The sequence below is a fragment of the Mesorhizobium sp. M0587 genome (genome assembly GCF_040320945.1).
In the GTDB taxonomy this organism is placed as follows: domain Bacteria; phylum Pseudomonadota; class Alphaproteobacteria; order Rhizobiales; family Rhizobiaceae; genus Mesorhizobium.
Genome location: NZ_JAMYQP010000005.1, coordinates 57,672 through 168,291, shown reverse-complemented (window position 1 = coordinate 168,291; position 110,620 = coordinate 57,672). Strand labels below are relative to the sequence as shown.

Sequence of the window (110,620 nt, the reverse complement as noted above, 5' to 3'; positions counted from 1 at the left end):
AGCCGGTCGCGTAGGGAAGCCGCCGCATTTGCTCCATGGCAGCTTCGACTATGCTTTCATGGCCATAGCCCGTGTTCACGCACCAAAGGCCGGCGAAACCGTCGAGCACCGTATGACCCGAGGCATCCGTCAGATAACAGCCGTTGGCCGACTGCAGAACCGTCACGCCACGGCGTTCGTGCGCGCGTAACGGCGCGACCGGGTGAATGAGATGAGCGCGATCATCATCTATGAGGCTGTTCGAGAGCATGCGCGACTATTCCATTCGGGTTTCTCACGCTTCCATTTTGCTTTTCCTGCGCGATCTTGTCCGAAGGAAATCGTCGTTCTGGCGGCTATTTATGCCAAGTGTAGCGAAAGCGCGGCACATTATGCCGCCGGGATATGCCGCCCAACCAGGCCAAAACGTTGGAAGTTACGGCTCGAGCGTGCGGCGACGGCAGAATATGCTCCAGCCAATCCGTATCCTGCCGTGAGCAGTTTCAAAGGAGCTGAGAAATGACGCAGACGGGAAGAGCCCACCGCATCGCAGTGATACCGGGGGATGGAATCGGTCGTGAAGTCGTTCCCGAGGGCGTCCGCGTTCTCGAAGCGGTCGCGCGCCGGTTCGATCTCGACATCAGGCTCGACTGGTTCGACTTTGCCTCCTGCGACTACTATCTGGAGCATGGCACGATGCTGCCCGGCGACTGGTTCGAAACGCTAGGCCGCTACGACGCTATCTTCTTCGGCGCCGTCGGCTGGCCAGAGAAAGTTCCCGATCATGTCTCGCTCTGGGGTTCGCTTCTGCAATTCCGGCGCGCGTTCGACCAGTATGTCAATCTTCGACCCGTGCGGCTGATGCCAGGCGTGACCTCGCCCCTGGCGGGGCGAAAACCCGGAGACATCGACTTCTATGTCGTGCGGGAAAATACCGAAGGGGAGTATTCGTCGCTAGGCGGCAGGGCATTCGAAGGGACGGAGCGGGAAGTCGTGATCCAGGAAACGATCATGACCCGCACGGGCGTCGATCGCATCCTGCGTTATGCCTTCGATCTGGCGCTGAGCCGCCCGAAGAAGCACCTGACTTCGGCCACGAAGTCGAATGGCATCTCGATCACCATGCCTTACTGGGACGAGCGCGTCGAGGCGATTGGATCTCAATATCCGGACGTTCGTCGCGACAAGTACCATATCGACGCCTTGACCGCCCATTTCGTCCTCAACCCCGATCGGTTCGACGTTGTCGTCGCGTCAAATCTGTTTGGCGACATCCTGTCCGACTTGGGCCCCGCCTGTACCGGCACGATCGGCATCGCGCCCTCGGCAAACATCAACCCGTCTGGCACGCATCCTTCTCTTTTCGAGCCGGTGCACGGATCGGCGCCCGACATCGCCGGAAAGGGGATTGCCAATCCCCTCGGCCAGATCTGGACGGCGGCGATGATGCTCGAGCATCTCGGCGAAATCGGCGCGGCCAATCACGTCCTTGCCGCCATGGAGCGCGTGCTGCTTTCCCCGGCAGGCAGAACCCCCGATCTCGGAGGGCCTGCTACCACCGAATCCTGCGGTGTTGCGGTCGCCGCGGAGATTTGACGGGGCATATCGGCAAGGGATGATGCGAACGTCGGCATCGAGCCGAAAACCGGCAGATATTCCTTGCTGCGTTCGGCGGTCCCAGACGAAGCGTTCGAGCGTCGCGCCTTCGTCCTCGAAGGCGCAGTGGAGATAGCGACGGGAGTAGCAGCCCATGTGGCGGATTGGCGTCGACATGGGCGACAGGCGAACTCACCCCAGGAGATTGCGTGCCGCGCGCATGAAGATTTTCGACCCGATCGGGATCAGGTCGTCGGGAAAATCATAGTCCGGATTGTGCAGCGCAGGGTGCCGCTCGCCTGCACCGAGGAAAAACATCGCCGACGCCGCGCTGTGGCCAAACAGGCCGAAATCTTCCGAAGCGCGCATCGGCAGGGCTTCTTCGCCGTGCACGATCCCCTCTTCGTCGAGTGCTCGTTGCAGATGCTCCACCGCATCCTCGGCGTTGACGCTGGCGACGAATATCTCGTGATAGTGCCAGTGGGCGGAAAGGCCATTCTCGCCGGCGATCCTCGTGACCAGAGTTTCCACGGCGGCGCACAGGTTTGCCATACGGTCGTCGCGCCGGGTGCGCAGCGTCGCCCAGACTTGCGCCTGGCCTGGTGCGATGCCGAACACGGCTTCGCCCATCGCGGCATGGGTGACGGTGATCATGCTGAAGTCGTCGTCGCTGAAGGTTCCGCGCCCCAGCGCGGGCAGTGCCGGCATCAACTGGCTGATCGCCATCATGGGCGAGACTCCGGTCTCGGGCATCGACGAATGCGCGGTCTTGCCCTCCAGCACGATCTGGATGCCGCGTGACGCACAATTGACCACGCCGGTTTTGAGCCGCACCTCGCCGAACGGCACACCGGGCAGATTGTGCAACGAGAAAGCGAAATCCGGCGCGATCTCGCCGAAGCGGGGATCGGCGACGACGCCAGCCGCGCCATTGCCGGTTTCCTCCGCCGGCTGGAACATCAGCACGACGCGACCGCTTGCGGGCCTCTCGCGCCCGAACTGGCGGCCAAGGGCGGCCAGGATCGTGGTGTGTCCGTCATGGCCGCACATATGCGACTTGCCCGGCACGAGCGATGAATGCGGCACGCCTGAAAGTTCTTCAATCGGCAAGGCATCGAGTTCCGAACGGAACATCACCGTCGGTCCGGCTTTGCCGCTTTCATATATTGCCGCCACGCCGTGCCCTCCCAGCCGGGTCAGCACTTTGTCCGGACCCGTATCGGCGAGAAAGTCGACGACCTCTCCGGCGGTCTTCTCCTCCTCATTGGAGATCTCCGGTTGCTGGTGCAGCTTGCGCCGCCATGCCGTAAGCTCGACGATGTCTCGATTGGTAAGGGTCACGCTTGCCGCCTCCGTTGGCGCCACATTTCTCGCGAGCGTCTTACTTCACGCGATTGGGGCATAGGGCTTCGAACTGCTCCAGGGTGTAATCGTATCCCGAAGCATTCGAGCCATCCAGCACCACATTATCGTTCGTGTCGGTGATCAGGAACTCCGTCGTCGCGCCCGCGTCATAATTGCGACCCTCAAAAAGCATGTTCGCGCGTCGGGAGTGACGCCGGCCGTTTGTCCTCTGGACGTAATGTGCAAGAACTGCACACCTGACCCATCAGAAAGATCGTGCACCTAACTCTCTCGACGAGCGGCCGGCCTTCAAGCGCGCTCTCGATGCTCAATTGGCGGTTTTCACCGCCGCATCGACCAGCCCCATTGGCTCGCCCCATTGGTTCGGATGTGCGGTGCAGGCGGATGCGAAGGTCCGCGACGGCCGGGTCAGCCGACGCGTTTCCAGCAGGCGATGAAATGGCCGGCCTCCGTTTCCCTGGCAACAGGTTCGGCGGCGTGGCAGCCGGCGTCGGCCAGCGGGCAGCGGGCGGCGAAGGCGCAGCCGCCAAGGCTGGCCTCGGCGACCAGCTCCGGCAATGTCGAGACCGCAGGTCCCTCGTTGGAGGACGCCGCCAGCAGCATCTCGGTATAGGGATGGTTGCGGCCGCTAAAAACCTGGTCGGAGGAACCGGTTTCGACCAGGCGGCCGCGATAGAGCACGCCGATCCGGTCGGCCATGTAGCGCACGACCCGCAAGTCATGGCTGATGAAGAGATAGGCGGTATCCTGCCTGCGCTGAAGATCGTTGAGCAGGTTGAGCACGGTCGCCTGCACCGACACGTCGAGGGCCGATGTCGGCTCATCCAGCACGACGAGCCTCGGCAGGCCGGCGAAGGCGCGCGCGATCGCCGTGCGCTGGCGCTGGCCGCCGGAGAGGGTTCCGGGTTTCTGCTCGGCCGTGGTGCGGGCAAGGCGCACCGAGGCCAGGAGGTCGCCGACGCGCTCTGCCACCGCGCAGCGGGGCAGGCCGGCCAGCCGCCGCAACGGGCGGCCGAGAATGCGGCCGATGCGCTGGCGCGGATTGAGCGTGCGGTCCGGCGACTGGAACACCATCTGCACGTCGCGACGCTCGCCCGGCTGGCGCTTCTCGACGCGCGGCGCCACCGTCTTGCCGAACAGCTCGACGCTGCCCGCCGTCGGCGGCAGCAGGCCGGTGACGATCCTGGCCAGCGTCGACTTGCCGGAACCGGACTCGCCGATCAGGCCGAAAGTCTCGCCGCTGGCGATATCGAGGTCGATGCCGTGCAGCACGGGCTGGCCGCCAAAGGATTGTCTTATGCCCCGGCAAGCGACGGCGATTTCGCGATGCGGCGCGGGCAGGGGGTTGTCCTGTTGCTCCTTGGCCGGCATGCCCGAGGTCGGCTCCACGGGGCTCGCATCCTCGGCCAGCCTGCCGTCGCGCTTGGTGCGGTGCAGTGTCGGAATGGCCGATACCAGCGCCCTTGTGTAGGCGTGGTGCGGGTTGTCGAACACCTCACCGGCCGCGCCTGTTTCGACCACCGCGCCTGCCTGCATCACCGAGACCCGGTCGCAGGAGCGCCGGATCAAGTTGATGTCGTGGCTGATCAAGAGGATGCTAGTCCTGTGCTCGCGGCGCAAATCGTCGAGGATTGCGATGATCTCGGACTGGACGCTGGCATCGAGCGCCGTCGTCGGCTCGTCCAACACCAGCAGCGACGGGTCGAGCGCTATGGCGATGGCGATGTTGGCGCGCTGCTGCATGCCGCCCGACAGTTCGTGCGGATAGAGCCGCAGCACGCGCTCGGGGTTGGCGACGCGGACGCGGCCGAGCAGTTGCGTGGCGCGGCCAAGCGCATCCTCGCGGTGCATCGGCCGATGACGCAGGATCGTCTCGGTGATCTGGCCGCCGATGGTCATGCTCGGGTTCAGCGCCGAACCCGGATGCTGGTATACGGCGGCGATGCGGTCGCCGCGCAGCCGGCGCAGTTGGTCGGCTGAGAGGTCGCGGATCTCGCTGTCCTGGAACGCCAGTCGCGCGGCTTCGACCCGGGCGTGTCTGGGCAGATAGCGCAGCACCGCCAGCGCCACCGAACTCTTGCCCGAGCCGGACTCGCCAACCAGGCCAAGCGCTTCGCCCTGGCCTATGCGGAGCGATATGTCGTCGACCGCGCGGTGGATGCGTCTGGCTCCCGTGTAGGAAACGGAGAGGTGCTCGACGTTTAGAACCGAAGGCATGGGTGGCAGAACAGCAGACATTGACGACCCGAAACCACTTTCTGCGCGCGCCGCCATCGGGGGCAATCGCTTCCACTTTCACAGGATATAATCTCTATAAAATTACTCGAATAAAGCCGAAGCGCAATCTAACTTTCGTGGACTGGAGGATTTTCGGGGCACGGCCACACGCCGTCGCGACGGCGGTCTTCCGCATCGAAAGCGAAGGAAACCGGCATGTCGCACATGATCCTCAGCGCGTTCTTCTTCAACCCGCAGGGCGACCACCGCATGGCATGGCGGCACCCACGCGCGCCGGGCCGAGAGGTGCTCGACTTCGACTATTATCGCGAGCTGGTGCAGGCGGCCGAGCGGGCCAGGATCGACACCATTTTCGTCGCCGACCACGTGTCGATCTGGGATTCGGTCAAGAGCGGCGTCGCGCACTACGCCAACGCCCGCCTCGAACCGCTGACGCTGCTGTCGGCGCTGGCCGGCGTGACCAAACACATCGGCCTGATCACCACCGCGTCGAGCTCCTACAGCGAGCCCTACAATGTGGCGCGCATGTTCGCCTCGCTCGATCATATCAGCAAGGGCAGGGCGTCGTGGAACGTCGTCACCTCGGCGATGGACGAGGAGGCGCGCAATTTCGGTCGCGACGGCAACATCGAGCACGCCTTCCGCTACGAACGTGCCGGCGAATTCCTCGATATCGTCAAGGCGCTATGGGACAGCTGGGAAGACGAGGCGCTGCTGATCGACAAGGCGTCGGGTTATTTCGCCGATCCAGACAAGGTTCATCCGATCGACCACAAGGGCAAGCATTTCAAAGTGCGCGGCCCGCTCAACGTGTCGCGGCCGCCGCAGGGCCATCCGCTGATCGTACAGGCCGGATCGTCCGCGGACGGCAAGAATTTCGCCACCGCGCAGGCCGACGTGCATTTCGCCATCTTCAGCACCAGGGAAGACGGCATCAAGTACCGGCAGGACATCAACGAGCGGCTGGCGCGCCATGGCAGGCGGCCGGAAAGCTTCAAGATCCTGCCCGGCATCCTGCCGATCGTGGCGGCTTCCGAAGCCGAGGGCCGCGAAAAACAGGAGTATCTGCAAACCTTGCTTCCCGACCAGGTAGGCATCGACCTGTTGTCGAGCTGGAGCGGCATCGATCTCTCCGCCTATCCTCCGGACGGGCCGCTGCCGCCGCTGCCGGACGAAAGCACCTTCAATGGCGGGCGCACGTCGCTCAACCGCGTCAGGCAATGGTCGAAGCAGAACCTCAGCCTGCGCGACATCGCCCGCAAGCTCGCCAACAGCGGCTCGGTGCCGACGGTTGCCGGCACGCCGAAGCAGATCGCCGATCAGCTCGAAGACTGGTTCGTCTCGGGCGCTGCCGACGGCTTCAACCTGATGTTCCCGCTGCTGCCCGAGGACTGGGTGAATTTCGCCGAACAGGTGGTGCCGGAATTGCAGCGACGCGGCGTGTTCCCGACCGAATATGGCCCGGGCACGTTGCGCGACCGGCTTGGGCTCGCCCGTCCCGCCAACCGTTTCGCCGAGCAGCGCGACAATGCGCGCGCCGTGTCCTGAGGAAAAGCCATGACAGCCGCGCCAAGACTTCAGCCCCGCGAAGCGACCGCTCCGCATCTCGTCAATGTCCTGCACAGCCCCAAGCGTATCCGCGTCCGCTTCGGCGGCCGCACCATCGCCGACAGCCGCAATGTGCTGGTGCTGCGCTCCAACCACTTCCTGCCGATCTATTTCTTTCCGCCGGCCTCGGTCGACCCGTCGGTGCTGAAGCCCTCGCTGCATCGCGAGCCGCACCCGGTCGGCGGCGAGACCGCCTATTGGGATATCGACAGTGGCGACCGGCGCGCCGCCAACGCGGCGTGGTCGCTCGTTGCGCCGCCCGACGAGATCCTGTCGCCGCTCGCAGGCCGCATCGCCTTCACCTGGAAGCAGGTCGACCAGTGGTTGGAGGAGGAGGAAGAGGTCTTCGTCCACGCCCGCGACCCTTATGCGCGGATCGACGTGCTGCAAAGCTCCAGTCACGTGCAGGTCTGGTTCGACGGGGACGTGATCGCCGACAGCCATCGACCGGTGCTCTTGTTCGAGACCCATCTGCCGATGCGCTTCTACCTGCATCCGGAGGATGTCAGGCTGGAGCGGCTGACGGCGTCCAATTCGACGACGCGATGTCCCTACAAGGGTATCGCCTCCTACTGGTCGGGCCTGCTGCGCGACGGATCGGTACGCCCCGATATTGCCTGGAGTTACCGCGAGCCGATCGACGAAGTGCCGAAGATCAAAGGCTTGATCGCTTTCTATCCGCAGGCGGTCGACCGCATCCATCTCGACGGCCAGCCGGTCTGATGGCAGCCTCACCCAATCCCTTTTTATGAGAGACAGACAATGACAAAACGTTCCGACATCGATTTCCTGCGCAACCAGTCTGGACGCAGCCCATCCGGCGACATCTGGAATGTAGCGGTCGACGAGTACGTGCAAGGCTTCCTCAAGCGCCGTGACCTGCTGAAATACGCCGTGCTCATCGGCCTCACCGGTCTTGCCTCCTCGCAAGGCGCTCCCGGCGTGGCGCGCGCGGCGGGAACCGGCGGCACCGTCCGCGTCGGGCTCGGCCAGCCGACCAAGGCGATCGATCCGGTCACCGTCACCGATCCAGCCAGCATCGGCGTGCTCAGCCAGGTGGGCGAATACCTTATCCTCGACGACCCGAAGGACGGGCTCCAGCCGAAACTCGCTCTGTCGTGGGAAGCCGACGAGACGGCCAGGCGGTGGACCTTCAAGCTGCGGCCGGGAGTGAAATTCCATGATGGCCGCACCGTCACCGCCAAGGACGTGGTGGCGAGCTTCGAGCGGCTGGTCGATCCGGCCAACGGCTCGTCGGCGCTGTCGGCCTACAAGGGCATCCTCTCCAAGGGCGGCGCCAAGGTCGTCGACGGCGAGACCGTTGCCTTCGATCTCGACCAGTCGAACAGCAATTTCCCGTTCTACGTCTCGTCCGACGTGTTCAACGCCGTCATCCTGCCGGCCGATTATGCCGGCGACTTCGAAAAGACGTTCATCGGCACCGGCCCGTTCAAGCTCGAATCCTTCCGCCCCAAGCAGGGCGCCAGCTTCGTGCGCAATGAGGATTATTGGGGCGACAAGGCGCTGCCCGACCGGGTCGAGATCAAGTTCTTCGACGACGAGCAGGCGCAGGTCCTGGCGTTGCAGGCCGGCCAGCTCGACGTCATCCCGAGCACGACCCGCCTCGAACTCGCGATCGATGGCAATCCCAATTTCAAGATCCTCAGCGTGCAGGCGAGCTCGCACGACCAGGTGCATCTGCGGACCGACCAGGCGCCGTTCACCGACAAGCGCATCCGCCGCGCGCTCGCGCTCACCATCGACCGCGAGGCGGTGGTCAAGGGCCTGCTGAAGGGCCGTGCCATCGTCGGCAACGACACCCCGTTCGCGCCGATCTTCCCGTCCAGCGATCCGGCGGTGCCGCAGCGCAAGCAGGATATAGACGAGGCCAAGCGGCTGCTTGGGGAGGCTGGCGTTCCCAACGGGTTCCAGGTGACGCTGACCACCGAGCGCGCTTACGACATTCCCGATTACGCCGTGCTGATCCAGAACTTCGCCAAGAAGGCCGGAATCGATATCAAGCTCAATGTGCTGCCGCAGGATGCCTATTACGGCTCGGCGACCTTCGGCAGTTCGCCATGGCTCGATTCCAGCGTCGGCATCACCGATTTCGGTCATCGCGGCACGCCTGACATCTTCCTCAACGCGACGCTGAAAAGCACGGGAAGCTGGAACGCCGCGCATTTCAAGGATCCGGCCTATGACGCGCTGCTGCTCGACTACGGCAAGGCGCGCGATCTCCAGGCGCAGCGCCTAGCCGCCGGCAAGATCCAGACCTTGCTGCTCGACGAGACGCCGCTGATCATCGGCTACTTCTCGCAGTACAGCCGCATCGTCAGCGCGAAGGTCGAGGGTGTTCGTTTCACCGCCATTTCGCACCTGCTGCTCGACAAGGTGTCGTTCGTGTGAGCGGTTCGGCAGCAGTCGGCCGCGCCCTGGCGGCCCGCGTCGGCTCGCTCTTGCTGACGTTGTGGCTGGTCAGCGCGCTGGTCTTCCTTGCCGGGCAGGTGCTGCCTGGCGATGTCGGCCGCGTCATGCTCGGCCCGTTCGCCGATGCGCAGGCGGTGGCCGAGCTGAACAGAAAGCTTGGCACCGACCAGCCTATCTTGCTGCAATACTGGCACTGGTTCAGCAGAGCGATTACCGGGGATTTCGGCGAGTCGCTGTCGATGCGCGCGCCGGTTGCGCCGTTCGTGCTGGAAAGCATCCGCAATTCCGCGGCGCTCGCCGGTGTCGTGCTGGTGCTGCTGGTTCCGATCGGCATCGGCGCCGGCGTCGCCGCGGGCTTGAGAGCCGGCAGCCTCCTCGACCGGCTGATCGTGCTGACCGGCGTCTCGTTCAGCATCGTGCCCGACTTCGTCTCCGGTCTGCTGCTGCTGATCGTCTTCGGCCTGTGGTTGAATTGGTTCCCGATCACCGGAGCCGCGCCAGACGGGGCGAGCTTCTGGACTCATGGTTATTATCTCATCCTGCCAGCGCTGCCGCTGGTGCTGAATCTCATAGGCTATGTCGCGCGCATGACCAGGGCAGGGGTGATCGACGCGCGAGCCGCAGACTACACCCGCACCGCGATCCTGAAGGGCCTCAGCCCATCGCAGGTGCTGTTCAAGCATGTGCTGCGCAACGCGCTGGTGCCGACGGTGGCTGTTATCGCCACGCAGAGCGGCTTCCTGCTTGGCGGGCTGGTGGTGATCGAGGCGCTGTTCGGCATCCAGGGCCTCGGCAATCTGGTGCTGGGTGCGGCCAAGGCGCGCGACTTTCCGCTGCTCGAGGCCGGCGTGCTGGTGATGGCGACGATCTTCGTGTCGACGGCGGCGATCGGCGACCTGCTGCAGGCGCTGCTCGATCCCCGCCAGCGCCGCCGGAGCGCGCCATGACCGATCTCGCCCAGTCTCCCATGCGCGGCGAAATCAGGCTCTCTTGGGCCGGCAGGCTGCGCCGCCTCGTCCCCGAGGTGGCGCCGTCTACCGCCGCCGGTTCGGCGGTGCTCTTGTTCTGGGTCGTCTGTGCGCTGTTCGGGTCGCGGTTCGTGCCGTTCGATCCCTATGCCGAGGATTTCCTCGCCATGATGACACCGCCCGACGCGGTGCACTGGTTCGGCACCGATCAACTGGGGCGCGACGTGCTTTCCCGCATTGTCGTCGGATCGCGCGACATTCTTCTAGTGGCGCCTCTGGCGACGCTGGCGGGCGTTATCGTCGGCCGCGTCATCGGCCGGGTGCTCGGCACGTCAGGCGGCATGGTCGACGCTGTCGGCGCGCGGCTGCTCGATGCCGTCATGTCGCTGCCTTTCATCGTGCTGGTGACGATGGCGCTGGTGGCGATCGGCCCTTCCAACCTCACCGTCATCCTGGTGATCGGCCTTGCCTACGCGCCGCTGGTGGCGCGCACGGTGCGCACGGCCGTGCGCGAACAGCGCGAGCGTGAGTATGTGAGCGCCGCACGGCTCGCAGGCGAAGGCCGGCTGGCGATTATGTTTCTCGAAATCCTGCCCAATGTTCGGGAGACCATCCTGATCGAGCTCATAACCCGGCTCGGCTATGCCTTCTTCTCGATCGCGACGCTGAGTTTCCTCGGCCTCGGCATCCAGCCGCCTTCGGCGGACTGGGGGCTTGCCATCGCCGACGGCTACGGCTTTCTCACCGGCGGCAAATGGTGGGTGGTGGTGTTCAATTCGGCCGCGATCATCTCGCTGGTCATGGCCACCAACCTGATTGCCCAAGGCATTGGTGCCTTCGAAAATGCCGACAAGTGAGCCGTCGGACCTGCCGCCCGGCATCGGCCCAGCGCGCGAAATGGTCGGCTATTCGATCTAATTTCTTTGCAGGCCGTTAATGCGACCGTGCTGTTAATGAGTGATCGCTAATATATATGGGGGCAGCAGGCAGTGACCAAGAACCTCGGCAATGCACGCCACACACCGGCCAAGGACCAGCAAGTCTCCGTTCTGAGCAAAGTCGCGCCGGCGCTGTTTCCGCTGGTCGTCGTGGCGCTGGGCTACGTGATCGGCAAACAGTTCTTCGGCATATAGACCGGTAGGATCAGGCGCCAGTTTCGCCCGCCATATCGGGCCTCACTTCGACACGGATACGGTCGGTAGCCAGAAGCACGGCGGGGGAACGATCTTGGCAACGAACAGCCCTTCCGCCGAGCCGCCCATGCCGGAGGCGGGCCCGGCCGGCTGCGCGGTGAGGGCAATGGCTTGCCGGCGCCCCTCAAGCGCCTAGCGAACTTACCATCACAACGCGGGCCGTCATTTGCGTTACAGCCGCCCGTCACCAGGCATCAGACGTGGACGTCGCCGAAGGTGAGTTCGCCGTCGTCGCCGGCCGCGAAAAGGACAATGGCGAGCAGGCCGGTATAGAATGCCGCCACGACGGCCACGATCGCCACACCGGGAATGGGACCAAGGGCGGCGCTGTCGATGGCCTCGCGAAGCGAGCCGGCGAACCCGGTCCTGACACCCACCGTCTGAAGGCCGGGTGTCGATATCTTGACCACCCAGGCTAAGAGCAGGATCAGGAACAGGTAGATGTAATTTCGTCGCAGGCGGCGCGCCAGCGCGGCACGCTGCGACAGCAGGAACTTCGGCGCGCGCAGGCCTTCGCCGACGATCAGCAGCCAGTCCGAGGCAAAGTCGGGTTGCGGCGAAAAGATCTGTGCGAAATAGTGGCGCTCGAATTGGCGTACGCGAGCCCGGTAGAAGTCGAAGAACCGATAGCGACGCGCCTCGATCCACAGCAGCAGCAGGATCAGCAGCATAGCGAATAGCAGCACGCCGTGATGGGCACTGGCGGTCGATAGCGACACCGAAAGAAGCGCCGCCACCACGGTGATCGCCCAGTTGGTCGTCCTGTCGAGCCGATCGCGCCAGCCCGCCATGCGCGCAATCTCGGCGCGGTGGAAATGCGATAGCGTGTTGACGCGCTCCGTCGATGAAAGGACGGGTCCCGCAGGCTTTGCCGACGCATCATTCATGGCGTCCTCCGGCGAGGCTATAATGGTTTGCCGGCAACATCGTTCCTTGTGGCGGTTCACACCGGTCTAGCGAGCCGATTGGCCGGGAGCATTGGAAAGTCGAAGCCGATGCCGCTGGTTTTTTGAGCCGCCGCGATCAACCAACCTGCCGGCATTTATTGAGTCGGATCAGGTTGTTGAGCGCGACTGCTCAGATTCCGCTTCCCGTTCCGAGAGTTGTGCCCTTGAGAATCCGGTCACCTTCGGCAACATAGCGGCCGAGTCGAGGGCGCGAGGATGGGCAAAGTCATTTCCGGTAAAAATGCGGCCCCGCCGCGCAAACCCGCGCCGCGCGGGGCCGCGATGGCGCTGACCGAGGCGTTGGTGGCGCGTACCATGCGCCCGGTGGAGGATGCCGGGCCGACGCCGGGCATGGTCTACATGACCGATGCAGATTATGCGCGGTTCCGCGACGAGATCCTGGCCAGCGCGCCGCCCGGGCCGCTGAAACTGTTCGCCTATGGCTCGCTGCTGTGGAAGCCAGTGGGTGAGGTGAGGGGCGGCGAGCGTGCGGTGGCGCGAGGCTGGCACCGGTCGTTCTGCTTCACGGTACAGCGCTTTCGCGGCACGCTCGATCAGCCCGGCCTGATGATGGCGCTCGACCGTGGCGGCCAATGCCAGGGCATGGTGTTCGAGATCGCCGAGCCGGTGGCGGCCAACCTCGAGGCGCTGCTGCGCCGCGAGATGACCATCCTGCCCGCCGTCAACGTGCCGCGCTGGCTGCGGGTCAGGACCGAAAGCGGCGAAGGCCGGGCGCTCGGCTTCGTCGTCGATCCCGCCAATGCGCGCTATGCCGGCAAGCTCGACAAGCAGGCCGTCGCCGCGACGCTGGCCAAGGCGGCCGGCCATTGGGGTTCGGGTGCGCAGTACCTGTTCGAAACGATCCGCCATCTCGACGCCTGCGGCATCCGCGACCGCAATCTGTGGCAGTTGCAGGCGCTGGTGGCGCAGGAGATCGGGCGCGTTAACGCCGGCTGATGCCTTGATTGGTGGATGAGCTTCGCCTCGTCGTCTATCCGCTGATCGCCGGCGCGGGCAAGGCGCCGTTTTCGATCGCCACGCAACGCCGCGACCTGGAACTCACAAGGTCCAGCAGATGCCCCGGCGGGCGGATCAGCTGATCTACAAGATCAACTGAGCAGGGTTATCTTCCACTTGACGAACGTATATCCCAATGGTTATACGTAAATCAATAGCCAACGGGTTATCGATCTGACATGCCGGATGCTCACGACTTGCTTTTCAGGACGCTCGCCGACCCGACCAGGCGGGCGATTTTCGAACGGCTGTGCCGCCAAGGCGAGCAGACGGTCGGGGCGCTGACAAGCCAGTCCGGCGTCTCGCAGCCGGCGGTGTCGAAGCATCTCGGCGTGCTCAAGCAGGCCGGGCTGGTGCGCGACCGCCACGAGGGCCGCCAGACGCACTACAGCGCTCAGCTTGGCGCGCTGGCGCCGCTGATGGACTGGACGCGGGAGATGGCCGGGTTCTGGGAGGCCCGGTTCGACGATCTCGAGGATTTGCTCAAAAGGATGGACCAGTGAACGATAGTGCCCAGGAGAACCGCACTGTCGTCGTCGAGCGGCAGATTTCGCACCCGCCGGAAAAACTCTGGCGCGCGCTGACGCAACCGCATCTGATCGAGGAGTGGCTGATGAAGAACGATTTCAAGCCGGTCGTCGGCCATCGCTTCAACATCAGCGCGGATTGGGGTGGCGTGCTGGATTGCGAGGTGCTTGCCGTCGAGCCGAACAAGTTGCTGTCCTACACCTGGAACCTTGCTCACCACGATCCGGCGTTCAATTTGCAGAGCGTGGTGACCTTTACGCTCACCCCGACGCCCACGGGGACCCATTTGCGTATGGAGCAAGCCGGCTTCCGGCCCGAGCAGCGGCGGGCCTACGGCGGCGCCAAGATGGGATGGCCGCAATTCTTCGAGAAGCTGGAAGAGCTTCTCGACCGGACGGACTGACGTCCGCAGGCCGACTGAACCAGCACCTGACTTCACCGGCGGCCCGCCGCCAGCAAAACCCATGGAGGAATGCGATGAAGATCAAACTGACCAGCATTTACGTCGACGACCAGGAAAAGGCGCTCGCCTTCTACACCGGCGTGCTGGGTTTCATCAAAAAGGCCGATTTCAGCAATGGCCCGTTCCGCTGGCTGACGGTCGTCTCTAGCGAGGAGCCTGACGGGACCGAATTGCAACTGGCGCTGAACGACAACCCAGCCGCCAAGGCCTACCAGCAGGCAATCTTCAAGCAAGGCCAGCCTGCGCTGATGCTGTTCAGCGACGATATCAAGGGCGACCATCAGCGCATCAAGGCGAATGGCGGTGCCTTCGCCATGGCGCCGACCGAAGTAACCGGCTCGACCATCGCGCAGGTCAATGATGGCTGCGGCAATCTCATCCAGATCACGCAACTGGCGCGCTGGTAGCGCCGTCTGGGCAGGGTTCACGCGTTTTCACGGGAGGTAGCATTGGACTGGAGCAAATGGATCAGGCAGGCGCACCGTTGGCTGTCGATCATCTTCACGGCGACGGTCGTCGCCAATTTCGTCACCATGGCCTTTGGGCAGCCGCCCGCCTGGGTGGTGTATTCGCCACTCCTCCCGCTCTTCCTTTTGCTGTTCAGCGGCCTCTATATGTTCGTGCTGCCCTATGTTGCCAGGGAACGCGGCGTGCAGCGGGTGAACGGGTAGGAAGACAGGATGGCCAAGACGAGCAAGGTCGCCGCCAGGACTGAGCCGATGCTGCTTTCCGGCGGCAATCCGCAGGTAGCCAAGGGATATGGCGACGCTCCGGTGCAGGCCTATATCGCGGCCATGCCGGGCTGGAAGCGCGAGGTCGGCCAACGTCTCGACGCGCTCATCGAGCGCGCGGTGCCCGGCGTGCGCAAGGCGGTCAAATGGAATTCGCCGTTCTACGGCGTCGAAGGCGAGGGCTGGTTCCTCAGCTTTCATTGCTTCACCAAATACATCAAGGTGGCATTCTTCCGCGGCCAGTCGCTCGATCCGGTGCCGCCGGGCGAATCCAGGAGCAAGGACACGCTCTACCTCAATATCCATGAGGGCGAGCCGCTCGACGAGGCGCAATTCAGCGCCTGGGTGAAGCAGGCCAGCCAATTGCCTGGCGAGCGCATGTGAGTGCTCTATTTTCAGCGTTCGAAGGAGAAACGGCATGACGACGATGGGACTGCAGGAGAGCAAATCTCCCTCCGAACTGATAGACGGCAGGATCAGGGAACTCGGCGACTGGCGCGGCGAGATGCTCGGCCGGCTGCGCGCGCTCATCCAACAAGTCGATCCCGACGTGGTCGAGACCTGGAAATGGCGCGGTGTTCCTGTATGGGAACATGACGGCATGATCTGCACGGGCGAGACCTACAAGAGCGTCGTCAAGCTGACCTTCGCCAAGGGTGCCGCGCTGCCCGATCCCGCACGCCTGTTCAACTCCAGCCTCGAAGGCAACACGCGGCGAGCCATCGACTTCCAGCAAGGGGAGGAGATCGACGAGGAGGCTTTCACGGCACTCGTGCGCGCCGCCGTGGCGCTGAACAAGTCGAAGGCCAAACGCTAGGGGGCTGCCAGCTTCGCCGCCAAAGGCAGGCGTTTACGATCTGGGAAGTTAGATGGTGCTAGATATCGCCGGATGACGGCTGGCCAGGTAGGCCCGGCCCCGGATGGATTCGCCATGAACAGCCCGAAGCGCATGCCGTGGGTCGACACGGCCAAAGGCCTCTCGATCATCCTCGTGGTCATGATGTATTCGGCCTACAACACCGGCGAGTACACTGGCGGCGTGGGTTTTCTCCACTATGTCATCGGTTTCGCGACACCGTTCCGCATGCCGGAATTCTTCCTGATTTCAGGACTTTTCCTGTCGCAGGTGATCGACCGGCCGTGGCGGCGCTATCTCGACCGGCGCGTGGTTCACTATCTCTATTTCTACGTCCTGTGGGCGATCATCTCGATCGGCCTGAAAATCGGCATCTTCAGCCGTGATCCCGGCGGCATGCTGCACGACCTCGCAATGGCCGTCGTCGAGCCCTATGGCGTGCTGTGGTTCATCTACATGCTGGCGGTGTTCAGCCTCGTCGCAAAACTGCTGCGGCAGTTTCGCGTGCCCGCCTGGATCGTCATCCCGCTCGCGGCGGCGCTGCAGATGTGGGCGCCGCGTCCGGACAGCTATGCGGTCGAACAATTCGCGGCCTATTTCGTGTTCTTCTATGCCGGCTTCGTCATGGCGCCGCTGGTGTTCCGGCTCGTCGAATGGGCGCAACCCCGCCCGGTGCTGGCCGTCGCTGGCCTGCTCCTGTGGGCTGTTGTCAACGGCCTGCTCGTCTATTCGCCGGGCTATGCCGTTCAGCCGGTCGGCATGCAGATGGGCCTCGCGGCATGGCCCCCGCTGCATCTCACTTTGGCCGTCGCCGGAGCGGTGGCGCTTTGCGTGCTTGGCGGTCTCCTGTCGAAATTGCCCGCCATGGAATGGCTGCGCTGGCTCGGCGAACATTCGCTGGTCGTCTACGTCGCGTTCACAATTCCGATGTCGCTGTTTCGCGGCGCGGCGTTGGCAAGCGGCATTCTGACCGACACCGGCATGCTCAGCCTGGCGGTGCTTCTCGTCTCGACCATCAGCCCGGTGGTTCTCTACCTCATCGTCAAACGCATCGGCTTCGGAACGTTCCTGTTCGAGCGGCCGGGTTGGGCGCATATCGACGGAAGCGCGCCACAACCAGCGCCAATGCCAGTTCCGCCGAAACCGGTGCTGCCTGCCGCGGCGCAATCAAGCCTGAAATAGTCGAGCGGCGGCGGCCAATCTCACCCGTCGCGCAGCCACACCAGCATCTCGCCAGGCTCGCGGTTGTCCCAGGCGAAATAGGGGATGGCGGTGAGCCGCGTCTCAGTGGTGGCAGGCGGTTCCGGCCTGTAGAGCCCGTCCTGCCAGCCGTCGCCGGCGTCGGCTTGCGCGGCGGCCGACAACGTCACCACGCCGCCTAAAAGCTCCGGCCGGTCCCGCGCTTCGATGCTCGCCGTGCGCGGCAGTTTCAGGCGATGCAGTTGGCTGTCATTGTCGGTCGCCTCGACGCAGTAGATCAGCGGACCGCGCGACAACGCGACACGGCCGGCATCCTGCCGCACCAGAGGGTTGGCGTAGAGCCGCTCGATCGGCATTTCGAGAGCGAGCCGCAGCTGGTCGCCCTTTTTCCAGGTGCGCCGGATCGCGGCGTAGCCGTCGCTGGTGACGTCGGCCAGCTTGACCATCTCGTCATTGACCTTGAGCGTAGCGCCCGTGCTCCAGGCCGGTATGCGCAGATGCAGCGTGAACTCCACCGCCGCCTGCGGCTCGAGCGCGATCTCGACGGCGCCGTCCCAGGGGTAGCGGCTCGCCTGCGTCAGGCTGACCGGTGTGCCCGATATATCGAAGCGGGCGGTCGAGTCGCCATAGAGGTGGACGGCCAGCGCGTCGTCCGCCAGGCTGTAGAAATAGCTGCCGATCGAGGCGACCATGCGCCCGACATTGGGCGGGCAGCAGGGGCAGCGGTGCCATTTCCATCTGTTGTGCCGGCCCCGGCTTTCCAGCGGATTCTCGTAGAAGAACAGTGAGCCGTCTAGCGACAGGCCCGAGATCGAACCATTGTACAGCGCCCGCTCCATCATGTCGGCATAGCGGGCGTTCGGTCCCATGCCGAGCATGCGGCTCGCCCAGAACACCAGCCCGACCGCCGCGCAGGTCTCGGCATAGGCGCTCTCATTGGGCAGGTCGTAGTCGCTGGTGAACCCCTCATTGTGCGCTGAAGGGCCGAGCCCGCCGGTGATGTAGAGGTTCTTGGCGGTGAGGTCGTCCCACAGCCGGTCGAGTGCCGCGCGCAGGCTGTCGTCGCCATATTCGGTGGCGATGTCGGCCATGCCGGAATAGAGGTACATCGCCCTGACCGCGTGGCCTACCACCTTGTCCTGCTCGCGTACCGGGATGTGCGACTGGCTGTATTCATAAGTCTTGAAATGGTAGGCCTTCGGATCTGCGCCCCGGGCCCGCGCCTCCTCGTCGAAATAATGCGGCTGCTGGCCGCGCTGGTCGATGAAGTATTTGGCAAGATCCATGTATTTTTGCTCGCCCGTCACCCGCGCCAGCTTGACCAGCGCCAGCTCGATCTCCTCGTGCCCGCAATAGCCGTGCTTCTTGCCGGGCTCCGGCCCCAGCACCGATGCGATGTGGTCGGCGTAGCGGCACATGATGTCGAGCAGCTTGCGCTTGCCCGTCGCCTGGTAGTAGGCGACCGCGCCCTCGATCAGGTGGCCGGCGCAATAGAGCTCGTGGCAGTCGCGCAAATTGGTCCAGCGCTTGCCCGGCTGGATGCGCTGGTACCAACTCGAAAGATAGCCGTCCTCCTGTTGAAGCTTGCCGTACATGTCGATGACGGCATCGATCTTCTTCTCCAGTTCGGGATTCTTGCGGCGGTAGAGCGAATAGGCTGATGTCTCGATCGTCTTGCCGAGATCGGAGTCCCAGAACATCTGCGTGGTCACCGTCGAGCCCGTGAACTCGGCGCCCTGGCGTTCGGCTTCATCGGGCGAGGGCGAGTGGAAGGGGATGACGATACCGGGCGAGGGCCGGTCCGGATCGATCTGCTCCAGCATGCGCGCCTCGACACAACGGTCGTAGAGGATGTCGGCGGTGCGCGTGGCGACCGCGTCGGCGCGGTCGCCCCAGAAGCCGCGGACGTCCACCTGCGGCACCGGCAACGGGCGGAATGCGAGTTTCGGCTTGCCGGTTTTTGCGGATGCGGTCATGAACTTAACTCCATTCGGTCTGTTCTATTTGATGGCCCCGGCCATCAGGCCGCGGATGTAGAAGCGCTGCAAAGCGAGGAACAGGATCAGGCAAGGCACCATCATCACGGTGACGCCCGCCTGCACAGCGCCCCAGTCGATGGCGCCAAAGCGGCCCGACTGAAGTGCGGTCATCATTACCGGCAGCGTGAATTTGGACTGGTCGGTCATCAGCACCAGGGCGGCGAGGAACTCGTTCCAGGCGCCGAGAAAGGCAAACAGCGCGATGGTGACGACGCCCGGCCAGACCAGCGGCAGCATCACTTTGATAAGCATGGTGGCGTTGCCGGCGCCGTCCATGCGGGCGGCTTCCTCGATCTCGCGCGGCACCGCGTCGAAGGCGTTGCGCATCATGAAAATCGAGAACGGCAGCTGCAGCGTCACGTAGACGCCGACAAGGCCGGTCAGCGTGTTGTGCAGGCCAAGCTTGGTCAGTACCAGGAAGATTGGCGTCAGGATCGACTGGAACGGGATCATGATCGTCGACAGGATAAGGACGAAGAACAGGTCCTTGAACGGAAAGCGGAAGCGCGAGAAACCGTAGCCGGCGAGCACGCTGACGATGACCGACAGCAGCACGGTCATCACCGAGACGTAGATGCTGTTCTGCGCCGAGGCCCACAGCCCGTCGCCGAAGCTGTTGAGCGTGGCATAGTTCTCCAGCGAGAAGCCCGTGGTCGGCCACGGCGGCAACGGCGGCAGGCGCGCCTCTTGCGCCGGCTTGAAGGCCGACAGCGCGGTCCACACGATCGGCGCCACGAACAGCACCGAGGCGATGATGCCGGTGGAATGCCTGGCGATGCGGGCGGCGAGCTTGCCGCCGTCGGACATTGCCTGCGCCATCAGTCGAGGCCCTCCGGCTTGCGCAGCAGCCAGAGCTGGATCAAGCTGAGCGCCACCAGGATCACCAGCAGCACCATCGAGAGTGCGGCGCCGTAGCCGAGCTTGAACGACACGAAGGACTGGTTGAAAATCCAGTACACCGCCGTCAGCGTCTGGTTGCGCGGGCCGCCGCGCAGGATGATGTAGAACTGGTCGAAGGCGAGGATCGAGCCGGCGACCGAGAGGATCAGCGCCAGCGCCAGCGTGCGGCGCATCAGCGGCAATGTGATCGCCCGGAACCTGGCGAACGGGCCGGCACCGTCGATGACGGCCGCCTCCTGCAAATCCTGCGGGATCGATTGCAAGCCGGTCATCAGGATGATCATGGTGAAGCCGGCGACCTTCCACACGACCATGGCGATGATCGACCAGAAGGCCGGCTGGAAGGTGGCAAGAAGATTGAACTTCCTGTCGATCAGGCCGAGGTCGTAGGCGGCCGGGCTGAACAGGCCGGAATCGACGTTGAGCAGCCACGACCAGAGCAGGCTCGCCGAAGCGAAACCGACTACCGCGGGCATGAAGAAGAAGGTGCGGTAGAGGTTGGTCAGCGGCCGCGGCTTCTCGATGAAGATGGCCAAGGGGAAGGCGACGGCGAAGATCGCGATGGTGACGATCAGAGTGTAGTAGCCGGTGAATTTGAGCGCGTTCCAGAACCTGGTGTCGCGCAGGATCGCGACATAATTGTCGAGCCCGATGAAGGAGTGCTCGCCCATCAGCGGCCAATTGTGCAGCGACATCCAGGCCGTCATACCGAGCGGAATGACGAAGAACACCATGACCAGCGCCACGGCCGGCGCGACATAGATGAGGCCGATCCATTGCCGGCGGCCGGCGCCGACCAGTTTTCGGGCGCGGGATGGGCTGGTGGTCGAGGCTGTGATGGTCGTCATGGCTGTTCCCTTGGCGCGGCGTCCCCCTCCCCCTCGAGGGGAGGGTCCGGCCGTAGGCCGGTGGGGTCCTCTCCGCATGTGCCGACGAAGGAAGGAACGTCGAGCACTGCCGAGGCGACCCCACCCGGACCTGCGGTCCGACCTCCCCTCAAGGGGGAGGTGGGGTTGGCGCTTATTTCTGCGGCGCCTGGTCGATGATCGACTGCATGGTTTCCTGCGCGTTCGCTATCGCGCCGTCGACGTCGTCACCGAAGAAGACCTCGTTGATCATCTGCGTCCACGGGCCGTTGGCGGAGTTGATCAGGTCGTTGAACACCACCGAATAGGGCGTGCGGCCCTTGGCCATGGCCTCGGCGGCAGTCTGGTAGCGCGGATCGAGATCCTTGAGCGCGTCCTTGGCGATGTCGCCGCGCACCGGCAGGCTGCCGTATTTGGCGAGGATGGTCTGGCCCTCGAGCGAATAGGCGAAATCGAGGAACTCCTTCACCACGGCGAGTTTCTTGGTACCCTTGGTGACGACGAAATTGTCACCGCCGGCGAAGGACGACCAGCCGCCATCCTTGCCCGGCAGGAAGGTGACGCCGTAATCGACATCGGGATACTGGGTGTTGAGCGCGCCGATGGCGAAGGCACCGGACGGCGAGATGCCGATATTGCCGGCGGCGAAGGCGGCAAAGAAGTTGGCGCCGGTGTCGGTCTGGGCGCCTGCCGGCACCAGATCCTTCTTGACCATCGAGCGGTAGAGGTCGATGGCGCTGCGCAATTGCGGGCTGTCCAGCGTCGCCTTCGAGCCATCCTGGCTCAGGATGTCGCCGCCCGAGGCCCAGATCAGCGGCGTGAAGGTGAAGATGTTGCAGCCGCCGCAATTGCCGGAGAAATAGAAGCCCTTGACGTTACCGCCGAGCGCGTTGACCTTCTCGGCGTCGGCAGCGATCTCGGCCCAGTTTGTCGGGCCTTTTTCAGGATCGAGACCGGCCTGCTTGAACAGTTTCTTGTTCCAGATCAGCACCGAGGCGTCGGCCGAGAAGGGCAGGCCGTAAATGTGGTCCTTGTAGGTGCCGGTCTTCACATGCGCCGGCGACAGGCTGGCGAAATAGGGCAGGGACTTGGCCCAGTCGGTGATGTCCTCCAACTGGCCGGCGGCGGCGAAGGAGGGCGTGTAGATCAGGTCGAGCGACAGCGCGTCGGGCGCCGTGCCGCCGGCGGCGGCAGCACCGTATTTCGGGATGATCTCGGCATTGGGGATGATGTCGAGCTTGACCTGGTTGGTGTGGCCCTTGTTGTAGGCGTCGACGATCCTCGGCATGAAATTCGAGCCGTCGGCGCGCACCCAGATATTGGCGGTCTCGGCGGCGGCAGTGCCAAGTCCGCCACCAATGACGGCAGCGGCCAGGGCCAGTTTGGCAATCAGGTTCCTCATGTTCTCCTCCTCCACGGTTTGGCCGCTGTCCGCGGCCTTGCGCCGATCACGCGGCGCTTCGTTTCAGCCATCCAGCGGGTGGCCGCAGGACTGACGCACCACCAGCCGGCACGGCAGTTTTCGAATGCCCGGCGCGGCTGATGTGCCGCCGACCAGGGAAAGCAGGGTCAGCCCGGCCTCGCGCCCGAGCGCCGCCAGGTTCATGTCCACCGAGGTCAGCGGCGGGCGGGTCGCCTCGGCCACGATCTCCCAATTGTCGAAACCGATGACGCCGACATCGCCGGGAACGCTCAAGCCGCGCTCGCGCAAGGCATCGATGACGCCGCGCGCGATCTGGTCGTTGCCGCAAAAAACGGCGTCCGGCCGTTCGTTGCCGCCGTCGAACAGTTGCGCCACCGCTTCGTGACCCCAGGCTTCCGACCAGGAGCCGAGCAGCGGCTCGGTGACCGGCAAGCCGTGTTCGGTCAGCACGTCGCGATAGGCCCGTGCCCGCGCGGGCACCACCGCAAAGCTCGCCGGCCCGCTGACATGGGCGATGCGCTTGCGGCCAAGCTTGCAGAAATGCTCGACGGCCAGCCGCGCGCCGCCGTCGTCGTCCGCGACGAAGGCGATGGCGTCCGGATCGGGCTGGGTGAAAGCGTAGATCACCGGGACGCGCAGATTGGAGAGGTCGATGGGCAGATGGCGGTCGATGCGCTTGCCGGTGGCGATGATGCCGTCGACACGCTTGTCCAGCATGGCCTCGACATGCAACTGGCCCAGCCGCGGATCCTCCTCGACATTGCACAGGAACACCGAGACCCCATTGTCGACCAGCGCGTCCGAAATGCCCGACATTAGCGGCAGCGAGAAGCGGCCATAGGTATCGTTGGTGAGCAGGCCGACGGTGAAGCTGCGGCGCCTCAGCAGGCTCTGCGCCAGGCTATTGGGGCGGAAGCCGAGACCCCGGGCCGTCTCGCGAATGCGCTCGCGGGTTTCGGCGGTCATGCGGCCTTGGTCGTTGAGCGCCTTGGAGGCGGTGGCGACGCTGACGCCAGCCAATGCGGCCACGTCACGCAAGGTGACGGGCTTGGGAAAGACCGGGATTGGTTCCGATGCCATCGCGCCGAGAAATCCTTAATTGGGAAAAGGTTTTCTCTTACAGGCCAGAACCAAGCCCGGCACATGGCCAAGCTCGATCGGAAACGTTTGGAAAAACCTTTTCTCAATCCAAAGGCTAGGCCAGAATGGATGGTCGTTCAAGCGAAAAATGGTTTGGGCCCTCGGACCCAGATCCGCGATGCAATTCGAGAAGGATCGGCGATCTTTGGGAAGAGCGCCGAAGTAGAAAGATACGGACGGTGGTCGAGGTGATGCACCTCGGCTGATCAGCTGAAATCGGCGGCCGTTAGCACATACACGCTCTTGCGGGTGCGGCCGTAGGCCCTGGCGGCGACGTCGTGGATGGAGTTGCTCTCGGTGTCGAACGTCGCGAGGTAGCCAGCTTCATCGGCGGTCGTGCCCGGCTGCATCTTCGCCATGGCGTCGGCGGCGACCGAGAATGAGATCTGGAACATGCCGTCATGGCCGACGAAGCGGATGCGCCTGCCCGCTTCGTCATAGCTGCGGCTGCGATTGGGGAAGGTGAGGGTCATGTCTTGACCTCCTTCGCGGCAGCCATCTTGACCGCCCGCTTCTTCTTAGGCGTCGGATTCAACGCTTCAGCCACGCGATCGGCCTCTTCCTTGGCCAGCCGCAACTCCCTCAGCCTTGCCGTCTTGATCTCCCTGGCCTTCGCCTCGGATATGTATTCGGCGGTTGCCTTGTTGCGCTCCGCTGTCTTCTTCTGCTTGTCCACAAAACGGGCTTCAGCTTTTTCCATGATAGTCTGATTGCCTTCGGCCATCGACGAAATCTCCCTTGCGGCTAAAACGGTGAAAACGAACTGATCTTATAAATAGGGATTCGATCGGCAAAATTCAATGTTTTGAAATATTTGACCCCTTGCGATAGCACGAAACCGGATGTTGAAATAATACCTTTCAATTATTCAATTCGCTCGCGAATAATTTTGGCACTCCTATCTATCGAGTGCCAAAGCGCCTATAGGAGTGACGCGGCCGCCTAAGTCGGCCCCAGAAAGAAGTTCTCATGAAATTTCGACCACTGCACGATCGCGTCGTCATCCGGCGCGCCGAAGGTGATACCAAATCCACGGGCGGCATCATCATTCCCGATACCGCCAAGGAAAAGCCGCAGGACGGTGAAGTGATTGCCGTCGGCCCGGGCGCACGCGACGAAAACGGCGCGCTGATCGCACTCGACGTCAAGGCCGGCGACACCGTCCTGTTCGGCAAATGGTCGGGCACCGAGGTCAAGATCGACGGCGAGGACCTTCTGATCATGAAGGAAGCCGATATAATGGGCGTCGTCGAAAAGAGCGGGACGGGCATCGAGAAGGCCGTGGCCGCCGAGAAGGCTGCCTGATCGGAGCGCCGCGTGTCCTCCGGAACGCGCAAAGGACGCTGCAAGACTGAAAGATGGCGGCGCCGCGCGTTCTGCGCGACGACTGGTCCACTCCAAATCCGAACTGGGTGAAAATCATGTCTGCCAAGGAAATCAAATTCTCCACCGATGCACGCGATCGCATGCTGCGCGGCGTCGAGATCCTCAACAATGCCGTCAAGGTGACGCTGGGCCCCAAGGGCCGCAACGTCATCCTCGACAAGGCTTATGGCGCGCCGCGCATCACCAAGGACGGCGTCACGGTGGCCAAGGAAATCGAGCTTGCCGACAAGTTCGAGAACATGGGCGCGCAGATGGTCCGCGAAGTGGCGTCGAAGACAAACGACCTTGCCGGTGACGGCACTACCACCGCCACTGTGCTGGCCGCCTCGATCCTGCGCGAAGGCGCCAAGCTGGTCGCCGCCGGCATGAATCCGATGGATTTGAAGCGCGGCATCGACCAGGCGGTTAGCGCCGTGGTCAACGAAATCCAGACGCGGGCCACGAAAGTCAACTCGTCGGCAGAGATCGCGCAGGTCGGCACCATCGCCGCCAATGGCGATGCCAGCGTTGGCGAGATGATCGCCAAGGCGATGGACAAGGTCGGCAATGACGGCGTCATCACCGTCGAGGAAGCCAAGACCGCCGACACCGAACTCGACGTCGTGGAGGGCATGCAGTTCGATCGCGGCTATCTCAGCCCCTATTTCGTCACCAATGCCGACAAGATGCGCGCCGAGCTCGAGGACCCCTATATCCTGATCCACGAGAAAAAGCTCGGCAATCTGCAGGCGATGCTGCCGATCCTCGAAGCTGTGGTGCAGAGCGGCAAGCCACTGCTGATCATCGCCGAAGACGTCGAGGGCGAAGCTCTGGCGACGCTGGTCGTCAACAAATTGCGCGGCGGCCTCAAGGTCGCGGCCGTCAAGGCGCCGGGCTTCGGCGATCGCCGCAAGGCGATGCTGGAAGACATCGCGGTGCTCACATCAGGCCAGATGATCTCGGAAGATCTCGGCATCAAGCTCGAAAACGTCACCATCGAAATGCTTGGCCGCGCCAAACGCGTGCTGATCGAGAAAGACACAACCACGATCGTCGACGGCGCCGGCAACAAGGACATCATCCAGGCACGCGTCGCCCAGATCAAGAGCCAGATCGAGGAGACCACCTCCGACTACGACAAGGAAAAGCTGCAGGAGCGGCTGGCAAAGCTTGCCGGCGGCGTTGCCGTCATTCGCGTCGGCGGGGCAACCGAGTCTGAAGTGAAGGAAAAGAAGGACCGCATCGACGACGCGTTGAATGCGACGCGCGCGGCCGTCGAAGAAGGCATCGTTCCCGGCGGCGGCGTCGCGTTGCTGCGCGCAAGATCGGCGCTAAACGGGCTGACCGGCGCCAATGCCGATGTCACGGCGGGAATCTCGATCGTGCTTCGTGCGCTCGAAGCGCCGCTCCGCCAGATCGCCGAGAATTCCGGCGTCGAAGGTTCGATCGTCGTCGGCAAGCTTTCCGAAAGCAAGGATCATAATCAGGGCTTCGACGCCCAGAACGAGAGCTATGTCGACATGATCAAGGCGGGCATCGTCGATCCGGCGAAAGTGGTGCGCACCGCTCTGCAGGATGCCGGTTCGATCGCCGCGCTTTTGATCACCGCCGAAGCGATGATTTCCGACATCCCGGCCAAGGATGCGGCGCCGGCCGGCGGTGGCGGCGGTGGCATGGGCGGCTACTAACGCTGCCTGAAATTCTTCGGGTCCGAGCCATCGGACCAGGCTCCCAAGGCCCGGCCGTTCAGGCCGGGCAGATCAGGTCAGGCTGCTCGATTTCTGCGGCCGCTGTAGGCTGGCTCGCGATTGAGAGCACAGACAACTCCGCCTCAACCGTGCAATCCTGATCTTGCGGCTTTCGGAGCGGCCGGAATTCACGCTAGACTGTCGCCGTAGCCGTTTGGTGCAGAGCTTGCGCGAATTTGGCAGTTTGTCGAAGCGCTCGCGTCCTCTAATCCTTTAATTTGGAGACAAGCCATGTTTGCGGCCAAGGCCATCGACACGTCGGACAAGGCCACCTTTTACCACGATCTCGCCAGCCAGCTGAAGGCGCTGCTCGAGGGCGAGGGCGACTCGATCGCCAACGCCGCCAATACCGCCGCGCTGATCTTCCAGATGGTGCCCGACCTCAACTGGGCGGGGTTCTATTTACTGGCGTCCGACGAGGAACTGGTGCTAGGGCCATTCCAGGGCAAGCCGGCCTGCGTGCGGATCGCCGTCGGCAAGGGCGTGTGCGGCACGGCGGTCGAACTCGGCACCTCGATGCTGATCAAGGACGTGCACGATTTCCCCGGCCACATCGCCTGCGATGCCGATTCGCGTTCGGAACTGGTCGTTCTGCTGGAAGACGATGAGGGTGTTTTCGGGGTGCTCGATCTCGACAGTCCGCTGCCCGGCCGCTTCGACAAGGCCGACCAGGCCGGCATCGAGACGCTGGCGGCGATCTATGTCGCTGCGAGCTCCTTCGAGGATTGATCGACCGTTTTGTTGGGGTCTATCTAGACGCGGTCCAGGCGGAAGAACATCGCCAGCTTCAGACTGGCCGCTATTCGTTCGGCCCGATCGACGAACACCGCCGCGGTTTCCGGGGCAAAGAGTTCGGTCGCTGTCTGTCTGAACATCGCCAGCCAGATGTCGAAATCGGCCTCGGTCACATCCGCGAGTTTCACATGGGCCGGCACCGGACGTCCTTGATAGTCGCCGGTCTTGAGGATGACCGAGCACCAGAAATCGGTCATCTTCTCAAGATGAGGCGCCCAGTCGCCGGTGATCTCGCGCGCGAAGATCGGTCCGAGGCGCTCGTTCTTGCGAAGCCGGGCGTAGAATTCGCGAACGAGTCTGCCAATCGACGCCCTGTCGACGCCGGCGTGGTTCAAGGGCTGTTCCGCGACGGGCCGCGCATGATCGGCCAGGGATGATTTCATCGTCATTGCATGGGGCTCTTGTTGCTGCCGGAACGAGGAAAGGCCGAGGCAGCCTGGGGACAAGGTGTTCCCAGATTGTCGGGCGGCGTGCCTATGGCGCAACCGCCAGTTTTCCCGTCCCGGATGAAGCCCGACATATAGGTGCGATCGATCCCCGCTGCCACATGCGCACGACAATTGTCTCGCGGCGAGCCGCGCCCTTCGTCATTCTGGGGCGAAGCAAGGACCGAAACGGCGTATAGCCATGCCGTAACGCGGAGGAAGAGTGCTGGAGTGCGGAATTGAAGAGCCCTCAGCCAATCTCCGCCGCTTGCACATGATGCCGCACTACGGCTTCGTCTTCAGCGCGCGGGTGAAAGCCGCAGCCGCCATGTCGATCAGTTGCGTGTGGATCGCGCCACGCGATCGCCCTTGGCCATCGTCGCAAACCGGGTCACCGATCTGTTCCGATGCGATGATGGCGTAAGCGCCCGGCTTGCACTCGCCAAACATGCTGTAATGGCTGGCATCCTCGATAGTCGCATAGCTGGCATTTGCAATCGCTTTTGCCACGCCAGAGGCGTCGACGGTCGCGGGGATCTTTCCCGGCCGGCCAAGATTGACGATCTCGACCGGAATTTTGATGCTGCCGAAGCTTTTGACATCAAAGACATCGGATGGCGCGGGGTCGATCGCCATGGCGAAGCGAATGCGCCCGTCGCTGTTGTCTCGGCCGGCCGGCTGCAAATCCATCGTGCGAAGATCGACGCCGCTTTGCCTGACCCAATCGCAAAGCGACGCATTGAGCTGGTCCGTGTCGCAATAGGCGGCCAGCCGTTCCGGATCGATGCGAGCGCCGGCTATAGCGAACGCCGTGTTGCCGCCCATGGAAAGTCCGAGCACGCCCACCTTGTCTTGCTCCAGGTGATCCCTGAAGAACGCTTCCTGCTCCATCGCGTCCAGCGTTGCCGTGAGATCGACGGGCCGCAGCCAGAGTTTCATCGTCTCGGCGGCCGATCTTTTTGGGCCTGTGTTTCCCGGATGGGTGGGAGCGGCGACGATGAATCCCCGCCTCGCCAAGGGCGTTGCGATCCAGCTCAGGGCCTGCGGGTTTCCCGCCAGGCCGGCGCCGTGCGAAAGCAGGATAAGCGGAAATCGTCCGCCCGAGAGCGGCGCGTCGCGCATGGCGGATGTGCCGACGAAAAGCTGGCTGTCGCCAAGGCTGACCGTCTTGCCGCCCGGCTGCGCCGGATACCAAACAGTGACGTCAAGATCGATGCCGCGCTCTTTGGATGGGGCGAGAAACTGGCGAACGCCGACAGCGTCGGCGGCGTTGGCCGCCTGCTGTGTCGGCACTGTCGAGACAAGGATGGTGCAAAGCATGATCCAGAATTTCATTGAGATCTCCATTGGCGAGCGCGTGCGCCATGGCAGAGCTCGCAGGCATCGATCCCTGGGCTCATATGGCGGCCGTTTCGGTTGCTGCGTTGACGCCCCGACATCAGCGGATCGGATCCGAGTTCGCGACCTCGATCGCGATGGAGGACGTGCTTTATCGTGATAGAGTACGGCTGGCGCGGGAGCCGTCAGCGTTCAATCATCGCGTTTGCAAGGGAGGGTGCTTGGCGTTCCCGCCAGGCGAGCGGCGTCATCTCGGTCACGCGGCGGAACTCGCGGTTGAAGTTCGACTTGGTCTGGAAGCCCACCGCGAGCATGATCTCGGTCACGGACTGATCGGTGCCGGTCAGCAGCCGGCAGGCTTCGTCGATGCGGTGTTCGTTGACATATTGCGAGACGTTCCTGGCCTTGGCCCGGTTGATCGCCACCGAGATCTGCCGTGCCGGAATTCCAGCGCGCCGTGCGAGGCGGTTGAGGTTGAGGTTGGCATCTCGGTAGAGCTTCTTCTCCCGCAGCACGTCGTCCACTCTGGCCAGCGTGTCGGCGTCTTCGCGGGCATCGGGTGAGGGCGGGGTCTCCGCCGGTTCTGCGGCATTGGGTGGAACACGGCTCTGGCTGGCCGCCGCGGCCGCAACGCCGACGAAGACGAGAATGAAAAGATTGGCGATGCCGATCACGGCCGTGGCGCGGGCGCCATGCCCGGATGCCATATCGAAGGAGACCACCATGTCGACCAGCCCCGACAGGCATAGCATCACCGCTGCGGCGATGATGGCCCGGTAGGCCGGAACCGCGCCGTCGAATGGAGCAAGTCGAAGTCCGTCCGCGCCGGATCGAAGCAGCCAGAGGATGGCGGCGGCATAGATGAAATCGATGGATATGAGTGCCGCGTCGACGGCGTCGCGCCGGACGACCACCAGCACCAGGAGCAAGGCGGCTGGCACTGTATGGAGCGCTAGCCTGGTTGGCCATTGGCGGTCGCTGGTGCGGACGAGCCTCGCAACGCCGGCATAGAGCAGCGCCGGCATGACCGCGGCCAACACCGGAGCGACGTAGCCGACGCCGCTGATACCGTAGCCCCAGCGCAGGCCAGTGAGTAGCGACTGTAGTGCTGCGATCAGGATCAGGGCAAGAAACGGCAGGTTGGGTGCCTCATCCTCGCGCCTGTAGACCACTCCAAGCAGGATGAACAGCAACAGCGCGACGACGAAGGGCAGGGGGAACGAACAGCATGGATCGGGTGCGGGCTCGGGTGCGAACACGCGGACCGTAACCGATATGGCTTGATTCCCAAACTGTCGGTTCACCGGTGCTAGCTCAGGCGAACTTCACCAGCATGAGGCTGAAGCTCCCGATGAACAGGAAGGCCGAGAAGGCCAGCGCCAGCGGGCGCAGGCCGCGCGAGCGCAGCTGCGAAATATCGGCCTGCAGGCCCATGGCGGCGAGCCCCATGGTGAGCATGATGGTGGTGGCGAGCGCCATCGCCGACTTCACTTCGGCGGGCACCGCCACCAGGCTGTTCAGCGCCGCGACAGCGACGAAGGCGGCGACGAACCATGGCATGGGCGGCCGCGCTGCCGACTGGCCGGCACTCTTGCGGCGCGCCATCAGGCCCAGCGCGACGATCATCGGCGCCAGCATGGCGACGCGGGTCAGCTTGGCGACGGTGGCGATCTCGCCGGACTGGGTGCCGTTCTGGAAGCCGGCGCCGATGACTTGCGCCACCTCGTGGATCGAGGCGCCCGCCCACAGGCCGAAAGCGTGCTGGTCGAGGCCGAGGCCGGGTGCCAGCAGCGGGAAGCCGAGCATGGCGATGGTGCCGAACAAGGTTATCGAGGCGACGGCATAGGTGACGTCCTCGTCGCGCGCGTCGGTGGCGATGTTGGTGGCGACGATGGCCGAGGCGCCGCAGATCGAGGTGCCGGCGGCGATCAATTGCGCCAGACTTGCGTCGACGCCGATCAGCCGGCCGAGCAGGATGGTGAATACGAAGGTGGCGCCAAGCGTCAGCGCGACAATGCCGACGCCGCTCGCGCCGATCGAGACCACCTGGCCCAGCGTCAACTGAAAACCGAGCAGCACGATGGCGAAGCGCAGCAGACGGCGCTGCGAAAAGGCGATTCCCGCTTTGGCATGGGCGGGTGTGCCGAGCACGTTTGAATAGATCATGCCGACGACGACGGCTGTTATCATCGGGCTGAACAGCGCGAAACCGGAGATATTGCGGGCCGAAAAGGCGACGTCGGTGACCATCACCACAAGCACGATGCCGGGAATGGTGCCGTTCCACAACGAATCGAGGCGCTTTCGCCCCTCGGCCAGATCGGCGGAGATCATGTTTTTAGGAATATCGTTCGGGATACTGGTGAGAGAAGACAATGCAATGCTCCAGGCGGCAAGGCCGGAGGAATGTCATTCCTGAAACGATCTTTCCAGCGAATTATTTTCGTTAGAATGATCGATTTTTACGAACGATTGGGGGCCATCGGGCGGCGCACGCGTCCGACGGCGAGACGCGTCAAGTCGGGTGCGATTGCGACCCGCTCGCCTCGGCGCGGTCAGAGCTGCGCTTCGATAGCCGCCTTGTCGATCACCGACCAGACATGCCGGATCTTGCCGTCTAGAAACTCATAGAAGACGTTTTCGCTGAAGGTGACTTTCCTGCCATTGACGGGCAGGCCAAGGAAATCTCCTTTTGGCGTGCAGATGAACTGGAGGCGGCTGGCTATGAAAGGCGTATCGGAAATCAGCAGCTGGATGTCGAAATAGAGGTCCGGGATATCGGAGAAATCCCGCTCCAGCATCTTGCGGTAGCCCGGTATTCCCACCCGGTCGCCATTGTAGTGCACCTCGTCATGGACGAAGCGAGGGAGTTCCGGCCAGTCCTGATTGTTGAGGCAAGCGATGTAGCCACGATAGGTGTCGGCAAGTTCGGTGTCGGTCACGGCAATTGCTCCGGTGCTTCCATCTGGAAAGGATGACGTTCAAGCAGGGAAGATAGGCCAGCCCCGGATGCAATCCAGACGGACCGCGCTCCGCCGCCAGCAGCGCAAGGGCCGAACGACAGCCACACCCTGGGCATGGCGTGACGCCTGGCTGGAACATGCCGCGGTCGTTGCTTCGCACCTGTTCGCGGTCGATCGCAGGCGCTAGATAGATGATCACAAATCGGGCGGACCGAAGCCGACGGCCACGCAAGCCGGCCGCCGCTTCCTGCCCGGCGTCGAGAAGGAACGAAATCATGGATATCAAGCGATGCGGCTCTCAAGCTTCGGGCAAGGGCCCGGGCGACTGGTTCACCGGCACGGTGCGCATCGACCCGCTGTTTCAGGCCATCGCACCAGCGCGCGCGGCCGGCAATGCCGTGACCTTCGAACCAGGTGCGCGCACGGCGTGGCACACCCATCCGCTCGGCCAAATCCTGATCGTCACCGCCGGCTGCGGCCGCGTGCAGCGCGAGGATGGGCCCGTCGAGGAGATCCGGGCCGGCGACGTGGTTCGCTTCGAGCCGGGCGAGAAGCACTGGCACGGCGCGGCACCGGCCACCGCCATGACCCACATAGCCATCCAGGAAGCGCTCGACGGCAAGGCGGTCGACTGGATGGAGCACGTCAGCGACGAGCAATACCAGTCCTGAACAGGGGCTCGGCTGATAGCGACGTTTGCGTCCTGCACCAGCCTGGCGCCATGTTCGTCTTTCCCTGCGCCAACACCAAGCGACGCCGCTTCTGCACAATGCCGAGCGGCAAGCTGATTGCGCGACGACAAAGACCGGCAGGATAGATCCGGTTCGCTCGTTTCCAACCCCGCCCGCGTTATCGCGGCGGGTTTTTCATATCTGGAGCGTTGTCATGAATTCATCCATAGGGTTTCGGCGGGCCGAGGCGGCTGATGCCGCAGCCATCGGGGATCTCGTGCGCGCCGCCTATGCCAAATGGGTGCCTGTGATCGGCCGCGAGCCGATGCCGATGCGCGCCGACTACGACAAGGCCGTTGCCGAGCATCCGTTCGACCTCGCCATCGAGGATGGCCGCATTGTCGGGATGATCGAAACCATGCTGGCGGACGAACACCTCTGGATCGAGAATGTCTGCGTCGCGCCGGACGCGCAGGGCAAGGGCATCGGCCGGCTGCTGCTGGAGCGGGCCGAGCACAAGGCGATCAAGGCGAGCCGGCGCGAGCTTCGGCTGCTGACCAATGGCGCTTTCGAGACCAATGTATCGCTCTACAGGAGGCAGGGCTATGCCGTTGACCGGGAAGAGCCATTCATGAACGGAATGACAGTCTATATGAGCAAGAGGCTGGCAGGCTGACATCGGCGGCCGGAAGCATCACCCACGACATGCGCGTCGCGCGCGGGCGTTTTGCCGTACGGCACGGTCGACCAGGCCGTCTATGCGTGCTGCTTGCCAATTGGCGAATACATGCTACATTTATGCCAGTAGCGAGGCCTCGAAAATGCAGCTTCATTCCATAGTCATCACTCCGGCCGCCGTTGGCGCCGCCATATCGGACGACGAGGCCGGAGCCTTGGCGCGCACCACGGTCAATCTGTTCAAGGCCTGGAACCTCACCGATCTGGAGGCCTGCATCCTGCTCGGCGGCATGTCGGCACGGACCTGGGCGCGTTGGAAGGAAGGCGGCATCGGCCGGATCGACCGCGACCTGCGCACCCGCATGGCGCATCTGATGGGCATCCACAAGGGCCTGCGCTATCTCTTCACGGATCCGGCGCGCGGCTATGCCTGGATACGCAAGCCCAATGCCACTTTCGGCGGCCAGTCGGCCCTCGACCTGATGCTGCGCGGTGAAATCGCCGACCTCTCGGCGATGCGCGAATGGCTGGATGCGGAGCGTGGCGCATGGTGAGTGGGTCCGCGGTCCGGCGCCGCGTCCACTGGGACCAGACCTTCCGCATCATTCGCTCCATCCATCCGCCGATCGACCTTTTCGAGGACATTGCCGACCCGCGCGATTGGGAGGCGCTCGCCGCCGTCGAGGAGAAGACCAATCCGCGCATCCGGCTTGAGATCGGCGACCTCGGCAAGGTGCCGGCCGCAAGGCGGGTTTCGGGCCCCGGTGCCAGCTTCGTCATGGCGCCCTTCGTGCATTGCTCGACGCTGCGGCCCGGCCGCTTCTCGGATGGCAGCTACGGCATCTATTATGCCGGCGACCGCGAGGAGGTGGCGCTGGCCGAAACCATCCACCACCACCAGAAATTCATGCGCGCCACCAGCGAGGACCCGGGCTGGACGGCGGATTTCCGCGTGCTGATCGGCAGCGTCGACCGCGACCTCGACGATGTGAATACTGTGCCCGGCGTGCTCGATCCGGACGACTATACCGCTTCGCAGGCGGAAGGACGGGCGCTGCGGGCGGCCGGCAGCGACGGGGTGGTGTGGAACAGCGTGCGCATGCCGGGCGGAGGCTGCATCGGCATCTTCTGGCCCGATGTCATTACCATTCCCGTCCAGGGCCGGCACTACAGCTATCATTGGGACGGCGCCCGCGTGGATTTCGTGCGCCAGCACGACACAGGCAAGGTGCTGGCGGTCACCTGAGGTGGGAAAAGCGGGACGTTCCGGCAGCCGCCGGAGGTTTTCTCCCGCGACGGTTTCAAGCCAGCGCGGCGGCCAGCAATTCGCTTGCGGCGTCAGGTCGTCGAAGCGCTGGGCGCGGCGCTGATTTTCTATGCCGTGCTCGGCCTCGTCAAAGCGGGCTTCGCGACGCCGGCGTGCCACGAGGCCTGGTTGTCGCCGCTGGTCGGGGTAGCCACCGGGCTGGTCACCGGTGCCACCGGTGTCTTCGTCGTTCCGGCCGTGCCCTATCTGCAATCGCTGAAATAGGACAGGGAGGACCTGATCCAGGCGCTCGGCCTGTCCTTCACCGTGTCGACGGCGGCTCTTGCCGTCGGGCTGTTCCGGACCGGCGCCCTGGCGTCGCCGACCGCGCAGTTGGCGGGGTCGGTCGCGGCGCTTGCGCCGGGGCTGGCCGGCATGTTCGTCGGCCAGGCACTGCGCCAGCGCATGAGCGTCGAGACATTTCGCAAGGCGTTCTTCATCGGGCTGTTGGCGCTTGGGCTTTACCTTTCGCTCGAGGCCGCGCTGTAGCCGATCTCATGGCAGGCCCTGGCGAACCAGCGGGTTGCCGCCGCCAGGCGGTGCTGCCGCGGTCCCAGCGCATGCGGGGCGGCCTAGGATCCCGCCCCAAGCGGCTGGAGGATGAATATGGCCAGCAGGGCAACAAACAGCAAAGCGGCGATCACGACGCCCCATAGGAGCACGTTTCTGGTTCCGCGCTGCTCTTCGTCACGAGACAGATGTTGCGCCATTGCAGGGATCCTCTTGTCAATCTCGATGGTTTAGCAACGAGTTTCGTCGAGGCAGGTTCCGGCAGCCAATTGCTCCATGCGTCCGGCGGCAGAAAACCGGCACGATATTCGCAGGCCACCGCCGGCGAGCTTTACAGACGTCCTCGCCGGCGCATGCCGTCGGAGCGGTCGGCGGTCCATGGAACCGCTCGATTTCCGGTTTGCCGCGCGATTTTGGGCGCCAGGCCTACCGCACCACCAGAACCGGGATCTCGGTGTAGGACAGCACCTCGGCGGTCTGGCTGCCCAGAAGCAGCCTGCCCAGCCCGCGGCGGCCATGCGAGGCCATGACGATGAGGTCGCAGCCTTGCGTCTGCGATAGTTCCAGGATCGCTTCGGCGGGCGCCTTGTTTTCAATGTGCAGACCCTTAGCGCGCACGCCCAGCCCCTCGGCCGACGTCCTGCATTTATCGAGCACTTCCTGGCCATACCGGCGCGCCTCTTCCTGGTAGGCGACCAACTCGTCGCCTGCGGTATAGCCGGCCATGGCGCCGCCCCAGGCGAAGATCGGGTAGGGCTCCGAGACGGTAACGAAGGTGACGGTGGCGCCAAGGGCGGCCGCCAGCGCCAGGCCGTGGACAACGCCCTTGTCGGCCAGTTCCGAGCCGTCGGTGGCGATGAGCAGATGTTTGTACATGATGATCGTGACCTGTTGCAGAAGGGCGGGAGCCCGATTTGGGCTGACTTGATATAGTCGCGCCATCGGGCTTCTCACAGGGGCAGTTCGATGCGGATCGGGGCCAGGTGGGGGCGGCGCAAACGCTGGTGACTATCAACTCAAACTGAAGCAATTGCCCAGCAAGTGATTGCGGCCCGGAACGCGGTTGTCCACTTTCCCAGCCCTCGAATCCTCCTCTACAGTATCGCCAACCTCGAAAGGCACCCCATGAGCAGCGCGTACCCGCAGATCCATCTTGTCCGGCATGGCGAGACGGCGTGGAGCCTTTCGGGGCAGCATACCGGGCGCACCGACATGGCGCTGACGGCGGCCGGGGAGGTGGCGGCGCGGAGCCTCGCGGCGCAGCTGAAAGGCCTGCCGTTCTCGGCCGTGTGGTCGAGCCCCTCGCAGCGCGCCTACGGGACCAGCGTGCTGGCCGGCTTTGGCGAGCAAAGCGTCAAGATGGACGATCTGCAGGAGTGGGACTACGGCGCCTATGAGGGGTGGACGACGAAGCAGATCCTGGCCGAGCGGCCGGGCTGGAACGTTTTTCACGATGGCTGCCCGCAAGGCGAGATGGCGGCCGATGTCGGCGCCCGCGCCGACAGGGTCATCGATCGCTTGCGCAAGGCCGATGCCGACGTGCTGATCTTTTCCAGCGCGCATTTCCTGCGCGTGCTGACCGCCCGCTGGCTCGGTCTGCCGCCGCAAGGCGGCGCACTGTTCGTGCTCGATACGGCCAGCATCAGCGTGCTCGGCTACGAGCACGATCCGAGCGAACCGGTGGTACGCAAGTGGAACCTGTAGCGAGCAATCACGGGAGCACGTTCGGCAGGCCGAAGGCAGCGAACAGGTCTGTGCCGAACGGGCCGACATAGACCGTAAGCGAGGCGATGCCGCCGTCGGCCGGCTCGATGACATGCAGCGATTGCGCGCTCCATTCGGGCTCCTGGTGGCGGCGTGCGTAGAGCGCGACGGCGGGCTGGCCGTTGGCCCTTGTCGCCACTGCCTCGTAGGCGGAGAAATTGCCCCAGACGGTCTTGAAGAAACCGCGGATCGCCTCCCGGCCCTGGTACCAGTCGCGCCATGGCGGCATGTGATAAATGGCGTCCTCGCGCAGCAGTTCGACGAAGCCGTCGAGATCGGCTGCCTGCCAGGCCTGCATGTAGCGTTGCAGCAGCAGGTTCTCTTCGCCGTCGGTAGGCCGCGCGCGCTGCAAAGGGCGCCCCGCGGGATGACGCAGCGCCAGCGTCGCGCGGGCGCGTTGCAGGACGCTGTTGATCGAGGCGGTCGAGCCGCCCAGCAGGTGCGCGGTTTCCACTGCCGACCAGCCCAGCACGTCGCACAGCAAAAGAGCGGCGCGCTGCCTTGGCGGCAGAAGCTGGATCGCGGCGACGAAGGCGAGTTGCACCGCCTCGCGCGTTTCGTAGCGTACGTCCGGGCCGGGCTCACCGTCGACGAGGTCCGGCAGTTCGGCGTCCGGGTAGGGCTCCAGCCAGGCGAGCTCGGCGGCGGGTCCGGCAGCGGCGCGCCCCTCGGTCGGCGGCCGGCCGGGCGCTTCGAGAATGCGATGCGCCGACGACCGCGCCTTGATGGCGTTGAGACAGCTGTTGGTGGCGATCGTGTAGAGCCAGCCGCGCGGCGAGCCGCGCCCGTCGAATTGCGATCTTGCGCGCCAGGCTTTCAGGAACGTCTCCTGGACGAGATCGTCGGCCTCGTGCAGCGAGCCCATGATGCGGTAGCAGTGCAGCTTGATCTCGCGGCGATGCGCCATCGTCAGCCGCTCGAAGGCCAGCCGATCGAGGATCGGCTGGTCTTGCTGGCCCATTGGCTCAAGCGAGCCGGGAGCGTCTGTCATGCCGAGCCTGCCGCGCTGAGTTTTGCTGGCATCCTGCGCGCCTCATGCCGCCGCCGCAAGGCCGCTGCCGCTGGCCGTGAAGGAGACGCCTTGCAATCCCCCGCCGGCGAGCGCGACCACGGCGCGTCCAACGTCGGCCGGCGTCTGCACGTCGGTCAGGCCGGCGAGGAAATCCGCCGGGCTGATGCCGAGATAAGCCGAAACGCCGGCGATGCCGTCTTGGCCTACACCTGTGCCGGCCATGATGCGCATCGGCGCCAGCGCCATGAAGCGCAGGCCCAGGCCCAGCCGGTCCGCCTCCTTCTGGCTGTGCGCGGCAAGAAACATCTGCATGCGCTTGGCGCCGGAATAGCCGCCGGAATTGGGCGGCCCGCCGCTGATTGCCGCGCCGCTGGAGATCAGCACGACGCGGCTGCCCGGCTTCAGCCGGCCCTGGAGTGCGGCCTTGCAGAACAGGAACGACGCCTTGACGTCCATCTCCCAGTTCGCCGAGAAGGCTTCCCAGCTCTGGTCCTGCACCGGCGCGGATGGAGCGAGCGCACCGGCACAGATCACCAGCACGTCCGGCTCGAGCGCGGCGAACACCGCATCGGGCGCGGTGTCCTGCGTGGCGTCGGCGGCAAGCGTCCTGACGCCTGGCCTCTCCCAGGAGAGTTCCTTCAAAGCGGCCGTGCCGCGGGCGACGGCGAGTACCGTCGCGCCCTCGCCGAGGGCGGCTTCGACGATCGAACGGCCGACACCCCGGCTGCCTCCGACCACGACGACATTCTGACCTTGCAACGATCCCATGGATCACCTCGCTTTTCCCGGCCCGGACGATTCCGGTACCTGTTGATCAGGACAGCGCGGACGAGGGGAAATCATCGGTGGGCCGAGAATTTATTTTAAGGGTGCTTATCCGCTCCGTCGCCGTCTTGGGCGAAGGAAGAGCGAAGTGACGCGCCGCAGGCCGCTCGTCGGAGGCGGCGCTGAAGAAGTCGGCACCCATCGTCGAGTTCTGGGCGCCATAGAGATCACTCACCCGTCCAGCAGCGCCAGCTCCTCGGGCGCCAGGTGCCGCGCCGTGCCCTTGGCGAGGTCGCCGAGTTGCAGGCGGCCGATGGCGATGCGGATCAGGCGCTTGACCTCGATGCCGTGGGCGGCGAGCAGGCGGCGGATGTGGCGGTTGCGGCCTTCGTCGAGCACGATCTCCAGCCACGCGGTGCGGCCGCCGCTGCGCAACAGAGCGATCGAGTTGGTGGTCAGCGTCTCGCCGTCGACGGTCACGCCGGCGCGCAGCGCCTCCAGCATTGCCGTGTCCGGCACCGTACCGACCTGCACATGATAGGTCTTGGGCAGATGCGACGCCGGATCCAGCAGGCGGTTGGCAAAGCTTGTGTCGTTGGTCACCAGCAGCAGGCCTTCGCTGGCCTTGTCGAGGCGGCCGACGGGCGCGACGAAAGGCAGGTCGAGCCCTTCGAGGCAGGCATAGACGGTATCGCGCTGTTGCGGGTCGTCGCGAGTGGTGACCACCCCGCGCGGCTTGTTGAGCATCAGGTAGACCTTGCGCTCGGCAACGACTTGCTCGCCGTCGACGACGATGCGGTCTCGGCCGAGGTCGACACGCAGGGAGGCATCGCGCGCGACCTTGCCGCCGACGCGCACGCGGCCTTCCGCGATCAGCAGTTCGGCCTGAGTTCGCGAGCACAGGCCAAGCTTGGACAGGGCGCGGTTCAGGCTGACGCCAGGGGATTTGCCGGTGTTTAGTGGCCGTCGTGGTGTCATCTTGCTGTCGCCGGTTCGGCCGACTGATGGCATGGGCGACGCTGGCTTCGCAAGCAGTACCCGCCGCCGCGCTCTACGGCGCCCCCCCCTCTGTCCTGCCGGACATCTCCCCCCATTTGGGGGGAGATCGGCCTTAACCACGGGTTTCGCCGATTTGCGGCTTTGCAAGAAGAGAGCCGGCGATCAAGCTGCCAATCTCCCCACCCGTGGGGGAGATGTCCGGCAGGACAGAGGGGGGCGCCGTAGAACGCCATGGTTTTGACCGTTCCCTGCTTCAACACCCAGGTCGCGGCAGGCGTACCTCAGGCCGCGGCGGCCTCGCTGGCTATGCCGTTCAGCACGGCGAGGGCGTCGTCCGGTAACTCCAGTTCCGCCACTGCCAGGTTCTGCCGGAGATGGCCGACCGAGGACGTGCCGGGAATGAGCAGTATGTTGGGTGCGCGGCGCAGGAGCCAGGCGAGCGCCACCTGCATGGGCGTGGCACCGAGTTTTTGGGCGACACCGGCCAGCGTGTTCGACTGCAAGGGCGTGAAGCCGCCGAGCGGGAAGAACGGCACATAGGCGATGCCGGCCGCGCCGAGCGCGTCGATCAGCGCGTCGTCGTTTCGGTGCGCGATGTTGTAGAGGTTCTGCACGCAGGCGATCGGCACGATGCGGCGCGCCTCTTCGACCTGGGCAAGGGTGACGTTGCTCAGCCCGATATGCCTGACCAGGCCCTGCTGCCGCAGCTCGGCCAAAACCGAGATTTCTCCGGCGATCGAGCCTTCGGCCGGTTCATGCAGGCCATCGAAGCGGCGGAAATTCACCACGTCGAGCGCGTCGAGGCCGAGATTGCGCAAATTATCATGCACGGCCTGCCGGAGCTCTTCCGGCGCCTTGGCTGGAAGCCATGCGCCCTCGGCGTCGCGCCGGGCGCCGATCTTGGTGACGATGGTGAGGTTGGCGGGGTAGGGGTGCAGCGCCTCGCGGATGATCTGGTTGGTGACGTGCGGGCCATAGAAATCGCTGGTGTCGATGTGGTCGACGCCGCTCGCCACCGCCTCGCGCAGCACGGCAAGCGCGCCGTCGCGGTCCTTGGGCGGGCCGAACACGCCCGGTCCAGCCAGTTGCATGGCGCCGTAGCCGAGGCGCTTCACGGTGCGGTCGCCGAGCTTGAAGGTGCCGGCTTTGCTGATGTCGGTCATGGGTCTCATCTCCTTTGGATCGGCCAGATATAGACAATCCAAGCCTGAACGATAATGTGGTGCAATCGATACAGCCTGTGCGGAAAGGCGAACAATGGCAGCGGACCTCGGCGACCTCCAGGCATTCATGGCGGTGGCGCGCGCCGGCGGTTTTCGCGAGGCGGCGCGGGTAAGCGGCGTCAGCGCCTCCTCGCTCAGCGAGACGGTGCGGCGGCTGGAGACCGGGCTCGGCGTGCGCCTCCTCAACCGCACCACGCGCAGTGTGGCGCCCACGGAAGCCGGCGCGCGCCTGCTCGAACGGCTCGGCCCGGCGCTGGGCGAAGTCGAGGCCGCGCTTGACGTCGTCGACGGCTTTCGCGGCCGCCCGGCCGGCACGCTGCGGCTCAACGTGCCGGTGGTCGCAGCGAAACTGGTGCTGCCGCGCCTCTTGCCGCCTTTCCTCGCCGCCTATCCCGATATCAGGCTGGAAGTGACCGCCGAGGACAGTTTCGTCGACATACTGGCGAGCGGCTGCGATGCCGGCATCCGCTATGACGAGCGGCTGGAGCAGGACATGATCGCCGTGCCTATCGGCCCGCGCCGGCAGCGTTACGCCGCCGCCGCCGCGCCGGCCTATCTCGACCGGCGCGGCCGGCCCGCTCATCCGCGCGACCTGCTCGGCCACGCCTGCCTGCGCGGCCGCTTCGCCAGCGGGGTGACGCCGGCCTGGGAATTCGAACGCGACGGCGAGGTGGTGAGCGTCGACCCGACCGGCCCGCTGCTGGTCAGCACCGGCACTGCAATGGCCCTTGCTCTGGAGGTGGCGGTCGCCGGCGGCGGCATCGTCTCGCTGTTCGAGGACTGGCTGCGCCCCTATTTCGACGACGGCCGGCTGGAGCCGGTGCTGGAGCCCTGGTGGCAGGAATTTTCCGGCCCGTTCCTCTACTATCCCGGCCGCCGCCTCATCCCCGCGCCGCTGCGGGCGTTCATCGATTTCATCGGTGGGATGCGGTGGTGAGGCTTGGGTGGGCGCGGAAATCGGGCTGGTGCTTGGCCTGTCACGGAGCTGTCATGTTCTGCGGATAGCTATGAATCCATAAATCTGGATAAATCGATTCATGGACAAGGCAGCGGCACTGCTTGCGCTCTCTTCACTCGGTCAGGAGACAAGGCTGGAGGTGTTCCGGTTGTTGATCCGGGCCGGGGCCGAAGGTCTGCCGGCCGGCGAAATCGCCACGCGACTGGGCGCGGTGCAAAACACCATGTCGGTGCATTTAAAAATCCTCGGCCTCGCCGGCCTGGTCCATTCCGAACGCGAAGGGCGCAGCATTCGCTATGCGGCTGACATGAGCGGATTTCGCGATCTTCTGGCCTATCTGATGGAGGACTGCTGCGACGGCGCGCCGGAGCTATGCCAGCCGATCATCCAGGCGGTTACATGCAAATGCTAGATGGCGCCGCCAGCGAGAACGCCGGTCGCCCGGGCGGCGTCGCCTTCGATCTTCCACGCCGCCTCGCGGCCGAAGCGCTCGGCACCGCCATGCTGGTTGCCACGGTGATCGGCTCGGGCATCATGGCGGATCGGCTGACCGCAGACGTCGCGCTTTCGCTGCTCGGCAATACCATTCCAACGGGCGCCATCCTGGTGGTGTTGATCACCACGCTGGGGCCGGTTTCCGGCGGCCATTTCAACCCGGCCGTGACATTCGTTTTCGGGCTGCGGCGCGAAATCGGATGGCTTGCGGCGCTGGGCTACGTCGCCGCGCAGATTGTTGGCGGCATCGTCGGCACGCTGGTCGCGCATGCCATGTTCGAGCTGCCATTGGTGGAGATCTCGGCAACGGTGCGAAGCGGGCAGGGGCAGTGGATCGCCGAGCTGGTCGCAACCTTCGGCCTGGTCTTCGTCATCCTTGCCGGCTTGCGTTTCCGTGGCGACGCCGTCCCCTGGCTGGTCGGTCTCTACATCACCGCCGCCTACTGGTTCACCGCTTCGACCTCGTTCGCCAATCCGGCCGTCGCCATCGCCCGCGCCTTCTCGAATACGTTTGCCGGAATCCGGCCATTCGATGTTCCGGCCTTCATAGGTGCGGAGCTGGTGGGCGCGCTGCTCGCCCTGACGTTCGCCGGCTGGCTGCTCGCGGAACCCAAAGCCGTCACCCAAGGGAGGGCATCGCAATGACAATTACCATCTATCACAACCCGGCTTGCGGCACTTCGCGCAACACGCTGGCGATCATCCGCCAGTCCGGCGAAGAGCCGGAGGTGATCGAATATCTGAAGACGCCGCCTTCGCGCGACAGACTGATCGAATTGATCGCGGCGATGGAGATGAGGCCACGCGACCTGCTGCGCGAGAAGGGCACGCCTTACGCGGAACTCGGCCTTGGCGATCCCAAGTGGAGCGACGACGAGATCCTCGACTTCATGCTGGCGCATCCGATCCTGATCAACCGACCGATCGTGGTGACGCCGCTCGGCGTCGTCCTGGCCCGACCGTCCGAAAAGGTGCTCGACATCCTCCCAAACCCGGACATTGGTCCGTTCATCAAGGAGGATGGCGAGGTTGTCATCGACGCCACCGGCAAACGGGTCGTTTGAGCATTATTTCGATATTTGTCGAAATATGGCTTGACGGCATTGTTCCCCGGTCTATGTTATTTCCATGAAACTCGAACAAGCGGCCAAACAGCTCGAAGCGCTCGGCAATCCGACGCGGCTGAACCTCTATCGCATTCTGGTCAGGGCCGATGAGGCGGGCAGGCCGGTCGGCACCTTGCAGGAGAGCCTGGGCATCGCCGCTTCGACGCTCTCGCATCATCTGCACCGTCTGATCCTGACCGGGCTTGTCAGCCAGGAGCGGCAGGCGACGACGCTGATCTGTCGCGCCAACTATCCGGTCATGAACGATCTGCTCGGCTTTTTGGCGGACGAGTGCTGCGCTGATGCGGCTTGCAACCCCTCAGCGGACATCGCCGCGGCATAATTTTTTGTTGTTATTTCGATAATACCAGAAGGATAGAAAGTATGATCATGCGAGACGATCTACCGATAGCGGTCATCGGCGGCGGTCCGGTTGGCCTGGCGGCGGCCGTCCATCTGCTGGCGCGAGGCCTGCCGGTGAAGCTCTACGAAGCCGGCGACGGCGTTGCGGCCAGCCTTCGGGACTGGGGCCATGTCCGGGTGTTCACGCCGTGGCGTTACTGCGTCGACCAGACTGCTGGAAAGCTGCTCGAAAGCCATGGCTGGCAGATGCCGGAGGCCGAGGCATTCCCGACTGCGGATGACCTAGTGGCAGTCTATCTCGAACCGCTCGCCAGGCTTCCGGAAATCTCGCCTTCGATCGAAACCAACGCCCGTGTCGTCGCCATATCGCGCTGGGGCGCCGACAAGATGCGGAGCAGGGGGCGCGCGGCGCGGCCATTCATGCTGGTGGTCGAAACCGCCAATGGCATCAGGCGCGACAGTGCCAGTGCCGTCATCGATGCCTCGGGCACATGGCTGACGCCCAACCCGCTCGGTGCCGGCGGTGTGAAAGCTGAGGGCGAGGCGGAATTCGCCGATCGGATAGCCTATGGCATTCCCGATATTCGCGGCCGCGACCGTGCGCTTTATGCCGGCCGCACCACCTTGGTCGTTGGTTCGGGGCATTCGGCCGCAAACGCCTTGCTCGATCTCGCCCGATTGGCTGCTGTCGAGCCCGGCACGGCTTTCACCTGGGCAACACGCGGAACCGATCTCGCGCGTCTCTATGGCGGCGGGGACGCCGACCAATTGCCGGCACGCGGCGAACTGGGCGCCGATATCCGCGACCTAGCCGAAAGCGGCCGGGTCGGGCTGGTCACAGGCTTCGCCACCACCGCCATCCGCGAGCAGCACGGCCGGCTGATGGTCGAGGGCCGGACCCAGGATGGTGTCCTGGAACTCGGCCCGTTCGACCGTATCGTCGCCGCGACCGGACAGCGGCCCGATCTTTCGCTGACCAGGGAGCTCAGGCTCGATCTCGATCCGTGGCTGGAAAGCGTCAAGGCGCTTGGGCCGCTCATCGATCCCAACGAGCATTCCTGCGGCGACGTGCCTCCGCACGGCCACCGCGAACTCAGCCACCCGGAGCCCGGTTTCTACACGGTCGGCATCAAGAGCTATGGCCGTGCGCCGACCTTCCTGCTGCTGACCGGCTACGAACAGGTCCGCTCCGTCGCGGCGGCAATTGCCGGCGACATGCCGGCGGCCGACACTGTCCAATTGGTGCTGCCCGAAACCGGCGTCTGCACGGTGCCGGCGGGTACCGCTTCGACGGGCTGTTGCGGCGGGCCGCCGCCGGCGGAAGTCGACGCCTGTTGCGTGGCTGACGCCGAGGCCAAGGCAGCCGGCAAAAAAAGTTGCGGTTGTGGATGCGCCAGCGAGATGGAAGCCGCCGAGTGAGCGACGATAAAATCCCCGCCGCCGCCATCTGGGTGCTCGGCGTCACCCAGATCATCGGCTATGGCACGCTGTACTACAGCTACAGCATACTGGCGCCGGCGGTCGCGGCGGAACTCGCCTGGTCGCAGCAATGGGTGTTCGCCGTGCTTTCGGTGTCGCTGCTGGCAAGCGCCGTTGTGGCGCCATTTGCCGGCAATCTGGCCGACAGGTTCGGGGCCGGGCGCCTGATGGTGCCTGGATCGCTGGCGGCGGCGGGCGCGTTGCTTCTCTGCGCGCTGGCGCCCGGGCGTATCGGCTTTGCCGTGGGCGTGCTGGCGATGGAACTCGCCTCCTGCTTCGTGCTTTACAGCACGGCCTTCGTCGCCATCGTGCAGCTCGGCGGCGGGCGCCGCGGCATCACCCATCTCACCTTGATCGCCGGCTTCGCCTCGACCCTGTTCTGGCCGCTGACGACGCTGCTGCACCACCATCTCGGCTGGCGCGAGGTGCTTGTAATATTCGCCGCGCTCAATGCGTTGGTCTGCCTGCCGATCCATTGGTGGCTGGCCCGGCTCCCCGGCCGTTCCGGCAAGGCGCTGGACAGGATCGTCCCGGCCACTGCCGGCGTTTCGATCCCCACCGCTAGCCGGCAGTGGTCGCCCCTGTTCATACTGGTGCTGGCAGGCTTTGCCATCGAGGGTTTCATCCTGTCGGCCATCCTTGTGCAGATGGTGCCTTTGCTCGCCATGGTCGGCCTGGGTGGGGCTTCCGTGCTGGTCGCGAGCCTGTTTGGCCCTTCGCAGGTGGCGAGCCGCCTGGTCAACATGCTGTTCGGCCGCGGTCTGTCGCAGACGTGGCTGGCGCTCGGCGCGACCGCCGCGCTGGCCGGTGGCCTTGCGGTGCTGCTGCTCACGACGCCGTCGGTTGCCGGCGCCATGCTGTTTGCCGTGCTCTTCGGTTTTGGCTCCGGCCTGATGAGCATCGTCGGCGGAACGCTGCCGCTCGAATTGTTCGGCCATGCACGCTATGGATCCTATGTCGGCTGGATCACGGCGGCGCGCCAGTTCAGTTCCGCCTTCGCCCCGTTCGGCCTGACCTTGATGATCGCCGGCCTCGGCGTCCAGCCGGCTTTGTGGCTCAACGTCATGGTCGGGCTGTTCGGCATCGCAACCTTCGGCGCCATCGCGCTGATCGGCGGGCGCAAGCCTCAAAGAAGCGGCTCGGCCGACGCCGCGGCGCCGGGCGCGGCGATGGCCTCGCCCCCGCCTTGGCGGTGATTGGGGCCGTGACCGCTCCTCCCGCGCCGATCATCAAGAACCATCGCCATCGATGCCGAGCCGTCGACAGTCTGGCGTGTGCTGACGACGCCTCGGATGATCGCAATGGATGTCCGACGAGGAATTGACCGTCAGCCTCGACGACGGGCATGTCGGCGAGGCAGTCGTGATGCGCGGTTTCATCGCTGGGGGGCCGGCTTTTGCCCATCGAAACGCCTCGCCAGGTCGCGAATGCGGTCGGCGACCGCGCTGTCGACCGGATTGTAGACGGTCAGGCTCAGATCCGGGCGGCCGTCGACGGCGAACCCTGAATACTCCAGTTCGATATCGCCGAGTACCGGGTGCTTGAGGCGCTTTGTGCCGTCGCCATGGCTGAGCACGTCGTTTTCGCGCCACAGGGCGGCGAATTCGGGGCTGACGCTGCACAGCTCGTCGACGAGTTCGCGTACCTCGGACACCGCGCCGGCGCGTGCCGCATCGGCCCGGAACGCGCCCACCACAAAGCGGGCCAGACTTTCCCAGTCGTGCTGCTTTTCGCGGATGGCCGGGCTGCGGAACATGAAGCGCAGGATGTTGCGCTGGCCGGCCGGCAAGGCGCTGTAATCGGTCAGCACGACCTGCGCGGCGCCGTTCCAGGCAACGACGTCCCAGGTGGCGGTCCTGACAATAGCCGGGCTTGCATCGAGCGTGTCGATGAGGCGCTGCAGCCGGGGGCTGACGCCTTCCACGCCGATGTAGCGGACCTCGGGCGGGCGTCCGAGCCCCAGCATGAAAAGATGCTCGCGCTCGGCCTCGGTCAGCATCAGCCCCTTGGCGATGCGGTTCAGCACGTCGGCAGAAGGCGCACCGCCACGGCCCTGTTCCAGCCATGTGTACCATGTCGGACTGATGTTGGCGCGCTGGGCGACCTCTTCGCGGCGCAGCCCCGGCGTGCGCCGGCGGCCGGAGAAGCCGAACGAGGCCGGATCGAGCCGTGTGCGACGGTCTTTCAGGAAGGCAGCGAGCGTGCCGGCTGAGTTTGTGGGCATCCTGTTAGCCATTATATCCTGTTGGCAATTATAATAGGATAAGATCACTACTTTAAGGGAATAATAGACCATCGATATTACGCATGCAACCGCAGGAGATTTTGCATGCGTATCTTCCTCACCGGCGCGACCGGTTTCATAGGCTCGGCGATCGTTCCCGAACTCATCCAGGCCGGCCATCAGGTGGTCGGCGTCACCCGCTCCGACGCGGGCGCAGAGGCGCTGGCCGCGGCCGGCGCCGAAGTGCATCGGGGAACGCTAGAGGATCCCGAGGGCTTGCGCGACGGCGCGGCGAAGGCGGACGCCGTGATCCACACCGCCTTCGACCACGATTTTTCCCGCTTTGCCGAGAACTGCGAAAAGGACAAGCGCGTCATCACCGCGCTCGGTGCGGCACTCGCCGGATCCGACCGGCCGCTGGTGATCACTTCCGGCGTCGGCGTGGGCAGCCCCGGACACGGCGAGCTTGCGAGCGAGGACGTCTTCAACGCCAGCCATCCCAATCCGCGCATCGCCTCGGAACTGGCCGGCAATGCCTTGCTGGAGGCCGGCGTCAACATCTCGGTGGTGCGCCTGCCGCAGGTCCACAATCCGGTCAAGCAGGGGCTCATCACGCTGCTCGTCGAAATCGCGCGCCAGAAAGGCGTCTCGGCCTATGTCGGCGAGGGCCGCAACCGCTATTCGGCGGGCCATCTCCTGGACGCGGCGCGGCTCTACCGGCTTGCGGTGGAAAAGCGTCAGCCGGGCGCGCGCTACCACGCGGTCGGCGAGGAGGGGGTCGAAGTGCGTGCCATCGCCGAGGCGCTTGGCCGGGGTCTGAAATTGCCGGTCGTCTCGATCGCGCCGGACAAGGCGGCGGAGCATTTCGGCTGGATGGCGATGTTCGCCCCGATGGATCTGCCGGCCTCCAGCGCGCTGACCCAGGCGCGGCTGGGCTGGCACCCGACCGGTCCGACGCTGATCGCCGATCTTGAGGCGATGCGATACGCCGATTGATGCAGGCACGAACCAGCCTCGATGAGGGGTGACGGCCAATTCGTCACCCCAAGCCGAGAAGATTGCCAGCTTCGAACGCCAGATGGTGGACGTCACTTCTGGCCTCGCCGCCCTTCGGCGACAGGTGACGTGCGGCTTCATACGGTGTCTCCAGTATGGGCTCAGGCGCGGTTCGAAGTCGTGCCGCGGCTGGAGAATGGAAGCCGGGCACCGCGGCCCGGCCATATTCCGACAATTCCGATCATTGGCCCAGCTGTTATATCGATGTTGCACAAATGGTTGACCCTGGGTTAGCATCCCAGCGCAGGCGCCGATGGGAGGATCTTTTACAGCGGCGACCGGCTGGAGCGGCATGCGCTGTCTCGCGCAAGGAGGATGCTCCAACACTTTGAACCGACGCATGGTTCTTCCTGAAACCGATCCCCGGTTTCCGGGGTCGTGCGTTCTTGTGGAGGAGGAACCCATGAACAGACGTGAATTCCTGCTGTCGTCCGCCGCCTTCGGCGCCATGATGGTTGCCGCGCCCTCGGCGTTTGCCCAGGACAAGCTCACCATCCTTGGCTCGGTGCCCAGTCTCGGCTTTCCGTTCTTCGTGCACATGCTGAACGAGATCAAGGCCGAGGCGCAGACGCAGGGCGTCAACCTGACCGAAAGCGACGGCCAGAACTCGGCGACCAAGCAGACCGCCGACATCGAGGCGGCCCTGGTGCAGAAGGTCAACGCCATCGTCATCTCGCCGCTCGACGTCAACGCGCTGGCCCCAGCGATCGAGGAAGCAGTCAAGGCGGGCGTTCCCGTGGTGACGATCGATCGCCGCGTCGACGGTGTCGAAGGCATCCTGGCCCATGTCGGCGCCGACAACGTCAAGGGCGGCGAGGCGGAAGCCAGCGCCGTGGTGGCGGCGTTTCCCAATGGCGCCAAGCTGTTCCATCTGCAGGGCCAGCCGGGCGCCGGGCCGGCGATCGACCGCAACAAGGGCGTGCACAACGTGCTCGATCCGCTGAAGGACAAGTATCAGATCGTCTTCGAGCAGACCGCCAACTTCGCCCGCGCCGAGGCGCTGTCCGTGACCGAGGCCGGCCTTGCCGCCAACGGCAAGCCGGACGCCATCATCTGCGCCAATGACGACATGGCGCTGGGCGCCATGGAGGCTTGTGCCGCGCGCAACTTCGCCGACGTCAAGATCTACGGCTTCGACGCGCTGCCGGAAGCGCTGGTCGCGGTCCGCGACGGCAAGCTCGCCGGCACGGTCGAACAGTTCCCCGGCCAGCAGTCGCGCACCGCGGTGCAGATCGCGGTCGCCTACGCCAAGGACAAGACCGAGCCGAAGGAGAAGCTGGTGCTGTTGACGCCGATCGTCATCGGCAAGGACAATCTCGACAAGGCCGAGAGGCTGAACGAGACGAAGTAGGCTGATTGGAAAGGCCGGCGGGGCAGCGCCCCCCTCTGTCCTGCCGGACATCTCCCCCTCCAGGGGGGAGATTGCCTGGTTCTCAGCTTTCGCCAATCTCCGACGTTGCAGGAAGCGTGCGCCATCAACACAGCCGATCTCCCCCCTTGAGGGGGAGATGGCCGGCAGGCCAGAGGGGGGCGTTCACGCGCTGACGAGGCCAGCATGAACCGCACCCAGGGAGCAACTCTTGCCAGCTGAAGCCACACCCGTCCTGCTTTCCGTCGAGGGCCTGACCAAGCATTTCGCGGGCGTTACGGCGCTCAGCGATGTCTCGCTCGACATCCGCCCCGGCGAGATCCTCGGCCTGCTCGGCGAAAACGGCGCCGGCAAATCGACGCTGCTGAAGATACTCTCCGGCGTCATGCCGCCGTCCGGCGGGCACATCACCTTCGACGGCGCCGACTACCAGCCGGCGAGCCCGCAGGATGCCAAGCGGCTCGGCATCGTCACCATCTACCAGGAGCTCAGCCTGATCCCGACGCTGACGGTGGCGGAGAACATTTTCATCGGCCGCGCGCCGACCGGGCCGCTCGGGCTGGTCAGCTGGCGCAGGATGGAGGAAGCCTCCCGCGCGATCGTCGCCCGCGTCGGCCTCTCCATCGACCCGATGACGCCGGTCTCGGCGCTGTCCGTGGCCGAACAGCAACTGGTGGAGATTGCCCGGGCGTTGTCGCTGGAAAGCCGTCTGATCATCATGGACGAGCCGACCTCGGCGCTGACCGAGACCGAGGTGCAGCGGCTGCTGTCGATCATGGACCGGCTGCGCAGGGACAAGGTCGCCATCATGTTCGTGACCCACCGGCTGGAGGAGGCCTCCGCCATTTGCGACCGCATGACGGTGCTGCGCGACGGCAGGCTGGCCGGACACCTCGAGCGCGACGACGGACGACCGATCCAGTTGCCGAAAATCATCGAGAAGATGGTCGGCCGCGCCGCGTCCGAGCTCTATGCGCGGCCGGCGCAGCGCGCGGTCGCCGGCGATGTCGTGCTGTCGGTGCGCGGCCTGCGGACCGTGCGCGACCCCGAGGCGCCGCACGCGATCGTGCTCGACGGCGTCGACATCGACCTCAAGGCGGGCGAAATCCTCGGCGTCGCCGGCCTCGTCGGCTCCGGCCGCACGGAGCTGGCGCGTGCCATTTTCGGCGCCGATCGCATCGCGGCGGGCACCATCACGCTCGACGGCAAGGCAATTGCGCCGGGCTCACCCGCCGACGCCATCGCGCTCGGCATCGGGCTGGTGCCCGAGGACCGCAAGCACCAGGCGATCTTTGCGGCATTGGGGATCCTGCCGAATTTCTCCGTCGCATCGCTGGGCACGTTCAGCAACGGCTTCGGTTTCATGGCCGAGCGGCGCGAGCGCGATGCGCTGTCGGGTTTTCGGAAAATGCTGTCGATCCGCATGGCCTCGGCCGAGCAGGCGATCGAGGGCCTGTCGGGCGGCAATCAGCAGAAGGTGATCCTGGCGCGCTGGCTGGCACGCGATCCGAAGGTGCTGATCGTCGACGAGCCGACGCGCGGCGTCGATGTCGGCGCCAAGACGGAAGTGCACCAGATCCTGGTGCAATTGGCGGCGCGCGGCATCGCGGTGATGATGATCTCGTCCGAACTGCCCGAGGTGCTGGCGGTGTCGGACCGGATCGTGACCATGCGCAGGGGGCGCATCACCGGGCAGATGCCGGGCGTCAAGGCAAACGAGGAAAGATTGATGGAACTGATGGCGCTCGACAGGCAGGATGCGAAGGGGCAGGCACGATGAGCATCGCCGAAGAACGGAATCAGCGCGGCAGCGCCACGGTCGCGCGGTTGTTGATGAGTTTCGGACCGCTGCTGTTCCTGGCGGCGCTGGTCGTCGTCTTCACCGTGCTGAAGCCGAGCTTCATCGACCCGATCAATTTGTTCAACATCACGCGGCAGATCTCGATCACCGGCCTGATCGCGCTCGGCATGACCTTCGTCATCCTCACAGCCGGCATCGACCTTTCGGTCGGCTCGCTGCTCGCCTTCTGCGGCATGGTCGCCGCCGTCGTCGCCAAGGGCGGCACCGCCAACACGCTGTCGCTGTCGACGTCGGGAACACAGGGCTATGGCTGGTTCGCGGCTCTCCTGGCCGCCGTCGTGGTGGGAGCGGCGGCCGGCGGCGTGCAGGGGCTTGCCATTACCCGGCTGAAAGTGCCGCCCTTCGTCGTCACGCTGGGCGGGCTGACGGTGTTTCGCGGGCTGACGCTGACCATCTCCAATGGCGGCCCGATCTCGGGCTTCGACGCCTCGATGCGCTGGTTCGGCACCGGGCTGATCGGGCCGGTGCCGGTGCCGGCGATCATCTTCGCGGTGGCCGCCATCCTGTGCCACATCGTGCTGCGCTACACCCGCTACGGCCGCGCCGTCTATGCCGTCGGCGGCAATGCCGAGGCGGCCCGGCTGTCGGGCCTGCGCGTCGACCGCATCCTCATCTCGGTCTATGTCATCGTCGGCTTCTTCGCCGGGCTCGCCGCCTTCGTGCTGTCGGCCAGGCTCAACTCCTCGGAAGCGGTCGCAGGCATCGGCTATGAGCTGACAGTCATCTCGGCCGTCGTCATCGGCGGCACCTCGCTGTTCGGCGGCATCGGCTCTGTCGGCGGCACGGTGGTGGGCGCGGCGTTGATCGGCGTGCTGCAGAACGGGCTGCAGTTCAACAACGTCTCCTCCTACACGCAAAGCATCGTCATCGGCCTGATCCTGATCCTGGCGGTGGCGTTCGACCGGTGGCTGAAGTCGCGGGTGCGACGGTGAGGGCCAAAGGGGACGGTCAGCGCTCGTCGCCCCCTCTGTCCTGCCGGACATCTCCCCCCTCAAGGGGGAAATTGGATGTCATGACTGCCTTCGCCAATTTTCAACGTTGAAGAAGAAGCGGTGAAGACAAAGCTGCCAATCTCCCCCCTGGAGGGGGAGATGTCCGGCAGGACAGAGGGGGGCGCCTCGCTCTGCCTTGGCAGGAGAACCCGCCCCATTTTCTTGCAAAACCATCGTGCCTTGCTACAAAGCTTTGGGCGGGTGGCGTCGTGAGAGAACCTCATGGTCGCCGATATCATCAGACCGATCACCTTGAGCTTTTCGCTGCTGCTGCGGTTTTGGCCGCAACTCGTGACGCTGGTGCTAGCCGGCGTTCTGGCCGGCGACATCCTCCTGCGGCTGGCCGCCAAGGTAGCGCTCGCCAATCATTTCGCCGGGCTGGCGATGCTGACGCTGGTGGCATTGGCGCAACTGGTGGTGACGGTGGCGATGTTCCATCTGCTGCGCCCCGGCCTGCCCCATGTGCTGGCCGCGCAGCGTGGCGCGGAAAAGGCCGCTGTCGCCGAAGGGGAGGGAACCGCCGACCGGCGCGGCTCGCGGCTGGTGCGGATGATCACCATCGCACTGTTGCCCTTCTTCGCTTATTACGCGGCATGGGGGTTTCTGGGCGACATCGTGCGGCAATATTCGCGCGCCTCGCTCGACCAGGCCGCTTTCGGCCAGAGCGGCAATGTGCTGGACGTCCTGGATTCGCGCTGGCTGCTGATCTCGGTGACGGTATCCTGGCTGATCCGCCGGTTGGCCAAGTTCATGCAGACGAAAACGGGAGCCGCCTGGTTCTGGCAGATCGTGGTGGTGATCTGCGAGACCAACTGGATCTTCGTCGGTCTCTACGTGATCAGCCGCTGGAAGGACAGCGCCCTGCAATGGCTGATGAGCCGCAATTTCTGGTCGGTTCTGCAGGCGTCGGCCGATGGGCTGGCGAGCCCGGTGCCGGCCGCGATGGCCGCGCCCATGGTGCCGGTCGAGATCACTTCGGTCGCGCCCTCGACAATCGTCAACCTGTTCTTCTACATGCTTTTGCCGCTGATCTGGCTGGTCATGGCTGCGCTGATCTACGGCTACGACGTGCGCGACGACGCCGCCCTGATGCGCGTGCACGGCCGGCTGGAACGCGTCGGCAAGCGCTATGCCGGCCTGCCGAAATTCCTGCGCGATTTCGTCGAGCATTTCGTCGAGGGCTACCGCTCGCGCTATCTGCCGATCGCCAACGGCGTGCGGCTGACGGTTAGCTCCAGCCTGGTGTTGCTGTGCACGCTCGTCGTCGGCTACCGCCTGCTCGACTGGGGTGCGGCCTGGCTGTGGCTGGGTACGACGCGGCTGATCGGCCCGCACGAGCTGGACGTCTGGCAGGTCATCTCGCACGGGGTGACGCTGCTGTTCGGCAGCCCGTTCCAGGATTCCTCCACCGGCATCCTGATCGAGCCGCTGCGGGTCTGCTTTCTCGCCGCCGTGCTGGAGACGGCGTTTTCGCTTTCGAAGGACGCGCGGACGGGTGAGGCGGTCGATCGTTCCCGGTAGCGAGCGGCAAGAGATCGTAGGGGTCGTCGTCGCGCCTTGCCATGTCCATGCGATGGGGCGAAAGTGGCATCATTCCCGACGTCTGCTAAAACAGACCGCCTGTTTGCATCCGCAAGATCGAAGAGAATTCCATGGCTTACTTCTTCCGCCGTCGAAGTGAGGCAATGACCTTCGGCCTGCCTGTGGTCTGCTGCGCGCTGGCGTTGATACTGCAATCGAACGTAGAGCCGATCGAAAATTACCGAACGGCGGTCGTGTTGATCGTCGCCGGCATATCGATCGTTCTTACCCTGGCAACCGTCTTCGCCGCGTTGCGACACGCGGAAGCGATAGCCCGGCGTGTCGGAGAGCCGTACGGCACCTTGGTTCTTACCTTGGCTGTAACGACGATCGAAGTGTCGATCATCGTTTCGATGATGCGACATGGCGCCAACAATCCGACTTTGGCGCGAGAGTCCGTGTTCTCCACTGTGATGATCGTCTGCACTGGCATCGTGGGCCTGTGCCTGACACTCGGCGGGTGGCGGCACCGCCACCAAGACATCCGAAGGCAGGGGACAAGTTCCTTTCTCTCGGTGTTGACCGCGATCACGGTGCTGACGATGGTGCTCCCGAACTACACGCTTGCCACCAGCCCCGGGACATTTTCTCCCACGCAACTGGCTTTCGTCGCGCTGTTATCGCTCTTGCTCTACGGCAGTTTCGTTTTCGCCCAGAGCTACAGCCAGAAAGAGGACTTCCTGGAGGTGCAGGTCCGCGAAAGCGCCCCGGAAAGCCATTCTCCGCAAGTTCACGGCGTGGCGACGCATTTCGTCTTCCTGCTTTTGGGACTTGTCGGGATCGTATTGCTGACGGAACGGGTCGCGGCTGGCGTCGAAGATGGCCTTGCCTATCTGCAGATCCCGCAATCGGATGCGATCGTCGGGGCGATGATTGCGTTCGTCGTGCTGCTCCCCGAGGCGATCTCCGCAATCAAGGCATCGTGGGGGAATGAGCTCCAGAGAGCATTGAACGTCGCTTTGGGCTCGGCGTGCGCGACCATCGGACTGACGATCCCGGCGGTGGCGGTGGCCAGCCTCATCACGGGAGAATCCCTCAACCTCGGTCTCGGTCCGAGCGACGTGATATTGCTGGTTCTGGCCCTTGCCGTGAGTGTCGTGAGTTTCAGTACCGGACGCACGACGGTTCTCACCGGACTTGCTCACCTCGTCGTCTTTGTCGCTTACGTTCTGTTGATCGCCGTGCCGTGACTCCGGGCTGCCGGGGCTGTCGCTATTTCGGCGGCCGCTGAAACCGCAGGTACCACGGTCGCTCGCTTCCCAGCCCGACGGCCGGGCGGATGGTCTTGATGGCATCCTCGGGCACGATGAAAGTGTCGCCGATGGTGATGACGTCGCCCTTCTTTGCGCCGGAGAAAATTGCCGAGGTGCAGTTCATCACGCCATCCGGCAGGCTGACGCCGGAGATGAAATCCGGCAGCCAGCGGCGCCCCGTGGCGTCGGTCAACATCAGCTTGCAGCCCAGCCACAGCCTTTGCAGATCGGGGTCGCCGATGGTCACGGAGAAGGTGGCGATGACGGCGAAGGCGCGGTCGGGCAGGCGGCCGGCCTTGCCGCCGCGCAGATCCGCCAGCCGCCAGTCGCTGCCGCCGAACGGCGCGGAGCGGCCAAAGTCGACGTCGCGCGCGACGAGGTCTTCGCCGTGCAGCCATTCGCGCACGCTGTCATAGCTGGTCTCGGCCAGCGTTAGCGGCAGGAGGATGGCGAGCGCGGCCAGGCTGCGCCTTCGCCATTTTTTCTCTGCCTGCCGGTCGGCGGCTGGTTTCCCATCGGTCGAAATCGCGGTCATGTCTTGCCCGGCGGGGCGTCGAGGTCATATTGCGGCAGCACTTCCGCCGGCTGGCCGTCGTCGCCAAGGCTCGCATCGAGGCTGATGCGCGCCTGGGCGTCGAGCGGGGCGAACTGCCGCGCGGCGACCAGCAGCGTGGCACCACCGATCTGGTCCGCAGGCACCTCGAACACGAACAGGCCGCGCCTCTCCAGGCCCGGATCGACGGCATGCGGCGGCATGTCCTGGCGATAACCGAGCCGTTCGGTCTGCCGGTAGCGCAATCCGGCCGGGCCTTGCCAGGTGCCGTCCGCGACCGTGGCGGAGGCGCTGGTGGCGGTGAGACTGGTCGTCACCACCGCCCACAGGCCGCTTGTCGTCAACAGCTTCGTCCGACCGAACTGACTGGTCTTCAGCGCGCGGGCAAAGACGACCTTGTCCAAACGGACACCGAAGCTGCGCGCCCGCACCATGTCATGCATGGCGCCGCCGACCGGGATCGGCGCGGTCAAATCGGCATAATGCGGCTTCGACACCTGCATGCCGTAGCTCAGCGCCACGGTGGCGACGAGGATCAGGAGATTGCCTATCGCCCGGGTTCTCATGAGCCGGTTCCCACGTCGGCGACCGGCAAGGTGACGGTGCCAAGCCGATAGGGATTGAACCAGCCGGGCGCGCCATAAAGGTTATCGCGCGGCTTGAATATCTCGGCGGTGACGACGAAGCCGATGGCTGCGGGAATTTTCGCGTCGCCGGCAAGCGGCCAGACATAGGCCATGCGCTCGGTCATACCGGGATGCAGTTCCGGCGTCAGCGTCGAATCCCGGGTCAGCGCTATCATCGGCGGGCCTTCGGGCACAGCGAGCCCTTCCGGCCTGAAGACATTGAAGTAGGCCTTGTCGGATTGAGCGGTGCGGTTGGTCAGGTCGGCCTCCAGCACCAACGCCTTCTGGCCCGGTTTCAGCGGCACGCCATGAACGTCGGCGTGGCTGACATAGGCGCGGATTGGCTTGATCCTCCAGCGCCCGGCATCGACGGCTACGTCAAGCGGCAATTGCGGCGGAGCGTGCGCGGGCAGGGCGCCGAAGGCGCCCATCAGGCCGGCGACGAACAGCGCGGCGATGCTTCCCGCGCCGGCCGTTATCCAGGTCTGAACTCTTGAGCGGGCAGTCTCGAACATTCTTCAGATATGCACGTCGAACAATCAGCCACCCCGCGCGCAATCTAGGAAGAAAAAGCGGCGATTGGAACCCTCGACCGGCTGGTCCAGGCTTGCCCGTCTCACGCTGCCTCGAGTGCCCACAGAAGGTGGCCGTAACGGCGGAAGAAACGCGCCTGGAGCCGCTGCTGCTTGGCCCTGACGAGATCGGGCAGCCGCCGCTCCTGGCGCCAGCGCGGCATATTGCGCCAGCAGGCGATGAAGCGGGCGGTGTCCTCGAGGGCTTCTTCGGTCGATAGCGCGGGCCCGATCGCAACCAGGAACATCGCTTCCGAATGCTTCAATTCGTCGATGACAGCCTTGCGCCGGAAATGATCCTGGCGGGCGTGGGCGATGCCGCTGTGGCGGATTGCCTCGAAAGCCAGGAGCAAAGCAGGGCTGTCGCCGGTATAACCACAGGCACGGGCAAAATCGGCGGTGTCCATCTTTGCTCCCGGGTCCGACGCGGCGGGACCGCGCTCGGCTGGCATTTGCGAGTGCATATAAGCATAACTCAAATAATAGCAAAAGGGAAACTTTTGCGGAAGTTTGAAAACTGCGACTCGACTCCCGCGTCAAAACGCAGGAATATGGGAACAAAGCAGGAACAAGAATGCGGAGGGGCAATGGCACTGCCAGGCAAGGAACCGGTGATCGCGCAGGTCGCGTCGATATCGGTCGAGTGCGCCGATTGCGGCCGTAACAGATGGTGGCGGCCCGATCAGCTGAAGCGGTTCGGAGTGACGGGCAACACGCCGCTGGCGGCGCTGTCGGGGCGCATCGTCTGCTCGGCCTGCCGCGCCGACGGGCTGCCGGGCGCGACTGTCCAGATCCGGGCGGCGTTCATCGACGAACGCCAGCGCGTGCGCAGCGAAGCCCGGATACTGAGCGACCGCGAGGTGCCGCTGGAGGGAACGAGGCGGGCGTGAATTTTTTGGAGGGGCGGGCTGGCGCCGATTCTATCTTCTCCCGCGAACAGGGGGAGAATGCAGAGGCGCCCCGCCGCCCTAATACCCCAGCAATTCCTTGAGCGGGATGACGCGCCAGACGTGATTTATGGCGTAGCGGTTGAAGGTCAGCGTTTTCGGCGGATTGTACTGTTCGACGACCAGCTCGGCGGCGGTGCGCTTGACCAGTTTCTTGATGAAGGCCTTGCCGTTGCGCTCGTTCTGTTCCGGGAACATCTCGATCACCACATGGTCGCCGGGCACCGCATCGCGGCCGCCGCAGTAGATCATGTCGCCCGGTTCGTAGCGCGGCACCATGGAATCGCTGAGCACATGCAGCGCGAACACCTTGGTGAGGTTGCGGATGCCGGGCGGTCGCTGGACATAGGCGGCCGGCTCGCCGTTCAGGGTGAAGTCGCCGTCGTCGCCGCCGACCGCGGCGCCCAGCACCGGAATGTCCGCCGGCCCGGCGGGCAGCGGGCCGGCGTCGGTGACGATCTCGGCATCGGCCACAGGGCCGGCATTGTCGAGGAACACGACCTCGCCCCTGCCGAGCGCGACCGGGTCGATGCGCAGGAAGGCGGCGGTCTTCAGCAGGTTCTCGGTCTTGGGCAGATTGCGGCCGGTTTCCCAATTGCCGACGGCGGCGACATCGGTGTCGTTGTGCTCGGCAATGTGGCGCATGACCAGGCCGCGCTGCTTGCGCGCCTGGCGGATCGCCGCCCCGATCTTCATCGACAGTTCCGTTTTGGCCATGGCGCCATGTGAGCGATGAAAGCTGGCCTCGTCCATGAAAGAATAGCTTGCATAAATTTTAAAGTTATGCTTATATACGGGCATGCAGATCCTATCCAGCTTTGACGGCGCCGTGGCGCCGGCCCCGCCCGAGGCACGCTTGATCGCCTCGATGCCCTTGGCGGCCTTAACCCGCCTTGACCGTCCCCTTTCGTCCCGGCCGTCCTCCTCCCCGGCCGGGGTGAAGCCCGAGGCCCGGTGCTTTCAAGCATCGGGCCCGGGTCCGGCCCGCCCGTCAGGGGCGACCGGAACGGCCGGAGCCGCCGCTCCCTTCGGCTCCGGCCCTCTATTGGCCAGGCATGGCGCTGGCCCGCGGATTCGGGTCCATCCGGCCGGCGGTGCGCCGGCGGGCAGAATCCTCCTCCTGTCCGACTTGATGGCGGGCAGGGCGGTTCGCGCCTCTGACAGGAAACCGGCCGAGGCGCGGTTTTTGCGCCTCGTCGCCCGGCGATCAGCCCGGCCCAGCTGACCCGGGCTCCGGCCGGCTCGCGAAAACCACATGAACCCCGGAAACACGGCCCGGTGGGCCGGGCTGGCGCTTACCCGACGGTGCGCGGCCGAAAGCGGAACTTGGATGGAGGCTAAGAGATGACAAACCACACCGATGCCGAATTGGAGGAGATCGCCCGCCGGTTGCAGGACGGGCATTCCGCCCCCAAGGTCGCGGCAGCGTTCGGCGCGTTGCAGGGTGGTGCCCGGCCGAGGCGCGAGCCGCTGTCGGTCCGGCTGCCGCCGCGCCTGTATGTGGAAGGCGTGGTCATCGCCGACGGCGAACCCTATCGCTTGGAGGTGCCCGCGTCGCGACGTCGGCCTCTCGGCCGCCAGCCGCATGGCGTGGCGATGCGCTTCATCGACTGCCTGTTCGACCGCTGCCGCGCGCCGCTCGACCTGGTACTGCAAGAAGACCCGGAAAACGACGTCCCGGGCGGGCGGCCGGGCGCCGAGATGCTGTGCTGCGGCATGCGCACCAGCGCCCCGAAAAGCTACTGCGCCTACCACAACGCCCGTTTCCGCAGCCGGGGTGAGCCTCCCTTATCCCCACGGGAGAAGGTGCCGGAGGGCGGATGAGGGGGCGCCGGCATGGCAGGCAAAGCTGAATGAGACAACAGGGATAAGCGATGAACCATCCCCGAGACGAAATCACCCGATCGCTATTTCGGCACTTGCCGGCCTTGTTTGGGCATGCGGCTTTGCACCGTTCTCGTCTCGAGCATCATCGCCGGGCCGCCCTCGGCAACCAGGATGCCGCATACCCGGGCGAAGCCGGTGAAGACCTTTATGGCGTCGGATTCCGAAATCTGCGCCGCGATGGCAGCGCTGCAGGCGTTGAGTGCGCTGCGGTAGACGTGACCGCGCCGTTCGACCGGCCAGCGCTGCAGGAAATCGGCCGCATCGCTGACGCTGGCGATCTCTTCGACATGGCCGTCCAGACGCACTTTCAGAGGCACTCCTGTTTTCATGGTACCCATGGCGTTCACCTCGATTGCGGCATTGCACGCGGCTCGAGACCAGGGATTCAGAAACGCGCAAGGTGGCCAGCCGGTTGCACCGCATCCGGGTCACGGCCCGGCGGCGGCGTCGAGCCAATCATGCGCGCGGCTTCTCGGCTTGGCAATCAATATGCCTTGTTGCCTTGCCGCCTTGGTGAAGGCTTCGAAGGCGATGCGCGGGCAGCAGCTGCCGTCGACCGCGAGCCGGACCAGTCGCGCGGCGCCGAGATAGGCAGGCGCGGTCTTGTCGGGCCATTGCTGGGCAAGGGCGGTCGCCGCCTCGGCCACCGAGCCGACCAGCATGGTCCTGTTGTCGCAAAAACGCAGGGTCACCGGCAAGAAGGCCGTCACGGCAACCTCCTCTTGTCATGGACGCGACACAACGCCGGAACCCGCCGCTGGTTCCATCGGAGGGGGGCGGCGAAGCTGGTGACGCTGTGACGATCTCGATGGGTCGGCGGAACAGCGCCCCCCCCCCCTCAATCCAAAACACTCAACAGAGGAGCCATCTCTTGCCCAGCAAAAGCAAAGCCGCCAGGCCTCAGGCGCCGAAACTGCCGAAAGGCGAGGCCGAGCAGGTGCGTATCCGCAGGGAAGTCGGCCATGATTTCGCGCTGAAGGACGACGAATTCGGCCGCAAGCGCCTGGTCTCCGGTACGCTGGAGGCACGGCGCGTCTACGAGGTGTCGAATGACGGCCACACCTCCACCGGCGGCATAGTCCGGTTGCGCGCGATCGACGCGCTTGTCGGCATCACCTCGCTGTCGCGCCAGCAGCGCGAGGCCGGCCAGCGCTACCGCCTGGATTTCCAGTCCAGCCAGCAGGCGAGCGTCAAGCCGATGCGCTGGAGCGAGCGCATCGACGATGGTCGCCTGGGCGGCGGTGTCGCCGACAACGTACTCGATGCCGGCCGCGCGCACGCCGCCGCCACCAAGGCGCTCGGACACTGGGAGGTGGCCGCCGTGGTCCAGAAAGTCTGCTGCGCGGACGGGTCGATAAAAAGCCTGGCCAGGGAGACGGGAGAGGACAGGGATGTCGTCACGAAGCTGTTGAAGGTCGGGCTGGATCTGCTGGCCGTGCATTATGGGATGATGCTGGGGAAGCGACCGAGGTGAGGCGGGCAGCGGGCCGGCCGGCGATGCCGGCCGGGTCCGTTTTACAGAATCACGTCATCGGCAGACGCGGATTTCCTCAACGATTCTGTGGTGATGGCGCCAGTGCCTGATCACTTCGATGTGGCAACGGTGGTACCGGTGGTAATAGCGCGGCCTGTAGCCGTTGTCATAGATGTTGTACCGGTAATGCGGGCGATAGACGTAATCATCGCCATAGTCGCCATAACCATTGTAATAGTCGTTGCCGTAATAGTCGTCAGCATAGCCGCCGATGCCGATGGTGATACCACTGCGGGCATCCGCGGGGGCGGTCACGGCCGCCGCCGAAGCAATGGCTATCACCGAGGCAAGCAGGAGCTTTTTCATGGCTACCTCCTCTTCAAGGTTAGGCTAATATAACCCCCGAGAGGCGGCTACGTTCCGCGGATTCGATATCGCAACGGCAAATCGACGAGATCGTGCCCGCTGGGCCGAGCTAAATATCGATGCCGTCTACGCTGCGAAACCTGGTCCCGATATGCCGCGCTGGGTATTGCGGCGCAGCCGGGCTGCCGCGTGCGACGTCCCGTGGACGCGGCAGGGAGCCCTCTATCGCTCCAATCATCTTCTCCCCGTGAACGGCTAGACCCCTAAAACAGCGCCTTTTCCAGCGGTCCCTCAAGCGTTTCGGCGAACGCCGTCGCCAGATGGTGGCGGTCGCGGAAGGCCAGTTTGCCGCCGATGAAGACGTGGCAGGCGGTGGGACCGCAGAAGCGGTCGGTGAGGTCGACATAGCGGGTATCAGGCACGCTGGTCACCACGGCGCGCTCGGCGGCGGCCGCGCCGTCGTTGGCGGCCTGCGCCCTTGGCGTGTCGCAGAGCGAGGGCGCCTCGCGCCACCACAGCGCGCGGGCAACGCAGGAATCGGCGAAGCTGTCGTTGATCGGCGTGTCGCGGATGACAGCCGTCTCGACCCCGGCCCGGCTGAAGGCCTGCAAGGTCGAGCGCAGGCCGGCCTGCCAGCGCGCGGTCTCGGCCCTGCGGCTGGCGGCGGGCAAGTCGCGGGTCAGGTTGCCGATCGAGAATTCCGATATCACCACAAGGCGCGGCTTGCGGGCGATGATGTCCGATATCGCCTGCTCGCGCCAGGCGTCGCATTCGGTGTAGTCGCGCTTCAGCACCGTGTTGAAGGTGGAGAGCCGCGAGGCGCGGCACGAGGATTTGAGATAGGTGACCACCTTGGCGTCGTTGCGCCGGGCGGCTTCGACCAGCGGCGTCGACCAGTGGTCGGCGTGCGAATCGCCGAACAGCACGACGGTGTGGGCGGCATCCGCCGGGCCGAACACGCAGGGCTTGGGCTTCACCGTGTGGAAATCAAGCAGGCAGTTCTTGTCGGTGGCGCGGGCGATGGAGGGTTGTTCGGCCGCCTCCTCGATGCCGCGCTGCTCGGGATCGATGTTGCGCGTGGCGAGATGCGCATTGGCATAGGCGACGGCCACGCCCGCGCCTGTCAGCGCCAGCGCGGGGGCCAGCGCCCTGGCGCCCGCCGTCAGCCATGCGCCGCGCCGCGCCGGGTTCTCGACGAGGTGATAGGTCAGCACCGACAACGCCAGCGCCAGAGCGGCGCAGCCAAGGCGCTGCGGGACGCTGAGGTCCGGCACCAGCATTCCGGCATAAACGATGACCGGCCAGTGCCAGAGATAGAGCGAATAGGAAAGCGCGCCGACCCATTGCAAGGGCGGCAACGAGAGCATCGCGCCGGGGCCAAAAGCCTGCCAGCGGGCCGGCCCGCCGGTGTGTTCGTCTGCTTGGCCATCGGTCTGCTCGCCCGCGCCGCCGAGCAGCACCAGCACCGTGCCGGCAACCGGCAGCAGCGCATACCAGCCGGGGAAGGGCAGGTCTTCGCTGAGCCAGAGATAGGCCGCCGCGATCAGCGCCAGGCCGAGCCAGCCCTGCGCCGCGCGCAGCCATGGACGCTGGCCCGGGAAGGCCGCCGGCACCAGCGTCGCCAGGCCGCCGGCGGCGAACTCCCAGGCGCGCAACGGCGAGAAGTAGAAGGCCCAGGCCGGCGAGAGGCTGGTCAGCCACAAGCAGGTGGCGAAGGAGGCGAGCCCGGCCACGCCGATCACCGCCACGGCCATGTGCCGGCCCGGGCGCAGCCAGGCGGCGAGCAGAAGCAACGCCGGCCAGGCGAGATAGAACTGCTCCTCGACAGAAAGCGACCAGAAATGGATGAACGGATTGCTGGCGGCGTCGGCGGCGAAATAGTCGAACGACCAGCGCAGCAGCCACAGATTGATGGCGTAGGCGCTGGCATACATGGCGCCGCGGGAATAGAGCGCCTGCTCCTGCGGCGCCAGGATGAAGTAGCCGGCGGCCAGCGTGGCCAGGATGACGAAAAGCGCGGCGGGCAGAAGGCGCCGGGCGCGCCGCGCATAGAAGCGCCAGAGGTCGAGCCGGCCGGTGTCGCCGATCTCGCGCATGAGGTGTGTGGTGATCAGCCAGCCCGAGATGACGAAGAAGATGTCGACGCCGGCAAAGCCGCCGGGCAGAGCGGTGAGGCCAAAATGATAGGCGACGACGCCGCCGACCGCCAGCGCGCGCAACCCTTGTATGTCCGGCCGGAACGATGCTGACACGACAACTCCTTCGTGCAAGCCAGCCCGTCGCCAGTGTCGGCCGAGCCGGCCGATATCGCAATGCAATAAATTTTTCGCAGTGCAACATGGCTGGAAAAAGGCGAAAGGAAATTGGTCGACTGGGCCGAGCTGGATGCTAGGCCGGCTGACAAGAGAGCGTCAGGCAGGGCATATCCAACCGCGCGGCACGCAAGCCGTCAAAACAACAGCCCCGCGAACGGGGCTGTCTCCTGGTCCGGGCGAGGGTGCGTTACTTGCTGCCGCCATTCGCCTTCACGTTGCTGCAGAATTCCGGGTGGCTGTTCGCGGCGTTGGCGTTCTTGGCCTCGTCCGCGCAAGCCGTCATCATCATCTTCTGGTCTTCCGGAGTGAGCGCCTTCCACGCCTTCGTGAACTCGTCACTGCCGCGCAGCGTCTTCATGCTGGAGTCGGTGTAGAAGGGCTGCATCTTGGCCGGGTCGTCGAGAGCCGATGTTCCCGAGGTCGACGTCGCGGCGGCGAGTGCCGACCCGGCAGCCATGGAAAGTGCCATGGCGGCTAAACAGGTCATCTTGATATTCATGACGGTATCCTTCCCTATCGTTTATGACCGTCGAAGAAACGATCAGCCATTTGAACGGGATCAAGACGGGGGAAGTTCCGCCTCACCATGCCGGTCATGTGGAGGCGGCAGAAAATAATCGGTTGGAGACCAGAAACTTTCTACGGGTTTCTTCGTTTGCTTGTGAAGCCTGCATGGGCGCGGGCCGCCGGTTTTTGTGCCGAGTTCGCTCAGCCGGTCTCGCCGGCCGTGAGTGTCGTCCCGATCTCCTGGAGATAAAACGCCTTGCTCGGCTGCAGATGGTCGACGCAAAGCTGCGCCAGCACCCAGTTGTCGCTGCGCTTCAATGCCTCGATCATCATCCAGTGATGCTGCCGCGAGACGTCGAGCTTTTCCCTGTCAGCGAGCGAATTGGCCCGTACCGGCAGGCTAAGGCGCATGTAGTGTTCGATCGAGGACACCAGATGGGCATTGCCGCAAGCCGAGAACATGGTGAGGTGGAAGCGGTCATTGGCCTCGTGGATGCCGCGCAGATAGCCGCTGTCGACATGGCCGCTGTAGATGCGGTGGATCTCCGTCAACTCCGCGATCAGCGCGTCGCTGGCCGGCAGGCGGATCATCAGCGCCGCCTGTCGTTGCAACATTTCGCGCACCTCGTAGATCTGGCGCACTTCCTCGGACGAGAGCCGGCGCACGGTGGCGCCCTTGTTGCGCTCGCGCGTGACGATGCCGAGTTTCTCCAACTGGTAGAGCGCCTGGCGGATGACGTGGCGCGAGACCGGAAAACGGGCCAGCAGCACGTCCTCGACCAGCCGTGTGCCGGGCACCAGCCGGCCGAAGATGATGTCCTCTTCCAGCGCATGCACGGTGTCGGCTTCCTTGCCGCCATAGTCGAACGTGTTGAGCATCGCGAACCTTGCTGTGCCCAAGCCAATTGTTGGCCTGGAGAGGCGTTCCTTTGCCTGCGGCCGCACTCTAACTCCTGTGCGCAAGGCTGGCCACAGGCTGATCGGGTGGAACGCAGCAAGGCCCGCCACCGACGCGAGCCGTGACGGGCCTCCCTGGAGTAAGCCGGGTTTGCCGTCGCCCGACCGCTTGTAAAACTTCGCCGCGGCGCGATCGTTCCACGTCTCTCTGCAGAACGCCGCGTGGCGCAAAGGTTCAAACGGAAGCCGCAGCACGGGCTGTCGGCACAATTCGCGGTAAACCGTAACGGCGCCGACCTGTCTGCGCCGCTGCATTCTCCGGCAGGCGTCGCGGCATGGATCCTAGGGTCTGCGCCGCGTCGCTGCGCTCCTTGCTTCGCCCTAGGATGACGACGGGAGAGACGTTTTCGACTAATCTCGAAGGTTGCCAAATACCATTGATGCCCAACTCCAACGATGCCCAACTCCAACGCCCACGATTAGCCTCAGGCCGCTCCACCAACGATCTCGGCCGCCGAGCACGCCGTGGCAGCGGGCCGACCGCCGCCGTCCTTCAGTTCTTGTCTACCGGCTTCGAGCGCATGCGCGCGACCGTCTCGCGTTCGGCGCGCTTGGAGCGGACCGGCGGCAGGCCCCGGTCGACCAAGTCCATATCCTCCAGCACCATGTCGCCCATGCGCTTGAAGGCGATGTCGAGTGCGCCGGCGCGGTGGGCGGAGCGCAGGAAGCCGGGCAAGACGCGAACCGGGTGGTCCTGCGCCAGCGGCTCTTCCGGGAAGACGTCGCTGGCGGCGACGATATGGCCGCTCTTCACCGCCGCCATAAGGGCGGGGAAATCGACGACGCCGGCGCGGCTGAGCAGGATGAAGGCGGCGCCCTTGCGCATCTTGGCGAAGGCATCGGCACCGAGAAACCCCTGGTTCTCGCTTGTCACCGAGGCGACGACGAAGACGAAGTCGCTAGCCGACAGCACTTCGTCCAGCGAGGCCGGCTCGACGCCGTTGTCGACGAGGATCGACGGCGGCAGCCATGGATCGAAGACTTTCGTGCGGGTACGGAAGCCCGTCAGCAGCCGGTTCAGCGCGCGGCCGAGATCGCCGAAGCCGACGATGCCGACATCGGCGCCCGAAAGCAGCCGCGCAGACTGATTGCCATCGCCGCCCCACAGTTCCTCACCCTTTCGGAAGGCGAGGTCGGCATCGACGATGTCGCGGGCGAGGTTGAGCGCCAGAGCAAGACCGAGCTCGGCCACCGGCTCGGCGAACACCAGCCCGGTGGTGACGACATGGATGCCACGCGAAAACAGCGTTTCGTACGGCATGTTGTTGAGCAAATTGGTCTCGACGTTGAAGACGCAGCGCAGCGCTTTCATCGTCTCCAGCGTTTCCGGCGTGATCGGCGGCTGGCCGACGATGTAGCGGGCCTGCGCCAGCACATCGGCCGGCAGTTCGGCGACGCCCTCGGGCGTCGTCTCGACGATGCGATACTTCGCCCTGAAGCGCGCCAGCTGGGGCGGCGTGAAGATGAGGTCGAGCGTGCGTGGTTGCGGCGCGCTGATGACCAGCGGCAAGACGCTGTTTGACATGGCGGATTCCTCCCGGCGCGATCTCATCGCGGAATCGGAGCAATGTACCCCGTATCGAGCGATTTTTAACCGCGAAAATCGACTTACGCGTGGAGAGGCCGCTTTTGTTTCCAGCGCGGTGCGATCGCCGAGCCGTCGATGAATTCGAGGCCGCCGGCCTCGTTGAGCGTATGCAGCTTGCGGCCGCCCCATAGCGTGCCCGGCGTCAAAATGCTTTCGACGACCTGCTCCATGCCGTTCAAATCAAGGTGGGCAATGCGTGCGATGCCGAGCGCCGCGCCATAGCTCCTGCGGCAGTCCTGCACGGGGCGCAGCAATGCGTCGCCGCGTTTCACCACGCGCCCCGCCGGCCGCGCCGAGGCGATGTCGACCAGCACGGGATTCTTGGGATGCGGCGTCCAGGGGCCGCGAAAATCCGGCGCCGACCACAGATGCAGCGCGTCGGAAAAGGCGCCGCCACCGTCACGCACGGTGGCGAACATCCACCAGCGGCCGCCATGCTCGACCAAGGTGGCGTCGCTGGCGACGATATCGGACAGAAGCGTGGCTTCCTTGACCCACCCGCCGGGGAAGGCAGTGGCGCGGTAGAGATCGACCGTCCCGTTGGCGCAGCTTTCCGGCACCATCCAGACTTCGCCGTCTCGCTCGAAGACGAAGGGATAGGAGAGATGGTAGGGCAGGTCCAGCACCGGCTCCGGGCGCCCGAGCGGTCCGGCCGGACCGAACGGCACGGCCGAGATGATGGCCCTGCCGAGCCGGTGGATATAATCCTCGACGAACAGCGTCACCTGGCCTTGGTACAGGATCGGGAACGGATCGGCGTAGAAGCGGCTGCCGTCATCCGGCAGCAGCTTCCAGCCCTCGGCCGGGTGCGCGCGCAGCTCGAACAGATCGCGGCCGTTGGTTTCGCGCCAGCCGACCTGCCAGTGCGGGGCATTGTAGCAGAGATGATAGATCTTCTGGACGATGCGCCGCGCGAGCGCCTTGGCTCCCCTGACGCCAAGGCTGGCGGTCGAGGGCATGGGCGGCTGGACGTTGGCTCGCGCCGGTTCCGGCAGGGCGGGCAGGGCGGCGGGCGCGGTACCCGCCACCGCCGCCACGATCAGGCTCGCCGTGCGCGCCAGTATGTCCTGGAACGAAGCGACGGCAACGCCGCCATATTCGGTTCCCAACCGCCCCTCGGCGATAACGGCCCCATTCTCCTCGATGCGGGCAAGCGGCGTCTGGCCGTCGAGGACCAGCGCCAGCAGGGCCGCTTCGCCGGCGGCGCCGCCATAGGTGATGCGCCAGACGCGCGCTCCTTCCCGTTGCACGTCGCCGCAGAGGTCGAGCACCAGATCGGCTGAGGCAGGCGGCTGCGTGCGGTAGGGGGCGAGAGCCGAAAGCGGCACGCGCTCGGCCAGCCCTTTGGCGGGCAGGCCATGTATGGCCCTTTCAAGCTGGAACAGCGCCTCGGCGCCACGCGGGATGCCGCCTTGCGCCGGCCGGGCGTCGACCGAGACCTCGACATGCGCGAGCGCGGCAAGGCGTTGCAGCAGCACAAGGTGAAAAGCGCGCAGGCACTCGCCGTCCAGGCGCAGGTTCAGCTGCATCTCGCGGTCCCTGCCTGTTGGTCCCCGGCGTCCTCAAGCTGTTGCCTCATCTGCGTCCGTGCCTCCTGCTCGCTGCGGTTCTAGCCGGCAGATGCTTGATAATGTGCTCACAGGGTCAAATCGTCCGAACGGGCCAGAACAGCCACACCAGCCAAACGGCGGCGGCCAACCAGATTGCGGCTATCGCCGCCATGCCCCAACGGCTTGTCGGCTTGTCTTCGCGGCGGATCGCTTCTTGCCGAAACTCCTCCATCAGCGGTGCGGGAATGAGCTTCACGGCAAGCAGGATGCCAAGCGGCACGATGATGATGTCGTCGAGATATCCGAGTACCGGGATGAAGTCCGGTATCAGGTCGATCGGACTAAGGGCATAGGCGGCGACCATGCCCGCGGCGGCCTTGGCATACCAAGGGACGCGCGGGTCACGTGCCGCTATCCAGAGTGCCACCACGTCCCGCTTGATGCCGCGAGCCCAGGCCCTGAGGGACGACAGGCGGGTCATCGCCTGTTTTCGCCCGTTTCGGCCGTCCTTGTCCATCGTCCCATGGGCCGCCGCGCCGGCGCCCACCGCCCGGCCGCCGCGATTTGGCGACATGAGGTTGTGATGGAAGTGGAAGGGATAACCCACTCGGCGTGCGACATGATTCAGCCCTCGTGCCTACGAGCATGCAACTTCCCGGCTACCGCAGCCCGCGCGGGCGCGCCGCAATCGCCCAGGTGCATTTCCAGGCAAACTCCGTGCCAAAAAATGGAAAGAGCTCTCAACATAATTAACAGTGTTTTAACAGTTGAAGAATAGCTAGGTCAAAACTGCGATTTCATCTTGCAGGCAGTGTTGTCGGAGCGGCCTTTGCAATCATCCCTGCTCTCGTTGCCGCAACAACACGCTCCGGAGGTGGTGCAATACGCCCCGGAAGTGGTGCCGACGGCGTCCTATGCGCCCTCGACCGTCGAGCTGGGCGACCTGAAGCGCATATTGGTGCGCCGCCGTTTCGTGATCTTCGCCACCACCGCGGTGCTGGCGCTTGCGGCGTTGCTCTACGGGCTGCTTACGCCGGCGCTCTACAGCTCGGTGGCGGAAATCATCATCGATCCGCAGGACCTGCAGGTGGTCAGCAACGACGTCAATCCGAGCCGCGTCCCGCCTGACGGCGGCATCACCCAGGTGGAGAGCCAGGTCAGCGTCGTCCAGTCCACGGGCGTACTGCTCAGGGCCATCGCTTCGACCAACCTGACCGAGGATCCGGAATTCAACGGGCAGGGCCTGCTGGGGCGTCTACTCGGCGGAGTGCTGGGCTCGGAGTCGACCGAAACCGACAAGACCGCCAAGACGCTCGATGCGTTGCGCGGGCGCTTGGCGGTAAAGCGGGCCGACAAGGTGCTGGTCATCGACGTGATCATCACCGCCAAGAGCGCCGCCAAGGCGGCGATGCTGGCCAATGCGATCGCGCAAGCCTATCTGGCCGACCAGGCGAGCGCGCGCGCGCAAGCCGCTACGGACGCCTCGAAGTCGATCACCGCGCGGCTGGACGAACAGCGCAAGCGCGTCCAGCAGGCTGAAAACGCCGTCGAAGCCTACAAGTCCGCCAACAACATGGTGATGACCGCGGGCAATCTGGTCAGCGACCAGGAACTCACCGAGATCAACACGCAACTGTCCGCGGCGCAGAGCCGTACCGCGGCGCTGAAGGCACAGGTGGACCAGCTGCGCAGGTCGGGCGGCGCACCGGACGCGACCTCGGAAGCGATGCGCTCGTCGGTGATCTCGAGCCTGCGGGCGCAGGAGGCGACGCTTGTCGACCATGTCTCGCAGCTCGGCACGGAAATGGGCCCACGCCATCCCTCGATGATCGCCGCGCAGCAGCAACTTCGTGACACGCGCCAGCTCATCGCGCGTGAACTCGGCCGCATCGCCACCGCCGCCGAGACCGACTACGAACGGGCGCTGGCCAACCAGCAGGCACTGGAGGCCAAGGTCGCGGGCATGAAGAGCAAGTCGCTCGACACAGACCAGGCCTCGGTACGACTGCGCGAATTGCAACGTGATCTCGAAGCGGTCCGCTCCGTCTACGCCACCTATCTGCAGAGGGCTCAGGAGACACGCGAGCAGATCAATGTCGACAGCACCAATGCGCGTGTCATCTCCAATGCCATGCCCGCCCTGAAGAAGAGCTGGCCACCCCTGTCGCTGCTCCTGTTCGGCGCGATTTTCGGCGGGCTGGGGCTCGGCACCGGCCTGGCGCTGATCGCCGAATATTTGTCCCCGACGGTGCTTTCAAGCGCGCAGATGCAGTCGGCGATCGATGCGCCGGTGTTGGGCGTGCTGCCGGCGAAAGCGGGCAGCCGCCGGCGCTGGTGGCCTTTCGCCCGTGCGGTCGTTCCGACCAGCCAGAAGATGGATGCCGTCGCCGGGCTGGCGCTCAGGCGCATATCCTCCTCCAGCCGGCGTCCGCCGAACTGGCCGCTGGTGCCGTCGATCCTGGTGACGTCGCCGCCCGACGACGCGGCACAGCGCGGCAAGGTGGCAAGGCTACTGGCCAATGCCGCAGCCGCCAGGGGCAGCCGCGTCCTGTTCGTCGACACCAATGCCGGCAGCGGCCAGAAGGAGCCGCAGCCCGGCCTGCTCGACGTGCTGCGCGGCGAATACACATTCGAGGCGCTCAGCCAGTATGCGGCTGGCAGCAATGTCGCGCTTCTGGGCAGCGGCCGGCCAAAGGCGGTCTTCCAGGAGGCGCAAGGCGTCTATTTCGCGCAGCATATGCTGGCCCAGGCGAGCCGCAATTTCGACCTCGTCATTGTCGATGGCGGCGCGCTGGTCGACAACCTCAACGCCTCGCCGCTGGTCGCCATGGCGGACGAGATCGTGCTGGTCGCCACGTTGAACTCGACGCCGATGCGTGATGTCGCGGCCACCTCGCAGGCCATCTCGGTCATGGGACGGTTGCCGACCGGCGCCTTGCTGGTCGACGAGGCGGCCTGACATGGCCGCCGTCCGGCCCGCCAACCCGGCAGCCGGCTGGGCCGCGCCGGGTCAAGCCGCCGCAGCATCCCGCGCCGGCGATTCCGTCGACTGGGTGACCCGCTTCGGGCTGGTCATCATGGTGGCTGTGCTGTTCGCCGTTTCCGGCGGCATGCTGTGGCTGGTGGGCTACAATTACGACGGCCTGCTCGGCAGTCCGGCCACCAAGATCCATCCGTCGACCTATCTCCTGGTGCTGGTGTTTGCGTGGCGCTCATGCACGTTCGGCAATCCCGTCGGCTATATGATGGCGGTCGCTGACCGGCGGCCTGCCAGCGCTCTGATGGCGGCCATCTCGATCGTGCTCCTGGTGGTGGTCGTCGTCAGGCAACGCCCAGGCATGGCGGGCATGGTCGATACGTTCGTGGCGGCGGCGCTGCTGGTGCTGATGCTGGCCGAGGACGACGAACGGACCTTCGCGCGGCTGCAGACGGTCGTTCACGCGGTGATGTCGGCGAATGCGCTGCTGGCGCTGTTGGAGTTCGCGACCAAGACGCTGGTGTTTCCCTACCGGCTCGACGGCGAGGTTTTCACCGACCTGCGCTCCACCGCGCTTCAGGGCCATCCGCTGGCCAATGCCACGATCACCGCGGTCTATGTGCTGGCGCTGCTCTCCGGCTCACGGTCGCTGTCGATGCCGGTGCGGCTTGGGCTGATCGGCCTGCAAACCGCGGCGCTGGTCTCCTTCGGCGGACGCTCGGCGATGATGACGACGCTCGTGCTCGGCGGCATCTATCTGCTTTTCAGGGGCGTGGCCTATCTGCGGCGTGGATGCGTCAGCGTGCTGGGTGCGGCCCTTGCGGTCTTGCTCGCCACGCTGCTGCCGGTGGCGGTCGCCGCTCTCTTTTCCTACGGCTTCTTCGACGCGCTGCTGGAACGCTTCGTGTCCGACAGCGGCAGCGCCAATGCCCGCGTCGAAATGTTCGAACTCTTCAAGAATCTGGGATTGCCCGACCTGATCGTGGGGCCCGATATCGATCTGATCGAAACCCTGCGCCGCATCAACGGCCTGGAACAAGGCATCGAGAACCCGATCATCCGCATGGTGCTCTATCAGGGCGCCTTCTTTACCCTGCTGATGCTGTTCGGCTTCGCACTGTTCATGCACGAGGTGGCACGCCGCTGCCATCCCGGCATCTGGCTGCCCATGCTGGGCTGGCTGATCCTGCTCAACACCTCCGAAAGCCTCGCCTCCAAGACGACTCTGCTGACCAAATTCGTGGTGCTGGCGCTGGTGCTGTACCGGCCGGCGCGGGCAGTGGCGCGGCAACGGATGCAAGTGGCGCGCGCATAGCACTGATCCAGAGGGACCGCCGGCCGAAGGCGTCTATTCCGGCATCTCCAGCCCGAGCGCGTTGACGATTGCGGGGTCCAGCGCATGCGTGGTGTCGTCGATCATGCCCATGCCGTCGAACAGATTCCAGAACGTCCAGGGAAAGCCGGAGGCCTCGGCGCTCTGCCTGACGTCGGCGATGTAGCGCGCGCGGTCCGGATTGGGCGCGGCGACGTAGCGGGCGTCGGTGCGCAGCGCACCGAACTCGCCCATGATTATGCGTTCCGGCGCGATGCCATGCGCATCCCCCCAGTCACGAACCTGGCGAATGTATTTGTCGACGAACCAGCGGTCGGGCTGGGCGTCGAAATAGACCTTCAGTACGCGCTTGGTTTCCGCGTAGGCGGCTTTCTTGGCCGCCTTGGAGATTTCGGTATCCCCGGCCATGCGTGCCCTGACGGACGCCAGCGTCGCATCGAGGGAACCGGCGGAAGCCGGCCATGGCACATTGTTGAGCGAGCGATAGACGGGTTCGCGCATCCAGGGGGCACCTTGATGGCTGAACAAATAAGGCTCGTAGAAGTGGAAGGTGAACAGGATCGGCGCGAAGCGCGAAAGCGGCGCCGGATCGAGCGCGGCGAGCCCGCTCACCATCGAGCCGCAGCCGCCGGTGACGACCAGCGGCAAGGTTGCGTTCGATCTCCTGGCCGCGGTCAGAAGCGCTGCCTGGACCTGCGACCAGACTTCTGAACCGCAGGCCTGCGATGGCTCGTTGACCGGCTCCAGTGCCACCATGCCTGATGTAAACCGCTCCAGCCTGCCGGCGAGCTCGCCGACCAGTCCGCAATAGAGGTCGAAGGCCGGTGCGGCGATGCTGGAGATCATGCGGTCGGGATTCCAGTAATGGGTTGCTGCATTGGCCTGCACGTTGACGATGATAGCTAGATCCGCGTCGAGGGCTGCCGCCACGGCAGCGTCGAGCATGTCCAGCAATTGGCCGCGCGTGGCGGCATCGGCGGCCAGGAAAGGCCCGGGATCGACTGGCAGCCGGATGAAATCGAGCCCCGTGGAGCGTAGCCGACGGAGGTCATCAAATGTCGGCACCGGCCGATCGGACTGGAATGGCGGCCAATCATAATCGGTGCGCGGCGCCGGGAATTCGCGCGTCAGCGAGAACCAAGGCCAGGCATTGACACCGCGGCGGAAGCGCCATCCGCCATTAGCGGAAAAGGCGGGCGATACGGCCGGAAGGGAGCCAAGCATCGTCGCGGTGGGCACCGCGGCTGTCGACAGCGCTGCCTTGAGAAGCCGCCGTCGGGACCAGCCGGTCATACGGAACCGGGCGACGGGTGGTCGATCGCTGCCGGCTCGGCGGTGGTGACACCGAGAAGCCGATAGGCTTCCTTTTCGTAGGCAAGCAGGACGTCTTCCCAACGAAAGGCTTCGCGAGCCCGCGTCCTGGCCGCATCGCCGCAGGCTTCGACCAGCGCGTCATCATCCAGCGCCTGCTGCATCCGCGCCGCGCAACTCTGCCTGTCGGAAAAATAGATGGCGGCGGCGCCCGCGGTCCACCTGTTATAGGGATTGTCGTGCGCGATCACCATGTTGCCGGCGGCCAGCGCCTCGACCAGCGAGGGATTGGTGCCGCCGACCGTGTGGCCATGCAGATACGCGCGGGCATGATACCGGAGTGCTTTGACGGTCGCCTGGTCGTAAATGGCGCCTGGCAGCACCACCGATCCGTTCGCTGCCTTGCGGACGGCGACGTGGTAGGGGATTTCATCGGAAAGCGTGCCCAGCACCACCAGCTTCATGTCGCGCTCGCGGCTGCAGAAGGCCTCGACGATCGGCAGGATGTTGTTGTCGGGCTCGATGCGGGCGATCGAGATCAGGTATTTTCCGGGCTCCAACCCGAGCGCCCGCACCGGCCCTTCCGGCGCCGACGTCACCGGATCGGCGCCATAGGCGATGGTGGCGATGGCGCTGCGCGGCCGGCGCGTCGCCAGATGATCCGCGATGACGGGATGATCCGCGACCAGGCGATGCGAGGCCCAGGCGCCGATCCATTCGTTGAGCCAGAACCATGTGCGCGCCGCCAGGCCCCATTTCGGGCGGCGCCACTCGATGCCGTCCATATTGGTAATGACCTTGCGCCGCATCAACCTGAGCCAGATCAGGAACACTGCGCCATTGTAGCCAAGCACGAGACAGAGGCCCGGCCGCCGGGCGGCGTCGCGCACGCATTGCCAGTCGAATTCCAGTGTCGCGCGCGGGCCTTTCGAGGCCACCTGAACGTGAATGAGGTCAATGCCGCGCCAGGTGTCGCTGCGCACCCTCTGATCGACCCGCTCGACCTCCTCCTGGCAGTAGACGCCGACTTTCCAGCCGCGCTCGACCAGGAAAAGCGCCAGCTTCTCGGCAAAGGTCTCGAAGCCGCCATGGGCCGCCGGGATGCCGCGCGTTCCCAGGATCAGGATGGAAGGCCTTTCCGGTTTCATGGCCGTTGACGCTTTCAGGTCCGCTCGACTGCAATGCGAGGTTGCTTCATCTCAAAACCGCAACGTTGCGTGCACGTCAGGCTCGATCCCCGCCACCATTGCACCGGGATGTAAAATATTTCTTCCAAACGCCGGGTCTGTTTCACCATCGGTCAACTATCCCAGCGTAGGTGTATCGAAAAGAGGCACTGACCGGGTCTGGCGACCGGTAGACGAAGAAATCAGGCCCGGCATGATCCTTGCTCATGGCTTCTTTGCGCCGGAACTGGCGGATAGCGTGCAGCATTGATGTTGACCCGGGTTCCAACTTCCATCTCATGACCGTACCGGCAAACCAATGAAGTCCAGGGCGACTTGATGCCACCGATCGCTGATACCGTCAGGCAGCGGGATCGCCAAACCGCCCTGGCAGAAAGATGCATGTGAAGATGCGGATTGCGTGCGTGCATCAGGGCTATGAACTCTATGGCTCCGATCGGAGCTTCGCGGAAAGCGTCGCCGCATTGCGCGCCGCGTTTCCGTCCGCCGACATCGAAGTGGTCTTGCCGCGCAGCGGGCCGATCGTGCAGATCCTCGAACCGCATGCGAGCCGCATCGTCTTCGAACCGCTGTGGGTGTTGCGCCGCCAGGCCATTCTGCGCCTCGCAACCGTCGAGATGGCGCGGCTGCCGGTGGCGGTGTGGCGGGCATGGCGACGCCTGCGCGACCGCGACCTCGTTTATGTCAACACCTCGATCGTCGCCGACTACGCACTTGCCGCGCGCCTCCTCCCACATAAAGCGGTGCTGCACATCCATGAAATTCCCGAGGGCGCGATGCGCAGCGTGCTCGTCGGCCTGATGCGCTGGAGCCATGCCGACCTCATCTTCAATTCGCGCGCCACCCGCGCCGCGTTCGGCGATCCCAAATCCGCGCGCTCCCATGTCGTCTATAACGGCGTTGCCGGTCCGGCGGCGGCCGAACCGACGACCTATGACGGCAAGCGTCCGCTGCGGGTGCTGCTGCTTGGCCGCGTCAACAGGATCAAGGGCCAGGAGGTGCTGCTGGAGGCGATCGCCGCGATGCCGGCGGAGTTGCGCTCGAGGGTCGAGCTGCGGCTGGTCGGCGGCGCCTTCGAAAGCCCCGAGCGCGAGCGCGCCCTGGCCGAACTGGTCGAGAGCATGGGCCTCGCGGCGCAGGTCAGCGTGTTGCCCTTCGTGCCGGATCCCTCGGCGCATTACCGCTGGGCCGATATCGTCGCCGTGCCGTCGCGGCGTCCAGAATCGCTTGGCCGCGTCGCCATCGAGGCGATGGCCTATGGCCGCCCGCCGCTGGTGTCGGCGATCGGCGGGCTGGTCGAGGTTGTGAGCGACGGCGAGACCGGGTGGCATGTTCCGCCCGGCGACCCCGCCGCCCTTGGCGAGAAATTGCGCGAGATCATGCTGCGGCCAGACAGCTGGCGCGGTTTTGCCGCCGCCGGGCGCACGCGCTACGAAGCGATCTTCAGCGAGCCGGTCGCGGCGGCGGCGATCGCCGCGATCGCCGCCGACAAGCTGAAAGCGACCATGGCGAGGCCCGGCAGGCGGGCAACCGCCCGTCAGGCGGAGACCCGGCCGTGAAATTCCCGGTCCATCTGATGCGGCGCCTCGTGCTGATGATCGGCGGGGAGGCGATGCAGAGCGGCTTTCACTTTGCCCTCAATATCGCGTTGCTGCACCTGCTGTCGGCACAAGGCTACGGTCTCTTCGCCATCGGCATGGTGATGGGCGGCGTCGGCCTGTCCTACATCCGGTCGCTCACCGCCGTGCCCGCCTCGATATGGATGGGCAAGAGCACCAACAGCGCCGGCGTCGATGCCCATGACGTGGCCTTCGGGTCGGCGGCGCTGGTGGTGGCGCTGCTGATGGCCGTCGGCACGGCGATCCTGATGCATCTGCTGGGCGATCCGAGCGGCATCGCCGCTGGCGGCTTCGTCGGCGCATGGTCGCTGCGCAGCCATATGCGCACGGCATTCTTCGCGCGCCGCCAGCAGGTGGTCGTGTCCATCAGCGACGCCGCTTTTACAATCGTCGGCACTGTCCTGACCGGGCTGGCGATCTGGTTGACCCAGGATGCGCTGCAGACCGTGTTCTATGCACTGGCCGCCGCCAATCTATTCGGCATTGCCGTTCTGGCCCGGCTGGCGCGCCGCACGCTTCGCATCAGCTTCCGCCTGCCGACACGCCGCCGCTACACCAGGCTCTGGCCGCAGCTGCGCTGGTCGGCGTTCAGCGCGACCACAACCAACATCCAGGGCCAATGCCTGGCCCTGCTGGTCGCGGGCATTGCCGGACCCGCTGCTTACGCACCGCTGGCGGCGGTCCTCGTGCTGTTTGCCCCGTTGCGCATCATCACCCTTGCTCTCTTCAACATGACGCAGCCGGAACTGGCGAAGCTGATGCGCAACAACGAAACAAGCCGTGTCTGGGCGCAGGCGAAGATCTGGTCGCTGGTCATGGGGCTCGGCGGCCTCGTCTATGGATGCGCCATCCTGTTCGTCTTGCCGATGATAAAATCCCAGGCTCTCCAGGATGCCTCGGTCGGGTTCATCGGGCTTTTCGTGATGGCGAATTTTATCCCTGTCATGCTTTATGTCATGCCCCGCATCGTCCTTGAGATCCTCGGCGATTTCCGGACCGTCGCGTTCATCACGATGGGTGGCGCGGTCGTTGGGCTGGCGCTGATCGCGATACTGCTGGCAATCGCGTCTCCGCGGTGGTCGCTGCTGGGTTCCGCGGTCTCCGAGATCTTCGTGCTCGTGGCCTCGTGGTATTTCGCGCATCACCGCATATGGAACGTCGAGCACCCGGACGAGCAGCGCGACAGCTGGTTGGGCTCGTGGCGGCGGGCGGTTCCGTTCGCAGCGGCGAAACGATAGGTGCGGGATGTCGCGGGCCAGGCGTTACGGGTTGCCACGGTGACCGGTTTGCCCGGCGGTCAGGTCTCCCATTCTGTCGGCGTCGCCGCGAGCGGCGCTTACACGGCGCGATTGCACACAAGCCTTGAAAGCGCCAGGCCATTCTGGCTTCGCTGCCAGACGGAAGGCGTGTGCACCGCGCACCAGGCCTATGCATGGGTCGAGGGAATCGCAAAGCGGCTGATGCCCCAAGGTGCCGAACTGCTCGTCGTCGAGGTGAGGGACGCCGCCACGGACGAGCCCGTCATGCTGCTGCCGCTGATGCGGCGCCGGGCTTTCGGCCACACGGTCATCGAATGGCTGAGCTGCGGCGTCTGCGATTACTCGGCGCCGCTGCTTGCGGACAGGCAGGAATGGTCCAGGCAAAGTGCTGAGGCTGCGTGGGCGGCTGTGCGCACCGCGCTGCCGCCGGCCGACCGCATCCACATCGCCGGCATTCCACGCCAGATATGCGGCATCGACAATCCGCTTGCCTTGCTCTCGGCAGCGCGCAATTCCTACCAGATCACCTCCGGTCTGGCCATGCACGGCGAACCCGAGACGCTTATCAAGCGGATCTGCAAGCCGTCCTTCGCCAAGGCCTTCCACAGGCACTGCCGCAGTTTTCAGCAGATTGGCCGCCTCGATCTGGTCGAGGCCGATACGCCGGCGCTGATGGAGGAACTTTTCGACACGCTGCTCGAACTCAGGCTGAAGCGCTTTCGCGACCTTGGGCGTTTCGACCTGCTGACGCGGGCGCCGGTCGTCGGTTTCTATCGCTACGCTGCGCTCCAAGGCCTGTCCGACGGGTCGGTGCGGCTGTTCGGGCTGCGCGTCGGCGAAGCCTGGCTCGCGGTCATTTACGTGCTGGTCAGGAAAGGCACGCTTCATGGCCTCCTGCTCGGGATCGACCAGAATGCGGTCAACAACGCTTCACCGGGCCTGACGACGTTCGGCAAGCTGATGATGTGGGGGCGCGAGCATGGGTTCGACTATTTCGACCTGTCGGTCGGCAGCCAGGGCTACAAGGAACATATCGGAGCCGCGAGTTCGGTGCTGGCCGAGCTGTGCGAGGCGATGACGCTGCGGGGCAGGGGCGCCAACGCCTGTATTTCGCTACGCGGCCGGACCGAGCTTTTCGTGCGCTCCAGGCCGCGGCTGCTCAAGGCCGGCCAAGGCTTCATGCGCCGCCTGCGGCGGTTGAAGTCGTGAGGGGTGGCTTGCGATGCGAAAATTGACAGGACAGCGCGTCTCCGTCATCCTTGAGCCCAGTCGCCAGGCTGCGGGAACGGCCGCGTTGCGTGTCAGGGCGACAGAGGGCAGCGTCATGGTCAGTCCCGTCATAGGCCAGAATTCCAAGCGCGCCGCGGTGCGCAAGGCGCTCGACCGCCACAAGGTCTACATCACCGCGCAGGGTTTTTCGGACGGCGCCTACCGGGCCCGCGTGCTGGTCGACGGCGAGGCCTATTGGGTCGACGAATTCCGGCTCGCCCAGCTACAGCAGGGCCTGTCGCCGGACGACCTCGAGCTGACGCCCGCGACCGACGATTGAGATTCAGGAAGAGCACGGCCAACCACAACGTGTGCGGAGGAACGAGGCGCTTCTTACTTGCTGCCGTGCGCTGCGATCCTTGACATGCCAGCCCCTTCCAAGCTCAAAACCTATCGCGCCAAGCGCGAATTCACCAAGACGCCGGAGCCCGCCGGCGGGCTGGTCGCCGGCGGCGGCAACCGCTTCGTCGTCCACAAGCATCACGCCACGGCAGATCACTACGATCTGCGCCTGCAGGTCGGCGATGTCCTGAAGAGCTGGGCGGTGCCGCGCGGGCCTTCGCTCAATCCGGCCGACAAGCGGCTGGCGGTCGAGACCGAGGATCATCCGCTCGAATATATCGACTTCGAGGGGGTCATCCCCGAAGGTGAATATGGCGGCGGGCCGATGATCGTCTGGGATAACGGCACCTGGGCGCCGATGGACGATGTCGAGAAGAGCCTGCGCACCGGCGCCTTCAAATTCCGGCTGGCCGGCGAGAAGCTCAATGGCGGCTGGATGCTGACCAGGCTGAAGCCGAAGCCCGGCGAGGACGCGGAAAAGAAGAACTGGCTGCTGTTCAAGGAGCGCGACCTTGCTGCCGACACGTCGCTGAACATCCTCGAAGCGCGGCCGGAAAGCGTAAAATCCGGATTGCGAATCGAGGAACTGGCTGCGGCCGCGAAGCCTGTCGCCAGGACCGCGCCGAAGCCGGGTTCGCTGAAGCCCGGTACGCTGCCGGGCGCCGTCAAGGCGCCGGCACTCAGCCGTATCGAGCCGCAACTGGCGACGCAGGTGCCGAAACCGCCGGGTGGCGAGGACCCGGGCGACCGGACGGGCGAGGCTTGGCTGCATGAAATAAAGTTCGACGGCTACCGCACCATGGCGCATCTCGCCGACGGCGAGGTGCGGCTGATCACCCGCGGCGGCATCGACTGGACGAGGCGCTATGGCGACCTGCCGCACGCCTTCGCCAAACTGCCGTGCCGCGAGGCCATCATCGACGGCGAGATCGTCGTGCTCGACGCCAAGGGCATCAGCCGCTTCGCGCTGTTGCAGGATGCGCTGGCCGAGGGCGCCGGCAGCAAGCTGCATTTCTATGCCTTCGATCTCTTGCATCTCGACGGCTGGGACCTGACCAGGGCGCCGCTCGTCCGGCGCAAGGCGCTGCTTACCGAGTTGCTCGCCGGACTGGGGGCGAACTCCGCCATCCAGTTTTCCGATCATGTCGAAGGCTCGGGGCAGGGGCTTTACGAGCAAGCGACGGAACTCGGCCTGGAAGGGGTGGTTTCCAAGCGGGCGACCGCGATCTACCAGAGCGGCCGCAGCAAAAGCTGGACCAAGACCAAGGCGCTACAAAACGGCGATTTCATCATTGCCGGCTACACCACGTCGGACGCTGCCGAGGGGCTCGCCGCGCTTGGGCTTGCCGAGTTCGAGGACGGCGAGCTGCATTATCGCGGCAAGGTCGGCACCGGGTTCGACGCCGAGACCGCCGCCGAACTGCTGGCCCGGCTGGAGCCGCTCACATCGGGCGCCACGGCACCCGAAGGCGTGCCGCGCGAAATCATGCGCGAGATGAATTGGGTCAAGCCGCTGTTTTCGGCTCATATCCACTACGCCAACCGCACGGCGGACAATGCGCTGCGCCATGCGGTGTTTCGCGGCCTGCGCGATGTCGGCCTGTCGACGCCGGTCTCACCCCAGCGCAAGCGGCTGATCTCGGAGGCGGACCTCGCCACCATCTGGGTGACCAACCCGACGCGGCGGCTGTTCGGCAAGACCGGACCGACCAAGCTCGACATCGCCGTCTACTACGCGCTGGTCGGCGACTTCATGCTGCCGCACATTCTCGGCCGCCGCCCGGTGTCGCTGGTGCGCTGCCCGACCGGCCTGCCGAAGGACTGTTTCTTCCAGCGCCACGCCTTCACCGGCATGCCGCCCTCGGTGGTGACCTTCGAGGCGACCAATTCCGAGGGCGAGACCAAATCCTACCTCTCGGTCGAAGGCGCCAAGGGTTTTCTGGCGCTGGCGCAGTTCGGCGTCGTCGAGTTCCACACCTGGGGTACCCACCGCACCAATCTCGACAGGCCGGACCAGATCGTTTTCGATCTCGATCCGGGCGAGGGGATTTCGTGGCGCGAAGTGGTCGAGGCCGCGGTTCATATCAAAAGCGAGCTGGAGGGGCTTGGGCTGGTACCGTTCGCCAAGACCTCGGGCGGCAACGGCATCCACATCACGGTGCCGGTGACGCGCAAGCAGAACTGGAAGAAGCTGCACCAGGCGACCAGCGCGATCTCAACGCATCTGGCGGCGACGGCGCCCGATACCTTCACCACCACCATGGGCAAGGACAACCGCAAGCGGCGTATCTTCATCGATTATCACCGCAACGCGCGCGGCCACACGTCCGCAGCACCATACTCTTTGCGCGCCCGCACCAACCTGCCGGCCTCGACACCGGTGAGCTGGACGGATCTGGAATTGATCGATGCACCGCAGGATTTGAACTATTCCTCGCTGCCGGGATTGCTGGCGACCTCGGGCGACCCCTGGGCGGAGATCGAAGAATTCGCGCGGGATTTGCCGATGGTATCGGAAACGCGGAGGTAGTCGGAGAATGAGGACCGCCGCTGTCCCGCTAGCGTCTAAATTCCAACTCCATCGACGCTTCCAACAATTTGAATTATTCTCCTTGGGCGGCCCTTCCGGCGCCCAAAACATTTCGTCAGGGATTTGCCTGTAAAGTGCTGGGTCGGTGTAGGATTTGCGCAGCCTCATTCGTCCTTCGGACGAAAAGCGCTGCCATAGATGTCAGTGCATGGCCGCGTAGGAGTTCATCATGGCGCCCAGGGCAAGTTGGAAAGGTTACCTCAAACTCAGTCTGGTGAGCTGTCCGGTGCGGTTATATCCCGCCACCAGCGCCAGCGAACGCATCTCGTTCAACCAGTTGCACAAGAAGACCCACAACCGCATCAACATGAAGCCGGTCGACCCCGAACTCGGGCTGGTCGAGCGTGCGGATCTGGTCAAGGGGTACGAATACGAGGACAAGCAGTACATCATCATCGATGACGCCGACCTCGACGCGGTGCGTATCGAATCCAACCACACGATGAATATCGAGGCCTTCGTCGACGAGCACGAGGTCGATGTCATCTACCAAGACGCGCCCTATTACCTGGCGCCGGATGGCGCCATGGCGGAGGAGACCTTCGCCGTGCTGCGCGAAGCGATGCGCAAGTCCGGCAAGCTGGCGATCGCGCGGCTTGTCCTGTCCAGCCGTGAACGGGTGGTGACGATCGGCGCGCGCGAGAACGGTATGTTCGTGTGCACGTTGAGGAATCCGAACGAAGTGCGTAGCACAGCTGAATATTTCGGCAACATCCCCGCCGGCAATCCCGACCCGGAAATGCTTGAATTAGCCGAAGCTCTGATCAAGCAGAAGGAAACCACCTTCGATCCGAAGAACTACGAGGACCGCTACGAGATCGCGCTGATGGGGATGATTCGCGAGAAGCTGAAGGGCCACAAGCCGATCATCGCGGCGGCGCCCGAGCGCGGCAACGTCATCAATCTGATGGATGCGCTGAAGGCGAGCCTTTCGCAGTCGAAGCCGCCGGCCAAGTCGAAGAGCAAGGCCGACGAGGCCGCCAAGCCCGCCGCCAAGAAGGCGGCCGCGGGCGGTGCGGCTGAAAATCCGCTGAAGGCCAATCTGCTCAAGGCGGTCGGCAAGAGCAAGAAATGACGGCACAGGCCGGCGCTGTCTTCGGCACCATCGGCGCGCTGGCGGCGTTTCCGCTCAGGCTCGCCGCGCGCGAGGTCGAGCGCCAGCACGGCCAATTGCGGCGCGGCGTCACCAGGCGCACCACGCATGTCGTGTTCGGGCGCGGTTTGCTGGTCAAGGCTGGGCTCGCCAGGGCGGGGCTGACCAAGAATGGCGATGTCGAGATCGAGCGCCGCGTGTCCGCCGAGCGCGCCGCCGGGCACAAGCTGATCAGCGAGAACGGTTTTCTGCGCCTGCTCGGACTGATGAAGACGCCGGAGGCGTCCTCGCTGTCACGGCAATCGCTGATCGACCAATCGCGGCTATCCGGCGCCGACCTCGACCTGTTGTCGCTGTTCGACGCCTTCGAGCATGACGGCGAACCCTATTCCTTCCGCGACCTGATCCTGGCGCGCAAATATGCGGGCCTGCTGGCCGGCGGCGCCACCTGGGGCGCGATCGCGCGTTCCGTCCACCGCTCCGGGCCCGTAGCTTCGCTGACAGCCAAGTCGCTCAATGTCGGCTCCCAACACGGGCGGCCCGACGCGATCTATCTCGAAAGCGGCCAGAGCGAACTCGACGGGCAGTTGCTGTTCGATTTGGGCGCGGCGGGTGCAGCAGGCGACGAAACGCTGGAAGAGCTGTTCACCGAGGCCGAAGCGGCGGAGGAGGGCGGCGACCATGACGCGGCCGCCGCGCTCTACCAGCGCTGCCTCGCCATCGATCCAAGCGATGCCATCGCCGCCTTCAACCGCGCCAACTGCCTGCGCGCCGGCGGCCACGCGGCTGATGCCGCGCACGATTATATCAGCGCCATAAAACTCGACCCGGCCTTCGTCGAAGCCTGGTTCAACCTCGCCGGACTGATGAGCGAGCAAGGCCGCGATGCCTCGGCACGCAGGCACTTGCAGAGGGCGATCGCCCTCGACGGCAATTATGCCGACCCGGTGTTCAATCTCGCCAGGCTCGAATTCGACGCCGGCAATTTGCCCGAGGCGCGGCGACTGTGGGCGCGCTATCTCGAGTTGGATGCAGAATCCGAATGGGCTGGGGTGGCGGCCAAGGGGATCCAGTTCGTCGATTTGCAGCTGGCGCGGAAGTCGGCGGGGTGAGGGCAATGGTCGCGCTTGAACACGGCCTTTGTAGGAAGGCCATCCCATGACCAGCTTCCTCTTCGATGGCGACGACACGGCGCCCGTCACCATCCTGCTCGCGCACGGCGCCGGAGCGTCGATGAATTCTCCTTCGATGACCGCCACCGCCAAGGCTCTTGCCGCCGCAGGCTTCCAGGTCGCGCGCTTCGAATTCCACTATATGGCGGCCCGCCGCTACGGCCACCGCAAGCCGCCGCCGCGGGCTGAGACGGTGAACCCGGAATACATCAAGGCGATCGCCGACCTCAGGGCGAAGGGCGTGACCGGAAAGCTCATCATCGGCGGCAAGTCGATGGGCGGGCGCGTTGCTTCCATGGTGGCGGACGAGATGTTCGCCAAGGGCGAGATTTCGGGGCTGGTCTGCCTCGGCTATCCCTTCCATCCGCCCGGCAAGCCCGAGCAATTGCGGACAAAGCATCTGGCGGGTCTCAAAACGCCAACGCTGATCTTCCAAGGCACGCGCGACGAGTTCGGCACCAGGGATGAGGTGGCGGGTTACGGGCTGTCCGATGCGATCGAGATCATTTGGTTGGAGGATGGCGACCACGACCTCAAGCCGCGCAAGAGCATTTCGGGATTTTCGACGGCCGATCACCTGAAGACGCTGGCGGAGACGGTGAAGGCTTGGGTGGAGAGGGTTTAGGGCGCGTGCGCCCGGCATTCTTTTCGGCTGTCGGCGCTGCCCCTCATCTGGCTGCCGCCATCTTCTCCCCGTAAACGGGGCGAAGGACGCTCTCGTCGCCGGTTTCGCCAATCGCCAAAGGTGCAGAAATGGCACGGCGATGCGGCCAGCTCCCTTCTCCCCGTCGCTATACGGGGAGAAGATGCCGGCAGGCAGATGAGGGGCAGCGCCGACATTGGCCTTTGGCCCGGCATCGCATTCAACCCCACTTGCGATGGGCTTCGCCTTCCTGCTTCATATTCCTCAATGAAGATCGCTTCCTTCAACATCAACAACATCAACAGCCGGCTGGACAACCTGCTGGCGTGGCTGGCCGAGGCAAAGCCCGATGTCGTCTGCCTGCAGGAGCTGAAGGCGCGCGATACGCAGTTTCCGCGCTCGGCGCTGGCGGCAGCCGGCTATGGCGCGGTATGGAAGGGCGAGCCCACTTGGAACGGAGTAGCCATCCTGGCTCGCGGTTCGGAACCGGTGCTGACCCGCGAAATCCTGCCCGGCGACGAGGCCGACAAGCAGAGCCGCTATATCGAGGCAGCGGTGAACGGCATCGTCATCGCTTGCCTCTATGCGCCGAACGGCAATCCGCAGCCGGGGCCGAAATTCGCCTACAAGCTGGCCTGGCACGCGCGGCTGGAAGCACATGCCGAGCAGTTGCTCGACACCGGCCTGCCAGTGGTGCTGGCCGGCGACTACAACATCGTGCCCGAGCCGCGTGACATCTATGTCACCCGGTCCTATGACGACAACGCGCTGGTGCAGCCGGAAAGCCGGGCTTCCTTCGCCCGGCTGATCGAGCAGGGCTGGACGGATGCGCTGCGCAAGAAACATCCGACGGAAACGCTCTACACATTCTGGGACTACCGCCGGAACCGTTGGCCGCGCGATGCCGGCTTGCGGCTCGACCACATATTGCTGTCGAAGGCGCTGGCGCGGCGCCTGACCGCCGCCGGCATCGACCGCGACGTGCGTGGTGAGGACGGCGCCAGCGACCATGCGCCGGTCTGGGTGGAGATAGGCTAGCGGCGATTGATTGCGAGCTATCCGCTTTGTTGTTCCGGGCAAGAGCAGGAAACGAAACGGACCGAGCCCTATGAGGCTTGATGTCAACGGCGGTCGCAGCAGAGGACCTTGTCCATTCCCCCTGTTGGACCAAGGTCTTGTGTGTCGTGCGCAAAGGTCCGAGGGGCCCCGTTCGGTTCCGGCAATGTCCCTTGGACGTTCCGCTATTTTAGCCAATTAACATATATGACGGGGCGCGCCATCGGGTTGCTGGAGCGGGCAAAAACATGATGGCCAGCGGCGGCAGGCATGACGGAATTTACGGACCGCGACGTGGGGCCAATCCAGATCCGGCAAACGGCCCGGCGGCTTCTCGCGGCTCCTGGCGAGCAACTGGAACGAGGTTGCGCGCCGTACGTTAGTTTTGCCTAAAGCAATGGAGTCGAGCGCCCTTGTGAGGCGGTGGTGCTTTGTGACCATTATCCAGCGATCGCTGGAAAATAAGCATCACGCCCCGAGTAGATTAAGCTCCATGCGTCGCGCCAAATATCATCGATTTCCGAGCATATACGTCAAGGAATTTCGTGGTTCAGAATAACAAGAAGAAGCCGATTGGTGGATTTCACGATTTATTTTTCCAAAATTCGCGATGGAACCTCGGACGGGCGATGGAGTTTTTCACAAAGGGCGGATTGTCGATAACCACAATGGAGGTTGTTGTGAAACATTATCTTTCGGGTGCGGCGGCTGTAGTCGTCCTTATGGGCGGCATTGGCGCGGCTTTGGCGGAAGACGTCGTCGTGGTCCAGCCGGAACAGGAGACGGTCGTTCGCCAATACGTCGAAAGGGAGCCGCTGGCGTCGGTCAACCTTCTGGGCGTCGAACTCAAGCTCGGCTCCTCTGTACCGGACACGGTCGAATTGCGCGAGGTGCCCGACGTCAGATACCGCGTCGCGGTGATCAACCACCAGACGGTTCTGGTCGATCCCGACACCCGCCAGATTGTCGAGGTCCTGCACTGATCCGGGCGGGCAGCGGCCGCCATGTCGGGCCGCGTCTGGAAAAGCCCGTCACGACTTGGTGGCCGTGACGGGCTCTCGCATATTCTGAGGGCTCTGGCGCCTGCCGGTTATTCGGCCGCCAGTCGGTCCTGCGTCTTCGTGTCGAAATCGCTGGCGTCGTGGCGCTCGTGCAGTTGCATGGCCGGTTCGCCGAACGGCGCGGTTGACCATGCGGCCACGCTTGACCGCCGGGCGTGCGTCGATCGCCTGCGCCCAGCGCTGCACGTGTTTGTATTCGTGCACCGACAGGAACGTGGCGGAATCATTGTACATGCGGCCGAGCGCCAGGCCGCCATACCAGGGCCAGACAGCCATATCGGCGATGCTGTAGTCGGCGCCGCCGAGATATTCGGTTTCGGCCAGCCTGCGGTCGAGCACGTCCAGCTGGCGCTTGGTCTCCATGGCAAAACGGTCGATGGCGTATTCGATTTTTTCCGGCGCATAGGCGTAGAAATGGCCGAAGCCGCCGCCCAGATACGGGGCCGAGCCCATCTGCCAGAACAGCCAGGACAGGACTTCCGCGCGCGCCGGCTGTTCGGCCGGCAAGAATTCGCCGAATTTTTCGGCGAGATAGACGAGGATCGAGCCGGATTCGAAGATACGCACGGGCGTCTTGCCGCTGCGGTCCATCAGAGCCGGAATCTTGGAGTTGGGATTGACCTCGACGAAGCCGCTGCCGAACTGGTCGCCATCGTTGATCCTGATCAACCAGGCATCGTATTCGGCGTCCTGATGGCCGCGAGCCAGAAGCTCTTCCAGCATCGTGGTCACCTTGACGCCGTTCGGCGTCGCCAGCGAATAGAGCTGCAGCGGGTGCTTGCCGACCGGCAATTCCTTGTCATGCGTCGGTCCGGCGATCGGCCGGTTTATGCTGGCGAAGGTGCCGCCATTCGCCTTGTTCCAGGTCCATACTTTCGGCGGGGTGTATTGGGTCATCTCAAGGTCTCGTCTTCTGGGCGGGGGTTGAGGCGGTTCCGGCTACAGCTAGGGCTGCAACGGAGAAAGTTCAACTTGCGTTGAACTATTATCAATGCAAGCGCGGCTGCTTGCCCTGCCTGGCATTTCTCGCCGTGTGGTGACGGTGGAATGGGGGCTGGGCTGATATTGGCAATTGGACTTCTTCTCGACCCTTGCGCCTGCCCCTTCGTGGCATACCTATAGAGATGTCACCCAAGCCCACCCAGGACGAAAGCATGGCGATCAATCCCAATCCACGTTCGGTCGTTGCCGTGCGCGCCACTGTTCCCGACGATGCCTTCACCGCCGGTGCGCTTGGCACGCTCAGGGAAGGCAGCGGTGTCGTCATCCGCGACGACGGGCTGGTCTTGACCATCGGCTATCTCATCACCGAGGCGGAGGAAGTCTGGTTGACCAGCCATGACGGCCGCATCATCCCCGCGCACGCGCTGGCCTATGACCAGGAATCGGGCTTCGGCCTGGTCCAGGCGCTGGCGCCGCTCGGCTTGCCGGCCGTGGCGCTCGGCGACGCCGGCAGGGCCAGGATCGGCGACGCGGTCGTGCTTGCCGACGGCATCGGTCAATCGGTGCAGGCGCGGATCGTCACCAAGCAGGAATTCGCCGGTTATTGGGAATATCTGCTCGAGGAAGCGATCTTCATCGCGCCCGCGCACCCGTCCTGGGGCGGTGCGCCGCTGTTCGGCGCCGATGGCGCGTTGCTCGGCATCGGCTCGCTGCGCCTGCAGATGAGCCGCGCCGGCGAGGTTGCCGACATCAATATGGTGGTGCCGATCGATCTGTTGCCGCCCATTCTCGACGACCTGCTGACACGCGGCCAGGTGGCCAAGCCGCCGCGTCCGTGGCTCGGCGCCCTGTCGGCCGAAAGCGATGGCAAGGTGGTGGTGATGAGCGTGACCGAAGGCGGTCCGGCGGCAAAGGCAGGCTTGCGCGAAGGCGACGTCATCTCCGAGGTCCGCGACGGCGCGGTCGACGGGCTCGCCGACTTCTATCGCAAGCTGTGGGACAGCGGCTCGGCTGGCGCCGAAATCCCGATACGTGTGGTGCGCGACGGCCGCGAGACCTGGCTGCGCGTCAAGTCGGCGGACCGCGGCAGTTTTCTCAAGAAGCCGCAGCTGCAGTAAGCGGGCCAGCCAGCGGATGCATCCCAGATTGCTCAAGACCTTTCTCGCGGTGGCGCGAAGCCGCAATATCACGCGCGCCGCCGAGGCGGTGCATCTTGCCCAGTCGAGTGTCAGCGACCAGATCCAGTCGCTCGAGGCCGAACTCGGTGCTGCCCTGTTCATGCGCTTGAGGACCGGGCTGGAACTGACCCCGGCGGGGATGGCACTAAAGCCGATCGCCGAAGAGCTATTGCGGCTCGATGGCGAGGCGCGCGCGGCGGTGCTGCTGGCTGCCGGGCGGACGAGCGGAACGCTGACCATCGGCGCTCTGGAAACCATCGCCTCGGCCCGGCTGGCGCCTTGGCTGCCGGGGTTCCAGGCCGGCCATCCCGACATCGCCGTACACATGAAGGTGGCCGACAGCGGTACGCTGCTGCGGCTGCTGGAAGACGCCGACATAGACGTCGCCTTCTGCTTCGAACATCGCGACGCGAAAAGCGCCGCCGATGAACGCCTGGCCAGGCGCACGATCTTGGACGAACCGCTGCTGCTGGTCGCGGCTCCGGGGCAGGGCACCGTGCCATCCGATCTCGCAGCCCTTGCCGCGCTGCGCTTCGTGGCGACGGAGCCTGGATGTATCTACCGGCACATGTTTGACACCGCTTTTGCCGAAGCGGGTATTGCGGCGCCCAGGCTTGCGGCCGAAGTCGGCAGCATCGGCACCATTGCCCGGCTGGTCGCAGCCGGCGCCGGGCTCGGCCTCGTTCCACGCCTTGCCGTCAGCGATGCGCTCGAACGTGGCGAACTCATCGAGTTGCCGTGGCCCGGCCGGGCGCAGACGGCGCCGCTGGCGATGATCTGGCGGCGGCGGCGCGTCCAGCCGCCGGCGCTCCGGCAATTGCTCTCCGCCGCGCGCGACACGCTGGCGCCGGCTTCGCGAGACCGTCGAACCGGTTCAGGATTTAAATCGGGGAACGGATCCAACGCCTTGTTTTAACTGGTCGCGCTCATTGGGTAGCCTTCTATGTTCAGGCGTTCGCCATTGGGTTCATCCATACGATTTCCCAAACATAGCCATCCGGGTCTTCAATGTGGCGATTATACATGAAGCCAAGGTCCTGTGCCGGATTGGGATCGGCGCGACCGCCCGCCGCAACCGCGCTCGTCAGCGTTGCATCGACGGCGTCGCGGTCATCGACAGTGAGAGCGATCATTGCCTGGCTGTCGCGCCGTGCGTCGCCGATGGGGCGCGTCGTGAATTCGCGGTAGTGGTCATGGGTCAGCAGCATCACCCCGATCGTGTCCGAGAACATGAGAGAGGTGGATTTCTCGCCCGAAAACTGCGGGTTCACGGTGCCGCCTAGCGCCACGTAGAACCTGGTAGACGCCGACAGGTTCCGAACAGGCAGGTTCACGAAAATCATTTTGGACATCTATTTTTCCTTCTCCAGGGATATAGGGATATGCGCTGCGCTACTGTCTTCCTGCAATGTTAGTAGCTGGCGTATATCTTAATAGCAAGATACATTTTGTCGAGGAATATCTGCATGGATCGTGCCGAGGCCGCAGCTAAGGAATGGGCCCGCGAGCGCCCCGATCTTCCACTGTTACCCGTTGAGACGGTCGGTCGTCTGCTTGATGCCGCAGCGCGTGTGATCCGCGATCACATGAACCCGCTGCTCAAAGAAGCAGGCCTGAATGTAGGTGAGTTTGATGTGCTCACGCCGCTCAGGCGCGCCGGTGAACCCTATGTGCTTTCTCCTACTCAGCTTTACGAATCGGCAATGATCTCCTCGGCCGGCATGACGAGTCGCCTGGACCGCCTGGAGCGCGCAGGGCTGGTTGAACGACGCCCCCATCCTAACGACCGGCGCGGTAAGCAAATTGCGCTAACGACCGGCGGCAAGCGCGCGATAGACGATTTGATCGGTCCAATGGCGGCGCTAGAAGAGCAATTGATCTCCGTGCTGACGCCGGCGGAGCAGGAAGCTCTTAACGCTCTGCTGAAGAAATTGCTCACCGGCCTGTAGGTGGTCCACGTCAGCAGTCAGCTCTTCCTCTGAAACAATGAGTCCTGACCCCTAAACCAGGCGATGGCCGCCTTCGACATGCAGCGTCGTTCCCGTGGTAAAACCGTTGCCGATCAGGAAGAAAATGGCGTCGGCGATGTCTTCGGGCCGGCCGACCCGCCCGACCGGCAGTCGCTCGGCCATCGCGGCGAGCGTCTCGTCCTTTCTGTTGCCGGCGACCTGTGTCCAGATATCCGTGTCGACCCAGCCCGGGGACACCGCGTTGACGCGGAGCGGCGCCAGTTCCACCGCCAGCGCCCGCACCAGCCCCTCGATCGCCGCGTTGACAGCGGCGACGACGGAGCCGCGCGCGGCCGGCCTGTAGGCGGCGATGCCGGAGACGAGGCTTATCGAACCGGTGACGCCGAGCCGTGGCGCGCCATGCTTTGCAAGCAGCAGCGGGCCGTAGAACTTGCTCTCCACCACCCGTTGCGCTGCCTTCAGGTCAAGTTCCGGCAACAGCCGATAGGCGCCTTCGATATCGGCCGCGGTGCTGACGATGTGATCGAGCCCGCCGATCCGCGCAAAAAATGCCGCGACCTCGTCCTCCCGCGCGATGTCCAGAGTGGCCAGTTCCAGGCCGGCCGGATTGCCCAACACCTCACGCGCCTGCCGCAGCCGGCTCTCGCTGCGCCCGGCGATGACAACCTTGGCGCCAGTCTCGACGCAACGCCGCGCCAGGGCCAAGCCCATGCCGGAACCGCCGCCGACGATCAGGATTTTCTGGTTTGAAATGTTCATATCCGCTCTGCCTTCGTTTGTTCGGACAAGGGCAGGGGATTGGCGGTTTGGCGCGGCAAAGGGAAACGGAAGAAACCGATGACACCATCGGCAATGCCGATTGGTGGTCAGCACTTTCAGCTCGGCGAAGCGCTCCGGGCCAAGTTCTGTGGCCAGAGAGCATATTCCGCTGCTGACGAAATTGACGGAAAATCATGCCAAGATGGCTGGCCGATGACGACGGCCATGATGCTGGAGGCAAGACGACGATGGCACGAGCGACGACCGCACTCGACGGGCAGGCCCACTGATGGCGTCGGTCAAGGTCGATCCCGACAAGATTCGGGAATTCCCCGACGCGGCCAGCTTCTACTCCTGGCTCGGCAAACACCACGCCACGGAAACCGAGGTCTGGATCAAGGTGCACAAGGTGGGCTCGGGACTGAAGTCTATCACGCCGAAGCAAGCGATCGACGTGGTGCTGTGCTTCGGCTGGATCGATGGGGTGCGCAAGGGGCTGGACGACAGGAGTTTTCTGCAGCGCTACACCCCACGCGGCAGGAAGAGCATCTGGAGCCAGATCAACATCGACAATGTCGCGCGGCTGATCGAAGAGGGCCGCATGACCGAGCATGGGCTGAAACAGGTCGAGGCGGCCAAGGCCGACGGGCGCTGGGCGCGCGCCTACGGCAGCGGCAAGGTCATGAAAATCCCCGACGATTTGCAGGCGGCGATCGACACTGAGCCGGCGGCGAAGGAGATGCTGGGCAAGCTTAGCGCGCAGAACCGGTTCGCGCTCGCCTTCCGCACCCACAACATGAAGACCGAGGCCGGCCGCAGAAAGAAGATCGAGACCTTCGTCGCCATGCTGAAGCGCGGCGAGACGATCCATCCGCAGGGCAAGAAGTAGGTGGCGCCTGCCGGCTTCCCGCGGTGCGAGCGGAGATGTCGCTGGGTGCGCCGGCGCTTTAACGCCCCCCTCTGCCCTGCGGGGCATCTCCCCCTCAAGGGGGGAGATTGGCTGCTTCGCTCATCTCGCTTCAAGCGAACGTTGGTTGGCGAAAAATGGCTCCGTCAAGTTGAAGACCGAGCTGGCTGCAATATTCGCTCCGGGTAGCCGCCGCTTCCGCACCCGACTGCGCGACCGCAAGCATGGCAAACGAAATGCCTGTCAGGGCACCATCCATCCGGTCGAACGTCGTTGCATTTTCGGGACCATCCCTTTGCGTGGTGCCGCGCCCGTTTGACCACCGCGGGGATGGTTATGGCAGGCGATCTTTTCGCCAGTTTTTCCCGGGTGTTGAATGTTGTTTCTGGAGTCTGTCTGGCGGGCTGAAGCTGCCAATCTCCCCCTCGTGGGGAGATGCCCGGCAGGGCAGAGGGGGGCGCCAAGGATCGCCAACTTTGTTTGCATCGCAACAGGGTACGAACGCCTCGGCGGATGTCGATGGATTGAGAGGACATCGGGATAGCGCCCCCCTCTGGCTGCCGGCCATCTCCTCCACAAGGGGGAAGATCGGCCGCATGCGGCGCTTGCGCCTCTTCCTCTGGCGCCTGCCATCGCGTATGGCCCGGGGAAATTCTCCCAAGTTCCAATTACCCGGAAACCGCATGATCAGACTTGAAAGCATCAGCAAGCAGAATGGCCGCCAGCTTGTCTTCATCGAAGCGTCGGCGGCGCTGCAGAAAGGCGAGAAGGTCGGCCTGGTCGGGCCCAACGGCGCCGGCAAGACGACGCTGTTTCGCATGATAACCGGGCAGGAGCAGCCCGACGAGGGCCAAGTGCAGGTCGATCGCGGCGTCACCATCGGCTATTTCAGCCAGGATGTCGGCGACATGTCTGGCCACAGTGCCGTCGCCGAGGTGATGAACGGCGCCGGGCCGGTGAGCGACGTGGCGGCCGAAATGGCGGAACTCGAGGCTGCCATGGCCGATCCCGAGCAGGCCGACCGGATGGACGAGATCATCGAGAAATACGGCGAGGCACAGCACCGGTTCGAGGAACTCGACGGCTATGCGCTCGACGGCCGGGCGCGGGAAGTGCTGGACGGTCTGGGCTTCAGCCAGGAAATGATGGACGGCGATGTCGGAAAGCTGTCGGGCGGCTGGAAGATGCGTGTGGCGCTGGCCCGCATTCTTCTCATGCGCCCCGATGTCATGCTGCTCGACGAGCCGAGCAACCATCTGGATCTCGAAAGCCTGATCTGGCTGGAGCAGTTCCTGAAGGGCTATGACGGCGCTCTGCTGATGACCTCGCACGACCGCGAGTTCATGAACCGCATCGTCAACAAGGTGGTCGAAATCGACGCCGGTTCGCTCACCGGTTATTCCGGCAATTACGAATTCTACCAGCAGCAGCGGGCGATCGCCGACAAGCAGCAGCAAGCGCAGTTCGAACGCCAGCAGGCGATGCTGGCCAAGGAGATCGCCTTCATCGAGCGCTTCAAGGCGCGCGCTTCGCATGCGGCACAAGTGCAGAGCCGGGTGAAGAAGCTCGACAAGATCGACCGCGTCGAACCGCCCAAGCGCCGCCAGATCGTCAATTTCGAGTTCCAGCCGGCGCCGCGCTGCGGCGAGGATGTCGTGACGCTGAAGAACGTCCATAAGGGCTATGGCAGCCGCACCATCTATGAGGGGCTGGACTTCCAGGTCCGCCGCCGCGAGCGCTGGTGCATCATGGGCGTCAACGGTGCCGGCAAGTCGACGCTGCTGAAGCTGGTGGCGGGCGCTTCCGAGCCCGACAATGGCACCGTAGCGCGGGGGCCGAGCGTCAAGATGGGCTATTTCGCCCAGCACGCCATGGAGCTCCTGGAGGGCGAGCGCACCGTGTTCCAGACACTGGAGGACAATTTTCCGCAGGCCGGCCAGGCGCCGTTGCGGGCGCTCGCCGGCTGCTTCGGCTTTTCCGGCGACGAGATCGAGAAGAAGTGCCGGGTGCTGTCAGGCGGCGAGAAGGCGCGGCTGGTGATGGCGCTGATGCTGTTCGATCCGCCTAATTTGCTGGTGCTGGACGAGCCGACCAACCACCTCGACATCGCCACCAAGGAGATGCTGATCGCGGCGCTGTCGCAATATGAAGGCACAATGCTGTTCGTCTCGCACGACCGGCACTTTTTGGCGGCGCTGTCGAACCGCGTGCTGGAGCTGACGCCGGAAGGCATCCACACCTATGGCGGCGGCTATACGGAGTATGTCGAGCGCACGGGGCAGGAAGCGCCGGGGCTGCGGAGTTAGGGAGACGGTTGGGAAAGGCTTCGGGATGAGAATTGCAATGCTCGTCGTACCAGCCGCGACATTGGCTGGATGCGTGACGTCTCCGGTCGACTACGAGTCGTCGCTTTCGCAGCAAGACCAGAAATGGGCGTCGCCGGAATGCCAGCAAGCTCGCATGGCTGCTTCAGACTATGACGCTCGCGAAAAAGAGCATCCGGGATGGGGCTTCGGCGTCTTGCTTGGCCCGTACTCATTAGGGCTCGTGGCAGCCGTCAAGGAGCATGAGCAGAAGCAACGAAAATTGTTTTCCCGCGAAGTGCACTTGCGGTGCTCAAGCCTGCCGCTGCCGAAGGAGTTACAAGGCGATCTAGACCCTGCGGGTGCAAATCAGACGAAATATCCCTAGCCACGATCCGCCTCCGAGACGAAGCGGAGGTGCCTGCATGGCTGCTCCCGCTATTCGGGTTCGCCAAACCATCGCCACGCAGCCTGAGCAGCTTCGATTGCAGTTCCCACACAGCCCCACGCAAACAGAAGCGGGCACGACGACGGCCGGGCAACGTGCCGTGCAATTTGCCTCCTCCTACAGGTTCGCTTCGGCGAAGATCCGCGATGCCCAGTCGAGGAAGACGCGAAGGCGCGGCGAGAGCTGCCTGTTCTGCGGGTAAAGCGCCGACAGCGGCGTCGGCGAAGGCGGATAGTCGGCCAGCACCTCGATGAGCGTTCCATCGGCCAGGTCCTTCTCGAAGCGATAGCGCGGCGCCTGGATGAGGCCGAGGCCAAGCCGCGCCAGGTCGGCGGCGGTGTCGGAATTGTTGGCGGCGACGCGGGCTGGCAACCTGACCTCAAGAATTTTTCCGCCCACCGTGAATTCGAAAGCAAGCACCTCGCCGGTTCGCGAGGAGACGAACCCCACCGCCTGATGGCCGTCGAGCGCATCGGGGGAGGCGGGCGTGCCGTGCCGTTCGAGATAGGCCGGACTGGCGCAGGTGATCTCGCGGATCATCGCAAGGCGGCGCATGATCATGCCGCTGTCGGGCGGGTCGCCGACGCGTATCACGCAGTCGACACCTTCGCGCACGAGATCGACCAGCCGGTCGCTTTGGCCGATCTGCAGATCGACGCGGGGATAGCGGGCGAGGAACTCGGGCAGGCGCGGCAACAGGAACGTGCGGGTGAGCAGCGTGCTGGCGTCGATGCGCAGCAGGCCGAACGGTTCGGCATGGCGGAAAACGGCCTCGGCATCCTCGATCTCGGCAAGGATCGACAGGCAGCGCCGGTAGTAGGCTTCGCCGTCCTGCGTGGCGTTCACCTGCCGCGTCGTTCGCTCCAGCAGGCGCGCGCCGAGATGCGCTTCGAGCCGCCGGATCGCTTCCGTCGCGGTCGAACGCGGCAGGCCGAGATCGGCCGCGGCAGCGGTGAAGCTGCGGCGCTCCAGAACGCGGACGAAGAGCCGCATCGTGTCCAGCCGATCCATGGCATTTGTTCGCATTTTACGAATAGTGATGTCAACAGAAGGATGATTATCCGGAACACGGCTCCGCCTATATCCGCGTCACCAACCAAGCGGAGACACGTCCATGACAGATCAAACCAAAGCGGCGATCGTGACCGGCTCTTCCAAGGGCATCGGCGCGGCCATCGCACAGCGGCTCGCCCGCGATGGCGTGGCCGTCGTCGTCAACTATGCACGGGGACGCGCGGAGGCCGAAGAGCTTGTGCGTTCGATCGAAGCCGACGGCGGCAAGGCGATCGCCGTTCAGGCCGATATCGCCTATCCGGCCGGCATCGCGGTGCTTTTCGATGCCGGCGAGAAGGCATTCGGCGGCATCGACATCCTCGTCAACAATGCCGGGATCATCAAGACGTCGCCGATCGCCGAGACCGATGACGCTTCGTTCGATATGCAAATCGCGATCAATCTCGGCGGCGTGTTTCGCGGCATGCGGGAGGGCGCGCGCCGGCTTCGCGACGGCGGGCGCATCATCAATTTTTCCAGCAGCGTCGTCGGCTTCTATCAGCCGGGTTACGGCGTTTACGCCGCCACCAAGGCGGGCGTCGAGGCGATGACCCATATCCTGGCCAAGGAGCTCGGCGCGCGCCGCGTCACCGTCAATGCAGTGGCGCCCGGACCGGTCGAGACCGCCCTGTTCCTGAACGGCAAGAGCGAGGCGCAGATCGAGGCGATCGGCAGACTGATCCCGCTCGGCCGGCTCGGCCGGCCCGACGACATTGCCGGACTGGTCTCATTCCTGGCCGGGCCGGACAGTGCCTGGGTCAACGGCCAAGTCATCCGCGCCAATGGCGGCGCGGTCTGAGCAGGCGGCAGCCAATCCATGACGCATCGGCCCTGCCGGCCTGTTTCATCCCAGATGTAGAAACCCGCAAGAAACAAGGAAACGATCATGCCATTCGCCAACATCAAGATGCCGCAAGCGGCCCTCTCCAAGGCGCAAAAGGAAGACCTCATCCATCGAACGACCGCGATGTTCGTCGATTTTTTCGGCGAAGCCGTCCGGCCCTATACGATGGTGCTGGTGGAGGAAGTCGCCGACGGCGGCTATGGCCGGGCCGACGAAGTGTTTGTCGTGCCGGAAGACTATCGCGCGAAAGAGTAGTGCATGGGCCGAGCTTTGCTTTCCCACCCTCCCCCTTGTGGGGAGGGTCGCTGCGAAGCAGCGGGGTGGGGGTCTGCGTCGCCCATCAATCGGCCTTCTTCTCGCCAATCCAGTCGGCCGCCACTTCGGCGAACAGCCAGTCGCGGAACGCCCGGATCTTTCGCTGGCGCAGTGCGCCTTCGGGATAGACGACGTAGTAGCGCGCGGCGGATTTCAGCGCGGCGTCGAAGGGACGAACCAGCCTGCCTGCCGCCAGGTCGGCCGACACAAGCGCGCTTCGGCCCAGCAGCACGCCTTCGCCATGCACTGCCGCCTCGACCGCGAATGTGGCGGAATCGAAGCGCACACCGCGTTTGGGGTCGACATCGCTAACGCCGGCGTGCTCCAGCCAGGCCGCCCAGTCGATGCGAAAGGCGTCATGGATCAGCTTGTGATGCCGCAGGTCCTCGGGCCGGCGCAGCGGATGTTCACCCTGCAGAAGTTCCGGGCTGCAGACGGGGAAGACCTCTTCGTCGGCGAGAAATTCCGCCGTCACGCCGGTATAGCCACCCTTGCCGTAGCGGATGGCGATGTCGATGCCGTCGCTGACGAAGTCGGCAAGCACGCCGGAGGTGGAGAGCCGCACGTCGATGTCCGTGTTGGCGCGATGGAAGCGGTGCAGCCTCGGCACCAGCCAGCGGCCGGCGAAACCGTCGGATGTGCTGACATTCAGGATCCCCGTCGAGCGGTCGGGCGCAGCCGCGATCGTGGCGGCGGCGATCTGGTCCAGCGCCTTGCCGACCTCCGTCGCGTAAGCCACACCCACGCTGGTCAGGCGCACGGATCTCGTCCCGCGATCGAAAAGCCGGACGCCCAGCCTGTCCTCGATGTTGCGGATGGCCCGACTGATCGCGCCATGGGTGACGTTGAGCTCGTTCGCCGCCTTGGAAAAACTCAGATACCTGGCGGCTGCGTCGAAGGCGGGCAAAGCGGTGAGGGGCGGCAATTTGCGCGGCATTGTCCCTACCTGTGAGTGTTGCTCACAAATCCTGCACAAAGAGTCGTTTGTCGTCCAGTCCGGAATGCCTGATATTTGGCTGCATCGGCGCACTTACATCGTGTTTTCTCTTTCACCGATGCGCTGAACGACCAGAAACAGTGTGAGCAACCGTCATGCTCGTCCCGTTGGGGCGGCGTCGGCACGCTTGCGCCTAGCCGCAGGAGACGAACAATGACCCCCACCCTTGCAACCGTCAGCGCCGCAGTAAGCGGCCTTGCCATTCGAACTTCGGCAGCGTTCGAGCGCCGCCGCATACTAAGCCGCCTTTCACGCTTTTCCGACCGCCGTTTGCAAGACATCGGCCTGGAACGCGACTGGGACGGTTCCATCCTGCGCGGCGGGAGGGCGATATGACCAGCACCCTGATCATCGGCGCGACGGGACTTCTGGGCAGCGAGATGGCGAAGGCCAGCGCGCGCCATGGCGATCGACTGCATGTCCTGGTTCGGCCCGCGACGGCAGGCAATGAAGAGCGGGTGGGTCCGCTGAGAGAGCTCGGCGCCACGGTGCATGTCGGCGATCTGGACGACTACGACAGCCTTGTGCGTGCCGTGGGCCAGGTCGACCGCGTGATCAGCTCGGTGCATGTGGACTCGGCCAGCGAGATGACCCTGGTGCGCGCGGTCAAGGACGCGGGTGTCTCCCGCTTTGTGCCTTCCGCCGGCTTCGGCCTCGATTTTGCCGCCGCCGCACCGGGCTCGATCGCGCCGCTCGACATCAAGAGAGCCGTCTTCGACGCGGTCAAGGCGGCCGATCTTCCCTATACGGTGATCTACACCAATGGCTTCTTTTCGACCTGGGTGGCGACGCTGGGCGACTTGACGCGCTTCGGCTCGCCGGTGCTGCCGCCTGACGAGGTTACGCTCTACGGCGACGGCAATGTGCCGGCTACGTTCGTCAGCGAAAAGGATATCGCCGCTGTGACCATGCGCGCGCTGGACGATCCCGGTGCCGTCCGCCGCGAAATCCGGATCGCCCAGAACAGGATCACCCAAGGCGCGATGATCGACCTGTGGCGCCAGGTGAGCGGACGCTCGCCTCACATCATGCGCCAGAGCGCCGCCGAGCTCGACGCGATGATCGCGGCGGTCCCGGGTCTCGGATTGCTGCGGGCATTCTGGATCCGCGGCGAGACCGCGCTGGAGACGGCCACCCCGGAAGCCGGGACGCTTTATCCGGAGCTGAGATTCGAGACGATCGAAAGTGCCTTTGTGGCGATGGCGGGCGCAACAGGCCAGGGGCGCCGGAGCTGAGGTTGCCACGAGAGCAGAGGGTGCGGCGAACGCGGATTGCGGGGCGGCTGGCGTTCTGTCACGCCCCTCTGTCCTGCGGGACAGAGGGGCGCCGTAGACAGCGGCGGGCGTGATTGGCTTTCCCTGGTGGTTGACCGCGCCGGCCTTCCGGCCGATAGGTCCGCGCACGCCGACCACCCCGAGACCTGCAATGACCGACCTCAAAGATGCAATCGCCCCCGAAACCGATACCACCTGGCAGGACGACGTTCGCGCCGGCATCCGCCATGTCCGCGATCTCGTCTCGCTGCCGCTGTCGCCGGCCGAGCGTGGAGCCGCGCAACAGGCGGCGGAGAACCACAAGGTTCGCATTCCCAAAGCCTATCTCGACCTGATCGACTGGAACGATCCCGCCGATCCGATCCGGGCGCAGGTCATCCCGTCGACGGATGAACTGGTCGAGCAGGAAGGCGAACTCGACGATCCGATCGCCGATCATGAATTCAGCCCGGTGCCTCGGCTGACGCATCGCCATGCCGACCGGGTGCTGTTGTTCCCGACCTATCAATGCGCCGTCTATTGCCGGTTCTGCTTCCGTAAGGAATCGCTGACCTCGATCGGCCGTGGCTATACGCGCGAGGCGCTGGAGCCGGCGCTTGCCTATATCGCTGATCATCCCGAGATCCGCGAGGTGATCTTGACCGGCGGCGATCCGCTCTCGCTGCCGGACAAGGCGCTGGCGGAAATCCGCGCCGGCATCGAGGCGATCCCTCATGTGCGGCTGCTGCGCATCCACACGCGCGTGCCGGTGGCATTGCCTTCGCGCATCACGCCAGAGCTGGTCGCGGCGTTGCAGGGCCGGCTGATGGTCACCGTCGTCACCCATTTCAACCATCCGCGCGAGATCACCGACGCAGCGGAAGCGGCGTGCCGCACCATGCGGCATGCGGGCTTCGTGCTGCTCAACCAGAGCGTCCTGCTCAAGGGCGTCAACGATAGCGTCGAAGTGCTGGAGGAGCTCTGCCGCGAGCTGATGTACCGGCTCGGCGTCAAGCCCTATTACCTGCATCATGGCGACCTCGCGCGCGGCATGGCGCACCGGCGCACCACCATTGCCGAGGGCCAGGCGCTTGCCGGTGCGCTGCGCCGGCTTCTGTCGGGCATCTGCAATCCCACCTATGTCATCGACCTGCCGGATGGCGGCGGCAAGGTGCCGCTCGGGCCTTGTTACGTCGAGGGACACGACGGCGAGACGTGGCGCATTCGCGGGCAGGATGGCGAGGTCCGGACCTATAGGGAGATCGTCGGGGAGGACAGTCGGCGGTCGTGACGTCAGGATGCTTGTTACCGGATAATTGAGCCGCCAGCCTAAGCCGGGCCTTCATCGACAAAGGCCAAAACGACCACACGTGGAGCAACGCAGTATGCAAGGCGCGTCGTGCGGCCCGTCTTTGTCGTCGCGCGGCCTGCGCCGAGGTCCACGGTGATGTCCTCATAGCCCAGGACCTGGCGATCAAATTGAAATATCGCCTTGTAGACGGCTTCCTTGGCTGAGTAGAGGATGCGGCCGGCGAGATGCCGGTCTGCCGCCTCCGCTCGGTCCGCGGGGGTCGCGACGAGCGCTAATATGTCGTCGGGCAAGGGTTGGGCGGGCTCGACGTCGATCCCCAGCGAGCCGATGCTGGAAAGAGGCGCAACGGCAGCCACGGCCATCTCGTCGTCGTGAGCCAGCGAACCGGTCATTCCCTCGGGCCAGACCGGCGCGCCGGACGGTGCGCGCAGAATGGCGAAATCGCTGATGCCCATATCCGCCAGAAGCCCGTGCGCGATCCAGCGCGCGGCACCGCTGGCGCGCCGCATGGCCGGCTGGCGCGCGCGGATGGAACGCGCTTCCCCAGGCAGCAGATGGGCTTCATCGCCCTCGCGGATCGAGCGGCAGCCGATGCGGACACCGTTCGGCGCGATCGCGGCCATGGCCCGCAGCAGGGCTGTTTCGTCGCACGACGTCGCGGTGGAGGAGGCCGGGGGCGTCAACGATCGCCCACCGGCATGACGGCGATCATTTCCCCGTCCTCGTCGAGCCCCTGTTCGAGGAAACCGGCGGCACCATAGAGCTGGCGTACCGCTTCATTCTCCGGTTCGTAGCCGATCGAAACCTGCCTGACATGGCCGAGATTTCCGATCTCACCCAGCACTTCGCGCAGCGCGGCCCTGCCGTAGCCTTTGCCCTGGTGGGCGCGGTCGATCATGAAGCGGTAGATCAGCGCCACGTCTTCCGATGCGTCGTACATCAGGAACCCGACAACCCGATCCCCGGCCATCACAACGCGCGGCCGGGCGTCCTCGTCGGTTTCGGCTTCCGCGAGCGAGTCCGCATTGCTGGCGACGAAATCCATTTGTCCTGGAGCAAGCTTCAGAGCCTCGACCAAAGCCCGGTTGGCCTCGGTCACGGCAACGAGGCGGATTTCTGCGGTCTTCAAGCCGCAGTCCCGGAGCCGGCGTCCGCGACCGGAGTGACGAAGCGATGGAGCTTGGCCGGGTTGCCCCGCCATATGGAGTAGGGCTCCAGCTCCTCGCCTTTCATCACGAAGGCATCGGCATCGGCCACCGAGCCTTCGCCCATCACGACGCCGTAATGGACAAAAGCGGAAGGCCCGAGCGTGCAGCCCTTGCCGATGCGGATGAAATCGGATTTGAACGCGCCTTCTTCCAGCGAATGGGCCTGGATGACGCAGCCCTCGTTGAGGGTGACGTCGTCGCCAATCTCCACCAGCGAACGCTCGGTCAGGTTGCTGCCGCCGTCATAGACCCTCTTGCCCACCTTGACGCCCAGCAGGCGCAGGATCATCGGCCGGAACGGCGTACCGCTGAACAGGCGCACGATGGGCGAATCCGCGAGCTTCCAGTGGCGTTCGTGGCGCCAGAACGCGACGTCGTAGATCGTCGTCATCTGCGGCTTCAGCCTGCCGAAGCCAAGGCTTGCCCGCTCGACCAGTATGTAGAACGGAATGGTGATTGCCGAGGTCAGGAGCACGGCGACGAAGAGGGCTACCTCCGCCCATTCGGTATAGTAGTTCAGCGCCCGGTCCCAGATAGCCAGCGTGACGAACAGCATGGCCCATTGCGTCGCCACGAACAGCAGCACCGTCACCATATTGTGGCGGTTCTTGAGCGGGATGCGCTGGCGCCGGTCGTTCTCGCCGACGCCGGCGATAAGCTCCTTGTCGCGGTTGACCATGCGGGGGATCTCGAAAGCAGGCGAACCGAGGAGCCCGACATTCTCGCGCAGCGGGCCATCGATGGGGATCATCACCTTGGTGCCGAGCAGGCAGTTGTCGCCGGTGCGCCCGTCCGGCGGATAGTAGATGTTGTTGCCGAGATAATTGCGCTCGCCGATCCTCGTGCGCTCGAGCCGGAACGCGGTGGCGGATTTGTGCATGTTGATCATGAACAGCCCGTCCGACACCATGGTCTCGGTGCCGATCTCGCACAGAAGCGGGTTTTCGTGCTGCTGGTTGCTGCCGAAGTTCGAACCGGTCTGCACCACCGTGTTGAGGTTCCAGCCGATGGCCCTGATGTAATGGACGATGGCCGAGCTGTCGCCGAACAGCAGGCCAAGCACCCGCGAATTGCTGGAGAATTCAGCGACGGTCTGGAGCCAGTAGCGGAAGCCGTAGAGCGTGTAGGTGCGGCCTGGCTTCAGCACCAGGCTGATCAAGCGCGGCACCACCGTCGCGGCGAGGAAGGCCGCCGCGATATACCCGAAAAGCGTGACCGTGGTGCCGATCGCCACGACGCCGATCGTCTCCTGATAGTCGTCGCCGACATTCTCCCAGTAGCTGTGGAACAGCAGCGGCAGCGGGGTGACGACGGCAAACAGCCCGATAAGCTGGACGGCTTCGAACAGGAAGCGCCGGACATTGGAAGGGTCTACATTGCGCACCTTGCAATAGTCCGCCGTGGTCGGCACGGCCGGCGATCCATGCCAGTGTTCGCCATCGGGGATACTTTGCCCGCGCTGCAGCGAGGACGAATGGCCGAGCTGGCCGCCGTCGCCGATGCTGGTGTCGATATCAAGCGTACAGCCGACACCGACGAAGGCATTGCGGCCGATGGTCAGCGGCCCCGTATGGATATAGCCGGACTGGGCGCGGTAGCCGAGGATCATCGATTCCTTGCGCAGGATCGTGTTGGCACCGATTGAAATGAGATCGGTGCAAACCGGCACGGAACGGGATTCGATGACAGCGTTCTTCCCGATCCTGGTGCCGAGAAGCTGCAGGTAGACGCTATAGAGCGGGCTGCCGCGGAACAGCACGACCGGCGCGGTGCGGATCAAGGTTTTCACGACCCAGAAGCGATAGTAGCGCAGGCCCCAGATGGGAAACGCTTCGGCCTTCCAGCGGCCGACCAGCACCCATTTGGCAAGGACGGCAAAACCCGACATGCCGAAGAACACGCCCGCCGAGAGCACCACGCAACGCAGATAGAGCTGAAGCGGGTCGTCGAGCGCTTCATACATCCAGTTGAGGCCGTCGTTGATCGCCCATAACGAGCCATAGCTGTAGAGCCCGTAGAACAGGAGCTGCGCGGTGCCGCAGGTCCAGTAGGCAAGATTCGAGGCTTGGCGGGTGAGGACAGGCTCGTTGGTGGCCGTCGTCATCTCTTCCGGCACGCTCAGGTGCTTGGCCAGGAGCGCCACGGTCGGATAAAGGTAGATGTCGCGCATTGACGCGGTCGCCCATTCCTTCCTGGTGCGCACGCGCGCGCAGAAATGGGCCATCAGCAGCGAATTGGCGCCGAGATCGTCGAAGAAATTGTCCTCGACCGACACCGCGTCGAATTTCAGCACCGTGGCCAGCGCGCCCGCCAGGAAACGCTCGTCGTCATTGCCGGGCGGCACCATCGTGCCCTCGGCCGAAACCCGGACGCTTGTCGGCTTGGGAAGCTGGCGAAGGTCGGCCTTGTTGGAGACAGTCATCGGGATCGCCGGCAATTCCTCGAGGTAGGACGGCACCATGTAGTCCGGCAGGCGGCGCTTCAGCTCGCGGGCGAGATCGGCGCGCGAGATCGGCGGCAGTCCGGTCCTGGGCGCGTAGTAGGCGACCAGTTCCACGCGGCCGGGCTCGATCTCCCAGGTGGTGACGGCGGCCTGCGCGATCGCGGGCTGGTCCATCAGCACCGCCTCGATCTCGCCGAGTTCGATGCGGTATCCGCGGATCTTCACCTGGGTGTCTATGCGCCCGCGATACTCGATCTCGCCGTCGTCGTTGATCAGGCCAAGGTCGCCCGTCCGGTAAATGCGCCGCGACGGATTGTTCGGCAGGTCGAGGAAATCGGCGATGAATTTCTGTTCGGTCAGGTCGGGCCTGTTGAGATAACCCACCGCCAAGCCGATGCCGGCGATGCCGATTTCGCCCAATTCGCCGGGTTCGGCCAGCGCTGGGACCGAAGGGTCGAGAATGACGATCGAATAGGTGGGCAGCGGCGCGCCGATGGTCACCGGCATATCGGGCGTGAGCATGCCCATGGTGGCCGTGACGGTCGCCTCGGTAGGGCCATAGGTATTGAGGATCCGCCGCCCCGGCCGCGACCAGCGCACCACCAGATTGTGCGGGCAGGCTTCGCCGCCCACCAGCAGCATGCGCAGGCTCGGTACGTCGCTTTCGATTGAGGACAGCAGGGTCGGGCTGCAGGCCATGCAGGTCACTTCATTGTGCCGCAGGAAATCGGCGAGTTCCTCGCCAACGAGGGTCAGCGGGCCAGGCGCCGGCACGACGGTCGCACCGGCGGCGAACGGCACCCATATCTCCTCGGCGGAAAAGTCGAAGGCGATGGTCATGCCCTGGTAGACGCGATCGCCCGGCCGGTATCCGTAGGATGCGGCGGCGACGCGTATGAAGTTGACAAAGCTCTGATGGCTGATGGCCACGCCTTTCGGCCGGCCGGTGGTGCCCGAGGTGTAGAGGATGTAGCAGGTGTCGTCGGGCGGCGCCCCGTTTTCGCGCAGCGGCGCGTCGGGCTGCGCCGAGATCTCGGCGGCGGCCGTGTCGATCAGCACATGGGGAACGGGCAGTTCCTGGGCGCGGGACGCATAGGCGGCGAGCGTGACGACCAGCTCCACATTGGCGTCTTCGATGATGAGCGTCATCCGCTCCGCGGGAAATGCGGTGGCGAGCGGCACGAAGGCCGCTCCTGCCTTCATCACCGCGAGCAGCGCGACATAAGTGTCGGCGGAACGGTCCAGAAGCAGCGCCACCCTGCCGCCCGGCCGCACGCCGCGCTCGACCAGCAGGCGGGCGAACTGGTTGGCCCGCCGGTCCAGTTCGCGATAGGTCCAGACGCGTCCTTCGCAGATCACCGCAGGTGCGGACGCAAATGTCTGCGCGAGCTGTTCGAAGACCATGTCGAGGCGCTCGCCGGGTTGACCTTGCCCGGCGAAATCGGCGCCCTTCAGTATCTGGCTGCGCGCGATGGCCCGCGGCGCGACCTTTGCAAGTGCATCGACGCTGTCCAGGCCGCCCCGCGTGGGCTCTCTGCCCGATCTTGCGACTTCCCTGTCCAGTTCGGCGATATCGACACCGTGATCCATGTCCAAAACTTTCTCATCCTGGCCTGGCCAGGCACATTTCGATCATCCCGCCTCGCCGGCAGGCATTTGTCGCCGCCGCTACGATTTGACCGTTGTTGATGAAGGCGGAATGACTGGCGCTTCCAAAAAGGAAGAACCCGGATTCCGACGGCGATGACTGGCTTTGCGCGGCGCCGGTGTTACAAAGTCGGCCGCTCCGTGTTCACCTGTTCGGGAGCATGGGCGCGGGGTAGGGGCAGGAGCACCGATCCGGCGCTGCTGGCGGCGAGCGACATGCCGAGCAGGGCGCCCATCCAACCGTTCGAACCTCGTTGCATTGCCGGCACCACCCCGTTCGCCTGTGCCGCGGCCGTTTTTTCAAGCCGCCGCGGGATGATTATGCCATCCCATCTTTTCGCCAGTTTTTCCCAACTGTTGAATTTTGTTTCTGGAGTGTGTCTGGGCTCTCTTCTCGCCTCTCCGTTTGCCGGCCTTTCGGGGGAGCCGCGGCGCGCATTACCTCCTCTTTGGCGGGTCGAAACGTCGGGAGTGCGCCGTTCCCCCTCGCGGTTTCGGCTTTGCCGTCGGTTGCAGCGTTTGCCCCTCGCTTGCCCGGAACCAGCCTTGATACTCCGCATTCTATAAGCAAGGGCTCAAGGAGCGTGGCGTGAGAGCGATTTTGGGACTGGTCTGCGGCTTCGTGTTGACCCTTGCGGTCTTCGGCAGCGGCCTGGTCTTCGCGGCCTGGCTGCTTGCCGCCAAGCCGGCCCACCAGGCAAGGCCAACCGTCAGCGTGGCGGAACTGTGGACCAAGAAGGCGCGGCCGGTGGACAAGGCGGCACAGAAGTTGCAGCGGGTGCCGGCCGAGCAGCCCGCGCCATCCGATATCGCCCCCAAGGTGCAGCCGGCGGCGCCCGACCCCACGGTGACCGGCTCGGTGGCCTCAGCGGCCGAACAGGCCGAACTGCCGGCTACCCATGTCCGGTGGTGCGCCGACCGCTACCGTTCCTACCGCCCGGACGACAACAGCTATCTCTCCTACAGCGGGCAGCAGCGCCCCTGCATCTCGCCCTATTTCGAGGCCGCCGACCGCGTCGCGCAGCCACCCGCCGCCAGCTACGTCGAGGACAACGAACCGGGCTTGGGCAACTATGCTGCCACGGACGACGGCGCTTCCGCCGACCACATCGACTATTGCTTCAGTCGCTATCGCTCCTACCGGCCGGAAGACAACAGCTACCAGCCATATTCCGGCGGACCCAGGCGCCAGTGCCAGTAGGCGCCAGTGCCAGTAGACGGCCGGCTTGCATGGCGCCTCGTCGCCCTTTCCAGCGGCCGGCGAGCGATCACGCAGAATGTTTGGATCGTTCGGATCGGCGGCGCGTTCATTCCTGACGCAAGGGAGGAATGAAGATGGACAACGACAGGGAAGACAAGATTCGTGAGCGCGCATACCAGATCTGGGAACGCGAAGGCGGCATTCACGGCGATCCCGAGCGGCACTGGCACCAGGCCGAGGCCGAGATCGACCGCGAGGCGGCGTTGCCGCTGACGGCCGGCGATGCGCTGCCCCGCGAGATCGCCAGCTCCGACGTGCTGACGGTCGAGGAACTGGCGGTGCGCACCGGCATATCGGGCGACGAGGCGCAGGAACTGCTCGACCGACTGGGCAACGACCGCGCCGCGATCGAGCAAGCCGCACGCAATCTCGCGACCAAAAGGCGGCGAACTCCCGATGAGGGACAAGCAAAATGATCCGAAAACTCAAGGACGGAAAATACCGCCTTTATTCGCGCAAGAAGGACGAAAAGACGGGGAAGCGGCGGAATTGGGCACGTTCGATACGCGCGAAGCGGCGGAGAAGCATGAGCGGGAGGTGCAGTATTTCAAGGGGCGGTGATGGGCTAACCTGCCGTACTTGGCGTTAGCGATAGCGATACACGACACGGCATCGCCGCCACCTAGAGACAACAGCAAATCCATTTGGAGGGCTCATTCTCTGCATCATTCTCGGATGGGAGCTTTGCGCCCATCTCGGTCATTACGGCAGGCTTGGCCGCCTGCGAAAGCGCACATTGCTCGTGAAGACCGTGAGGGCGCGACTTGCGGCAGAAGCAGACATCGCAGGCTAGTGGCTGCGCAAAGACGCGAGCCAGGTACTGTCAATCAAGCGCTCGGCATGTAACAGTGCTTGCTAATGTACGATGGCAGTTGGGGAAGGATGCCGCTCAACCTTTGGCGGAATGTTCCTTCGGGGGAAAGACCGACATGCAGAACTCAGTGGAAATCGACCTTACTAGCCGACTCGAATCCGCCAACCGGTACATTGCCGAGCTGGAAATCGCCAAAGCGACTGCGTCAATTGAACTTGACCATCTTTCTGCTGAAAACAAGCATCTGCTCATGCATGCGGAGGAACGCACAAAGGAACTGGCCATACTCAACAGCGTCGGCGAGGCGATGGCGAAGACGCTGAATGTCAAGACAGTGACCCGCATCGTCGGCGATAAAGTGCGCGAAATGTTCGGGGCGGACATCACTGAAATCCTGTTGCGTGATGGGATATCCGACAAGATCACTGTCCCATATTCATTCTATCGGGACTATGTAGAGGTGGAGCCTTTTACCATGGGTGGAGGCCTTACCTCCAAGGTCATCTTATCGGGAAAGCCGTTGATCATCGGAACTTTCGAGCAGGCCCTTGGGTTGGGTGTCATTGCGCTCACCGAAGATGAGCGAGCTGAATCCTACATAGGGGTGCCGATCATCGCCGGAGACAGAACTCTGGGCGTCGTGAGCGTGCAGAGTTACCAGAAGAATGCATTCAGCGAAGATCATGTGCGTCTGCTGCAAGGGCTCTCCTCCAGCGTGGGCGTTGCAATCGCCAACGCCCGCCTTTTCGACGAAACCCAGCGACTGCTGAAAGTGACTGAGGACCGCGCAAAGGAACTGGCCATCCTCAATAGCGTCGGCGAGGCGATGGCGAAAACGCTGAATGTCAAGACAGTGACCCGCATCGTCGGTGACAAGGTGCGCGAAATATTTGGCACAGACGTTACTGAGATTCTGTTGCGCGATG

General features: G+C 64.6%; 116 protein-coding genes and 2 pseudogenes (2 of these 118 only partly in view). 70 read left to right on the top strand and 48 right to left on the bottom strand.

Going from position 1 to position 110,620, the window contains the following annotated elements; genetic code table 11:
• A protein-coding gene (locus NKI49_RS06805; protein ID WP_352607602.1) for an aminotransferase class III-fold pyridoxal phosphate-dependent enzyme crosses the window boundary here: on the bottom strand, positions 1-250 show its 5' portion. Its footprint begins 1,121 nt before the window's first position; the window shows 250 of its 1,371 coding nt (coding positions 1-250); its start codon is at positions 248-250; its stop codon lies beyond the left edge, outside the window.
• Between NKI49_RS06805 and NKI49_RS06800 the strand changes: the two genes are divergently transcribed.
• Positions 212-502, top strand: coding sequence for a hypothetical protein (locus tag NKI49_RS06800; RefSeq protein ID WP_352607623.1), 291 nt, complete (start codon positions 212-214; stop codon positions 500-502). The genes NKI49_RS06805 and NKI49_RS06800 overlap by 39 nt on opposite strands.
• Positions 499-1,575 carry a tartrate dehydrogenase gene (locus tag NKI49_RS06795; protein ID WP_352607604.1) on the top strand — a complete coding sequence of 359 codons (1,077 nt, stop codon included), beginning with the start codon at positions 499-501 and terminating at the stop codon, positions 1,573-1,575. The genes NKI49_RS06800 and NKI49_RS06795 overlap by 4 nt, the downstream gene beginning before the upstream one ends.
• Before the next feature lie 192 nt (positions 1,576-1,767).
• Here the strand turns inward: NKI49_RS06795 and NKI49_RS06790 are convergent, their stop codons facing one another.
• From NKI49_RS06790 to NKI49_RS06780, 3 genes are all read right to left on the bottom strand, one after another.
• Entirely contained in the window at positions 1,768-2,916 is a 1,149-nt protein-coding gene (locus NKI49_RS06790; RefSeq protein WP_352607606.1) for an amidohydrolase, read from the bottom strand.
• Between the two features lie 40 nt (positions 2,917-2,956).
• Positions 2,957-3,112, bottom strand: coding sequence for a hypothetical protein (locus NKI49_RS06785; RefSeq protein ID WP_352607608.1), 156 nt, complete (start codon positions 3,110-3,112; stop codon positions 2,957-2,959).
• A 236-nt stretch (positions 3,113-3,348) separates the two neighbouring features.
• Positions 3,349-5,178, bottom strand: coding sequence for a dipeptide ABC transporter ATP-binding protein (locus tag NKI49_RS06780; protein ID WP_352607610.1), 1,830 nt, complete (start codon positions 5,176-5,178; stop codon positions 3,349-3,351).
• Between the two features lie 195 nt (positions 5,179-5,373).
• On the opposite strand from NKI49_RS06780, the gene NKI49_RS06775 reads away from it, so the two are divergent.
• The 6 genes from NKI49_RS06775 to NKI49_RS06750 all read left to right on the top strand — a co-directional run bounded on the left by NKI49_RS06775 (position 5,374) and on the right by NKI49_RS06750 (position 11,317).
• Positions 5,374-6,726, top strand: a complete 1,353-nt coding sequence (locus NKI49_RS06775) for an LLM class flavin-dependent oxidoreductase (RefSeq protein WP_352607612.1) — start codon at positions 5,374-5,376, stop codon at positions 6,724-6,726.
• A gap of 9 nt (positions 6,727-6,735) precedes the next feature.
• Entirely contained in the window at positions 6,736-7,509 is a 774-nt protein-coding gene (locus NKI49_RS06770; RefSeq protein WP_352607614.1) for a DUF427 domain-containing protein, read from the top strand.
• A 39-nt stretch (positions 7,510-7,548) separates the two neighbouring features.
• Entirely contained in the window at positions 7,549-9,195 is a 1,647-nt protein-coding gene (locus tag NKI49_RS06765; protein ID WP_352607617.1) for an ABC transporter substrate-binding protein, read from the top strand.
• Positions 9,192-10,163 (top strand): ABC transporter permease, encoded by a 972-nt coding sequence (locus NKI49_RS06760; protein WP_352607619.1) that lies wholly within the window; start codon positions 9,192-9,194, stop codon positions 10,161-10,163. Before NKI49_RS06765 ends, NKI49_RS06760 begins: the two co-directional genes overlap by 4 nt.
• Complete coding sequence (locus NKI49_RS06755; protein ID WP_352695579.1) at positions 10,160-11,041, top strand: ABC transporter permease; 882 nt, start codon at positions 10,160-10,162, stop codon at positions 11,039-11,041. Before NKI49_RS06760 ends, NKI49_RS06755 begins: the two co-directional genes overlap by 4 nt.
• A gap of 132 nt (positions 11,042-11,173) precedes the next feature.
• Complete coding sequence (locus tag NKI49_RS06750; RefSeq protein WP_352601776.1) at positions 11,174-11,317, top strand: hypothetical protein; 144 nt, start codon at positions 11,174-11,176, stop codon at positions 11,315-11,317.
• Positions 11,318-11,571: 254 nt separating this feature from the next.
• On the opposite strand, the gene NKI49_RS06745 is transcribed toward NKI49_RS06750, so the two are convergent.
• Positions 11,572-12,264, bottom strand: coding sequence for a DUF2270 domain-containing protein (locus tag NKI49_RS06745; RefSeq protein ID WP_352601774.1), 693 nt, complete (start codon positions 12,262-12,264; stop codon positions 11,572-11,574).
• Positions 12,265-12,540: 276 nt separating this feature from the next.
• Between NKI49_RS06745 and NKI49_RS06740 the strand changes: the two genes are divergently transcribed.
• The 8 genes from NKI49_RS06740 (at position 12,541) to NKI49_RS06705 (ending at position 17,101) form a co-directional block, all read left to right on the top strand.
• Positions 12,541-13,281 carry a gamma-glutamylcyclotransferase gene (locus NKI49_RS06740; protein WP_352601772.1) on the top strand — a complete coding sequence of 247 codons (741 nt, stop codon included), beginning with the start codon at positions 12,541-12,543 and terminating at the stop codon, positions 13,279-13,281.
• 239 nt (positions 13,282-13,520) lie between these two features.
• Positions 13,521-13,844 (top strand): ArsR/SmtB family transcription factor, encoded by a 324-nt coding sequence (locus NKI49_RS06735; RefSeq protein WP_352601770.1) that lies wholly within the window; start codon positions 13,521-13,523, stop codon positions 13,842-13,844.
• Complete coding sequence (locus NKI49_RS06730) at positions 13,841-14,272, top strand: SRPBCC family protein (protein WP_352601768.1); 432 nt, start codon at positions 13,841-13,843, stop codon at positions 14,270-14,272. The genes NKI49_RS06735 and NKI49_RS06730 overlap by 4 nt, the downstream gene beginning before the upstream one ends.
• A gap of 74 nt (positions 14,273-14,346) precedes the next feature.
• Complete coding sequence (locus NKI49_RS06725) at positions 14,347-14,739, top strand: VOC family protein (protein WP_352601766.1); 393 nt, start codon at positions 14,347-14,349, stop codon at positions 14,737-14,739.
• Between the two features lie 42 nt (positions 14,740-14,781).
• Positions 14,782-15,003 carry a hypothetical protein gene (locus NKI49_RS06720; RefSeq protein ID WP_352601764.1) on the top strand — a complete coding sequence of 74 codons (222 nt, stop codon included), beginning with the start codon at positions 14,782-14,784 and terminating at the stop codon, positions 15,001-15,003.
• 9 nt (positions 15,004-15,012) lie between these two features.
• The gene (locus NKI49_RS06715; protein ID WP_352601762.1) at positions 15,013-15,447 is read left to right on the top strand and encodes a DUF1801 domain-containing protein; all 435 of its coding nucleotides are present in this window, start codon (positions 15,013-15,015) and stop codon (positions 15,445-15,447) included.
• A 34-nt stretch (positions 15,448-15,481) separates the two neighbouring features.
• Positions 15,482-15,880 carry a DUF1801 domain-containing protein gene (locus NKI49_RS06710; protein WP_352601760.1) on the top strand — a complete coding sequence of 133 codons (399 nt, stop codon included), beginning with the start codon at positions 15,482-15,484 and terminating at the stop codon, positions 15,878-15,880.
• A 114-nt stretch (positions 15,881-15,994) separates the two neighbouring features.
• Positions 15,995-17,101 (top strand): acyltransferase family protein, encoded by a 1,107-nt coding sequence (locus tag NKI49_RS06705; RefSeq protein ID WP_352601758.1) that lies wholly within the window; start codon positions 15,995-15,997, stop codon positions 17,099-17,101.
• A 20-nt stretch (positions 17,102-17,121) separates the two neighbouring features.
• On the opposite strand, the gene NKI49_RS06700 is transcribed toward NKI49_RS06705, so the two are convergent.
• The 7 genes from NKI49_RS06700 to NKI49_RS06670 form a co-directional block, all read right to left on the bottom strand.
• A complete protein-coding gene (locus NKI49_RS06700; protein ID WP_352601756.1) occupies positions 17,122-19,095 on the bottom strand; it encodes a glycoside hydrolase family 127 protein in 1,974 nt (657 codons plus the stop codon).
• A 24-nt stretch (positions 19,096-19,119) separates the two neighbouring features.
• Positions 19,120-19,977 (bottom strand): carbohydrate ABC transporter permease, encoded by an 858-nt coding sequence (locus NKI49_RS06695; RefSeq protein ID WP_352601754.1) that lies wholly within the window; start codon positions 19,975-19,977, stop codon positions 19,120-19,122.
• On the bottom strand, positions 19,977-20,906 hold the full coding sequence (locus NKI49_RS06690; RefSeq protein ID WP_352601752.1) for a carbohydrate ABC transporter permease: 930 nt from the start codon (positions 20,904-20,906) through the stop codon (positions 19,977-19,979). Before NKI49_RS06690 ends, NKI49_RS06695 begins: the two co-directional genes overlap by 1 nt.
• Positions 20,907-21,078: 172 nt before the next feature.
• The gene (locus tag NKI49_RS06685; RefSeq protein ID WP_352601750.1) at positions 21,079-22,326 is read right to left on the bottom strand and encodes an ABC transporter substrate-binding protein; all 1,248 of its coding nucleotides are present in this window, start codon (positions 22,324-22,326) and stop codon (positions 21,079-21,081) included.
• Between the two features lie 63 nt (positions 22,327-22,389).
• Entirely contained in the window at positions 22,390-23,427 is a 1,038-nt protein-coding gene (locus NKI49_RS06680) for a LacI family DNA-binding transcriptional regulator (protein WP_352601748.1), read from the bottom strand.
• A 266-nt stretch (positions 23,428-23,693) separates the two neighbouring features.
• Positions 23,694-23,960, bottom strand: a complete 267-nt coding sequence (locus NKI49_RS06675) for a DUF1488 family protein (RefSeq protein WP_352601746.1) — start codon at positions 23,958-23,960, stop codon at positions 23,694-23,696.
• The gene (locus tag NKI49_RS06670) at positions 23,957-24,211 is read right to left on the bottom strand and encodes a hypothetical protein (RefSeq protein WP_352601744.1); all 255 of its coding nucleotides are present in this window, start codon (positions 24,209-24,211) and stop codon (positions 23,957-23,959) included. Before NKI49_RS06670 ends, NKI49_RS06675 begins: the two co-directional genes overlap by 4 nt.
• Before the next feature lie 245 nt (positions 24,212-24,456).
• Between NKI49_RS06670 and NKI49_RS06665 the strand changes: the two genes are divergently transcribed.
• The 3 genes from NKI49_RS06665 to msrC all read left to right on the top strand — a co-directional run bounded on the left by NKI49_RS06665 (position 24,457) and on the right by msrC (position 27,329).
• Complete coding sequence (locus NKI49_RS06665) at positions 24,457-24,792, top strand: co-chaperone GroES (protein ID WP_352601742.1); 336 nt, start codon at positions 24,457-24,459, stop codon at positions 24,790-24,792.
• Positions 24,793-24,908: 116 nt separating this feature from the next.
• A complete protein-coding gene (gene groL, locus NKI49_RS06660) occupies positions 24,909-26,540 on the top strand; it encodes a chaperonin GroEL (protein WP_352601740.1) in 1,632 nt (543 codons plus the stop codon).
• A gap of 291 nt (positions 26,541-26,831) precedes the next feature.
• On the top strand, positions 26,832-27,329 hold the full coding sequence (gene msrC, locus NKI49_RS06655) for a free L-methionine (R)-S-oxide reductase MsrC (protein ID WP_352601738.1): 498 nt from the start codon (positions 26,832-26,834) through the stop codon (positions 27,327-27,329).
• 23 nt (positions 27,330-27,352) lie between these two features.
• On the opposite strand, the gene NKI49_RS06650 is transcribed toward msrC, so the two are convergent.
• From NKI49_RS06650 to NKI49_RS06630, 5 genes are all read right to left on the bottom strand, one after another.
• Positions 27,353-27,784, bottom strand: a complete 432-nt coding sequence (locus NKI49_RS06650; RefSeq protein ID WP_352601736.1) for a group III truncated hemoglobin — start codon at positions 27,782-27,784, stop codon at positions 27,353-27,355.
• Between the two features lie 321 nt (positions 27,785-28,105).
• Positions 28,106-29,155 carry an alpha/beta hydrolase family protein gene (locus NKI49_RS06645; RefSeq protein WP_352601734.1) on the bottom strand — a complete coding sequence of 350 codons (1,050 nt, stop codon included), beginning with the start codon at positions 29,153-29,155 and terminating at the stop codon, positions 28,106-28,108.
• Positions 29,156-29,343: 188 nt separating this feature from the next.
• On the bottom strand, positions 29,344-30,417 hold the full coding sequence (locus NKI49_RS06640; RefSeq protein ID WP_352601732.1) for a helix-turn-helix domain-containing protein: 1,074 nt from the start codon (positions 30,415-30,417) through the stop codon (positions 29,344-29,346).
• A gap of 55 nt (positions 30,418-30,472) precedes the next feature.
• A complete protein-coding gene (locus tag NKI49_RS06635) occupies positions 30,473-31,492 on the bottom strand; it encodes a YeiH family protein (protein WP_502899513.1) in 1,020 nt (339 codons plus the stop codon).
• Positions 31,493-31,713: 221 nt separating this feature from the next.
• Positions 31,714-32,100 carry an ester cyclase gene (locus tag NKI49_RS06630; protein ID WP_352601728.1) on the bottom strand — a complete coding sequence of 129 codons (387 nt, stop codon included), beginning with the start codon at positions 32,098-32,100 and terminating at the stop codon, positions 31,714-31,716.
• 296 nt (positions 32,101-32,396) lie between these two features.
• On the opposite strand from NKI49_RS06630, the gene NKI49_RS06625 reads away from it, so the two are divergent.
• The 6 genes from NKI49_RS06625 (at position 32,397) to NKI49_RS33355 (ending at position 35,265) form a co-directional block, all read left to right on the top strand.
• Positions 32,397-32,792 (top strand): (R)-mandelonitrile lyase, encoded by a 396-nt coding sequence (locus NKI49_RS06625; protein WP_352601726.1) that lies wholly within the window; start codon positions 32,397-32,399, stop codon positions 32,790-32,792.
• A gap of 214 nt (positions 32,793-33,006) precedes the next feature.
• Positions 33,007-33,468 carry a GNAT family N-acetyltransferase gene (locus NKI49_RS06620; RefSeq protein ID WP_352601724.1) on the top strand — a complete coding sequence of 154 codons (462 nt, stop codon included), beginning with the start codon at positions 33,007-33,009 and terminating at the stop codon, positions 33,466-33,468.
• A gap of 145 nt (positions 33,469-33,613) precedes the next feature.
• Positions 33,614-34,024 (top strand): antitoxin Xre/MbcA/ParS toxin-binding domain-containing protein, encoded by a 411-nt coding sequence (locus NKI49_RS06615; protein ID WP_352601722.1) that lies wholly within the window; start codon positions 33,614-33,616, stop codon positions 34,022-34,024.
• The gene (locus tag NKI49_RS06610; RefSeq protein WP_352601720.1) at positions 34,018-34,716 is read left to right on the top strand and encodes an RES family NAD+ phosphorylase; all 699 of its coding nucleotides are present in this window, start codon (positions 34,018-34,020) and stop codon (positions 34,714-34,716) included. Before NKI49_RS06615 ends, NKI49_RS06610 begins: the two co-directional genes overlap by 7 nt.
• 84 nt (positions 34,717-34,800) lie before the next feature.
• Positions 34,801-35,001 carry a hypothetical protein gene (locus tag NKI49_RS33360; protein ID WP_502899512.1) on the top strand — a complete coding sequence of 67 codons (201 nt, stop codon included), beginning with the start codon at positions 34,801-34,803 and terminating at the stop codon, positions 34,999-35,001.
• Between the two features lie 42 nt (positions 35,002-35,043).
• Entirely contained in the window at positions 35,044-35,265 is a 222-nt protein-coding gene (locus NKI49_RS33355) for a hypothetical protein (protein ID WP_502899511.1), read from the top strand.
• A gap of 83 nt (positions 35,266-35,348) precedes the next feature.
• Here the strand turns inward: NKI49_RS33355 and NKI49_RS06600 are convergent, their stop codons facing one another.
• Complete coding sequence (locus NKI49_RS06600) at positions 35,349-35,486, bottom strand: hypothetical protein (protein ID WP_155914883.1); 138 nt, start codon at positions 35,484-35,486, stop codon at positions 35,349-35,351.
• Positions 35,487-35,712: 226 nt separating this feature from the next.
• Positions 35,713-36,162 (bottom strand): universal stress protein, encoded by a 450-nt coding sequence (locus NKI49_RS06595; protein WP_352601717.1) that lies wholly within the window; start codon positions 36,160-36,162, stop codon positions 35,713-35,715.
• A 249-nt stretch (positions 36,163-36,411) separates the two neighbouring features.
• On the opposite strand from NKI49_RS06595, the gene NKI49_RS06590 reads away from it, so the two are divergent.
• Positions 36,412-36,990: a histidine phosphatase family protein gene (locus NKI49_RS06590; protein ID WP_352601715.1), complete on the top strand. Its 579-nt coding sequence runs from the start codon at positions 36,412-36,414 to the stop codon at positions 36,988-36,990.
• A 7-nt stretch (positions 36,991-36,997) separates the two neighbouring features.
• Here NKI49_RS06590 and NKI49_RS06585 read toward each other — a convergent pair whose 3' ends face one another.
• From NKI49_RS06585 to NKI49_RS06570, 4 genes are all read right to left on the bottom strand, one after another.
• Positions 36,998-38,041, bottom strand: a complete 1,044-nt coding sequence (locus NKI49_RS06585) for an RNA polymerase subunit sigma-70 (RefSeq protein ID WP_352601713.1) — start codon at positions 38,039-38,041, stop codon at positions 36,998-37,000.
• A 42-nt stretch (positions 38,042-38,083) separates the two neighbouring features.
• Positions 38,084-38,830, bottom strand: a complete 747-nt coding sequence (locus tag NKI49_RS06580; RefSeq protein ID WP_352601711.1) for an SDR family NAD(P)-dependent oxidoreductase — start codon at positions 38,828-38,830, stop codon at positions 38,084-38,086.
• A gap of 228 nt (positions 38,831-39,058) precedes the next feature.
• On the bottom strand, positions 39,059-39,805 hold the full coding sequence (locus NKI49_RS06575) for a pseudouridine synthase (RefSeq protein WP_352601709.1): 747 nt from the start codon (positions 39,803-39,805) through the stop codon (positions 39,059-39,061).
• A 302-nt stretch (positions 39,806-40,107) separates the two neighbouring features.
• Complete coding sequence (locus tag NKI49_RS06570; protein ID WP_352601707.1) at positions 40,108-40,989, bottom strand: aldo/keto reductase family oxidoreductase; 882 nt, start codon at positions 40,987-40,989, stop codon at positions 40,108-40,110.
• A 94-nt stretch (positions 40,990-41,083) separates the two neighbouring features.
• Between NKI49_RS06570 and NKI49_RS06565 the strand changes: the two genes are divergently transcribed.
• The 7 genes from NKI49_RS06565 (at position 41,084) to arsK (ending at position 46,646) form a co-directional block, all read left to right on the top strand.
• Positions 41,084-41,986 carry a LysR family transcriptional regulator gene (locus tag NKI49_RS06565; RefSeq protein WP_352695576.1) on the top strand — a complete coding sequence of 301 codons (903 nt, stop codon included), beginning with the start codon at positions 41,084-41,086 and terminating at the stop codon, positions 41,984-41,986.
• A 100-nt stretch (positions 41,987-42,086) separates the two neighbouring features.
• Entirely contained in the window at positions 42,087-42,419 is a 333-nt protein-coding gene (locus tag NKI49_RS06560; RefSeq protein WP_352601703.1) for an ArsR/SmtB family transcription factor, read from the top strand.
• Positions 42,407-43,147: an aquaporin gene (locus NKI49_RS06555; protein WP_352601701.1), complete on the top strand. Its 741-nt coding sequence runs from the start codon at positions 42,407-42,409 to the stop codon at positions 43,145-43,147. Before NKI49_RS06560 ends, NKI49_RS06555 begins: the two co-directional genes overlap by 13 nt.
• Positions 43,144-43,566: an arsenate reductase (glutaredoxin) gene (arsC, locus tag NKI49_RS06550; protein ID WP_352601699.1), complete on the top strand. Its 423-nt coding sequence runs from the start codon at positions 43,144-43,146 to the stop codon at positions 43,564-43,566. The genes NKI49_RS06555 and arsC overlap by 4 nt, the downstream gene beginning before the upstream one ends.
• Positions 43,567-43,630: 64 nt before the next feature.
• Positions 43,631-43,951: an ArsR/SmtB family transcription factor gene (locus NKI49_RS06545; RefSeq protein ID WP_352601697.1), complete on the top strand. Its 321-nt coding sequence runs from the start codon at positions 43,631-43,633 to the stop codon at positions 43,949-43,951.
• Between the two features lie 41 nt (positions 43,952-43,992).
• Positions 43,993-45,390, top strand: a complete 1,398-nt coding sequence (locus tag NKI49_RS06540) for an FAD-dependent oxidoreductase (RefSeq protein WP_352601695.1) — start codon at positions 43,993-43,995, stop codon at positions 45,388-45,390.
• A complete protein-coding gene (arsK, locus tag NKI49_RS06535) occupies positions 45,387-46,646 on the top strand; it encodes an arsenite efflux MFS transporter ArsK (RefSeq protein WP_352601693.1) in 1,260 nt (419 codons plus the stop codon). Before NKI49_RS06540 ends, arsK begins: the two co-directional genes overlap by 4 nt.
• Positions 46,647-46,825: 179 nt before the next feature.
• Here arsK and NKI49_RS06530 read toward each other — a convergent pair whose 3' ends face one another.
• Entirely contained in the window at positions 46,826-47,674 is an 849-nt protein-coding gene (locus tag NKI49_RS06530; RefSeq protein ID WP_352601691.1) for a helix-turn-helix transcriptional regulator, read from the bottom strand.
• 105 nt (positions 47,675-47,779) lie between these two features.
• Between NKI49_RS06530 and NKI49_RS06525 the strand changes: the two genes are divergently transcribed.
• From NKI49_RS06525 to NKI49_RS06500, 7 genes and pseudogenes are all read left to right on the top strand, one after another.
• Positions 47,780-48,670 (top strand): SDR family oxidoreductase, encoded by an 891-nt coding sequence (locus NKI49_RS06525; protein WP_352601689.1) that lies wholly within the window; start codon positions 47,780-47,782, stop codon positions 48,668-48,670.
• A gap of 463 nt (positions 48,671-49,133) precedes the next feature.
• A complete protein-coding gene (locus tag NKI49_RS06520) occupies positions 49,134-50,081 on the top strand; it encodes a substrate-binding domain-containing protein (RefSeq protein ID WP_027024653.1) in 948 nt (315 codons plus the stop codon).
• A 313-nt stretch (positions 50,082-50,394) separates the two neighbouring features.
• Positions 50,395-50,823, top strand: a pseudogene (locus NKI49_RS33350) (ATP-binding cassette domain-containing protein); the annotation flags it as partial.
• Entirely contained in the window at positions 50,818-51,879 is a 1,062-nt protein-coding gene (locus NKI49_RS06515) for a sugar ABC transporter ATP-binding protein (RefSeq protein ID WP_502899514.1), read from the top strand. The pseudogene NKI49_RS33350 and the gene NKI49_RS06515, both read left to right, overlap by 6 nt.
• Complete coding sequence (locus tag NKI49_RS06510; protein WP_352601685.1) at positions 51,876-52,892, top strand: ABC transporter permease; 1,017 nt, start codon at positions 51,876-51,878, stop codon at positions 52,890-52,892. Before NKI49_RS06515 ends, NKI49_RS06510 begins: the two co-directional genes overlap by 4 nt.
• Positions 52,893-53,174: 282 nt before the next feature.
• Positions 53,175-54,473, top strand: a complete 1,299-nt coding sequence (locus NKI49_RS06505; RefSeq protein ID WP_352601683.1) for a hypothetical protein — start codon at positions 53,175-53,177, stop codon at positions 54,471-54,473.
• A gap of 131 nt (positions 54,474-54,604) precedes the next feature.
• Positions 54,605-55,723: a calcium:cation antiporter gene (locus NKI49_RS06500; protein WP_352601681.1), complete on the top strand. Its 1,119-nt coding sequence runs from the start codon at positions 54,605-54,607 to the stop codon at positions 55,721-55,723.
• A 22-nt stretch (positions 55,724-55,745) separates the two neighbouring features.
• Here NKI49_RS06500 and NKI49_RS06495 read toward each other — a convergent pair whose 3' ends face one another.
• The 4 genes from NKI49_RS06495 to NKI49_RS06480 all read right to left on the bottom strand — a co-directional run bounded on the left by NKI49_RS06495 (position 55,746) and on the right by NKI49_RS06480 (position 57,944).
• A complete protein-coding gene (locus tag NKI49_RS06495) occupies positions 55,746-56,321 on the bottom strand; it encodes a hypothetical protein (RefSeq protein ID WP_352601679.1) in 576 nt (191 codons plus the stop codon).
• Positions 56,318-56,905, bottom strand: coding sequence for a hypothetical protein (locus NKI49_RS06490; RefSeq protein ID WP_352601677.1), 588 nt, complete (start codon positions 56,903-56,905; stop codon positions 56,318-56,320). The genes NKI49_RS06495 and NKI49_RS06490 overlap by 4 nt, the downstream gene beginning before the upstream one ends.
• Positions 56,902-57,480: a hypothetical protein gene (locus tag NKI49_RS06485; RefSeq protein WP_352601675.1), complete on the bottom strand. Its 579-nt coding sequence runs from the start codon at positions 57,478-57,480 to the stop codon at positions 56,902-56,904. Before NKI49_RS06485 ends, NKI49_RS06490 begins: the two co-directional genes overlap by 4 nt.
• 101 nt (positions 57,481-57,581) lie before the next feature.
• Positions 57,582-57,944, bottom strand: a complete 363-nt coding sequence (locus NKI49_RS06480; RefSeq protein ID WP_352601673.1) for a hypothetical protein — start codon at positions 57,942-57,944, stop codon at positions 57,582-57,584.
• A 180-nt stretch (positions 57,945-58,124) separates the two neighbouring features.
• Here NKI49_RS06480 and NKI49_RS06475 point away from each other — a divergent pair, with 180 nt between their 5' ends.
• The gene (locus NKI49_RS06475; RefSeq protein WP_352601671.1) at positions 58,125-58,427 is read left to right on the top strand and encodes a hypothetical protein; all 303 of its coding nucleotides are present in this window, start codon (positions 58,125-58,127) and stop codon (positions 58,425-58,427) included.
• Between the two features lie 78 nt (positions 58,428-58,505).
• On the opposite strand, the gene NKI49_RS06470 is transcribed toward NKI49_RS06475, so the two are convergent.
• Positions 58,506-59,201: an XRE family transcriptional regulator gene (locus NKI49_RS06470; protein ID WP_352601782.1), complete on the bottom strand. Its 696-nt coding sequence runs from the start codon at positions 59,199-59,201 to the stop codon at positions 58,506-58,508.
• Positions 59,202-59,828: 627 nt separating this feature from the next.
• On the opposite strand from NKI49_RS06470, the gene NKI49_RS06465 reads away from it, so the two are divergent.
• Positions 59,829-60,308, top strand: coding sequence for a hypothetical protein (locus NKI49_RS06465; protein WP_352601669.1), 480 nt, complete (start codon positions 59,829-59,831; stop codon positions 60,306-60,308).
• An 83-nt stretch (positions 60,309-60,391) separates the two neighbouring features.
• Here the strand turns inward: NKI49_RS06465 and NKI49_RS06460 are convergent, their stop codons facing one another.
• Both NKI49_RS06460 and NKI49_RS06455 read right to left on the bottom strand, forming a co-directional pair.
• Positions 60,392-60,709 carry a DUF982 domain-containing protein gene (locus tag NKI49_RS06460; protein WP_352601667.1) on the bottom strand — a complete coding sequence of 106 codons (318 nt, stop codon included), beginning with the start codon at positions 60,707-60,709 and terminating at the stop codon, positions 60,392-60,394.
• Positions 60,710-60,799: 90 nt separating this feature from the next.
• Positions 60,800-61,081: a DUF982 domain-containing protein gene (locus NKI49_RS06455; RefSeq protein ID WP_352601665.1), complete on the bottom strand. Its 282-nt coding sequence runs from the start codon at positions 61,079-61,081 to the stop codon at positions 60,800-60,802.
• A 161-nt stretch (positions 61,082-61,242) separates the two neighbouring features.
• Between NKI49_RS06455 and NKI49_RS06450 the strand changes: the two genes are divergently transcribed.
• Positions 61,243-61,845, top strand: coding sequence for a DUF6456 domain-containing protein (locus NKI49_RS06450; protein ID WP_352601663.1), 603 nt, complete (start codon positions 61,243-61,245; stop codon positions 61,843-61,845).
• Positions 61,846-61,899: 54 nt separating this feature from the next.
• Here the strand turns inward: NKI49_RS06450 and NKI49_RS06445 are convergent, their stop codons facing one another.
• From NKI49_RS06445 to NKI49_RS06415, 7 genes are all read right to left on the bottom strand, one after another.
• Positions 61,900-62,211, bottom strand: a complete 312-nt coding sequence (locus NKI49_RS06445; protein ID WP_352601661.1) for a hypothetical protein — start codon at positions 62,209-62,211, stop codon at positions 61,900-61,902.
• A gap of 263 nt (positions 62,212-62,474) precedes the next feature.
• Complete coding sequence (locus NKI49_RS06440; RefSeq protein WP_352601659.1) at positions 62,475-64,463, bottom strand: acyltransferase family protein; 1,989 nt, start codon at positions 64,461-64,463, stop codon at positions 62,475-62,477.
• Positions 64,464-64,713: 250 nt separating this feature from the next.
• On the bottom strand, positions 64,714-65,025 hold the full coding sequence (locus NKI49_RS06435; protein WP_352601658.1) for a hypothetical protein: 312 nt from the start codon (positions 65,023-65,025) through the stop codon (positions 64,714-64,716).
• A 209-nt stretch (positions 65,026-65,234) separates the two neighbouring features.
• On the bottom strand, positions 65,235-65,912 hold the full coding sequence (locus tag NKI49_RS06430; RefSeq protein ID WP_352601656.1) for a GntR family transcriptional regulator: 678 nt from the start codon (positions 65,910-65,912) through the stop codon (positions 65,235-65,237).
• A gap of 571 nt (positions 65,913-66,483) precedes the next feature.
• Positions 66,484-67,515 carry a hydroxyacid dehydrogenase gene (locus tag NKI49_RS06425; RefSeq protein WP_352601654.1) on the bottom strand — a complete coding sequence of 344 codons (1,032 nt, stop codon included), beginning with the start codon at positions 67,513-67,515 and terminating at the stop codon, positions 66,484-66,486.
• 83 nt (positions 67,516-67,598) lie between these two features.
• Positions 67,599-69,107: a glucosamine inositolphosphorylceramide transferase family protein gene (locus NKI49_RS06420; RefSeq protein ID WP_352601652.1), complete on the bottom strand. Its 1,509-nt coding sequence runs from the start codon at positions 69,105-69,107 to the stop codon at positions 67,599-67,601.
• Between the two features lie 115 nt (positions 69,108-69,222).
• On the bottom strand, positions 69,223-69,609 hold the full coding sequence (locus NKI49_RS06415; protein ID WP_352601780.1) for a YkvA family protein: 387 nt from the start codon (positions 69,607-69,609) through the stop codon (positions 69,223-69,225).
• 348 nt (positions 69,610-69,957) lie between these two features.
• On the opposite strand from NKI49_RS06415, the gene NKI49_RS06410 reads away from it, so the two are divergent.
• Entirely contained in the window at positions 69,958-72,087 is a 2,130-nt protein-coding gene (locus tag NKI49_RS06410; RefSeq protein ID WP_352601650.1) for a GumC family protein, read from the top strand.
• Position 72,088: 1 nt separating this feature from the next.
• The gene (locus tag NKI49_RS06405) at positions 72,089-73,420 is read left to right on the top strand and encodes a VpsF family polysaccharide biosynthesis protein (protein WP_352601648.1); all 1,332 of its coding nucleotides are present in this window, start codon (positions 72,089-72,091) and stop codon (positions 73,418-73,420) included.
• A 33-nt stretch (positions 73,421-73,453) separates the two neighbouring features.
• On the opposite strand, the gene NKI49_RS06400 is transcribed toward NKI49_RS06405, so the two are convergent.
• Positions 73,454-74,731: a glycoside hydrolase family 5 protein gene (locus NKI49_RS06400; RefSeq protein WP_352601646.1), complete on the bottom strand. Its 1,278-nt coding sequence runs from the start codon at positions 74,729-74,731 to the stop codon at positions 73,454-73,456.
• On the bottom strand, positions 74,728-75,897 hold the full coding sequence (locus NKI49_RS06395) for a DUF1972 domain-containing protein (protein ID WP_352601644.1): 1,170 nt from the start codon (positions 75,895-75,897) through the stop codon (positions 74,728-74,730). The genes NKI49_RS06400 and NKI49_RS06395 overlap by 4 nt, the downstream gene beginning before the upstream one ends.
• A 443-nt stretch (positions 75,898-76,340) precedes the next feature.
• Here NKI49_RS06395 and NKI49_RS06390 point away from each other — a divergent pair, with 443 nt between their 5' ends.
• From NKI49_RS06390 to NKI49_RS06345, 10 genes are all read left to right on the top strand, one after another.
• Positions 76,341-77,495: a glycosyltransferase family 4 protein gene (locus NKI49_RS06390; RefSeq protein ID WP_352601642.1), complete on the top strand. Its 1,155-nt coding sequence runs from the start codon at positions 76,341-76,343 to the stop codon at positions 77,493-77,495.
• Complete coding sequence (locus tag NKI49_RS06385; RefSeq protein WP_352601640.1) at positions 77,492-78,793, top strand: polysaccharide biosynthesis protein; 1,302 nt, start codon at positions 77,492-77,494, stop codon at positions 78,791-78,793. The genes NKI49_RS06390 and NKI49_RS06385 overlap by 4 nt, the downstream gene beginning before the upstream one ends.
• A complete protein-coding gene (locus tag NKI49_RS06380; RefSeq protein WP_352601638.1) occupies positions 78,794-80,023 on the top strand; it encodes a GNAT family N-acetyltransferase in 1,230 nt (409 codons plus the stop codon).
• 13 nt (positions 80,024-80,036) lie between these two features.
• A complete protein-coding gene (locus NKI49_RS06375) occupies positions 80,037-80,363 on the top strand; it encodes a hypothetical protein (protein WP_352601636.1) in 327 nt (108 codons plus the stop codon).
• An 84-nt stretch (positions 80,364-80,447) separates the two neighbouring features.
• On the top strand, positions 80,448-82,955 hold the full coding sequence (gene ligD / locus NKI49_RS06370) for a DNA ligase D (RefSeq protein ID WP_352601634.1): 2,508 nt from the start codon (positions 80,448-80,450) through the stop codon (positions 82,953-82,955).
• A gap of 229 nt (positions 82,956-83,184) precedes the next feature.
• Positions 83,185-84,090 carry a non-homologous end joining protein Ku gene (gene ku, locus NKI49_RS06365; protein WP_352601632.1) on the top strand — a complete coding sequence of 302 codons (906 nt, stop codon included), beginning with the start codon at positions 83,185-83,187 and terminating at the stop codon, positions 84,088-84,090.
• Positions 84,087-85,220, top strand: a complete 1,134-nt coding sequence (locus tag NKI49_RS06360; protein ID WP_352601630.1) for a tetratricopeptide repeat protein — start codon at positions 84,087-84,089, stop codon at positions 85,218-85,220. The genes ku and NKI49_RS06360 overlap by 4 nt, the downstream gene beginning before the upstream one ends.
• A gap of 46 nt (positions 85,221-85,266) precedes the next feature.
• Positions 85,267-85,905, top strand: a complete 639-nt coding sequence (locus NKI49_RS06355) for an alpha/beta hydrolase family protein (protein WP_352601628.1) — start codon at positions 85,267-85,269, stop codon at positions 85,903-85,905.
• A 285-nt stretch (positions 85,906-86,190) separates the two neighbouring features.
• Positions 86,191-86,961, top strand: a complete 771-nt coding sequence (locus NKI49_RS06350) for an exodeoxyribonuclease III (protein ID WP_352601626.1) — start codon at positions 86,191-86,193, stop codon at positions 86,959-86,961.
• A gap of 698 nt (positions 86,962-87,659) precedes the next feature.
• A complete protein-coding gene (locus NKI49_RS06345; RefSeq protein ID WP_352601624.1) occupies positions 87,660-87,962 on the top strand; it encodes a DUF1236 domain-containing protein in 303 nt (100 codons plus the stop codon).
• A 107-nt stretch (positions 87,963-88,069) separates the two neighbouring features.
• Here NKI49_RS06345 and yghU read toward each other — a convergent pair.
• Positions 88,070-88,937: pseudogene (gene yghU, locus NKI49_RS06340) on the bottom strand (glutathione-dependent disulfide-bond oxidoreductase).
• Between the two features lie 257 nt (positions 88,938-89,194).
• Here yghU and NKI49_RS06335 point away from each other — a divergent pair.
• Positions 89,195-90,100, top strand: coding sequence for a S1C family serine protease (locus tag NKI49_RS06335; protein WP_352601622.1), 906 nt, complete (start codon positions 89,195-89,197; stop codon positions 90,098-90,100).
• A 16-nt stretch (positions 90,101-90,116) separates the two neighbouring features.
• Positions 90,117-91,076, top strand: coding sequence for a LysR family transcriptional regulator (locus tag NKI49_RS06330; protein WP_352601620.1), 960 nt, complete (start codon positions 90,117-90,119; stop codon positions 91,074-91,076).
• Positions 91,077-91,107: 31 nt separating this feature from the next.
• Here NKI49_RS06330 and NKI49_RS06325 read toward each other — a convergent pair whose 3' ends face one another.
• Positions 91,108-91,512, bottom strand: coding sequence for a VOC family protein (locus tag NKI49_RS06325; RefSeq protein ID WP_352601618.1), 405 nt, complete (start codon positions 91,510-91,512; stop codon positions 91,108-91,110).
• Positions 91,513-91,626: 114 nt separating this feature from the next.
• On the opposite strand from NKI49_RS06325, the gene NKI49_RS06320 reads away from it, so the two are divergent.
• A complete protein-coding gene (locus tag NKI49_RS06320) occupies positions 91,627-92,109 on the top strand; it encodes a MarR family winged helix-turn-helix transcriptional regulator (RefSeq protein WP_352601616.1) in 483 nt (160 codons plus the stop codon).
• A gap of 51 nt (positions 92,110-92,160) precedes the next feature.
• On the opposite strand, the gene NKI49_RS06315 is transcribed toward NKI49_RS06320, so the two are convergent.
• The gene (locus NKI49_RS06315; protein WP_352601614.1) at positions 92,161-92,889 is read right to left on the bottom strand and encodes an SDR family oxidoreductase; all 729 of its coding nucleotides are present in this window, start codon (positions 92,887-92,889) and stop codon (positions 92,161-92,163) included.
• Positions 92,890-93,178: 289 nt separating this feature from the next.
• Between NKI49_RS06315 and NKI49_RS06310 the strand changes: the two genes are divergently transcribed.
• The 3 genes from NKI49_RS06310 to NKI49_RS06300 all read left to right on the top strand — a co-directional run bounded on the left by NKI49_RS06310 (position 93,179) and on the right by NKI49_RS06300 (position 96,487).
• A complete protein-coding gene (locus NKI49_RS06310) occupies positions 93,179-93,778 on the top strand; it encodes a YdeI/OmpD-associated family protein (protein ID WP_352601612.1) in 600 nt (199 codons plus the stop codon).
• 701 nt (positions 93,779-94,479) lie between these two features.
• Positions 94,480-96,102, top strand: coding sequence for an ABC-F family ATP-binding cassette domain-containing protein (locus tag NKI49_RS06305; RefSeq protein ID WP_352601610.1), 1,623 nt, complete (start codon positions 94,480-94,482; stop codon positions 96,100-96,102).
• Positions 96,103-96,127: 25 nt separating this feature from the next.
• Complete coding sequence (locus NKI49_RS06300; RefSeq protein WP_352601608.1) at positions 96,128-96,487, top strand: hypothetical protein; 360 nt, start codon at positions 96,128-96,130, stop codon at positions 96,485-96,487.
• Between the two features lie 177 nt (positions 96,488-96,664).
• Here the strand turns inward: NKI49_RS06300 and NKI49_RS06295 are convergent, their stop codons facing one another.
• The gene (locus NKI49_RS06295; RefSeq protein ID WP_352601606.1) at positions 96,665-97,558 is read right to left on the bottom strand and encodes a LysR family transcriptional regulator; all 894 of its coding nucleotides are present in this window, start codon (positions 97,556-97,558) and stop codon (positions 96,665-96,667) included.
• A gap of 103 nt (positions 97,559-97,661) precedes the next feature.
• Between NKI49_RS06295 and NKI49_RS06290 the strand changes: the two genes are divergently transcribed.
• Positions 97,662-98,399 (top strand): SDR family oxidoreductase, encoded by a 738-nt coding sequence (locus NKI49_RS06290; RefSeq protein ID WP_352601604.1) that lies wholly within the window; start codon positions 97,662-97,664, stop codon positions 98,397-98,399.
• Positions 98,400-98,486: 87 nt separating this feature from the next.
• Positions 98,487-98,699, top strand: coding sequence for a tautomerase family protein (locus NKI49_RS06285; RefSeq protein WP_352601602.1), 213 nt, complete (start codon positions 98,487-98,489; stop codon positions 98,697-98,699).
• 85 nt (positions 98,700-98,784) lie between these two features.
• Here NKI49_RS06285 and gcvA read toward each other — a convergent pair whose 3' ends face one another.
• Positions 98,785-99,696 carry a transcriptional regulator GcvA gene (gene gcvA, locus NKI49_RS06280; RefSeq protein ID WP_352601599.1) on the bottom strand — a complete coding sequence of 304 codons (912 nt, stop codon included), beginning with the start codon at positions 99,694-99,696 and terminating at the stop codon, positions 98,785-98,787.
• Positions 99,697-99,909: 213 nt separating this feature from the next.
• Between gcvA and NKI49_RS06275 the strand changes: the two genes are divergently transcribed.
• From NKI49_RS06275 to NKI49_RS06265, 3 genes are all read left to right on the top strand, one after another.
• Entirely contained in the window at positions 99,910-100,092 is a 183-nt protein-coding gene (locus NKI49_RS06275) for a DUF1127 domain-containing protein (protein ID WP_352601597.1), read from the top strand.
• Positions 100,089-100,991 (top strand): NmrA family NAD(P)-binding protein, encoded by a 903-nt coding sequence (locus NKI49_RS06270; RefSeq protein WP_352601595.1) that lies wholly within the window; start codon positions 100,089-100,091, stop codon positions 100,989-100,991. The genes NKI49_RS06275 and NKI49_RS06270 overlap by 4 nt, the downstream gene beginning before the upstream one ends.
• Before the next feature lie 190 nt (positions 100,992-101,181).
• On the top strand, positions 101,182-102,300 hold the full coding sequence (locus tag NKI49_RS06265; RefSeq protein WP_352601593.1) for a KamA family radical SAM protein: 1,119 nt from the start codon (positions 101,182-101,184) through the stop codon (positions 102,298-102,300).
• Between the two features lie 38 nt (positions 102,301-102,338).
• Here the strand turns inward: NKI49_RS06265 and NKI49_RS06260 are convergent, their stop codons facing one another.
• From NKI49_RS06260 to NKI49_RS06250, 3 genes are read right to left on the bottom strand one after another with little or no spacing between them, the layout of a single operon-like run.
• The gene (locus NKI49_RS06260) at positions 102,339-103,004 is read right to left on the bottom strand and encodes a 4'-phosphopantetheinyl transferase family protein (RefSeq protein WP_352601591.1); all 666 of its coding nucleotides are present in this window, start codon (positions 103,002-103,004) and stop codon (positions 102,339-102,341) included.
• Entirely contained in the window at positions 103,001-103,450 is a 450-nt protein-coding gene (locus tag NKI49_RS06255) for a GNAT family N-acetyltransferase (protein ID WP_352601589.1), read from the bottom strand. Before NKI49_RS06255 ends, NKI49_RS06260 begins: the two co-directional genes overlap by 4 nt.
• A complete protein-coding gene (locus NKI49_RS06250) occupies positions 103,447-107,562 on the bottom strand; it encodes a Pls/PosA family non-ribosomal peptide synthetase (RefSeq protein ID WP_352601587.1) in 4,116 nt (1,371 codons plus the stop codon). Before NKI49_RS06250 ends, NKI49_RS06255 begins: the two co-directional genes overlap by 4 nt.
• A 646-nt stretch (positions 107,563-108,208) precedes the next feature.
• Here NKI49_RS06250 and NKI49_RS06245 point away from each other — a divergent pair.
• From NKI49_RS06245 to NKI49_RS06230, 4 genes are all read left to right on the top strand, one after another.
• Positions 108,209-108,820 carry a BA14K family protein gene (locus NKI49_RS06245; protein ID WP_352601585.1) on the top strand — a complete coding sequence of 204 codons (612 nt, stop codon included), beginning with the start codon at positions 108,209-108,211 and terminating at the stop codon, positions 108,818-108,820.
• A gap of 134 nt (positions 108,821-108,954) precedes the next feature.
• A complete protein-coding gene (locus tag NKI49_RS06240) occupies positions 108,955-109,296 on the top strand; it encodes a DUF2934 domain-containing protein (protein WP_352601583.1) in 342 nt (113 codons plus the stop codon).
• Positions 109,277-109,441, top strand: coding sequence for a hypothetical protein (locus tag NKI49_RS06235; RefSeq protein ID WP_352601784.1), 165 nt, complete (start codon positions 109,277-109,279; stop codon positions 109,439-109,441). Before NKI49_RS06240 ends, NKI49_RS06235 begins: the two co-directional genes overlap by 20 nt.
• A 368-nt stretch (positions 109,442-109,809) precedes the next feature.
• Positions 109,810-110,620 carry the 5' portion of a GAF domain-containing protein gene (locus NKI49_RS06230; RefSeq protein WP_352601581.1) on the top strand. Its footprint extends 3,032 nt past the window's final position, so only the first 811 of its 3,843 coding nucleotides appear in the window; the start codon lies at positions 109,810-109,812; its stop codon lies beyond the right edge, outside the window.

Coding starts and splice junctions, on each gene's coding strand:
- NKI49_RS06800 (WP_352607623.1), top strand. CDS start 212: ATGAGCGCGATCATCATCTATGAGGCTGTTCGAGAGCATGCGCGACTA.
- NKI49_RS06795 (WP_352607604.1), top strand. CDS start 499: ATGACGCAGACGGGAAGAGCCCACCGCATCGCAGTGATACCGGGGGAT.
- NKI49_RS06785 (WP_352607608.1), bottom strand. CDS start 3,112: ATGCTTTTTGAGGGTCGCAATTATGACGCGGGCGCGACGACGGAGTTC.
- NKI49_RS06780 (WP_352607610.1), bottom strand. CDS start 5,178: ATGTCTGCTGTTCTGCCACCCATGCCTTCGGTTCTAAACGTCGAGCAC.
- NKI49_RS06775 (WP_352607612.1), top strand. CDS start 5,374: ATGTCGCACATGATCCTCAGCGCGTTCTTCTTCAACCCGCAGGGCGAC.
- NKI49_RS06770 (WP_352607614.1), top strand. CDS start 6,736: ATGACAGCCGCGCCAAGACTTCAGCCCCGCGAAGCGACCGCTCCGCAT.
- NKI49_RS06765 (WP_352607617.1), top strand. CDS start 7,549: ATGACAAAACGTTCCGACATCGATTTCCTGCGCAACCAGTCTGGACGC.
- NKI49_RS06755 (WP_352695579.1), top strand. CDS start 10,160: ATGACCGATCTCGCCCAGTCTCCCATGCGCGGCGAAATCAGGCTCTCT.
- NKI49_RS06745 (WP_352601774.1), bottom strand. CDS start 12,264: ATGAATGATGCGTCGGCAAAGCCTGCGGGACCCGTCCTTTCATCGACG.
- NKI49_RS06740 (WP_352601772.1), top strand. CDS start 12,541: ATGGGCAAAGTCATTTCCGGTAAAAATGCGGCCCCGCCGCGCAAACCC.
- NKI49_RS06735 (WP_352601770.1), top strand. CDS start 13,521: ATGCCGGATGCTCACGACTTGCTTTTCAGGACGCTCGCCGACCCGACC.
- NKI49_RS06725 (WP_352601766.1), top strand. CDS start 14,347: ATGAAGATCAAACTGACCAGCATTTACGTCGACGACCAGGAAAAGGCG.
- NKI49_RS06715 (WP_352601762.1), top strand. CDS start 15,013: ATGGCCAAGACGAGCAAGGTCGCCGCCAGGACTGAGCCGATGCTGCTT.
- NKI49_RS06710 (WP_352601760.1), top strand. CDS start 15,482: ATGACGACGATGGGACTGCAGGAGAGCAAATCTCCCTCCGAACTGATA.
- NKI49_RS06705 (WP_352601758.1), top strand. CDS start 15,995: ATGAACAGCCCGAAGCGCATGCCGTGGGTCGACACGGCCAAAGGCCTC.
- NKI49_RS06700 (WP_352601756.1), bottom strand. CDS start 19,095: ATGACCGCATCCGCAAAAACCGGCAAGCCGAAACTCGCATTCCGCCCG.
- NKI49_RS06695 (WP_352601754.1), bottom strand. CDS start 19,977: ATGGCGCAGGCAATGTCCGACGGCGGCAAGCTCGCCGCCCGCATCGCC.
- NKI49_RS06690 (WP_352601752.1), bottom strand. CDS start 20,906: ATGACGACCATCACAGCCTCGACCACCAGCCCATCCCGCGCCCGAAAA.
- NKI49_RS06685 (WP_352601750.1), bottom strand. CDS start 22,326: ATGAGGAACCTGATTGCCAAACTGGCCCTGGCCGCTGCCGTCATTGGT.
- NKI49_RS06680 (WP_352601748.1), bottom strand. CDS start 23,427: ATGGCATCGGAACCAATCCCGGTCTTTCCCAAGCCCGTCACCTTGCGT.
- NKI49_RS06675 (WP_352601746.1), bottom strand. CDS start 23,960: ATGACCCTCACCTTCCCCAATCGCAGCCGCAGCTATGACGAAGCGGGC.
- NKI49_RS06670 (WP_352601744.1), bottom strand. CDS start 24,211: ATGGCCGAAGGCAATCAGACTATCATGGAAAAAGCTGAAGCCCGTTTT.
- NKI49_RS06665 (WP_352601742.1), top strand. CDS start 24,457: ATGAAATTTCGACCACTGCACGATCGCGTCGTCATCCGGCGCGCCGAA.
- groL (WP_352601740.1), top strand. CDS start 24,909: ATGTCTGCCAAGGAAATCAAATTCTCCACCGATGCACGCGATCGCATG.
- msrC (WP_352601738.1), top strand. CDS start 26,832: ATGTTTGCGGCCAAGGCCATCGACACGTCGGACAAGGCCACCTTTTAC.
- NKI49_RS06650 (WP_352601736.1), bottom strand. CDS start 27,784: ATGACGATGAAATCATCCCTGGCCGATCATGCGCGGCCCGTCGCGGAA.
- NKI49_RS06645 (WP_352601734.1), bottom strand. CDS start 29,155: ATGAAATTCTGGATCATGCTTTGCACCATCCTTGTCTCGACAGTGCCG.
- NKI49_RS06635 (WP_502899513.1), bottom strand. CDS start 31,492: ATGATCTCCGCCGATCTGGCCGAGGGGCGAAAGCGCCTCGATTCGTTG.
- NKI49_RS06625 (WP_352601726.1), top strand. CDS start 32,397: ATGGATATCAAGCGATGCGGCTCTCAAGCTTCGGGCAAGGGCCCGGGC.
- NKI49_RS06620 (WP_352601724.1), top strand. CDS start 33,007: ATGAATTCATCCATAGGGTTTCGGCGGGCCGAGGCGGCTGATGCCGCA.
- NKI49_RS06615 (WP_352601722.1), top strand. CDS start 33,614: ATGCAGCTTCATTCCATAGTCATCACTCCGGCCGCCGTTGGCGCCGCC.
- NKI49_RS06610 (WP_352601720.1), top strand. CDS start 34,018: ATGGTGAGTGGGTCCGCGGTCCGGCGCCGCGTCCACTGGGACCAGACC.
- NKI49_RS06600 (WP_155914883.1), bottom strand. CDS start 35,486: ATGGCGCAACATCTGTCTCGTGACGAAGAGCAGCGCGGAACCAGAAAC.
- NKI49_RS06595 (WP_352601717.1), bottom strand. CDS start 36,162: ATGTACAAACATCTGCTCATCGCCACCGACGGCTCGGAACTGGCCGAC.
- NKI49_RS06590 (WP_352601715.1), top strand. CDS start 36,412: ATGAGCAGCGCGTACCCGCAGATCCATCTTGTCCGGCATGGCGAGACG.
- NKI49_RS06585 (WP_352601713.1), bottom strand. CDS start 38,041: ATGACAGACGCTCCCGGCTCGCTTGAGCCAATGGGCCAGCAAGACCAG.
- NKI49_RS06580 (WP_352601711.1), bottom strand. CDS start 38,830: ATGGGATCGTTGCAAGGTCAGAATGTCGTCGTGGTCGGAGGCAGCCGG.
- NKI49_RS06575 (WP_352601709.1), bottom strand. CDS start 39,805: ATGACACCACGACGGCCACTAAACACCGGCAAATCCCCTGGCGTCAGC.
- NKI49_RS06570 (WP_352601707.1), bottom strand. CDS start 40,989: ATGACCGACATCAGCAAAGCCGGCACCTTCAAGCTCGGCGACCGCACC.
- NKI49_RS06565 (WP_352695576.1), top strand. CDS start 41,084: ATGGCAGCGGACCTCGGCGACCTCCAGGCATTCATGGCGGTGGCGCGC.
- NKI49_RS06560 (WP_352601703.1), top strand. CDS start 42,087: ATGGACAAGGCAGCGGCACTGCTTGCGCTCTCTTCACTCGGTCAGGAG.
- NKI49_RS06555 (WP_352601701.1), top strand. CDS start 42,407: ATGCAAATGCTAGATGGCGCCGCCAGCGAGAACGCCGGTCGCCCGGGC.
- arsC (WP_352601699.1), top strand. CDS start 43,144: ATGACAATTACCATCTATCACAACCCGGCTTGCGGCACTTCGCGCAAC.
- NKI49_RS06545 (WP_352601697.1), top strand. CDS start 43,631: ATGAAACTCGAACAAGCGGCCAAACAGCTCGAAGCGCTCGGCAATCCG.
- NKI49_RS06540 (WP_352601695.1), top strand. CDS start 43,993: ATGATCATGCGAGACGATCTACCGATAGCGGTCATCGGCGGCGGTCCG.
- NKI49_RS06530 (WP_352601691.1), bottom strand. CDS start 47,674: ATGCCCACAAACTCAGCCGGCACGCTCGCTGCCTTCCTGAAAGACCGT.
- NKI49_RS06525 (WP_352601689.1), top strand. CDS start 47,780: ATGCGTATCTTCCTCACCGGCGCGACCGGTTTCATAGGCTCGGCGATC.
- NKI49_RS06520 (WP_027024653.1), top strand. CDS start 49,134: ATGAACAGACGTGAATTCCTGCTGTCGTCCGCCGCCTTCGGCGCCATG.
- NKI49_RS06515 (WP_502899514.1), top strand. CDS start 50,818: ATGGACGAGCCGACCTCGGCGCTGACCGAGACCGAGGTGCAGCGGCTG.
- NKI49_RS06510 (WP_352601685.1), top strand. CDS start 51,876: ATGAGCATCGCCGAAGAACGGAATCAGCGCGGCAGCGCCACGGTCGCG.
- NKI49_RS06505 (WP_352601683.1), top strand. CDS start 53,175: ATGGTCGCCGATATCATCAGACCGATCACCTTGAGCTTTTCGCTGCTG.
- NKI49_RS06500 (WP_352601681.1), top strand. CDS start 54,605: ATGGCTTACTTCTTCCGCCGTCGAAGTGAGGCAATGACCTTCGGCCTG.
- NKI49_RS06495 (WP_352601679.1), bottom strand. CDS start 56,321: ATGACCGCGATTTCGACCGATGGGAAACCAGCCGCCGACCGGCAGGCA.
- NKI49_RS06490 (WP_352601677.1), bottom strand. CDS start 56,905: ATGAGAACCCGGGCGATAGGCAATCTCCTGATCCTCGTCGCCACCGTG.
- NKI49_RS06485 (WP_352601675.1), bottom strand. CDS start 57,480: ATGTTCGAGACTGCCCGCTCAAGAGTTCAGACCTGGATAACGGCCGGC.
- NKI49_RS06480 (WP_352601673.1), bottom strand. CDS start 57,944: ATGGACACCGCCGATTTTGCCCGTGCCTGTGGTTATACCGGCGACAGC.
- NKI49_RS06475 (WP_352601671.1), top strand. CDS start 58,125: ATGGCACTGCCAGGCAAGGAACCGGTGATCGCGCAGGTCGCGTCGATA.
- NKI49_RS06470 (WP_352601782.1), bottom strand. CDS start 59,201: ATGGCCAAAACGGAACTGTCGATGAAGATCGGGGCGGCGATCCGCCAG.
- NKI49_RS06465 (WP_352601669.1), top strand. CDS start 59,829: ATGACAAACCACACCGATGCCGAATTGGAGGAGATCGCCCGCCGGTTG.
- NKI49_RS06460 (WP_352601667.1), bottom strand. CDS start 60,709: ATGGGTACCATGAAAACAGGAGTGCCTCTGAAAGTGCGTCTGGACGGC.
- NKI49_RS06445 (WP_352601661.1), bottom strand. CDS start 62,211: ATGAAAAAGCTCCTGCTTGCCTCGGTGATAGCCATTGCTTCGGCGGCG.
- NKI49_RS06435 (WP_352601658.1), bottom strand. CDS start 65,025: ATGAATATCAAGATGACCTGTTTAGCCGCCATGGCACTTTCCATGGCT.
- NKI49_RS06430 (WP_352601656.1), bottom strand. CDS start 65,912: ATGCTCAACACGTTCGACTATGGCGGCAAGGAAGCCGACACCGTGCAT.
- NKI49_RS06425 (WP_352601654.1), bottom strand. CDS start 67,515: ATGTCAAACAGCGTCTTGCCGCTGGTCATCAGCGCGCCGCAACCACGC.
- NKI49_RS06420 (WP_352601652.1), bottom strand. CDS start 69,107: ATGCAGCTGAACCTGCGCCTGGACGGCGAGTGCCTGCGCGCTTTTCAC.
- NKI49_RS06415 (WP_352601780.1), bottom strand. CDS start 69,609: ATGACCCGCCTGTCGTCCCTCAGGGCCTGGGCTCGCGGCATCAAGCGG.
- NKI49_RS06405 (WP_352601648.1), top strand. CDS start 72,089: ATGGCCGCCGTCCGGCCCGCCAACCCGGCAGCCGGCTGGGCCGCGCCG.
- NKI49_RS06400 (WP_352601646.1), bottom strand. CDS start 74,731: ATGACCGGCTGGTCCCGACGGCGGCTTCTCAAGGCAGCGCTGTCGACA.
- NKI49_RS06395 (WP_352601644.1), bottom strand. CDS start 75,897: ATGAAACCGGAAAGGCCTTCCATCCTGATCCTGGGAACGCGCGGCATC.
- NKI49_RS06375 (WP_352601636.1), top strand. CDS start 80,037: ATGCGAAAATTGACAGGACAGCGCGTCTCCGTCATCCTTGAGCCCAGT.
- ligD (WP_352601634.1), top strand. CDS start 80,448: ATGCCAGCCCCTTCCAAGCTCAAAACCTATCGCGCCAAGCGCGAATTC.
- ku (WP_352601632.1), top strand. CDS start 83,185: ATGGCGCCCAGGGCAAGTTGGAAAGGTTACCTCAAACTCAGTCTGGTG.
- NKI49_RS06360 (WP_352601630.1), top strand. CDS start 84,087: ATGACGGCACAGGCCGGCGCTGTCTTCGGCACCATCGGCGCGCTGGCG.
- NKI49_RS06355 (WP_352601628.1), top strand. CDS start 85,267: ATGACCAGCTTCCTCTTCGATGGCGACGACACGGCGCCCGTCACCATC.
- NKI49_RS06350 (WP_352601626.1), top strand. CDS start 86,191: ATGAAGATCGCTTCCTTCAACATCAACAACATCAACAGCCGGCTGGAC.
- NKI49_RS06335 (WP_352601622.1), top strand. CDS start 89,195: ATGGCGATCAATCCCAATCCACGTTCGGTCGTTGCCGTGCGCGCCACT.
- NKI49_RS06330 (WP_352601620.1), top strand. CDS start 90,117: ATGCATCCCAGATTGCTCAAGACCTTTCTCGCGGTGGCGCGAAGCCGC.
- NKI49_RS06325 (WP_352601618.1), bottom strand. CDS start 91,512: ATGTCCAAAATGATTTTCGTGAACCTGCCTGTTCGGAACCTGTCGGCG.
- NKI49_RS06320 (WP_352601616.1), top strand. CDS start 91,627: ATGGATCGTGCCGAGGCCGCAGCTAAGGAATGGGCCCGCGAGCGCCCC.
- NKI49_RS06315 (WP_352601614.1), bottom strand. CDS start 92,889: ATGAACATTTCAAACCAGAAAATCCTGATCGTCGGCGGCGGTTCCGGC.
- NKI49_RS06310 (WP_352601612.1), top strand. CDS start 93,179: ATGGCGTCGGTCAAGGTCGATCCCGACAAGATTCGGGAATTCCCCGAC.
- NKI49_RS06305 (WP_352601610.1), top strand. CDS start 94,480: ATGATCAGACTTGAAAGCATCAGCAAGCAGAATGGCCGCCAGCTTGTC.
- NKI49_RS06300 (WP_352601608.1), top strand. CDS start 96,128: ATGAGAATTGCAATGCTCGTCGTACCAGCCGCGACATTGGCTGGATGC.
- NKI49_RS06295 (WP_352601606.1), bottom strand. CDS start 97,558: ATGGATCGGCTGGACACGATGCGGCTCTTCGTCCGCGTTCTGGAGCGC.
- NKI49_RS06290 (WP_352601604.1), top strand. CDS start 97,662: ATGACAGATCAAACCAAAGCGGCGATCGTGACCGGCTCTTCCAAGGGC.
- NKI49_RS06285 (WP_352601602.1), top strand. CDS start 98,487: ATGCCATTCGCCAACATCAAGATGCCGCAAGCGGCCCTCTCCAAGGCG.
- gcvA (WP_352601599.1), bottom strand. CDS start 99,696: ATGCCGCGCAAATTGCCGCCCCTCACCGCTTTGCCCGCCTTCGACGCA.
- NKI49_RS06275 (WP_352601597.1), top strand. CDS start 99,910: ATGACCCCCACCCTTGCAACCGTCAGCGCCGCAGTAAGCGGCCTTGCC.
- NKI49_RS06270 (WP_352601595.1), top strand. CDS start 100,089: ATGACCAGCACCCTGATCATCGGCGCGACGGGACTTCTGGGCAGCGAG.
- NKI49_RS06265 (WP_352601593.1), top strand. CDS start 101,182: ATGACCGACCTCAAAGATGCAATCGCCCCCGAAACCGATACCACCTGG.
- NKI49_RS06250 (WP_352601587.1), bottom strand. CDS start 107,562: ATGGATCACGGTGTCGATATCGCCGAACTGGACAGGGAAGTCGCAAGA.
- NKI49_RS06240 (WP_352601583.1), top strand. CDS start 108,955: ATGGACAACGACAGGGAAGACAAGATTCGTGAGCGCGCATACCAGATC.
- NKI49_RS06235 (WP_352601784.1), top strand. CDS start 109,277: ATGAGGGACAAGCAAAATGATCCGAAAACTCAAGGACGGAAAATACCG.